Origin of the sequence: Acinetobacter sp. P1332 (assembly GCF_044057475.1) — a bacterium.
Lineage (GTDB): Bacteria > Pseudomonadota > Gammaproteobacteria > Pseudomonadales > Moraxellaceae > Acinetobacter > Acinetobacter johnsonii.
Map to the genome: position 1 here is coordinate 864,507 of NZ_CP171157.1, position 115,343 is coordinate 979,849.

104 protein-coding genes and 7 tRNA genes (1 of these 111 only partly in view) are annotated in these 115,343 nt (G+C 41.6%); 64 read left to right on the plus strand and 47 right to left on the minus strand.

Going from position 1 to position 115,343, the window contains the following annotated elements:
* Window positions 1-152: 152 nt before the first annotated feature.
* Genes ACFN7Z_RS04190 through ACFN7Z_RS04200 form a run of 3 tightly spaced genes read left to right on the plus strand, consistent with a single transcriptional unit; the run spans window position 153 to window position 3,581 of the window.
* Window positions 153-1,109 (plus strand): metal-dependent hydrolase, encoded by a 957-nt coding sequence (locus ACFN7Z_RS04190; protein ID WP_058952503.1) that lies wholly within the window; start codon window positions 153-155, stop codon window positions 1,107-1,109.
* A gap of 15 nt (window positions 1,110-1,124) precedes the next feature.
* Entirely contained in the window at window positions 1,125-1,970 is an 846-nt protein-coding gene (locus ACFN7Z_RS04195; protein ID WP_010327294.1) for an SDR family oxidoreductase, read from the plus strand.
* Between the two features lie 18 nt (window positions 1,971-1,988).
* A complete protein-coding gene (locus ACFN7Z_RS04200) occupies window positions 1,989-3,581 on the plus strand; it encodes an NAD(P)/FAD-dependent oxidoreductase (protein WP_010327293.1) in 1,593 nt (530 codons plus the stop codon).
* Window positions 3,582-3,729: 148 nt separating this feature from the next.
* Here the strand turns inward: ACFN7Z_RS04200 and gltA are convergent, their stop codons facing one another.
* A complete protein-coding gene (gene gltA / locus ACFN7Z_RS04205) occupies window positions 3,730-5,004 on the minus strand; it encodes a citrate synthase (protein WP_004695551.1) in 1,275 nt (424 codons plus the stop codon).
* A 1,027-nt stretch (window positions 5,005-6,031) separates the two neighbouring features.
* On the opposite strand from gltA, the gene sdhC reads away from it, so the two are divergent.
* From sdhC to ACFN7Z_RS04255, 10 genes are all read left to right on the plus strand, one after another.
* Window positions 6,032-6,430, plus strand: coding sequence for a succinate dehydrogenase, cytochrome b556 subunit (sdhC, locus tag ACFN7Z_RS04210; protein WP_005400408.1), 399 nt, complete (start codon window positions 6,032-6,034; stop codon window positions 6,428-6,430).
* The gene (sdhD, locus tag ACFN7Z_RS04215) at window positions 6,430-6,795 is read left to right on the plus strand and encodes a succinate dehydrogenase, hydrophobic membrane anchor protein (protein ID WP_004695554.1); all 366 of its coding nucleotides are present in this window, start codon (window positions 6,430-6,432) and stop codon (window positions 6,793-6,795) included. The genes sdhC and sdhD overlap by 1 nt, the downstream gene beginning before the upstream one ends.
* Before the next feature lie 12 nt (window positions 6,796-6,807).
* Window positions 6,808-8,706, plus strand: a complete 1,899-nt coding sequence (locus ACFN7Z_RS04220; protein ID WP_010327291.1) for an FAD-binding protein — start codon at window positions 6,808-6,810, stop codon at window positions 8,704-8,706.
* Window positions 8,707-8,720: 14 nt separating this feature from the next.
* Window positions 8,721-9,431, plus strand: coding sequence for a succinate dehydrogenase iron-sulfur subunit (locus ACFN7Z_RS04225; RefSeq protein ID WP_004982744.1), 711 nt, complete (start codon window positions 8,721-8,723; stop codon window positions 9,429-9,431).
* An 802-nt stretch (window positions 9,432-10,233) separates the two neighbouring features.
* Window positions 10,234-13,056 (plus strand): 2-oxoglutarate dehydrogenase E1 component, encoded by a 2,823-nt coding sequence (locus tag ACFN7Z_RS04230; RefSeq protein ID WP_010327290.1) that lies wholly within the window; start codon window positions 10,234-10,236, stop codon window positions 13,054-13,056.
* Window positions 13,057-13,072: 16 nt separating this feature from the next.
* Window positions 13,073-14,287 carry a 2-oxoglutarate dehydrogenase complex dihydrolipoyllysine-residue succinyltransferase gene (gene odhB, locus ACFN7Z_RS04235; RefSeq protein WP_004695562.1) on the plus strand — a complete coding sequence of 405 codons (1,215 nt, stop codon included), beginning with the start codon at window positions 13,073-13,075 and terminating at the stop codon, window positions 14,285-14,287.
* Window positions 14,288-14,346: 59 nt separating this feature from the next.
* Window positions 14,347-15,780 (plus strand): dihydrolipoyl dehydrogenase, encoded by a 1,434-nt coding sequence (gene lpdA / locus ACFN7Z_RS04240; RefSeq protein WP_010327289.1) that lies wholly within the window; start codon window positions 14,347-14,349, stop codon window positions 15,778-15,780.
* A 172-nt stretch (window positions 15,781-15,952) separates the two neighbouring features.
* Window positions 15,953-17,119, plus strand: a complete 1,167-nt coding sequence (sucC, locus tag ACFN7Z_RS04245; RefSeq protein ID WP_010327288.1) for an ADP-forming succinate--CoA ligase subunit beta — start codon at window positions 15,953-15,955, stop codon at window positions 17,117-17,119.
* 11 nt (window positions 17,120-17,130) lie between these two features.
* A complete protein-coding gene (gene sucD, locus ACFN7Z_RS04250; RefSeq protein WP_010327286.1) occupies window positions 17,131-18,021 on the plus strand; it encodes a succinate--CoA ligase subunit alpha in 891 nt (296 codons plus the stop codon).
* Window positions 18,022-18,384: 363 nt separating this feature from the next.
* The gene (locus ACFN7Z_RS04255; RefSeq protein WP_010327283.1) at window positions 18,385-18,759 is read left to right on the plus strand and encodes a hypothetical protein; all 375 of its coding nucleotides are present in this window, start codon (window positions 18,385-18,387) and stop codon (window positions 18,757-18,759) included.
* Between the two features lie 297 nt (window positions 18,760-19,056).
* Here the strand turns inward: ACFN7Z_RS04255 and ACFN7Z_RS04260 are convergent, their stop codons facing one another.
* The 3 genes from ACFN7Z_RS04260 to trpS form a co-directional block, all read right to left on the minus strand.
* Window positions 19,057-20,769 (minus strand): flotillin family protein, encoded by a 1,713-nt coding sequence (locus tag ACFN7Z_RS04260; RefSeq protein WP_005400417.1) that lies wholly within the window; start codon window positions 20,767-20,769, stop codon window positions 19,057-19,059.
* A gap of 45 nt (window positions 20,770-20,814) precedes the next feature.
* Window positions 20,815-21,459, minus strand: a complete 645-nt coding sequence (locus ACFN7Z_RS04265; RefSeq protein ID WP_010327282.1) for a YqiJ family protein — start codon at window positions 21,457-21,459, stop codon at window positions 20,815-20,817.
* A gap of 460 nt (window positions 21,460-21,919) precedes the next feature.
* A complete protein-coding gene (trpS, locus tag ACFN7Z_RS04270; protein ID WP_004695576.1) occupies window positions 21,920-22,933 on the minus strand; it encodes a tryptophan--tRNA ligase in 1,014 nt (337 codons plus the stop codon).
* A gap of 197 nt (window positions 22,934-23,130) precedes the next feature.
* Between trpS and ACFN7Z_RS04275 the strand changes: the two genes are divergently transcribed.
* Window positions 23,131-24,057, plus strand: coding sequence for a DUF808 domain-containing protein (locus ACFN7Z_RS04275; protein ID WP_010327281.1), 927 nt, complete (start codon window positions 23,131-23,133; stop codon window positions 24,055-24,057).
* Between the two features lie 41 nt (window positions 24,058-24,098).
* A complete protein-coding gene (locus ACFN7Z_RS04280) occupies window positions 24,099-25,004 on the plus strand; it encodes a neutral zinc metallopeptidase (RefSeq protein WP_004695581.1) in 906 nt (301 codons plus the stop codon).
* A gap of 52 nt (window positions 25,005-25,056) precedes the next feature.
* Here ACFN7Z_RS04280 and ACFN7Z_RS04285 read toward each other — a convergent pair whose 3' ends face one another.
* Complete coding sequence (locus ACFN7Z_RS04285) at window positions 25,057-25,614, minus strand: hypothetical protein (protein WP_010327279.1); 558 nt, start codon at window positions 25,612-25,614, stop codon at window positions 25,057-25,059.
* Between the two features lie 223 nt (window positions 25,615-25,837).
* Between ACFN7Z_RS04285 and ACFN7Z_RS04290 the strand changes: the two genes are divergently transcribed.
* Window positions 25,838-27,337, plus strand: coding sequence for a sodium:proton antiporter (locus ACFN7Z_RS04290; RefSeq protein WP_010327278.1), 1,500 nt, complete (start codon window positions 25,838-25,840; stop codon window positions 27,335-27,337).
* A gap of 114 nt (window positions 27,338-27,451) precedes the next feature.
* Entirely contained in the window at window positions 27,452-27,775 is a 324-nt protein-coding gene (locus ACFN7Z_RS04295) for an MGMT family protein (RefSeq protein ID WP_010327277.1), read from the plus strand.
* 43 nt (window positions 27,776-27,818) lie between these two features.
* Here the strand turns inward: ACFN7Z_RS04295 and ACFN7Z_RS04300 are convergent, their stop codons facing one another.
* On the minus strand, window positions 27,819-28,259 hold the full coding sequence (locus ACFN7Z_RS04300; RefSeq protein ID WP_004695589.1) for a universal stress protein: 441 nt from the start codon (window positions 28,257-28,259) through the stop codon (window positions 27,819-27,821).
* A gap of 297 nt (window positions 28,260-28,556) precedes the next feature.
* Here ACFN7Z_RS04300 and ACFN7Z_RS04305 point away from each other — a divergent pair, with 297 nt between their 5' ends.
* Window positions 28,557-29,984, plus strand: a complete 1,428-nt coding sequence (locus ACFN7Z_RS04305; protein ID WP_029575085.1) for a P-loop NTPase fold protein — start codon at window positions 28,557-28,559, stop codon at window positions 29,982-29,984.
* Here ACFN7Z_RS04305 and ACFN7Z_RS04310 read toward each other — a convergent pair.
* From ACFN7Z_RS04310 to carA, 4 genes are all read right to left on the minus strand, one after another.
* Window positions 29,956-30,573, minus strand: coding sequence for a CatB-related O-acetyltransferase (locus tag ACFN7Z_RS04310; protein ID WP_010327275.1), 618 nt, complete (start codon window positions 30,571-30,573; stop codon window positions 29,956-29,958). The genes ACFN7Z_RS04305 and ACFN7Z_RS04310 overlap by 29 nt on opposite strands.
* 211 nt (window positions 30,574-30,784) lie before the next feature.
* Window positions 30,785-31,261, minus strand: coding sequence for a transcription elongation factor GreA (greA, locus tag ACFN7Z_RS04315; protein WP_005400425.1), 477 nt, complete (start codon window positions 31,259-31,261; stop codon window positions 30,785-30,787).
* Window positions 31,262-31,354: 93 nt separating this feature from the next.
* On the minus strand, window positions 31,355-34,588 hold the full coding sequence (gene carB, locus ACFN7Z_RS04320) for a carbamoyl-phosphate synthase large subunit (protein ID WP_010327274.1): 3,234 nt from the start codon (window positions 34,586-34,588) through the stop codon (window positions 31,355-31,357).
* A gap of 14 nt (window positions 34,589-34,602) precedes the next feature.
* Window positions 34,603-35,745 (minus strand): glutamine-hydrolyzing carbamoyl-phosphate synthase small subunit, encoded by a 1,143-nt coding sequence (gene carA, locus ACFN7Z_RS04325; RefSeq protein WP_004695603.1) that lies wholly within the window; start codon window positions 35,743-35,745, stop codon window positions 34,603-34,605.
* A gap of 308 nt (window positions 35,746-36,053) precedes the next feature.
* Between carA and ACFN7Z_RS04330 the strand changes: the two genes are divergently transcribed.
* Window positions 36,054-36,500, plus strand: a complete 447-nt coding sequence (locus ACFN7Z_RS04330) for a hypothetical protein (protein ID WP_010327273.1) — start codon at window positions 36,054-36,056, stop codon at window positions 36,498-36,500.
* A gap of 86 nt (window positions 36,501-36,586) precedes the next feature.
* Here the strand turns inward: ACFN7Z_RS04330 and ACFN7Z_RS04335 are convergent, their stop codons facing one another.
* Window positions 36,587-37,126: a DOMON-like domain-containing protein gene (locus ACFN7Z_RS04335; RefSeq protein ID WP_395442588.1), complete on the minus strand. Its 540-nt coding sequence runs from the start codon at window positions 37,124-37,126 to the stop codon at window positions 36,587-36,589.
* 12 nt (window positions 37,127-37,138) lie between these two features.
* Window positions 37,139-37,462 carry a ribosome assembly RNA-binding protein YhbY gene (yhbY, locus tag ACFN7Z_RS04340; protein WP_004982701.1) on the minus strand — a complete coding sequence of 108 codons (324 nt, stop codon included), beginning with the start codon at window positions 37,460-37,462 and terminating at the stop codon, window positions 37,139-37,141.
* A gap of 194 nt (window positions 37,463-37,656) precedes the next feature.
* Here yhbY and rlmE point away from each other — a divergent pair, with 194 nt between their 5' ends.
* The 4 genes from rlmE to ACFN7Z_RS04360 all read left to right on the plus strand — a co-directional run bounded on the left by rlmE (window position 37,657) and on the right by ACFN7Z_RS04360 (window position 41,790).
* The gene (gene rlmE / locus ACFN7Z_RS04345) at window positions 37,657-38,307 is read left to right on the plus strand and encodes a 23S rRNA (uridine(2552)-2'-O)-methyltransferase RlmE (RefSeq protein ID WP_004695608.1); all 651 of its coding nucleotides are present in this window, start codon (window positions 37,657-37,659) and stop codon (window positions 38,305-38,307) included.
* Between the two features lie 132 nt (window positions 38,308-38,439).
* Window positions 38,440-40,332 carry an ATP-dependent zinc metalloprotease FtsH gene (gene ftsH / locus ACFN7Z_RS04350; RefSeq protein WP_004695609.1) on the plus strand — a complete coding sequence of 631 codons (1,893 nt, stop codon included), beginning with the start codon at window positions 38,440-38,442 and terminating at the stop codon, window positions 40,330-40,332.
* Window positions 40,333-40,466: 134 nt separating this feature from the next.
* On the plus strand, window positions 40,467-41,318 hold the full coding sequence (folP, locus tag ACFN7Z_RS04355; protein WP_010327272.1) for a dihydropteroate synthase: 852 nt from the start codon (window positions 40,467-40,469) through the stop codon (window positions 41,316-41,318).
* A gap of 160 nt (window positions 41,319-41,478) precedes the next feature.
* Window positions 41,479-41,790 (plus strand): DUF5713 family protein, encoded by a 312-nt coding sequence (locus tag ACFN7Z_RS04360; RefSeq protein ID WP_010327271.1) that lies wholly within the window; start codon window positions 41,479-41,481, stop codon window positions 41,788-41,790.
* A 54-nt stretch (window positions 41,791-41,844) separates the two neighbouring features.
* Here the strand turns inward: ACFN7Z_RS04360 and ACFN7Z_RS04365 are convergent, their stop codons facing one another.
* Together ACFN7Z_RS04365 and ACFN7Z_RS04370 are read right to left on the minus strand one after the other, a co-directional pair.
* Window positions 41,845-42,213 (minus strand): hypothetical protein, encoded by a 369-nt coding sequence (locus ACFN7Z_RS04365; RefSeq protein WP_010327270.1) that lies wholly within the window; start codon window positions 42,211-42,213, stop codon window positions 41,845-41,847.
* A 97-nt stretch (window positions 42,214-42,310) separates the two neighbouring features.
* Window positions 42,311-42,396: transfer RNA gene (locus ACFN7Z_RS04370), tRNA-Leu, on the minus strand.
* A gap of 212 nt (window positions 42,397-42,608) precedes the next feature.
* On the opposite strand from ACFN7Z_RS04370, the gene ACFN7Z_RS04375 reads away from it, so the two are divergent.
* Window positions 42,609-44,378 (plus strand): alkaline phosphatase, encoded by a 1,770-nt coding sequence (locus ACFN7Z_RS04375; RefSeq protein ID WP_010327269.1) that lies wholly within the window; start codon window positions 42,609-42,611, stop codon window positions 44,376-44,378.
* A 38-nt stretch (window positions 44,379-44,416) separates the two neighbouring features.
* Here ACFN7Z_RS04375 and ACFN7Z_RS04380 read toward each other — a convergent pair whose 3' ends face one another.
* On the minus strand, window positions 44,417-45,145 hold the full coding sequence (locus tag ACFN7Z_RS04380) for a hypothetical protein (RefSeq protein WP_010327268.1): 729 nt from the start codon (window positions 45,143-45,145) through the stop codon (window positions 44,417-44,419).
* Between the two features lie 173 nt (window positions 45,146-45,318).
* On the opposite strand from ACFN7Z_RS04380, the gene ACFN7Z_RS04385 reads away from it, so the two are divergent.
* Window positions 45,319-45,831, plus strand: a complete 513-nt coding sequence (locus ACFN7Z_RS04385; RefSeq protein ID WP_010327267.1) for a hypothetical protein — start codon at window positions 45,319-45,321, stop codon at window positions 45,829-45,831.
* 47 nt (window positions 45,832-45,878) lie between these two features.
* On the opposite strand, the gene ACFN7Z_RS04390 is transcribed toward ACFN7Z_RS04385, so the two are convergent.
* The 4 genes from ACFN7Z_RS04390 to ACFN7Z_RS04405 form a co-directional block, all read right to left on the minus strand.
* Window positions 45,879-46,163: a hypothetical protein gene (locus tag ACFN7Z_RS04390; RefSeq protein WP_010327266.1), complete on the minus strand. Its 285-nt coding sequence runs from the start codon at window positions 46,161-46,163 to the stop codon at window positions 45,879-45,881.
* A gap of 121 nt (window positions 46,164-46,284) precedes the next feature.
* Window positions 46,285-47,625, minus strand: a complete 1,341-nt coding sequence (locus ACFN7Z_RS04395; protein ID WP_005400436.1) for a CitMHS family transporter — start codon at window positions 47,623-47,625, stop codon at window positions 46,285-46,287.
* A 236-nt stretch (window positions 47,626-47,861) separates the two neighbouring features.
* Window positions 47,862-49,190, minus strand: coding sequence for a hemolysin family protein (locus ACFN7Z_RS04400; protein ID WP_010327265.1), 1,329 nt, complete (start codon window positions 49,188-49,190; stop codon window positions 47,862-47,864).
* 129 nt (window positions 49,191-49,319) lie between these two features.
* Window positions 49,320-50,309, minus strand: a complete 990-nt coding sequence (locus tag ACFN7Z_RS04405) for a LysR family transcriptional regulator (protein ID WP_004982677.1) — start codon at window positions 50,307-50,309, stop codon at window positions 49,320-49,322.
* A 647-nt stretch (window positions 50,310-50,956) separates the two neighbouring features.
* Between ACFN7Z_RS04405 and ACFN7Z_RS04410 the strand changes: the two genes are divergently transcribed.
* A complete protein-coding gene (locus tag ACFN7Z_RS04410) occupies window positions 50,957-52,561 on the plus strand; it encodes an isocitrate lyase (protein ID WP_010327264.1) in 1,605 nt (534 codons plus the stop codon).
* Between the two features lie 104 nt (window positions 52,562-52,665).
* Here ACFN7Z_RS04410 and ACFN7Z_RS04415 read toward each other — a convergent pair whose 3' ends face one another.
* Both ACFN7Z_RS04415 and ACFN7Z_RS04420 read right to left on the minus strand, forming a co-directional pair.
* Window positions 52,666-53,040, minus strand: coding sequence for a diacylglycerol kinase (locus ACFN7Z_RS04415; RefSeq protein WP_005400440.1), 375 nt, complete (start codon window positions 53,038-53,040; stop codon window positions 52,666-52,668).
* 212 nt (window positions 53,041-53,252) lie between these two features.
* Window positions 53,253-54,392, minus strand: coding sequence for a glycerophosphodiester phosphodiesterase (locus tag ACFN7Z_RS04420; protein WP_010327263.1), 1,140 nt, complete (start codon window positions 54,390-54,392; stop codon window positions 53,253-53,255).
* A gap of 257 nt (window positions 54,393-54,649) precedes the next feature.
* Here ACFN7Z_RS04420 and ACFN7Z_RS04425 point away from each other — a divergent pair, with 257 nt between their 5' ends.
* The 4 genes from ACFN7Z_RS04425 to ACFN7Z_RS04440 all read left to right on the plus strand — a co-directional run bounded on the left by ACFN7Z_RS04425 (window position 54,650) and on the right by ACFN7Z_RS04440 (window position 60,317).
* Window positions 54,650-57,754: a multidrug efflux RND transporter permease subunit gene (locus ACFN7Z_RS04425; protein WP_010327262.1), complete on the plus strand. Its 3,105-nt coding sequence runs from the start codon at window positions 54,650-54,652 to the stop codon at window positions 57,752-57,754.
* A gap of 135 nt (window positions 57,755-57,889) precedes the next feature.
* The gene (gene mgtE, locus ACFN7Z_RS04430; protein ID WP_010327261.1) at window positions 57,890-59,236 is read left to right on the plus strand and encodes a magnesium transporter; all 1,347 of its coding nucleotides are present in this window, start codon (window positions 57,890-57,892) and stop codon (window positions 59,234-59,236) included.
* 115 nt (window positions 59,237-59,351) lie between these two features.
* Window positions 59,352-59,945, plus strand: a complete 594-nt coding sequence (locus tag ACFN7Z_RS04435) for a DUF4112 domain-containing protein (RefSeq protein ID WP_005400444.1) — start codon at window positions 59,352-59,354, stop codon at window positions 59,943-59,945.
* A 6-nt stretch (window positions 59,946-59,951) separates the two neighbouring features.
* Window positions 59,952-60,317 (plus strand): glyoxalase/bleomycin resistance/extradiol dioxygenase family protein, encoded by a 366-nt coding sequence (locus ACFN7Z_RS04440; RefSeq protein WP_010327259.1) that lies wholly within the window; start codon window positions 59,952-59,954, stop codon window positions 60,315-60,317.
* A gap of 72 nt (window positions 60,318-60,389) precedes the next feature.
* Here ACFN7Z_RS04440 and htpX read toward each other — a convergent pair whose 3' ends face one another.
* Window positions 60,390-61,295 carry a protease HtpX gene (gene htpX, locus ACFN7Z_RS04445; protein ID WP_004695643.1) on the minus strand — a complete coding sequence of 302 codons (906 nt, stop codon included), beginning with the start codon at window positions 61,293-61,295 and terminating at the stop codon, window positions 60,390-60,392.
* 117 nt (window positions 61,296-61,412) lie between these two features.
* Complete coding sequence (locus tag ACFN7Z_RS04450) at window positions 61,413-62,285, minus strand: lytic transglycosylase domain-containing protein (RefSeq protein WP_029575084.1); 873 nt, start codon at window positions 62,283-62,285, stop codon at window positions 61,413-61,415.
* 501 nt (window positions 62,286-62,786) lie between these two features.
* Here ACFN7Z_RS04450 and ttcA point away from each other — a divergent pair.
* Window positions 62,787-63,710 carry a tRNA 2-thiocytidine(32) synthetase TtcA gene (gene ttcA, locus ACFN7Z_RS04455; RefSeq protein ID WP_004695645.1) on the plus strand — a complete coding sequence of 308 codons (924 nt, stop codon included), beginning with the start codon at window positions 62,787-62,789 and terminating at the stop codon, window positions 63,708-63,710.
* Window positions 63,711-63,937: 227 nt separating this feature from the next.
* Entirely contained in the window at window positions 63,938-64,321 is a 384-nt protein-coding gene (locus ACFN7Z_RS04460) for an SCP2 sterol-binding domain-containing protein (RefSeq protein WP_004695646.1), read from the plus strand.
* Between the two features lie 68 nt (window positions 64,322-64,389).
* Here the strand turns inward: ACFN7Z_RS04460 and ACFN7Z_RS04465 are convergent, their stop codons facing one another.
* Window positions 64,390-65,502: a transglycosylase SLT domain-containing protein gene (locus ACFN7Z_RS04465; RefSeq protein WP_029575083.1), complete on the minus strand. Its 1,113-nt coding sequence runs from the start codon at window positions 65,500-65,502 to the stop codon at window positions 64,390-64,392.
* Window positions 65,503-65,867: 365 nt separating this feature from the next.
* Here ACFN7Z_RS04465 and greB point away from each other — a divergent pair, with 365 nt between their 5' ends.
* From greB to ACFN7Z_RS04490, 5 genes are all read left to right on the plus strand, one after another.
* A complete protein-coding gene (greB, locus tag ACFN7Z_RS04470) occupies window positions 65,868-66,362 on the plus strand; it encodes a transcription elongation factor GreB (protein ID WP_004695648.1) in 495 nt (164 codons plus the stop codon).
* A gap of 89 nt (window positions 66,363-66,451) precedes the next feature.
* A tRNA-Ser gene (locus ACFN7Z_RS04475) sits at window positions 66,452-66,541 on the plus strand.
* A gap of 219 nt (window positions 66,542-66,760) precedes the next feature.
* Window positions 66,761-66,850, plus strand: a tRNA-Ser gene (locus tag ACFN7Z_RS04480).
* Window positions 66,851-67,421: 571 nt separating this feature from the next.
* Entirely contained in the window at window positions 67,422-68,000 is a 579-nt protein-coding gene (locus ACFN7Z_RS04485; RefSeq protein WP_010327255.1) for a TetR/AcrR family transcriptional regulator, read from the plus strand.
* Window positions 67,997-68,902, plus strand: a complete 906-nt coding sequence (locus ACFN7Z_RS04490; RefSeq protein WP_010327254.1) for a DMT family transporter — start codon at window positions 67,997-67,999, stop codon at window positions 68,900-68,902. Before ACFN7Z_RS04485 ends, ACFN7Z_RS04490 begins: the two co-directional genes overlap by 4 nt.
* Window positions 68,903-69,024: 122 nt before the next feature.
* Here ACFN7Z_RS04490 and ACFN7Z_RS04495 read toward each other — a convergent pair whose 3' ends face one another.
* Window positions 69,025-70,173 carry a DUF1624 domain-containing protein gene (locus tag ACFN7Z_RS04495; protein ID WP_058951683.1) on the minus strand — a complete coding sequence of 383 codons (1,149 nt, stop codon included), beginning with the start codon at window positions 70,171-70,173 and terminating at the stop codon, window positions 69,025-69,027.
* A gap of 169 nt (window positions 70,174-70,342) precedes the next feature.
* Between ACFN7Z_RS04495 and ACFN7Z_RS04500 the strand changes: the two genes are divergently transcribed.
* The 3 genes from ACFN7Z_RS04500 to ACFN7Z_RS04510 all read left to right on the plus strand — a co-directional run bounded on the left by ACFN7Z_RS04500 (window position 70,343) and on the right by ACFN7Z_RS04510 (window position 72,377).
* Window positions 70,343-70,975, plus strand: a complete 633-nt coding sequence (locus ACFN7Z_RS04500; protein ID WP_010327252.1) for a TetR/AcrR family transcriptional regulator — start codon at window positions 70,343-70,345, stop codon at window positions 70,973-70,975.
* A gap of 3 nt (window positions 70,976-70,978) precedes the next feature.
* The gene (locus ACFN7Z_RS04505) at window positions 70,979-71,956 is read left to right on the plus strand and encodes a zinc-binding dehydrogenase (protein ID WP_010327251.1); all 978 of its coding nucleotides are present in this window, start codon (window positions 70,979-70,981) and stop codon (window positions 71,954-71,956) included.
* A 67-nt stretch (window positions 71,957-72,023) separates the two neighbouring features.
* A complete protein-coding gene (locus tag ACFN7Z_RS04510; protein ID WP_010327250.1) occupies window positions 72,024-72,377 on the plus strand; it encodes a DUF1304 domain-containing protein in 354 nt (117 codons plus the stop codon).
* A 78-nt stretch (window positions 72,378-72,455) separates the two neighbouring features.
* On the opposite strand, the gene ACFN7Z_RS04515 is transcribed toward ACFN7Z_RS04510, so the two are convergent.
* The 3 genes from ACFN7Z_RS04515 to ACFN7Z_RS04525 form a co-directional block, all read right to left on the minus strand.
* Window positions 72,456-73,151: a pirin-like bicupin family protein gene (locus ACFN7Z_RS04515; protein ID WP_010327249.1), complete on the minus strand. Its 696-nt coding sequence runs from the start codon at window positions 73,149-73,151 to the stop codon at window positions 72,456-72,458.
* Window positions 73,152-73,273: 122 nt separating this feature from the next.
* Window positions 73,274-74,335 carry a hypothetical protein gene (locus tag ACFN7Z_RS04520; RefSeq protein ID WP_224216365.1) on the minus strand — a complete coding sequence of 354 codons (1,062 nt, stop codon included), beginning with the start codon at window positions 74,333-74,335 and terminating at the stop codon, window positions 73,274-73,276.
* 80 nt (window positions 74,336-74,415) lie between these two features.
* The gene (locus ACFN7Z_RS04525) at window positions 74,416-75,657 is read right to left on the minus strand and encodes a L,D-transpeptidase (RefSeq protein ID WP_010327247.1); all 1,242 of its coding nucleotides are present in this window, start codon (window positions 75,655-75,657) and stop codon (window positions 74,416-74,418) included.
* Window positions 75,658-75,859: 202 nt separating this feature from the next.
* Between ACFN7Z_RS04525 and hemE the strand changes: the two genes are divergently transcribed.
* From hemE to ACFN7Z_RS04550, 5 genes are all read left to right on the plus strand, one after another.
* Window positions 75,860-76,930: a uroporphyrinogen decarboxylase gene (gene hemE / locus ACFN7Z_RS04530; RefSeq protein WP_159151463.1), complete on the plus strand. Its 1,071-nt coding sequence runs from the start codon at window positions 75,860-75,862 to the stop codon at window positions 76,928-76,930.
* Between the two features lie 36 nt (window positions 76,931-76,966).
* Window positions 76,967-77,764: a DUF817 family protein gene (locus tag ACFN7Z_RS04535; RefSeq protein WP_171054236.1), complete on the plus strand. Its 798-nt coding sequence runs from the start codon at window positions 76,967-76,969 to the stop codon at window positions 77,762-77,764.
* A gap of 146 nt (window positions 77,765-77,910) precedes the next feature.
* Window positions 77,911-78,381, plus strand: a complete 471-nt coding sequence (locus ACFN7Z_RS04540; protein WP_005400471.1) for a DUF3015 family protein — start codon at window positions 77,911-77,913, stop codon at window positions 78,379-78,381.
* Between the two features lie 69 nt (window positions 78,382-78,450).
* Complete coding sequence (locus ACFN7Z_RS04545) at window positions 78,451-80,337, plus strand: DUF4105 domain-containing protein (RefSeq protein ID WP_010327246.1); 1,887 nt, start codon at window positions 78,451-78,453, stop codon at window positions 80,335-80,337.
* Between the two features lie 196 nt (window positions 80,338-80,533).
* Window positions 80,534-81,910: a diguanylate cyclase gene (locus ACFN7Z_RS04550; protein WP_010327245.1), complete on the plus strand. Its 1,377-nt coding sequence runs from the start codon at window positions 80,534-80,536 to the stop codon at window positions 81,908-81,910.
* Between the two features lie 56 nt (window positions 81,911-81,966).
* Here the strand turns inward: ACFN7Z_RS04550 and ACFN7Z_RS04555 are convergent, their stop codons facing one another.
* From ACFN7Z_RS04555 to ACFN7Z_RS04565, 3 genes are all read right to left on the minus strand, one after another.
* Entirely contained in the window at window positions 81,967-82,326 is a 360-nt protein-coding gene (locus ACFN7Z_RS04555; protein WP_010327244.1) for a cupin domain-containing protein, read from the minus strand.
* A gap of 86 nt (window positions 82,327-82,412) precedes the next feature.
* Window positions 82,413-82,961, minus strand: a complete 549-nt coding sequence (gene folE, locus ACFN7Z_RS04560) for a GTP cyclohydrolase I FolE (RefSeq protein ID WP_171054237.1) — start codon at window positions 82,959-82,961, stop codon at window positions 82,413-82,415.
* 93 nt (window positions 82,962-83,054) lie between these two features.
* Entirely contained in the window at window positions 83,055-83,741 is a 687-nt protein-coding gene (locus ACFN7Z_RS04565; RefSeq protein WP_010327243.1) for a Smr/MutS family protein, read from the minus strand.
* A 303-nt stretch (window positions 83,742-84,044) separates the two neighbouring features.
* On the opposite strand from ACFN7Z_RS04565, the gene ACFN7Z_RS04570 reads away from it, so the two are divergent.
* The gene (locus tag ACFN7Z_RS04570) at window positions 84,045-84,173 is read left to right on the plus strand and encodes a helix-turn-helix transcriptional regulator (RefSeq protein ID WP_234956315.1); all 129 of its coding nucleotides are present in this window, start codon (window positions 84,045-84,047) and stop codon (window positions 84,171-84,173) included.
* Window positions 84,174-84,288: 115 nt separating this feature from the next.
* Here ACFN7Z_RS04570 and trpC read toward each other — a convergent pair whose 3' ends face one another.
* From trpC to ACFN7Z_RS04585, 3 genes are read right to left on the minus strand one after another with little or no spacing between them, the layout of a single operon-like run.
* On the minus strand, window positions 84,289-85,095 hold the full coding sequence (gene trpC, locus ACFN7Z_RS04575; RefSeq protein ID WP_010327242.1) for an indole-3-glycerol phosphate synthase TrpC: 807 nt from the start codon (window positions 85,093-85,095) through the stop codon (window positions 84,289-84,291).
* 16 nt (window positions 85,096-85,111) lie between these two features.
* Window positions 85,112-86,158, minus strand: coding sequence for an anthranilate phosphoribosyltransferase (gene trpD / locus ACFN7Z_RS04580; protein WP_004695696.1), 1,047 nt, complete (start codon window positions 86,156-86,158; stop codon window positions 85,112-85,114).
* A gap of 16 nt (window positions 86,159-86,174) precedes the next feature.
* Window positions 86,175-86,759 carry an aminodeoxychorismate/anthranilate synthase component II gene (locus ACFN7Z_RS04585; RefSeq protein ID WP_010327241.1) on the minus strand — a complete coding sequence of 195 codons (585 nt, stop codon included), beginning with the start codon at window positions 86,757-86,759 and terminating at the stop codon, window positions 86,175-86,177.
* Window positions 86,760-87,601: 842 nt separating this feature from the next.
* On the opposite strand from ACFN7Z_RS04585, the gene glnA reads away from it, so the two are divergent.
* From glnA to ACFN7Z_RS04615, 6 genes are all read left to right on the plus strand, one after another.
* Entirely contained in the window at window positions 87,602-89,017 is a 1,416-nt protein-coding gene (glnA, locus tag ACFN7Z_RS04590; protein ID WP_005400480.1) for a type I glutamate--ammonia ligase, read from the plus strand.
* A gap of 89 nt (window positions 89,018-89,106) precedes the next feature.
* Window positions 89,107-89,382, plus strand: a complete 276-nt coding sequence (locus ACFN7Z_RS04595; protein ID WP_004982609.1) for a hypothetical protein — start codon at window positions 89,107-89,109, stop codon at window positions 89,380-89,382.
* An 87-nt stretch (window positions 89,383-89,469) separates the two neighbouring features.
* The gene (locus tag ACFN7Z_RS04600) at window positions 89,470-89,955 is read left to right on the plus strand and encodes a chorismate lyase (RefSeq protein WP_010327240.1); all 486 of its coding nucleotides are present in this window, start codon (window positions 89,470-89,472) and stop codon (window positions 89,953-89,955) included.
* On the plus strand, window positions 89,952-90,833 hold the full coding sequence (gene ubiA, locus ACFN7Z_RS04605) for a 4-hydroxybenzoate octaprenyltransferase (RefSeq protein ID WP_010327239.1): 882 nt from the start codon (window positions 89,952-89,954) through the stop codon (window positions 90,831-90,833). Before ACFN7Z_RS04600 ends, ubiA begins: the two co-directional genes overlap by 4 nt.
* 107 nt (window positions 90,834-90,940) lie before the next feature.
* A complete protein-coding gene (locus tag ACFN7Z_RS04610; protein WP_010327238.1) occupies window positions 90,941-92,281 on the plus strand; it encodes a S9 family peptidase in 1,341 nt (446 codons plus the stop codon).
* 99 nt (window positions 92,282-92,380) lie between these two features.
* Window positions 92,381-92,611 carry a hypothetical protein gene (locus ACFN7Z_RS04615; RefSeq protein WP_004695712.1) on the plus strand — a complete coding sequence of 77 codons (231 nt, stop codon included), beginning with the start codon at window positions 92,381-92,383 and terminating at the stop codon, window positions 92,609-92,611.
* A gap of 1 nt (window position 92,612) precedes the next feature.
* On the opposite strand, the gene ACFN7Z_RS04620 is transcribed toward ACFN7Z_RS04615, so the two are convergent.
* From ACFN7Z_RS04620 to ACFN7Z_RS04655, 8 genes are all read right to left on the minus strand, one after another.
* A complete protein-coding gene (locus ACFN7Z_RS04620) occupies window positions 92,613-93,092 on the minus strand; it encodes a DUF2726 domain-containing protein (RefSeq protein WP_159151465.1) in 480 nt (159 codons plus the stop codon).
* A gap of 41 nt (window positions 93,093-93,133) precedes the next feature.
* Window positions 93,134-93,209 (minus strand) — tRNA-Asn (locus ACFN7Z_RS04625).
* Window positions 93,210-93,497: 288 nt separating this feature from the next.
* Window positions 93,498-93,573 (minus strand) — tRNA-Asn (locus tag ACFN7Z_RS04630).
* A gap of 194 nt (window positions 93,574-93,767) precedes the next feature.
* Window positions 93,768-93,843 (minus strand) — tRNA-Asn (locus ACFN7Z_RS04635).
* Between the two features lie 4 nt (window positions 93,844-93,847).
* Window positions 93,848-93,923 (minus strand) — tRNA-Asn (locus ACFN7Z_RS04640).
* Window positions 93,924-94,067: 144 nt separating this feature from the next.
* Entirely contained in the window at window positions 94,068-94,694 is a 627-nt protein-coding gene (locus ACFN7Z_RS04645) for a superoxide dismutase (protein WP_010327236.1), read from the minus strand.
* Between the two features lie 208 nt (window positions 94,695-94,902).
* Window positions 94,903-95,523: a superoxide dismutase gene (locus tag ACFN7Z_RS04650; protein WP_010327235.1), complete on the minus strand. Its 621-nt coding sequence runs from the start codon at window positions 95,521-95,523 to the stop codon at window positions 94,903-94,905.
* A gap of 348 nt (window positions 95,524-95,871) precedes the next feature.
* Complete coding sequence (locus ACFN7Z_RS04655; protein ID WP_010327234.1) at window positions 95,872-96,630, minus strand: Nif3-like dinuclear metal center hexameric protein; 759 nt, start codon at window positions 96,628-96,630, stop codon at window positions 95,872-95,874.
* A 168-nt stretch (window positions 96,631-96,798) separates the two neighbouring features.
* Between ACFN7Z_RS04655 and ACFN7Z_RS04660 the strand changes: the two genes are divergently transcribed.
* The gene (locus ACFN7Z_RS04660; protein WP_010327233.1) at window positions 96,799-97,977 is read left to right on the plus strand and encodes a S1C family serine protease; all 1,179 of its coding nucleotides are present in this window, start codon (window positions 96,799-96,801) and stop codon (window positions 97,975-97,977) included.
* Between the two features lie 492 nt (window positions 97,978-98,469).
* Here ACFN7Z_RS04660 and ACFN7Z_RS04665 read toward each other — a convergent pair whose 3' ends face one another.
* From ACFN7Z_RS04665 to ACFN7Z_RS04675, 3 genes are all read right to left on the minus strand, one after another.
* The gene (locus tag ACFN7Z_RS04665) at window positions 98,470-99,432 is read right to left on the minus strand and encodes a Tim44 domain-containing protein (protein WP_010327232.1); all 963 of its coding nucleotides are present in this window, start codon (window positions 99,430-99,432) and stop codon (window positions 98,470-98,472) included.
* Window positions 99,433-99,550: 118 nt separating this feature from the next.
* Window positions 99,551-100,942, minus strand: a complete 1,392-nt coding sequence (gene radA, locus ACFN7Z_RS04670) for a DNA repair protein RadA (RefSeq protein ID WP_004982587.1) — start codon at window positions 100,940-100,942, stop codon at window positions 99,551-99,553.
* Window positions 100,943-101,085: 143 nt separating this feature from the next.
* Window positions 101,086-102,447 carry a sodium:alanine symporter family protein gene (locus ACFN7Z_RS04675; protein ID WP_005400491.1) on the minus strand — a complete coding sequence of 454 codons (1,362 nt, stop codon included), beginning with the start codon at window positions 102,445-102,447 and terminating at the stop codon, window positions 101,086-101,088.
* Between the two features lie 331 nt (window positions 102,448-102,778).
* Between ACFN7Z_RS04675 and ACFN7Z_RS04680 the strand changes: the two genes are divergently transcribed.
* The 6 genes from ACFN7Z_RS04680 to ACFN7Z_RS04705 all read left to right on the plus strand — a co-directional run bounded on the left by ACFN7Z_RS04680 (window position 102,779) and on the right by ACFN7Z_RS04705 (window position 108,464).
* Window positions 102,779-104,182 carry an amino acid permease gene (locus ACFN7Z_RS04680; protein ID WP_010327231.1) on the plus strand — a complete coding sequence of 468 codons (1,404 nt, stop codon included), beginning with the start codon at window positions 102,779-102,781 and terminating at the stop codon, window positions 104,180-104,182.
* A gap of 133 nt (window positions 104,183-104,315) precedes the next feature.
* Window positions 104,316-104,540, plus strand: a complete 225-nt coding sequence (locus ACFN7Z_RS04685) for a hypothetical protein (RefSeq protein ID WP_010327230.1) — start codon at window positions 104,316-104,318, stop codon at window positions 104,538-104,540.
* Window positions 104,541-104,572: 32 nt separating this feature from the next.
* The gene (lysA, locus tag ACFN7Z_RS04690; protein ID WP_010327229.1) at window positions 104,573-105,823 is read left to right on the plus strand and encodes a diaminopimelate decarboxylase; all 1,251 of its coding nucleotides are present in this window, start codon (window positions 104,573-104,575) and stop codon (window positions 105,821-105,823) included.
* A gap of 6 nt (window positions 105,824-105,829) precedes the next feature.
* Entirely contained in the window at window positions 105,830-106,675 is an 846-nt protein-coding gene (dapF, locus tag ACFN7Z_RS04695) for a diaminopimelate epimerase (RefSeq protein ID WP_010327228.1), read from the plus strand.
* A gap of 154 nt (window positions 106,676-106,829) precedes the next feature.
* Window positions 106,830-107,741, plus strand: coding sequence for a tyrosine recombinase XerC (locus tag ACFN7Z_RS04700; protein ID WP_035330499.1), 912 nt, complete (start codon window positions 106,830-106,832; stop codon window positions 107,739-107,741).
* Window positions 107,742-108,065: 324 nt separating this feature from the next.
* Window positions 108,066-108,464 carry a hypothetical protein gene (locus ACFN7Z_RS04705; protein ID WP_010327226.1) on the plus strand — a complete coding sequence of 133 codons (399 nt, stop codon included), beginning with the start codon at window positions 108,066-108,068 and terminating at the stop codon, window positions 108,462-108,464.
* Here ACFN7Z_RS04705 and ACFN7Z_RS04710 read toward each other — a convergent pair.
* Both ACFN7Z_RS04710 and ACFN7Z_RS04715 read right to left on the minus strand, forming a co-directional pair.
* A complete protein-coding gene (locus ACFN7Z_RS04710) occupies window positions 108,391-108,996 on the minus strand; it encodes a GNAT family N-acetyltransferase (protein ID WP_010327225.1) in 606 nt (201 codons plus the stop codon). The two genes, ACFN7Z_RS04705 and ACFN7Z_RS04710, sit on opposite strands and share 74 nt — an antisense overlap.
* A complete protein-coding gene (locus ACFN7Z_RS04715; protein WP_004695793.1) occupies window positions 108,996-109,490 on the minus strand; it encodes an Lrp/AsnC family transcriptional regulator in 495 nt (164 codons plus the stop codon). The genes ACFN7Z_RS04710 and ACFN7Z_RS04715 overlap by 1 nt, the downstream gene beginning before the upstream one ends.
* A gap of 114 nt (window positions 109,491-109,604) precedes the next feature.
* Between ACFN7Z_RS04715 and ACFN7Z_RS04720 the strand changes: the two genes are divergently transcribed.
* The 5 genes from ACFN7Z_RS04720 to gyrA all read left to right on the plus strand — a co-directional run.
* Window positions 109,605-110,210, plus strand: a complete 606-nt coding sequence (locus tag ACFN7Z_RS04720; protein ID WP_010327224.1) for a LysE family translocator — start codon at window positions 109,605-109,607, stop codon at window positions 110,208-110,210.
* A gap of 482 nt (window positions 110,211-110,692) precedes the next feature.
* Window positions 110,693-111,445 carry an electron transfer flavoprotein subunit beta/FixA family protein gene (locus ACFN7Z_RS04725; RefSeq protein WP_395442589.1) on the plus strand — a complete coding sequence of 251 codons (753 nt, stop codon included), beginning with the start codon at window positions 110,693-110,695 and terminating at the stop codon, window positions 111,443-111,445.
* Between the two features lie 17 nt (window positions 111,446-111,462).
* Window positions 111,463-112,398: an FAD-binding protein gene (locus tag ACFN7Z_RS04730; protein WP_010327223.1), complete on the plus strand. Its 936-nt coding sequence runs from the start codon at window positions 111,463-111,465 to the stop codon at window positions 112,396-112,398.
* A gap of 295 nt (window positions 112,399-112,693) precedes the next feature.
* Window positions 112,694-113,302, plus strand: coding sequence for a hypothetical protein (locus ACFN7Z_RS04735; RefSeq protein ID WP_010327222.1), 609 nt, complete (start codon window positions 112,694-112,696; stop codon window positions 113,300-113,302).
* A 305-nt stretch (window positions 113,303-113,607) separates the two neighbouring features.
* A protein-coding gene (gyrA, locus tag ACFN7Z_RS04740) for a DNA gyrase subunit A (RefSeq protein WP_094148339.1) crosses the window boundary here: on the plus strand, window positions 113,608-115,343 show its 5' portion. Its footprint extends 1,246 nt past the window's final position; 1,736 of the gene's 2,982 nt are visible here — the first part of the coding sequence; the start codon lies at window positions 113,608-113,610; the stop codon falls past the right edge of the window.

The window sequence follows — 115,343 nt, forward strand, 5'->3', positions numbered from 1 at the left end:
AGACAACAGATTTTAAAGTCATAAATTGCAAATCATTTGAAGAAAAATGCCAGTGGCATAGGGGAAACGGCCTCTTATTTTGAATGCAAAGAGATGGTGAAAATCGTGAGATTGAGCCTGAAAAACGAGCTAAAAATAAGAAGGAATGTCCTATGCGTATCGCTCTTCCATTGAAAGGCAAAGCCAGCCAAATTTTTAAGGGACCCGTATTCGATGCTGAAAAACAGTCTGCGATTATTCCGATTCGGCATATGAAATTTGACTTTGAAGCTGAGAAAATTGATCCCAAATTCTACCTAAATGCGGAGTTGGCCAGTGCTTACTTTGCATCACTCTCGATCTTTCTGACCTATGGTGAAGACTTGGTGATTGATACCGCCCGTTATCACCGCGATTTCCTTAGAGACCCTGTATTAAAACAACGCGTGACGTCTTTGATTGGACAGGAGGCACTGCATTCAAAGCTACATGAAGAATTGAACGATACTTTTAAACAGGTTGATTTACCCGTTGGTATTTTTCGTTATTTAGCTGAAATCGTTTTTGACTACGGTTTTAACCGCTTACCGCAGCCGATGAAATTGTCTTTGATGGCAGGCATTGAACATTTTACCGCAGTGCTGTCTGAATACATGATGAACCATGAAGAGATTTTTTTCGATTCTCAAGACGAAAAGCAACGGGCGATTTGGATGTGGCACATGCTAGAGGAATCTGAGCACAAAGACATTGCATATGATGTGTTTCAATCACTTTCCAATAACTATGCCTTACGTATTACAGGCTTTTTTCCAGCCCTTATCACCATTTTGCTATTGATTTCAGTGGCGTCAGTTTTTGTCCCGTTTTATCGCAAACCGTCTAATTTGGTGAGTCTCAGTTATTGGAAGGATGTACCGCGCAGTTTCAGCCTCTTGTTTGGGCTGAAACGAGGTGTTTATGGCAGTAGTTGGAAGCATATTTTTGATTATTTACGCCCGAGTTTTCACCCGAATGATTATGACACTTCTGCATTTTTAGATTATTACAAAGAGCGTTTACTACATCCTGAAACAGGAGTGTTAACCCCCTATTTCACCAAAGAATTTACTCCAATACTTAAATCATAAGAAGGAGGTTATGACATGGGACTGTTGAGTAAAAAAAATAAACCAAGTCAAAAGGCCTACGCAGTTGTAACGGGCGCAGGTAGCGGAATTGGTCGTAGCTTTGCACTGGAACTGGCAAAGCGCGGTGGTGATGTCATCTGTGCAGATATTGATTTAAGCTCGGCACAGGAGACTGTAGATTTGATTCAGTCGATGACATCTACGTCAGCCTACGCCGTGCATTGTGATGTTGGATTAAAAGAATCTGTACACGCTTTGGCCGAGCAAGCGGAACAGCTTTTGGGACATCCTGTTACTTTGCTCATCAATAATGCGGGAGTGGGGCTAGGTAGTAAGTTTGATGAGGTGTCGCTGGAGGATTGGCGGTGGTGTATGCATGTCAACCTGTGGGGGGTGATTCATGGTTGCCACTACTTTGTACCCAAATTTAAACAGCAAGGCTTTGGTGCCATTATCAATGTGGCATCGGCTGCGGGCTATACCGCAGCCCCTGAGATGACAGCGTACAACGTGACCAAGTCTAGTGTTTTGGCTCTATCAGAAACCTTGGCTTCAGAGCTTCATGCTTATAACATTGCAGTCAATGTGCTGTGTCCGACCTTGGTGCCCACTAATATTATGAAGAATGGTCGCTTGCCAAGTCGCTATTCTGGACTGGCTGACAAACTGCTAATGAACCATGCGTTTACCACCAGTGATGCTGTTGTAAAAAAAACATTAAATCGCTTAGATGCAGGCAAGCTTTATACCATTCCGCAACCCGATGCCAAATTGTTTTGGTGGATGAAGCGGGCATCACCAAGCTTATACGTCAAGCTTTTAGGTTTGGGTTATCCACTGTTTAATCAAATCACAAAATAAGAATAGAGAAAAATGAATATGGAAACGCAATTAGAGACAGAGCAAGCAGATGTGCAAGCACCGTCTGATCAAATGCGAGATCAAACTACGACGCCAAAAAGTACGGAAGCTCAACCTAAGCAAACCCGTAAAAAGGCTGTGCTTCGTCCTAAAGCCGCACATACTTACGATACCATTGTTGTAGGTGCTGGGATTTCGGGCATTGCTGCGGCTTATAAAATGAAACAAGTCGGCTATCAGGACTATCTGGTTTTAGAAAAGGCAGAGAGAGTTGGTGGTACGTGGCGTGATAATAATTACCCCGGCTGTGGCTGTGATGTACCTTCGGCATTGTATTCATTTTCCTTTGCACCTAGTCATCAATGGAGCCATTTATTTGCGAAACAACCTGAAATTTTAAGTTACTTGGAACAGGTGGTTGAGCAGTTTGAATTACAAGACAAAATCCGCTTTCAGCATGAGTTGCTCAGTGCAAAGTGGAATGAAGAGGCGAATATTTGGCAACTTGAAACTTCTCAAGGGGCATATCAAGCACGAACCGTGATCTTTGGCACAGGGCCGATTACAGAACCATCTGTACCTAAGATTAAAGGGATAGAAGGATTTAAAGGAGAAATGTTCCATTCAGCCCGTTGGAAACATGATTATGACTTAACGGGAAAGCGGGTTGCAGTGATTGGAACAGGTGCGTCTGCCATTCAGTTTATTCCACAAATTCAGCCATTGGCGAAAGAGTTGATCGTATTTCAGCGGACTGCGCCGTGGGTTTTGCCCAAAGCGGATATGCAGCTCAATGCTACAGTAAAGTCGCTGGTGGCCAAATTTCCGATGATTCAGCAAGGCTGGAGGAACAGTGTTTCCAGTATTTTAAATGGGATCAACTTTGGGCTGCGTCACCCGTCACTGCTTGAACCAGTCAATATTTTAAGCCGTCAATTATTAAAATTACAAATACAGGATGACTCCTTACGTAAAGCCGTAACGCCTAACTTTTCGATCGGCTGTAAGCGACTTTTATTTGCCAACAATTATTATCCAGCACTGCAACAAGACAATGTCACGCTGTTACCCCAAGGTTTGGTCGAGATTGATGGGCAGAGTGTCATTGCGGCAAATGGGGAACGATTTGAGGTTGATGTCATTATCTGGGGAACTGGTTTTGAAGTGGCACATCCTCCAATTGGCCAACGCGTATGGAATGCCCAAGGTGAGCGACTGGCCGACCTTTGGAAGAGCGGTTCTCCAGAAGCGTACTTGGGTACAAGTTTGGAAAATGTGCCGAATGCATTTTTGGTACTGGGGCCAAATATCTTGGTCTATGACTCGTTTATTGGCATTGCTGAAGCGCAGATTCAGTACATTGTAGATGGTCTACTAAAAATGAAGCAGCAAGGCTTTAAACGTATGATGGTGAAACGAGATGTTCTACGTTATCACAATGCCAAGGTACAAACTCATTTAAAAACCACCGTATTTAACCGAGGCGGCTGCTCAAGCTATTATTTAGATCAAAATGGGCGTAACTTCGCGGCTTGGCCGTGGTCCTTGGCCGAGTTAAAGCAACGTTTATCTACGCTTGAGCTAAAACACTACGATGTTGTTGAAGCTTAAAGTAGTCACATTAAGTATTAAAAAAGCCTGAGTCTGTTCAGGCCTTTTAATACTTTAAGTGTGTCATTCATAAATGGTAGATTTAAAGTTCAACATATAAAAAACCACCCATGCGGGTGGTTTTTTTTGTCTATCAACGCAGACCGAATTAACGGTTGATGTCGCGTTGAACTTCGCCAGTGTAAAGCTGACGAGGACGACCGATCTTGTACGGACCGCTGTGCATTTCTAACCAGTGGCTGATCCAACCAACAGTACGTGCAAGCGCGAAGATCACTGTAAACATTTCTGTCGGGATACCAATCGCTTTAAGGATGATACCTGAGTAGAAGTCTACGTTCGGGTATAAGTTACGTTTGATGAAGTATTCATCAGAAAGCGCGATACGTTCAAGTTCCATAGCAAGAGCAAGCTGTGGATCGTTGATGCCAAGCGCACCAAGAACTTCGTCGCAAGTTTCTTTCATTACTTTCGCACGTGGATCGAAGTTTTTGTACACACGGTGACCGAAGCCCATGAGTTTAACTTCTTTAGTTTTCACTTTTTCCATGAAGTCAGCAACGTTCTCTACAGTGCCGATTTCATCAAGCATCTTAAGAACAGCTTCATTCGCGCCGCCGTGAGCAGGGCCCCAAAGTGCAGAGATACCCGCAGCGATACATGCATATGGGTTCGCGCCAGTAGAACCAGCTAAACGTACTGTAGACGTAGAAGCATTTTGTTCGTGGTCTGCGTGAAGCGTGAAGATACGGTCCATTGCTTTAGCAAGGATAGGATCTACTTTGTAATCACGGTCTGCTGGAGTAGCAAACATCATGTATAAGAAGTTTTCAGCGTAGCTTAAGTCATTACGTGGGTAAACGAATGGTTGACCTACAGTGTACTTGTAGCTCCACGCAGCCAAAGTAGGTACTTTAGCAATTAAGCGGATAGCTGTAATTTCACGGTGATCAACATTTTCGATGTCTAAGTTGTTGTGATAGAACGCAGAAAGCGCACCAACTACACCAACCATGATCGCCATAGGGTGAGCATCGCGACGGAAACCATTGAAGAAGCGGCTAACTTGATCGTGAACCATAGTGTGGTTACGAACTTTAGCATCAAATACTTCTTTTTGTTCAGCTGTTGGAAGCTCGCCATTGAGAAGTAAGTAGCAAGTTTCTAAGTAGTCAGCTTTAGTTGCTAACTGGTCGATTGGGTAGCCACGGTGTAAAAGCACACCTTTGTTACCGTCGATGAAAGTGATTTTAGACTCGCATGCAGCAGTAGCCATAAAACCAGGATCAAAAGTGAAGTGACCTGCGGCCAATACATCCTTAACGTCGATTACATCTGGGCCCAATGTGCCGCTGTAAATTGGTAATTCAATTTCTTTGCCATCAAGCTGTAAAACGGCTTTTTTGCCAGTTGCTTCAGACATTCAATAGATCTCCTGTCCTGGTGAATGATTTATCTGACTCGAAATACTCATCTTTTAATGCACGAATCAGACGGATTAAAAATTTGCTCTAAGAGTAGAGAGTGCTGAAATTTTGTCAATTATACTTATGGATAAAATGATGACTTCCGAAGTTATAGTTAAGATTTAATCCATTAAAATTTGCATAAAATCACAGCACTGACACACTATAATAAGTTAATTCAAGGAGCAAGTGCATAAATAAAAAATGTTGCTGGCGCAATTGTAAGCAGTTTTATATTGAAAAAAGCGCTTGAAAAGAAACAGAATTCAAGTCGTCATATATTTACATTTATTATGATTCTCGTAACTTACGCATCATTTTAAAAAGAAAATGCTGCTTTCGTAGTCATTGTTAAAAACAATAAGTGACTCAAATAAAATGATTTAATTGTATAAAAAATAGCTTATTTGGTATTTCGAAAACGATATATAAGTCACTTTTTTTATTTATACGGATGTGAAAAAATTGTTTTAATTAAAATTTATTACGAGATATTTCAATCTTGTAGGGGATTAATCTGTTGCACCAACATCATGCATATTTATGTCACTATATTAAAATAAAATAATGAACATTTTATATATAAATAAAAAATGATTAAAATAAAGCAGTGAAATTAGCTAGTTTTAAAAACAAGACTTTTTTGTGCATCTTTAGTCTAAAGTCGAATTTTACCGTTTTTGTATAAATTTTAGCGCTTGAATTTGGTGTTTATTTTATAAAAACCAACCATATAGCTGAGATTTGAAGCTAAAGTATTGTAGCGCAAGGCATTTATCTATGTGTTAATGATTCTTATTTAAAGAATTTTTATGCAAAAAGGCCAAGGGCATTGTTTGTATTTTGATAGTTCACGTCTTATAATTCAGTGTCGTTTTAAGTTCAAACGCTATTTAATTTAGAGTTTTAAAGTAGCTGCTGAACAATGCCAGCTTTCCTTCGAATTAATTCCAACAAACTCCGGATGGAGTTTTTACTTACAGGATGCCCGCTGTGAAAAGCAACAGACCTGTCAATTTGTCCATGGGTCAAGTTTTAGAAGTAAACTTAAAATCCCCTGTGGCTATTGCATCAATCTTACACCGTCTATCAGGTGTCATCGTATTTTTACTCGTACCGGTACTTCTATGGATTTTAGACAAGTCATTGTCTTCGCCTGAAGGATTTGCTCAAGTTCAGGCTATTTTTAATAGCTTCATTGTGCGTTTTGTCGTATGGGTATTTGTAGCCGGCTTAATTTTCCACTTTATTGCGGGCGTTAAGCACTTACTTGCAGATATCGGTATTGCTGAAGAACTGCAAAGTGGTCGTATCGCAGCTACTATTTCATTGATCTTGTCTGCAATCGGTATCGTTGCGGCATTTGTATGGATTGTTATCTAATGAAAAGTGCTACTGGTTTAACGGGTTCAGGTTCTCGCGATTGGTTTATCCAACGTGTAAGTGCTGTCGTATTAGCGGTTTATACAGTTGTTGTTTTAGGTTGGATCCTATGCAATGGCGGTTTTAGCTATGAACAGTGGTACGGCTTTATGATGACAGCTCCAATGAAGATTTTATCTTTATTGGCCGTCTTATCTCTTGTTGCACATGCTTGGATTGGTATGTGGCAGGTATTCACGGATTATGTGACTACTCGTCAAATGGGTCCTTCAGCTTCAGGTTTACGCCTTGTACTGACTTCAGCAGTAATTATTGCTGTATTTGCATATGCGATCTGGGCAATCCAGATTTTTTGGGCGAATTGATAGGAATAGATCATGGGCGCTATAACCCCTAAAGAAGATTACACAAATATTCCACACGAAACTTTCGATGCTGTCATCGTTGGTGGTGGTGGTTCTGGTATGCGCGCGTCTTACCAACTTGCTCAAGCTGGTTTGAAAGTTGCTGTTTTAACTAAAGTATTCCCAACTCGTTCGCACACAGTTGCAGCGCAGGGTGGTATTGGTGCATCTCTTGGTAACATGCAAGAAGATAACTGGCACTACCACTTCTATGACACTGTTAAAGGTTCTGACTGGTTAGGCGACCAAGACGCGATCGAGTTTATGACGCGTGAAGCGCCACAAGTGGTTTATGAGTTAGAACACTTGGGTATGCCATTTGACCGTAACGCAGACGGTACGATTTACCAACGTCCATTCGGTGGTCACTCTGCAAACTACGGTGAAAAAGCAGTTCCACGTGCATGTGCTGCTGCTGACCGTACAGGTCACGCACTTCTTCACACGCTTTATCAAAGCAACGTGAAAATGGGTACGCAATTTTTTGTTGAATGGATCGCACTTGACCTGATTCGTAACGAAGCAGGTGATGTACTAGGTGTAACAGCAATTGACCAAGAAACGGGTAAAATTGCAGTATTCCAAGCCAAAGCGACATTGTTTGCTACAGGTGGTGCGGGTCGTGTTTACCGTGCATCAACCAATGCTTATATCAACACTGGTGACGGCCTTGGTATGGCGGCTCGTGCAGGTATTCCATTGCAAGATATGGAATTCTGGCAGTTCCACCCAACGGGTGTTGCTGGTGCAGGCGTATTGTTAACTGAAGGTTGTCGTGGTGAAGGTGCAATCCTTCGTAATGATGCTGGTGAGCCATTCATGGAGCGCTATGCACCAACTTTAAAAGACTTGGCGCCACGTGACTTCGTATCACGTTCTATGGACCAAGAAATTAAAGAAGGTCGTGGTTGTGGTCCGAAGAAAGACTACATCTTGCTTGATATGACGCACTTGGGTGCTGAAACGATCATGAAACGTCTTCCATCTGTTTTTGAGATTGGTAAGAAATTCGCGAACGTTGACATCACCAAAGAACCAATTCCAGTTGTACCAACAATTCACTACCAAATGGGTGGTATTCCAACGAATATCCACGGTCAAGTGGTTGTGCCTGAAGGTTCTGAAACTGAAGCATTTGCAGCACATTATGACAAAGATAGCGATATCTATTCGACTAATGCGGGCGATCGTAACTTTACGAAACCTGTTAAAGGCTTCTATGCAATTGGTGAATGTTCTTGCGTGTCTGTACATGGTGCAAACCGTTTAGGTACGAACTCATTACTTGACTTGGTTGTATTTGGTAAAGCTGCGGGTGAGCACATCATTGACTACGTGACTAAACATCACGGTGATGAATACCAACCGCTTCCTACGACTGTACTTGAGCAAACTGTTGCACGTATCCGTAAATTGGATGACTCAACAACTGGTGAAAATGCTCAAGAGGTTGCAGATGCAATTCGTGACATCGTTCAAGACCATGCTGGTGTATTCCGTACAACTGCACTTCTTGAAGAAGGTGTGAAGCAGATTCTTGCGATTGAACCACGTGTACGTAACATTCACTTGAAAGACAAATCTAAAGTATTTAACACTGCGCGTGTAGAAGCTTTAGAAGTTGAAAACTTGTATGAAGTGGCTAAAGCGACATTGATCTCAGCAGCAGCTCGTAAAGAGTGCCGTGGTGCGCATACGGTTGTAGATTTTGAAGAGTCGCCTGATCACCCAGCTTACCCATATGGCCGTCGTGATGATGAGTGGATGAAGCACACATTATGGTTCTCTAGCGATAACCGTCTTGAGTACAAGCCAGTACGTTACAAGCCATTGTCTGTTGCTGCAATTCCACCTAAACCACGTACATTCTAATTGGGAGAAGTAAGATGAGTAGAGGTACTCGTACATTTAATATCTACCGCTACGATCCTGATAAGGATGCAGCGCCGTACATGCAAACTTTCAAGTTAGAATTGACTGATAAGCACCGTATGTTGCTTGATGCACTTCTTGCATTGAAAGTACAGGATGAATCATTAACATTCCGTCGTTCATGCCGTGAAGGTATTTGTGGTTCGGATGGTGTGAACATCAATGGTAAAAATGGTTTAGCATGTCTTTGGAACCTAAACGACTTACCAGAAGTGATTACAGTTCGTCCTTTACCTGGTTTGCCTGTGGTTAAAGATTTAGTTGTGGATATGAACCAGTTCTACGATCAGTACAACAAAATTCATCCATTCTTGATCAACAACCAACCTGCGCCACCAAAAGAGCGTTTACAGTCTCCTGAAGAGCGTGAACACTTAGATGGTTTATATGAATGTATTCTTTGTGCATGTTGTTCAACTTCATGCCCATCATTCTGGTGGAACCCAGACAAGTTCTTGGGTCCTTCAGCGTTGTTAAATGCATACCGTTTTATCATCGACTCTCGTGATACAGCAACTCAAGAGCGTTTGGCTCGTCTAGACGACCCATTCTCGCTATTCCGTTGTAAAGGTATTATGAACTGTGTATCAGTGTGTCCTAAAGGTTTGAATCCAACTAAAGCAATCGGTCACATCCGTAACATGCTTTTAGATGCTGCGGGTTAATCTGTAGGCTGATCTTCAGTTAGAAAAAGCACACCTTTAGGGTGTGCTTTTTTATTTTATAGCTAGATTTTTGCTGTAGAAATAAAGTTGAGTGAGAGTGTGAGGTTGGCACTATTTTTGTTTGTGATAGGTGGCTTTTTTGGAAATTGCACCAGATTGGTGAAAAGCGCGGCGATTTAAAACAAATGTCATAAATAAGTGCAAGTATGAGTCTGCAAAAAAAGTTATGAAGATGTTAATATGGATGTTGTTGATGGGGAGGGCATATTGAAAGATGATGCTCTCTTTTCGTATGTGTTTTTTGGAGTAGACTTTGGTCTACGTTGAAACTCGGTTTTATTTAAAGCACCATATATTAGATGAAATTTTGATATGTGTATTTCGCCAATTTATGAAAGGTATGTGTCAAAAAAATCAATTGAAATATGGGGAGTATGTTAAAATTTTTGCACGTTTATATTTAAAAAATGCGCGCTAAATATGTACATTAATTCAACATTTAAGCAGCATTAGAGCGAGTATAAATGAAGGGTTAGTCGCTTTAGAAAAAATAATGCATCGCCTTATTTTTTCTAAGTCGATTTGCAAAAAATTGCTCGGTTTTGGCCGGGTATGAATGAGTGATGATGCCGCTGAGGGCGTTATGATTCATTGTCACATTGGGTAATTCTAATGTAGTGATAACGCCTCATGGCATCCGCCTTATGGGGACTAATGTCATGTTACCAATTTGACATTACTAATCATGGGTTCGCTTAAAAAGCATCCTGAAATGTTTTTGCAATAGGAAATGGGTCCACAAATGCAAGAAGTTGCTGACGCATTGCGTCTTGACACTGAACTTTCCGCTGATAGTGCAGCGTATATTGAAGAACTTTATGAGCAGTACTTGGCTGCACCAGACTCAGTAGAAGCTGACTGGCGTGCATACTTCGATAAATACCCGAAAGGTGATCAACCACACAGCAATGTACGTGAGCAATTCTTATTACTAGGTCGTAATTCAAGTCGTGTTCAAGCAGTGGTACAGAGTTCTGTTAGTACAGAACATGAGCGTCGTCAAATTGGCGTACTACAACTGATCGCAGCGTACCGTAACCGCGGTCACCAAAAAGCGAAGCTTGATCCTTTAGGTTTGGCAAAACGTGAAATCGTGCCAGATCTTGACCTTGCTGCACATGGCTTAACCCAATCTGATTTAGACACTGTATTCAATACAGGTAATCTTTTGATTGGTAAAGACGAAGCAACTCTAGGTGAAATGGTTCAAGCCATGGAAGCAACGTACTGTGCTTCAATTGGTGCAGAATACATGCACATTGTTGATACCAAAGAAAAACGTTGGATTCAACAACGCCTTGAAGGTGCACGTGGTCAATTCAACTTCACTGCAGAACAGAAAAAACACGTATTAGAGCGTTTAACTGCGGCTGAAGGCCTAGAAAAATTCCTAGGTAATAAATACGTTGGTGCAAAACGTTTCGGCGTGGAAGGTGGTGAATCTTTCATTCCAATGGTTGATGCTTTAATTCAGCGTGCAGGTTCTGTAGGTTGTAAAGAAGTGGTCATTGGTATGCCACACCGTGGTCGTTTGAACCTTCTTGTAAACATCATGGGTAAAAACCCAGCAGACCTATTTGGTGAGTTCGAAGGTAAGAGCTTACATAAAAAAGGTTCTGGTGACGTTAAGTACCACCAAGGTTTCTCTTCAAACGTAATGACTCCAGGTGGCGAAGTTCACTTGGCATTGGCGTTTAACCCGTCTCACTTAGAAATCGTCGGCCCTGTGGTTGAAGGTTCAGTGCGTGCACGTCAAGTTCGTCGTAAAGACATTGGTGGCGATGACGTATTGCCAGTAATTGTTCACGGTGATGCTGCATTTGCAGGTCAAGGTGTTAACCAAGAAACCTTCCAAATGTCACAAACACGTGGCTATACAGTGGGTGGTACGGTTCATATTGTGGTGAATAACCAAGTCGGTTTCACAACGTCTGATCCACGTGATGCGCGTTCTACAGAATACTGTACGGACATCGCGAAAATGATCCAAGCACCGATCTTCCATGTGAACGGTGATGATCCTGAATCAGTATTGTTTGTTGCGCAATTGGCACATGACTTCCGTCATACTTTCCGTAAAGACGTTGTCATTGATATGTTCTGTTACCGCCGTCGTGGTCACAACGAAGCGGACGAGCCAGCTGCAACTCAGCCAATGATGTATCAAGTCATCAACAAGAAAACGACAACGCGTGCGCTGTATGCAGACCAATTGGTTCAAGAAAGCGTATTAGACCGTGCTAAAGCAGATCAAATGGTTGAAGACTACCGTGCTGATTTAGAAGCAGGTAAGCACGTTGCAAATGCATTGGTACTTGAACCAAATACAAAAATGTTTGTAGATTGGGCACCGTACTTAGGACATGACTATACAGACGTATGGGATACAACATGTTCTGAGGATCGCTTAAAAGAGCTTGGTCGCAAAATGCGCGAGCTTCCTGAAGGCTTCGTGATGCAGCGTCAAGTTGCAAAAGTGATTGATGATCGCTTAAAAATGCAAACTGGCGAAATGCCATTGAACTGGGGTGCTGCAGAAACTTTGGCTTATGCATCTATTTTAGATGATGGCTATTTGGTTCGTTTGACTGGTGAAGACGTTGGTCGTGGTACCTTCTCACACCGTCATGCAAAACTGCATAACCAAGTGGATGGTTCAACGTACATTCCACTTTGCCATATCAAAGAAAATCAACCACGTACTGCTATTTATGACTCATTGTTGTCTGAAATGGCGGTGTTAGGTTTTGAGTATGGTTATGCAACGACTCTGCCTAAGAGTTTGATCATTTGGGAAGCACAATTTGGTGACTTCGCAAACTGTGCACAGGTGGTAATCGATCAGTTCATCGCATCAGGTGAAACCAAGTGGGAGCGTGTGTGTGGTTTAACCTTACTTCTTCCTCACGGTTTTGAAGGTCAAGGTCCAGAGCACTCATCTGCACGTTTAGAGCGTTTCTTGCAGCTATGTGCTGAAGACAACATGCAAGTGATGACACCGACTACGCCTGCACAGATTTTCCATGCTTTACGTCGTCAAGCGATTCGCCCAATTCGTAAGCCAATGATCATCATGTCACCGAAGTCTTTACTTCGTCACAAGCTTGCAACGTCTACTTTAAGTGAACTTGCAAATGGTACATTCCAAACTGTGATTGATGAAATCGACAACATCAACAAAGCAGACGTAACACGTTTAGTGCTTTGTGGTGGTAAGGTTTACTATGACTTGCTTGAGAAACGTCGTGAGCAAGAGTTGAATAACACTGCAATCGTTCGTATTGAACAATTGTATCCATACCCTGAACAACGTATTGCTGAAGTTCTTGCTCAATATCCAAATGTGAAAGACATTGTTTGGACGCAAGAAGAGCCGAAGAACCAAGGTGCTTGGTTATTTATTGCCCCTCGTTTATATGATGATGTAATGAAGTCGGCTAAACCAGTACGTATCAGTTATGCAGGTCGTGAAGCTTCTGCTGCACCGGCTTGTGGTTCACCATATTTGCATGCAAAACAACAAGCTCAGCTCGTAAATGACGCTTTAGCGATCGTAGCTGAATAACAGGAGATTCTTAGTAATGGCAACCGAAATTAAAGCACCGGTATTCCCTGAGTCAGTTGCGGACGGAACAATCGCAACTTGGCACAAACAACCAGGTGAAGCAGTATCACGTGATGAAGTGATCTGTGATATTGAAACAGATAAAGTTGTTTTAGAAGTTGTTGCTCCTGCTGACGGTACAATTGCATCGATCATTAAAGGTGAAGGTGACACTGTTCTTTCAAATGAAGTGATTGCACAGTTTGAAGAAGGTGCTGTATCTGGCGCTGCGCAAACTGAAGCAGTTCAGTCTGAAGCGAAAGTAGAACAAGCGGTTGTTCAAACTGAAGCGGGTGCTGCACCAGTCGTTGAACGTGCTCAAGTTGCTGATCAAGCGCCTGCTGTGCGTAAAGCATTGACTGAGTCTGGTATTCCAGCTGCTGATGTTGCAGGTACAGGCCGTGGTGGTCGTATCACAAAAGAAGATGTGGCAAATCACCAAACTAAACCAGCAGCTCCAGCTGCAGCACCATTAAGTGTTGCTGTGGGTGAGCGTGTTGAGAAGCGTGTTCCTATGACACGTCTTCGTAAGCGTGTTGCTGAGCGTCTGCTTGCTGCAACGCAAGAAACTGCAATGTTGACGACGTTTAACGAAGTGAACATGAAGCCAATCATGGAAATGCGTGCTCAATACAAAGACGCATTTGAGAAGCGTCACGGTGCGCGTCTTGGCTTTATGTCTTTCTTTGTTAAAGCTGCAACTGAAGCGCTTAAACGCTACCCAGCAGTTAACGCTTCAATTGATGGTGATGACATTGTTTACCACGGTTATTATGACATCGGTGTAGCGGTATCTTCTGAGCGTGGTCTAGTTGTACCTGTGCTTCGTGATACAGACCGAATGAACTATGCTGAAGTTGAAAATGGTATCCGTGACTTTGCTTACAAAGCACGTGATGGCAAATTGGGCATCGAAGACATGACTGGCGGTACGTTCACAATCACCAACGGTGGTACTTTCGGTTCATTATTGTCGACTCCGATCTTGAATACACCACAAACTGCGATTTTGGGTATGCATAAAATCCAAGAGCGTCCAATGGCTGTAAACGGTCAAGTAGAAATCTTACCGATGATGTATTTAGCGCTTTCTTATGACCACCGTCTAATCGATGGTAAAGAAGCAGTTGGTTTCCTTGTAACAATCAAAGAATTGTTAGAAGAACCAGCTAAATTGATCCTTGACCTTTAATTCTAAAGAATAAAACATGGGCTTAGAGCGATCCTCTAAGCCCATTTTTGGAGATAAAAATGTCTCAACAATTTGATCTTGTTGTAATTGGCGGTGGCCCAGGTGGCTATGAAGCAGCGATTCGTGCAGCGCAGCTTGGTTTTAAAGTTGCGTGTATTGAAAAACGTATTCACAAAGGCAAACCATCATTAGGTGGGACGTGCTTAAACGTGGGTTGTATTCCGTCTAAAGCATTGCTTGATTCTTCTCACCGCTACGAAGATACAGTGCATCACTTAGCTGATCACGGTATTACAACAGGTGAAGTGAACTTTGATTTGCCTAAACTCCTTGCGCGTAAAGACAAAATCGTTGACCAATTAACTGGCGGTATCGACCAATTACTTAAAGGTAATGGTATCGAGTGGTTAAAAGGTACAGGTAAATTACTTGCAGGCAAAAAAGTCGAGTTTGTATCTCACGAAGGTGAAACTCAAATTTTAGAGCCTAAATATGTGATTCTTGCGACGGGTTCTGTGCCTGTGAACATTCCTGTAGCTCCAGTAGATCAAGACATTATTGTTGACTCTACAGGCGCACTAGAATTCCAAGAAGTACCTAAGCGTTTAGGTGTCATTGGTGCGGGCGTAATCGGTCTAGAGCTTGGTTCAGTATGGCGTCGTCTAGGTGCTGAAGTTGTTGTATTTGAAGCGATGGACGCATTCTTACCAATGGCTGATAAAGCCTTGGCGAAAGACTACCAAAAACTTTTGACGAAACAAGGTCTTGATATCCGTGTTGGTGCTAAAGTTGCTGGCACAGAAGTTAATGGTTCTGAAGTCACTGTTAAATATACTCAAGGCGGCGAAGAAAAAACTCAAGCGTTTGATAAGTTGATCGTTTGTGTAGGCCGTCGTGCATATGCTGAAGGTCTATTGGCTGATGATTGCGGCATCAAACTCACTGAACGCGGTTTAGTTGATGTGAACGATTGGTGTGCGACGTCTGTTGACGGTGTATATGCAATTGGTGACTTGGTCCGTGGCCCAATGCTTGCGCATAAAGCGATGGAAGAAGGTGTAATGGCTGTTGAGCGTATTCACGGTCATGCAGCTCAAGTGAACTATGACACGATCATTTCTGTGATCTACACACATCCAGAAGCAGCATGGGTCGGTTTAACTGAAGAGCAAGCCAAAGAAAAAGGCCATGAAGTTAAAACAGGTCAATTCGGTTTTGCTGTCAATGGTCGTGCTTTAGCAGCTGGTGAAGGTGCTGGTTTCGTGAAGTTTGTTGCTGATGCAAAAACTGATCGTTTACTGGGTATGCACGTGATTGGACCTGCTGCATCTGACATCGTACACCAAGGTATGATTGCACTTGAGTTTGTATCTTCGGTTGAAGATCTACAGTTGATGACTTTCGGTCACCCAACATTCTCAGAAGTGGTTCATGAAGCTGCACTTGCAGTGGATGGTCGAGCGATTCACGCAATCCAGCGTAAACGCAAATAAGACAACGAAAAGAGCGACTACGGTCGCTCTTTTTTGTTTCAGGTGTTGTCTTCTCATGAAGAATCATCTAAAAATAAAGACAAGAAGTTTTAAAAATCCAAAATGGTTACTGTGATAGTAAACAGTTTCGGTGCAACAAAAAGTAAATAAGCAGTAATAAAAAGGTTAGTCGATGAATTTACATGAATATCAAGCTAAAGCGCTATTAAAAAAATATGGTATGCCTGTCCAAGAGGGCGTACTTGCCACCACTCCAGAAGAAGCAGTAAAAGCCTTTGATCAAATAGGCGGAAAATTTGCTGTAATGAAAGCCCAGGTGCATGCGGGTGGTCGTGGTAAGGCGGGTGGCGTAAAAGTTGTAAAGTCAGCAATGGAAGCTGCTGAATATGCAAAAAGCATCATCGGGACCAACCTCGTTACCTATCAAACCGATAGTCATGGCCAACCTGTCAACAGCGTACTTGTCGCGGAAGATGTTTATCCTGTGGAGCGTGAGCTGTATTTAGGTGCAGTGGTTGACCGCTCAAGCCGTCGTGTGACCTTTATGGCTTCGACCGAAGGTGGCGTTGAAATTGAAAAGGTTGCTGAAGAAACCCCTGAAAAAATTATCAAAGTTGAAGTCGATCCTTTGGTTGGCTTATTGCCATTTCAAGCACGCGAAGTTGCATTTAAGTTGAACCTTAAAGATGGTCAAGTGAATCAATTTGTGAAAGTGATGTCTGCTGCGTATCAAGCATTCATCGAGAATGACTTTGCTTTATTTGAGATTAACCCACTATCTGTGCGTGAAAATGGTGACATCCTATGTGTCGATGCCAAAGTGGGGATTGACTCAAACGCGCTGTACCGTTTACCAGAAATTGCTGCGCTGCGCGATAAGTCACAGGAAAATGAACGTGAGTTAAAAGCGTCTGAATTTGACCTCAACTACGTCGCGCTTGAAGGCAACATTGGGTGTATGGTTAATGGTGCAGGCCTTGCGATGGCAACCATGGATATTATTAAACTTTATGGCGGCCAACCTGCGAACTTCCTTGATGTCGGTGGTGGTGCAACTAAAGACCGTGTAATTGAAGCGTTTAAAATTATTCTGGCAGATACCTCTGTACAAGGGGTATTGATTAATATCTTCGGTGGAATTGTACGTTGTGACATGATTGCTGAAGCAATTATTGCAGCGGTTCAAGAAGTAAATGTGACCGTACCTGTAGTTGTTCGTTTAGAAGGGAACAATGCTGAATTGGGTGCCAAATTACTTGACGAATCAGGTTTAAAACTTATTTCTGCAAATGGCTTGTCGGATGCCGCAGAAAAAATTGTTGCTGCAGTAAAAGCGTAAGGAGTATCAATATGAGCGTATTAATTAATAAAGACACCAAAGTATTGGTACAAGGTTTTACAGGTAAAAACGGTACATTCCACTCAGCACAAGCACTAGATTATGGAACTAAAGTCGTTGGCGGGGTAACTCCTGGTAAAGGTGGCACAACCCACCTAGATTTACCTGTATTTAACACCATGAAAGATGCAGTTGCAGGCACAGGCGCAGATGCGACTGTGATTTATGTGCCAGCACCGTTTGTATTAGATTCAATTATTGAAGCAGTGGACTCAGGTGTTGGACTGATTGTGGTCATCACAGAAGGCGTGCCAACTTTAGACATGCTCAAAGCCAAGCGCTATCTTGAAACCAATGGCAATGGTACACGTCTGATTGGTCCAAACTGTCCGGGTATTATTACTCCAGATGAATGTAAGATCGGGATTATGCCGGGTCATATTCACCAACCGGGTAAAATTGGTATTATCTCGCGTTCAGGCACGTTGACTTATGAGGCAGTTGCTCAAACGACGAAACTAGGCTTAGGGCAATCGACCTGTATTGGTATTGGTGGTGATCCAATTCCGGGCATGAACCAAATTGATTGTTTGAAACTGTTCCAAGACGATCCACAAACTGAAGCGATTATCATGATTGGTGAGATTGGTGGTACGGCTGAAGAAGAAGCCGCGGAATATATTCAATCGCATGTGACTAAACCTGTGGTGGGTTATATTGCCGGTGTAACAGCACCGAAAGGCAAGCGTATGGGGCATGCGGGAGCGATTATTTCTGGTGGTAAAGGTACTGCGGAAGAAAAGTTTGCAGCATTTGAAAAGGCTGGGATGGCCTATACGCGTAGCCCAGCAGAACTCGGTTCAACGATGTTCCAACTTTTAAAGGACAAAGGTTTAGTTTAAGCCTTTTATATTTTAAAGGAAAAAGCCGTATGTCTTAATTGCACATACGGCTTTTTTGTGGAGAGCATATTGGTTTGCCCTAATACATTTCTCTGTATAAAAATAATATGGGGGTTAGAGTGTTTAATCTTAGCTGAAAACTATATTTAGCCATATTGGACAAAAAACAAAATGGGTAAATTAGTGCAAGATTTGCTATGTACTTAACAATCTGAGAGTTGATAAATATTTGGTGTACACTGTTTATATAGGAGACTATGCTATATTCATAATTAAAATAATTCTTTTGAAGACATAGTATTGCAGATGTTAAAGCCTATTCATTTATTGTTTTGTCGTTGCTTATTCTTGTTCGGGCTAGCGATGAATAGCGCTTATGCTGAAAATGAAGACGTCTACTTGGCTGAGTCTTTGAGTGATGATATTTTCCACTATTATCAGCAGTTAGCGGCACAACATGATGAAGAAGAAAACGATTATACATTGATCAATAACGATTTTTATGAGAATGAATATATTCGTATATTTAACTACTCGGCCTACAACTCGGATGGTTTGAGCCATAAATTAGGGACAGGGGAATTTCACAGTTCAGACTTGGATGTACTCAGTATTTCATTCGGGTATGGTATTGAAATTAAAGTCAACAAAAGAAATAAAGTGGGATATGAGTACCTTTCAAATTTTCCTTATGATCGTGGGCAATTGATTCGTTTCTTTTGGGTGCGTTTGCACTAAATAGCTTAATTCTATTTATTCATTAAAAAGTTTTTTCCGTTACTGTTTAGAATATTTTCACTCAATTGTAGCGTCTAGGATGTTCATATTACTTTTTGGACTTTTCTGATGGTCGGCGAATCTATTATCAAGCTAAAATAACTTAAATTTTTATAATAGATGATGGGCTTACTGCGCTGGGCAAATTCTTAGGTTTATCGTTTTAACAGCTTAAATGTGTATTTTATTGAAAGTTAAATATTAAAGTAGATAAAAAACGCGACAGATCGTCGCGTTTTTTGCTTGTAAGTATAAGTGCTATTGAGTTTTGCTTTGCGGTTTTAAGCTTTGGGTTAAACCATTGATGTCGCCGCCTTGAATCCCTAGTTCATTCATCAAGCTATCAATTAGTGGTGCTTGAGTACGATAGCGTAGCGCACTATTTACCACTTGATCAGACAAAGCAACTTGTGAAGATTCCGCACCATCAACCCCAGATGCTACTGAACCGACATTGCCTAAACCATTGACCTGTAAAATTTTGATGTCATCAATATTTTCCATCGGTTTAACACTTTCACGAATGATTTCAGGTAAGTATTTTAACAAAGCTAGCCGAATTTGCATTTCGACTTGCTCAGGAGATAAGACGTTGTTGGCCTCATTCACCGCACGTGTACCATCCGCGTCGACTTGGTATTGTTTTTCCATTGCTTGAGCCAATAGTATTTTGGCATCTGCTTCACCTTTGGCTTTTAAGCGAGCTTGTTCGGCTTGAGCTTCCGCTGCAATACGAACGGCTTCGGCATCATCGGCAGCGGCTTGTTTGCCTGCTTCAGCTGCAACCGTAATCGCAATCGCATCTTTTTCTGCAGCTTGCTTCGCAGCAACCAACTCAACTGCTTTTTGACGCTCAGCACGCTGGGTTTCACGTACGGTAATCACTTCTTCTTCGGCTTTAACGGCTTCAGCACGGGCACGGTCAGCAGAAGCTTTGGCTTCAGACTCTTCACGCGACTTTTCAGCAATTGCAATGGCACGTGACTGTTCAGCCAGCTCGATGGTTTTCTTTTGTTCAACCTGCGCTTGTTCAATAATTTGTGATTTTTGAATATTTTGGCTTTCCACATCACGTGCTGCACCAATACGCTTTAACTCTACTTCACGCTCAGCTGCAATACGTGCTTCTTCTGCTTCACGTTTTTTCTCTGCTTCTTGAGAGGCAATTTCAGCCAATTGTTCTGCACGGCGAATTGCAATTTCACGCTCTTGCTGTAGTTTGGCGTATTCTTCTTCACGAATGATTTGTAGGCGCGCTTGTTCTGCTTCTAAGTTTTTGGTCTTAATGGCAAGGTCAGCGTCTTGCTCAATGTGATTACGTTTACGACGACGGTCTTCAATTGTTTCGGTCAGCTTGGTTAAACCTTCGGCATCGAATGCATTTTGAGGGTTAAAGTATTTGAAACCTGTTTGGTCTAAACCTGTTAATGACACAGTTTCTAGCTCTAGACCATTTTTATGTAAGTCTTCGGACACGACTTGTTGTACTTTTTGCACGAAATCCACGCGTTTTTCATGCAACTCTTCCATCGCCATTTCAGCTGCTACAGCACGCAAGGAATCGACAAATTTACCTTCTACAAGGTTCTTCAACTCATTTGGAGACATGGTTTTCTGTCCCAAAGTCTGCGCGGCCACTGCAATTGATTCTGCTAGTGGCTTCACACGGACATAGAACTCAGCCATGACATCGACGCGCATACGGTCCCGGGTAATGAGCGCTTGATCATCAGCACGGCGAACCTCTAAACGTAGCGTGTTCATGTTGACAGGGATAATTTCATGTAATACAGGCAGTACAATTGCACCGCCACCTAAAATGACTTTTTCGCCGCCAAAACCGGTACGTACGAAAGAGATTTCTTTGCTGGAACGACGGTACAGACGGGCAATAATAATGCCGATAATAACCAGAGCTGCAAAGATAATCCCTGCAAGAATAAGAATGTTATAGAAATTGTTGCTGAGCATAAGGGTCCCGATTTTATTTAAAGTTATAAGTACAAAATGAAAGAATTAAAGTGAAATGGCTTTAAAGCCAATCTTGGTTTTTTGAGTCAAAATGACTTCTTGACCTTGAGAAAAATGAAGGTCTGTTTCAGGTTCAACCAGCACATAATGCGTTTGCCCAAACTGATCTTGGACTCGTGCTTGAGCAGGTGAGTTGACTTTAGCTTCACCTAAAATAATCAGTGCTGTTCGTCCAATCAGCTCTTCACTGTAAATTGCTGTGGTTTCATCTTGTGGCAAAATTTTAGCAATCAGCATGGCGCTGTAACGAATCATAGGCATCGAAAGTATGAGGCAAAGTGGTGCCATGATCCATGCACTCCAATAGCTTCCCGTCCAAGTTTGAAGAATGGACTGTAGAATAAAGCCACTTAAGCTATATAGAGTGAGGAAGATAATCAGCCAAACCAAGAGAGGAACACGGCCAATAAACAACCAATCCAGCAGGGCGTTGAGCCAACCTTGATCGGCATCTAGTGCAATGTCGACGTCTTTAGTACTGCCTAAGTCATCAGGTAGGAATTGGTCAAGTAGGCCTTGTGAGCCGCCCCCTAACACCAATAGAATCAATTCGAGCAGTCCCAATAAAAACATCAGACTGAGGCAAATACTAAAAATTAAATTGGATGGGTGAGTAAATAATTCCCACATTCTAAAGGTTCTCTATTTTTATGCTGTTATCAGTTAAGTGTAAATTTTTAAAAAGAATTGTATTGAAATTGGGCTTTAGCATAGCATTCAAAAAACAGAATGTCTAAGTTTGTTGGCACGTAATGAGAAAGCGGATTTAATTGTGATTTGACAAATTTTAGGCAAAAAAATACGCAATGATTGGGGTATTCATTGCGTAGAACTACGAATCTGTTGTTACACAGTTTCGGTAAAAAGGAGAAACGTTATATCTCAGGGTTAATCTAAGCTATGGACTTATCATAAGGGCTGTGCATTCTTATTTCATGAGTATTCACGTTAATTACTGTAAATTTAGGTTAACAAACGACACTAAATGTCAGTTTTTGAGATGCATGTGGCTTATTTTTGTTTGTTTAGTGATCAAAAAAGCCTTTCTCAGTGAGAAAGGCTTAAATATGCGCTTTAGTTTAAGAACGGATTAGAAATGAAACACCCCTAAACCCGATTTAACTTCATCTAGAGTCTGTTGAGTAATATCACGACATTTGTCTGTACCAGTCTTCAAAATATCCATGATGTAATCAGGATCTTTCGCAAGTTCCATACGACGTTCACGAATTGGCGTGATCAGCTCTTTCAATACGCCTTCAAGACGTTTTTTCACCGTACCATCGCCTAAACCGCCACGGCGGTAATGTGCTTTCAGTTCTTCAACTTCTTCTTTGTTTGGATCAAACGCATCTAAATACGTAAATACGATATTACCTTCAACCTGACCTGGGTCTTCAACACGCAGGTGGTTCGGGTCGGTGTACATCGCATTAACAGCTTTTTTAATGTCTTTATCGGTTGCATCCAACACAATGGTATTGCCCAAAGATTTCGACATTTTGGCTTTACCATCAAAGCCAGGTAAACGACTCATATTAGAAAGCAGGGCCTTACATTCAGGCAGTAATTCCTGACCAATCTGACGGTTTAAGCGGCGTACGATTTCATTGGTCTGTTCGATCATTGGAATCTGGTCTTCACCCACAGGTACAACCGTTGCTTTAAATGCGGTGATATCTGCTGCTTGTGCAACTGGGTAGCATAAGAAACCCGCTGGAATATCACGTTCGAAACCACGCATCTGAATTTCAGACTTGATGGTTGGGTTACGTTCTAAACGAGACACGGTCACAAAGTTGAGATACAACATGGTGAGTTCATTTAGCGCGGGTAAGCTCGACTGCACGCAAATGGTGGTTTTGGTTGGGTCGATCCCGACTGCTAAGTAATCTGTGGCAACTTCAAGAATATTGCGGCGAACTTTTTCAAAGTTATCGGCATTGTCAGTAAAGGCTTGCGCATCGGCCAATAATAAATGCTGATGGTGTGAATCCTGCAACCCCACACGTGAACGTAAAGATCCGACAAAGTGCCCTAAATGAAGTTGTCCCGTTGGACGGTCGCCTGTCAAAATAACAGGACGGTTGTCTTGATTACTCATTATCTATTTCCAAAGTCGTCGTAGCGACATGCTATTTTCAAAGAATGCAGACATTGTACGGCATAATCTTTTTCAATGTCAGTCTTAAAAAAACTGCAGTGAAAAAATTATAAAATCAGTTAAATTTCAAAAAACAAATATTCAAAAGCTTAGATCACAGATTAAAATGTCAGAATTCTCAAGATGGATAAAAATAAATGGCGAGTAGCTTATTAATATTACTAGATGATATTGCCACGATATTAGATGACGTTGCGGTCATGAGTAAAATGGCGGCAAAAAAAACGGCGGGTGTTTTGGGCGATGATTTAGCACTCAATGCTCAACAGGTCAGCGGGGTTCGTACTGACCGTGAGCTGCCTGTGGTTTGGGCTGTGGCAAAAGGCTCTTTTGTTAATAAATTAATTTTAGTCCCTGCGGCGCTGTTGATTAGTGTGGTTGCACCGTGGCTGATCACGCCACTGTTAATGATTGGTGGTTTATTTCTATGCTATGAAGGGGTAGAAAAAGTCCTACATAGTTTGCATCACAAAAAAGCCAAAACCGAAGAAGAAGCCAGCCAAGAATTAACTGCGATTGAAACCGATATGGCGACTTTTGAAAAAGATAAAGTTAAAGGGGCGATTCGTACCGACTTTATTTTGTCGGCAGAAATTGTGGTGATTTCACTGGGGACTGTGGCTGCTGCAACTTTTTCAACCAAAGTCATGGTGTTGTCTGTAATTGCCATTTTAATGACCGTCGGTGTGTATGGTTTTGTGGCGATGATTGTTAAAATTGATGATTTAGGGCTGTATCTAGCTCAGCAAGCCTCTTCATTTAAGCAAACTATTGGCCGTGGTTTATTGGCTTTTGCACCAAAACTAATGAAGACCTTAACCATCGTGGGCACTATCGCGATGTTTTTAGTGGGTGGTGGCATTATTTCCCACGGCGTGCCTTTATTGCATCATTTCACTGAAGGTTCAGTGGATTATGCTGAACATATTCCAACTGTGGGAAGCATTGTGGGGGCATTAACCCCAACACTGATTAACTTAGTGATTGGTTTTGTGGCTGGTTTGATTGTATTGGCTATTGTGAGCTTGATTAAAAAAGTTTGGCCGAGCTCAAAAAAGGCATAAACTGGATCGGGTCAGCATGTATTAGAAGAAGGAAGAGTGCTATGCGTTGGAAGGGACGTCGTGTCAGTAGCAATGTCGAGGATCGCCGCGGTGGTGGCGGTGTCAAGGCGGGTGGCATCAGTATTTTAGGGCTGATCGTAGCCTTTGTGGCATGGAAATTTCTAGGAGTCGATCCGCAGCAAGCCTACCAAGCCACTAAACAAGTGACCGCACAAACTGGAGCGGCAGAAACTCAAGGTTTGGATAACCCAACGCCTGATCAGCAGGAAGCGATGGACTTTGTCGGTACTGTACTGGCCGATACTGAAGACACATGGAGTCAAATTTTCCAACAGCAATTGGGACAACAATATGTTCCGCCCAAGTTGGTGATGTTTTCAGGAGTGATCAATTCGGGTTGTGGTACTGCTCAGTCTGCAATGGGGCCGTTTTACTGTCCAGCAGATCAGAAGGTGTATATCGACACCGCTTTCTTTAAAGACATGCGGACTCAAATGGGTATTGGCGGTGAGCAAAACCAAACGGAGTTGGCGCGCCAAGATCAAGCGGGTGACTTTGCTCAGGCTTATGTTGTGGCACATGAGGTTGGACATCATATTCAGACCATTTTAGGGATTTCTGAACAAGTGCAAAAAGCTCGTGCACAGGGCTCAAAAGCGCAAGGCAATGCTTTATCGGTACGCCAAGAGTTACAGGCTGACTGTTTAGCAGGAGTATGGGCGCATCATAACAATCAACGAACTCAGTTCTTAGAGCAAGGCGATGTTGAAGAAGCGATGGATGCTGCACATAAGATTGGTGATGATTACCTACAAAAGCGGGCAACAGGGCAAGTGGTGCCTGATAGCTTTACCCATGGAACCAGTCAGCAGCGTATGACTTGGTTTGGCACGGGCTTTAAGTCGGGGCAAGTTGAAAGTTGTGATACTTTTAATCAAGCCATTTAAGTCATAAAAAAGAGGTGATTAATCACCTCTTTTTATTTTAACCAATTCATTTCTATCGGTTTAAGAACTGCTTAAAGTTTCGAGCAATACGGACGCTCACATATAACGCAATACAGGCAAATAACAACACCCCAAACACCACATACTTTAAGTTGCTCATATCCGCACGGTAAAACTGCTGAATTTGCTCAGGCGTATAACGCAATGTTTTAACATCTTGTGTACGTGTATCGAGATAACTGACTTGCTGAATGTAATTAAATTGCCCTGCTTTGAGTAGTTCAATTGACTGAATTTGGCGGGTATGTTGTTCGTTGTAGTCATCTACACAAATGTCGGTTAAATAATGATTACAGCTGAGTTTGGCGATATAACCATGATTGGCCACATGCAAATAAATATGATCATCGGGTGCTTTATTGTTTGAAAGTAGAACCAGAGTTTGATCGGGACGAGAGTTCATTTTAAAACTTTGTGCTGAGGCAAAAGTTTGCTCGGCTTGTAAAATTTCTTTGGTTTTTGCAAAGCAGGTCAGAAACAACGCAAAGGTGGTTAGGAAAATAATCAGTGCGAAGAACATCCGAAAGATGGTTTTAAAAGTGAATTGCATAGGAGATCAAACTTGGCCAAAGGGAACGTTCACGCATAAAAAACATGCATATGCGCTATGTTAATTCATCATCAGGAGAAATGTTAAAAAAATTATTTTTTTCGGGCGTTGATGTGAAAAATGATTAAAATATTTCGAGCATCAATGTGTATGAAATGAACTTTTATTCCATAGATAAGCACTGAAAGCCACCGTCTCCCCAACCGCCCAATTTGGAAGTTCAATGGGAAATTATTTTTTTCTACAAGTTTTTACCGTTATTTTTGCATTATCTATTGCAACGACTATTTTTAATAAACGTATTTTAGGTTTTCCTCAAGCCATTGGCGTACCCATCGTTTCTGCCATTTTTGTCTTTATTTTACAGTGGGGCGCGAGCCTGCTGAGTGGTAATCAGTTTATTACCATCAATATTCATAACATTGAAGAAGCGGTTCGTCACATTGATTTTTATGACTTTTTAATCAATGGCGTGATTTGCTTCATTTTGACCTCGTCGGCACTGAAGTTCAAAGTCTCAGATTTACGTAGTTATTGGAAGCCGATCAGCATTTTAGCCAGTATTGCGTTGGTACTGTGCGCCGTGTTCTTTGGGGTGGTGCTCTACGGTTATCAGTTCATTATTGGACAACATGTCGATTTATTGGTGCTTTTGCTGTTGGGGGCTGCATTGGGTGCAACGGACCCGATTGGGATCAAAGGCGTACTTAGTTCGGTACGTGCGCCCCATCATTTAATGGTCAAGCTTGAGGGTGAATCACTGTTTAATGATGCTATGTGTATTGCCTTGTTCATGACGCTCTTAAACGTATTACAAGGTGAAAACTTTACCGTCATGGGCGTGTTGCAAACCTTACTCTATGAAATTTTTGTCGCCGTCATTATTGGTTGGGCCTTTGGTTTAGGGATCTTGCGACTGCTGCGTGGTAAGCACGAAATGGAGTCTCTCATTTTGACCACAGCACTCTTGGCCTGCGGTTCGTACTTGGTTGCACTGTTTGCACATGCTTCAGCACCGATTGCTTGTGTCATCGGTGGTTTGATTGTGGGGAATAAATGGAAAGAAATTTTACAAGAACGCGAAATACGGGAAGTGAACCATTTTTGGCATACGGTTGAAGGAATTATTAACTCGTTCTTATTCACCTTAATTGGTTTGGAACTGTTTATTTTAGATCTCAGCTTTAGTCTAATTTTTGGCGGCATCGTCGCTTTTATTATTCTGCATGCTTCACGTTTTGCAGCGAACTATTTATCTTTTGCCTTTTTTCCCTCTTTCCGTAAGAAAAGTTATAACGGAAGTTTGGCGATTTTGTCATGGGGCGGAGTGCGTGGAGGGATCTCCTTAGCACTGATCTTAGCCGTAGCTAACGTACCTGAGCTAAGTGAATACAGCAGTATCTTGATTGGTTATACTTTTATCACCGTGTTGCTTTCAGGTATGGTCTGCGGTCTAGGATTGCCTGCTGTAATGAATGCGTTCTACTACAACCCGAATGAAGAAAAGACAGGTTTTAAAGGTTGGTATCAACGTCTGTGTAATAAAATGAACCGTAAAGGCTTCAAGTATATTATTGGTGAAGATGCACAGGGCTATGAAACCATTATCGTCTATCAACCTGAAGCATTGATTGATGTTAAAGCAGATGATGGCATTGCTGCGGTGCATAACCCTGAGCGAGTTCAGGAAGTGAAACGTCTGGAAAGTCCTGATAACTTTTAGTGATTTACTCAACTAAAAAGCCCCTGTATTGGGGCTTTTTAGAATGAATGAGCTGGTTTATTTGAATCATATAACGATGTCATTATGGAATAATTAGAACAGGATACCTTTGAAATGGCGGAATCGATAGTCAAAGAACTGGCACCGATGATTTTTCAGGTGATCGCCCAGATTCCTTATGGGCGGGTAGCTAGTTATGGACAAATTGCACGCTTAGCAGGTATTCCCAAACATGCACGTTTAGTAGGCTATGTGCTAAAACATATGGATGCAGACAGTAGTTTACCTTGGTATCGTGTAATCAACTCCCAAGGAAAAATTAGCCTAAGTAAACTGAATGATCAGGGACAAAACATTCAAGCACAGTTACTTCTGGCGGAAGGTATTTTAGTGATTGGGGACAAAGTGAAAATGAAAGAGTTTCAGTGGAATATTTAAAATAGCAAGGCTCTACCTCCGTGGAAGTAGAGCACTCGATGTATTACTGACGAACAACTAAAACAGGAATGTGCGCTTCACCTAAAACACTTTGTGCAACACTGCCTAGGAATAAACGTTTTAAACCTGTACGACCATGAGAGCCGATCACAATCAGGTCTGCTTTAGATGTTTCAGCTTCTTTGATAATTTCACGGTGCACCACCTGACCTTCAAGTAGTTTTGCTTCAACTGGAATGCCCAGATCGCTAAATTTAGCCGCTGCTTCCTCAAGTGTTTTCAAAACTGAAGTACGCGCACGTTCAATTAAGTCATTGGTTTGAGTTGCAGAAATGTATTCGGCAGCAATGTAAGGGTCAAGTGCAAGTACTTGAACGACTGTAATTTTTCCGCCAAATGCTTTAGCAAGTTCAGCCGCTTGCGCAACTGCTGCATATGATGTTTCTGAACCGTCTACAGGGACTAAAATGTTTTGGTATGCCATGGTTGTTTCTCCTTATTATCAACTGATTATACGTGCAGATTTCTGTTTTAATGTATCACGGGTTAAATACAGCTTATGCCTTGATATTAGCTGTATTTTTTAAAGAATAAAACCTAGTAAATTCATATGGATATTTGCATATGAAATGCTAATTTCTCACTTCTAAATTAGCACAAAAGCGTGTGAATAATAATCAATTTAACACTAAAGTTGAATGTATATGTAGCGTTTAAGAAACATAGGCTTTGTCTAAAAAATAGCTTATATTTATGAATGGCTTACTACTTTATAAATACGATGACAGATACGAATCAACTGAATTGGCAACGAACAAATTTAGAGAATATAGAAACAGCTTGGGAAGGTGACCTTTGGGATCGTAAGCGTTTGGGTATTCAACTAACGAATTATGTTGATCGTTTGCAGTGTGGAGCTGTACTCGCTTTAGATGCTCGTTGGGGGGAGGGTAAAACTTGGTTTGTTCGACACTGGCAAAAACATTTAGAAGATGAAAATCATAATGTGATTTATTTAGATGCATTTGCAAATGACTATTTAGATGATCCATTTTTAGTTGTGACTTCAGAAATTACAAATACTTTAAGTAAAGACAAAAAGACCAAAAGTAAGGTTAAAAAACTAATAGATCTATCAGCATCTGTAGGAACAGCATTGTTGCCATCTTTACCGAAAATTGCATTAACGCTTGGACTTCATCTTGTTGGAGCTGGATTTTTAGGTGGAATCTTGCAGCAAGGTTATGAAAATGCGCAGGATGAAATAGATAAATTATCAGATGAGACGAGTGATCGAATTAAAGAAAGTATTCAAGAGAAAATTGCAGGTCATGAAGCTGAAAAGAAAACTTTAGAAGAATTCAAAAAACATCTAGCTCAAACAGTTGAAAAGTTAGACAAACCACTAGTTTTTATTATTGATGAACTTGATCGTTGTCGTCCTGATTTTGCAATTCGTTTGATTGAGCGTATTAAACACTTTTTTGATATTCCTAAAATTGTTTTTGTTTTGGTGATGAATAAGACTCAGCTTATACAGTCTGTACACACTTTATATGGCTATACTATTGAAACGAATGGTGATTACTTCGAAAAGTTTATTGATTTCACGATTAAATTTCCTCAGTTGGATGCTATAAATAATTATGAAATGCTCTTAAAAGAGCAGCTTTTTAGAATAGGTGAAATTGAAAATAAAGAGCATTTTAGTACTTTTTATTTTTGGGTATTGGCATTGCAATTATATAAAAATTACAATTCGCGAGAGCTTATTAGAAAAGTCAATCAATATGCCCTATTAAGAACAAATAATTTAAATAAGGATATGATTGTAATAGCAATAATATTTGATAGGGATTTCCAAGTTACAGTGCAGTATTTTAGAAGAGTTCTAAAGAGATTATTAGAATATATAACTAATCATACTCATCAACGGGATAATGAAAGTTATATAGCAAGAAACTTAATAAATAATTTAAATCAAAAATATAAGTTAACTAGCTTGGGAATTCTGGAATTAGCTGATCAGTTGGAAAATTTTATGAAACACTACACAACTTCTGGACAGATGGATGAGAAGGAAAGAGCTCTTTTAGATTTATATTCAGATTATTCCGTGACGAAATTGCGTAAATCTGATGATCTTGTCACGAGTTGGAAAAATTATATTGAATCTGGTTTTATTTCAGAAACTCAAGCAGAGAGTTAATATCATCTGTCTGTAACTGCTCACGCATTTTTAAAAACTGCTTTTCATCTAAGTCATAGAGCTTCAGTGCAAGCAGTTTTTCTATATCTGCTTCGGGAAAGCGATACTTAATAATCTTGGCAGGTACTCCACCCACAACGGTATAGGGTGGAACATCCTTGGTCACGACAGCGCCCGTTGCCACCACTGCACCTTCACCGAGTGTTACACCCTGCATAATCATGGCACGTGAACCAATCCAGCATCCATCTCCAATGATGGTATCACCCGCGAGCACAAAACTACGTGTATCAAAAGGAAAGGCCGAAATCCAGTCAGTACGATGCAGTTGGTTACCACCCATCATAATGACGCATTCTGCGCCAAAACAGACGAAGTTGCCGATATAGAGTTGATCAATTGGTTTGTCTATGGTCGAGGGCTTATCATGCAAATAACGCACGACACAACGTTCAAAACCTTGATCCCAATACGCTGAATAGTAAGAGTAATTCCCTTTAATGTGAATATTCGGATTCTTCACCGTTTTAGAGATGAACTCAAACTCACACCAGTGTTTGACAGGAGAATTAATCAGTGGCTCAGACATAAAAAGACAGCGTTGAAGAGTGTGAGAAATTATAACAAATAAAAGTCTTGCTTTGATAAAGAGGGGAAATGAATACCCTAAATCTATCTCATTCTTGGGGTGAAATTTCCCACGTGCATAAGAAGAGGGCTAGGAAGAGCTATTTGGTAAAATACAAAAACAAAAAACCCCTCAATCGAGGGGTTTCTACAGCCGTAAATATCAAAGAAACTTAGATATATGCAACTTTTACAATTTCGTATTCAACTTCACCCTGAGGGGTTTGAATTTTTGCTTCGTCCCCTTCACTTTTGCCCAAAAGGCCGCGCGCGATAGGAGAGTTCACTGAAATTTTATTGATTTTAAAATCAGCTTCGTCGTCACCAACGATCATATAGGTCTTTTGTTCTTCGGTGTCTAAGTTTTCGATAGTGACTGTCACCCCAAAAACCACGCGACCGTTCTGTTCAAGTTCTTTTACATCAATCACTTGAGCCGCACCCAATTTACCTTCGATGTCTTGAACACGACCTTCACAGAAACCTTGTTGCTCACGCGCAGCATGGTATTCCGCATTTTCTTTTAAATCCCCGTGCTCACGTGCTTCAGCAATTGCCGCAATAATACGTGGACGTTCAATACTTTTTAATTGATGTAATTCTTTCTCTAAGGCTAATTTGCCTTGGGGAGTCATAGGATAACGTTGCATTGTTGTCCCTCAAGTCTGTGAGTGTAAAAAATATAGGTTTATAAATGAAAAAAGCCCGCCACCGAGAGGTGACGGGACTTCTCGGTAAACGAATTAACCTACAGTTTGTAAATCTTGCAAACGGTATACATCCATTGGCAATTGAATCGCAAAAGCTTGGCATACAGCATCAGCACCGTTCAAGGTCGTAGTGTTATACACTTTCGCTTGAAGCGCTGAACGACGAATCGAGAACGAATCTTGTTGAGCTTGTTTGCCTTCAGTTGTATTGATAATGAGGTGAACTTCGCCATTTTTCAAGCGGTCCACGATATTAGGACGGCCTTCAGTGACTTTATTTACACGTTCACACTCAATACCTGCAGCTTTAATGAACTCATAAGTACCGCCAGTCGCAAGTACTTTGAAGCCAAAGCCTACCAGTTGCTTCGCAATACCAACAGCACGAGGTTTGTCTGAATCACGCACAGAGATAAATGCATGCTTCACTTCGCCTTCTGTAGGAAGACCTGGTACGCGTTCATTCGAGCCTAACACAGCTTTGTAGAATGCTTCACCAAATGTTTTACCTACACCCATTACTTCGCCTGTAGATTTCATCTCAGGGCCAAGAATAGGGTCAACACCCGGGAACTTGTTGAACGGGAACACCGCTTCTTTTACAGAGAAGTGAGTCGGGATGATTTCTTTAGTGAATCCTTGAGATTCTAAAGACTGACCCGCCATACAACGCGCAGCCACTTTCGCTAAAGACTCACCGATACATTTAGAAACGAATGGCACAGTACGAGACGCACGTGGGTTCACTTCTAGGATGTAAACGTCTTCGCCTTTCACAGCAAACTGTACGTTCATCAAACCAACAACGCCAAGCTCTTTCGCCATAGCAACAGTTTGACGACGCATTTCGTCTTGGATTTCAACTGAGAGTGAGTATGGAGGAATCGAACATGCTGAGTCACCTGAGTGAATCCCTGCTTGTTCAATGTGCTGCATAATACCGCCAATCACAACGTCTTTACCGTCAGATACACAGTCTACGTCAACTTCGATCGCATCATCTAAGAAACGGTCAAGAAGAACTGGCGCTTCATTTGATGCTTGTACCGCATCACGTAAGTAGCGTTTAAGCTCTTCGTCGTTGTATACGATTTCCATCGCACGACCACCGAGTACATAAGAAGGACGCACCACCAGTGGGTAGCCTACTTTCGATGCTTCAGCCATACCTTCTTCAGCAGATTTTACAATGCTGTTGTTTGGCTGGCGAAGTTGAAGACGTTGAATCATTTGTTGGAAACGTTCACGGTCTTCTGCTCGGTCAATCGCATCTGGTGATGTACCGATAATTGGCGCACCTGCTTCTTCTAAAGCACGAGCCAATTTAAGCGGAGTCTGACCACCATACTGAACGATAATGCCTTTTGGCTTTTCAGTACGAACGATTTCAAGTACATCTTCCAATGTGATTGGTTCGAAGTACAAACGATCAGAAGTGTCGTAATCCGTTGAAACTGTTTCAGGGTTACAGTTCACCATGATGGTCTCGTAACCATCTTCACGCATTGCAAGCGCAGCGTGTACACAGCAGTAATCGAATTCGATCCCTTGACCAATACGGTTAGGACCACCACCGATCACCATAATCTTATCTTTATCAGATGGGTTTGATTCACACTCATCATCGTAAGTTGAATACATGTATGCAGTGTCAGATTCGAACTCTGCTGCACAGGTATCCACACGTTTGTAAACTGGCGTTACGCCCAAGTTCCAACGGTGCTTACGGAATTGTTTTTGTGAAATACCCATCAAGTTCGCGATGCGAAGGTCAGATAAACCTTTACGTTTGAACGAACGGATGTTGTCTGCGTTTAGATCACCAAAACCTAAAGTTTTGATTTCATTTTCAGTTTTGATGATGTCTTCGATTTGGATCAAGAACCATTTATCGATTTTCGTCGCTTGGAACACGTCTTCTAAGGTGAAACCATGACGGAATGCGTCAGCCACATACCAAATACGCTCTGGACCCGGAACTTTAAGTTCAACCAAGATCTTTTCTTTCGCGCCTTCAGTTCCTACTGCGATTTTTTCATCAAAACCACACGCACCCACTTCAAGACCACGAAGTGCTTTGTTTACAGACTCTTGGAAGTTACGACCAATGGCCATTACTTCACCCACAGATTTCATCTGTGTGGTCAGTGTTGCATCTGCTTGTGGGAATTTTTCGAAGTTGAAACGTGGAATTTTTGTTACCACGTAGTCAATTGCAGGTTCGAACGAAGCAGGAGTCGTTCCGCCCGTGATGTCATTTTTTAATTCATCAAGGGTATAACCGACAGCCAATTTCGCGGCGATTTTTGCAATCGGGAAACCTGTTGCTTTTGATGCAAGGGCAGATGAGCGCGATACACGCGGGTTCATCTCGATGATCACCATACGGCCAGTATCTGGGCAAATACCGAACTGAACGTTAGAACCACCTGTTTCTACACCAATTTCACGAAGAACTGCTAAAGATGCATTACGCATCAATTGATATTCTTTGTCTGTTAATGTTTGCGCAGGCGCAACAGTGATTGAGTCACCTGTGTGCACGCCCATTGGGTCAAAGTTTTCGATCGCACAAACGATAATACAGTTGTCGTTTTTGTCACGAACAACTTCCATCTCGTATTCTTTCCAGCCAATTAAAGATTCATCAATCAATAATTGTTTGGTTGGAGAAAGATCGAAACCGCGTTCACAGATTTCAAGGAATTCTTCTTTGTTATAAGCGATACCGCCACCTGAACCACCCATCGTGAATGACGGACGGATAATCACAGGGAAGCCGAAGCGCGCTTGAATCTCTAAAGCTTCTTCCATGTTTTCAGCAATCGCAGCTTTTGGACATTCAAGACCAATTTTACGCATTGCTTCATCAAACAGTTTACGGTCTTCAGCTTTTTCAATCGCTTCTTTGGTTGCACCAATCAATTCAACATTGTATTTTTCTAAAATACCGTTGGCATCCAGTGCAAGCGCACAGTTCAATGCTGTTTGACCACCCATTGTTGGAAGGACAGCATCTGGACGCTCTTTTTCAATGATTTGAGCAACAGTCTGCCAAGTGATTGGCTCGATATATGTTGCGTCTGCCATCGCAGGGTCGGTCATAATGGTAGCTGGGTTAGAGTTCACCAAAATAACACGGTAGCCTTCTTCACGAAGAGCTTTACACGCTTGCGCACCTGAGTAGTCAAACTCACATGCCTGTCCGATGACAATCGGACCTGCACCAATAATTAAGATACTTTTAATGTCTGTACGTTTAGCCATGATCGCTTCCTTAATTACTTCTTAGATGCTTCGATAAGTTCGATGAAATGATCGAACAATGGTGCGCAGTCATGCGGACCAGGGCTTGCTTCAGGGTGACCTTGGAAGCTGAACGCTGGTTTGTCTGTACGATGAATCCCTTGAAGAGTTTGATCGAACAAAGACTTGTGCGTAGCTTTCAAGTTTGCAGGAAGTGTTTCTGCATCCACTGCGAAGCCGTGGTTTTGAGAAGTAATCATCACTGTGCCTGTTTCCATGTTTTGAACAGGGTGGTTAGCACCGTGGTGACCATGCGGCATTTTCACTGTTTTTGCACCTGAGGCAAGTGCAAGAATTTGGTGACCCAAGCAAATACCAAAGACGGGTAGGTTGCGAGCGTCTTCTACAATTGTTTTTACAGCTTCAATTGCGTAGTCACATGCAGCTGGATCGCCAGGGCCGTTCGATAAGAACACGCCATCCGGATTCAATGCAAGCACGTCAGCAGCAGGAGTTTGTGCAGGCACGACAGTGAGTTTACAACCGCGGTCTGCAAGCATACGTAAGATGTTGGTTTTGACACCGTAGTCGTATGCAACAACATGGAATTTAAGTTCAGGTTGTGTGAAGCCTTTGCCTAATACCCAAGAACCTTCTGTCCATTCGAAACCAGTTGGGTCACAGCATTCTTTAGCTAGGTCTAAACCATTTAAACCACCAAATGCGCGTGCTTTTTCTAAAGCCTGCTCTTCAGTAATATTTTCACCAGCAAGGATGCAACCATTTTGCGCACCTTTGTCACGCAAAATACGGGTTAATTTACGCGTATCAATATCTGCAATTGCGACAACATTATGTTCTTTTAAGTATTCGCCTAAAGATTGCGTTGATCGGAAGTTGCTATGCAATAAAGGTAGGTCACGAATAATTAATCCGTTGGCCCATACTTTGTGAATTCGACCTGACTCAGCGTCTTCATCATTACAACCTGTGTTACCGATATGAGGGTAAGTTAAAGTCACAAGTTGCTGTGCATAACTCGGGTCAGTCAAAATTTCTTGATAGCCAGTCATGGCAGTGTTGAAAACGACTTCACCAGTCGTACTACCCGATGCACCAATAGACGTTCCTTTAAAGATCGTACCATCGGCAAGGGCTAAAATTGCTGGGGTGCTCAAACCAAAGCTCCTGAAATTTAGGCTGTAAAAAAGCGAGTAGACGAAAAAAAAGGAAGGCTATCTAAAAACCTACCCTCCCTATGTCTGCTCGCTTGAACTTAACATGGCACTATACGCAACTTCACTAACAAAGTCCATGCCAATAAGATGGAATTAGCAAGATAAAGTGCTTTTATTTTGTAGCGGAAGCTGTTTCTAAGTTTTGTAAAGAAAAATGTAACAACAAATAATTGTCTAACAAATCAAAATCTAAATTTTATCGAATCACGCTAAGCTGTCGCTGTGTATATAACAACAGGAATAACATCATGACTGAACAAGACAAAGTGACCAAACCAAAGCCAGCGTTGAAAGAAGTCGTTGCAGAAAGCACTGAAAAGCTTGAGCAAGTGGCGAAAGAAGCAACAGAGCAGGTCACGGAAGCGGTAGTTGAAAGCAAAGAAAAGCTTGAAGCTGAAGCGAAGCAGTTGAATGCCAGTGTGCAAGAGCAACTCCGACAATTTAAACAAGATCTTTTACTGCGCTTAGAAACCATTAAAGGGCAGCTATCGAACTCTCAAAAAGACTTAACTGAACTAAAAGAGTTTGTTAAAACTGAGTTTACGGCCGTTTTAGATGACTTGACCAAACTAGGTAAAGAGTTAAAAGGTGATGTCAGCGAAATTTCAGTAAAACATAAAGATCAGTTGACTGAAACGTTTAAACGTTCAAAAGAACACACCTTAGATGCGTGGAATAAGGTTTCAAGCAAGTAATCTCGCTGTACGAGACTCAAGATTAAGTGCATAAAAAAGTGAGGTCATGGCCTCACTTTTTTATTGCTCGGGTTTATTTGTCTGGATTAAAACTGATGCAACCAATCACGTTTATTGTGAAAGTCAGCTTGTTGACCACTATGCTGCATGGCATAGAACTGTTGACCTTGTGAAGTATTCAACACCGCGGATAAACCCAGATATAGGTCAGCCCATTTCAGTTTGTGTTGTAGCATAAACTCAGTCAGATCAATGCTGACATTTAAACCATAGTGGGTACGCTTCAATTGATTGAGTTCAATATCGTAAGCGACCTGTGGCGGCATATCTTCAGGATACCGATATTCCTCAAACTGATAGGCCTGCCAAGCTTGCGAAGGGGAGAGATTGATTTCGCGATAATAATCTTCGCCTTTTACCCCGATAAAGACTTCAATACAGGTGTTTTCCCATAAAAAGTCTTGACGAGGATTTGCATTCACGACTTCGGGCCAGTGCATGTACAAATTGGGATCGCGTAACCAAAAGCCGATATTGAGAGCATATGGGCTTTGTTGTTCAATCGCACCAACAAGCGAAATAGCTTGAAAGCGACGATCAAATGCACTGAGTTCGTAACTTGCCATAAAAAACTACAATTATTTTGCTGCGTGAGCGAAACGGACTAAATTAGACAATTTGGCATTTTGTTTCGCCGCTTTTTTGTAAAGCAATGCAATTTTACCAATGGTCTGTACAATTTCTGCACCTGTAGTTGAGGCAATTTCTGCAATGATTGCAGCGCGCTCTTCACGGTCTTCACCCGCGATTTTGACTTTAATCAATTCGTGGTCGTTTAAAGCACGTAAAATTTCTTCAACGACATTTTCAGTCAGACCTGAACCGCCAAGCATTACCACAGGGTTTAAAGCATGACCGATTTGACGCAAACGCTTGCGTTCCTGAATGGATAAAGTCGCCATAAAGATAACCTAATTTTAAAAACGGCTTAGTATAACAAACTGCGAAATTAAACGCTGTATATTCTGTGGAAATAATCGATTTAGATAATAGAAAAAAACAACTAAAACCCAAGATTTGGATACAGATGTATACTGCAAGCCTAGAGAATTTAACGTACAATTAAGTTTAAGAAATTTTAATGTTTTAGAGAGATATGGCAACACGCATTACCAACCAAAAGTTATCCAAAAGTAGCCGTGCGTGGATGAGAGAGCACCTTGATGACCATTTTGTGAAAAAAGCGCAAAAAGAAGGTTATCGAGCACGTGCAGCTTATAAGTTACTTGAAATTCAAGAAAAATATAACATCATTCGTCCTGGCATGACCGTGGTTGACTTGGGTGCTGCACCTGGAAGTTGGTCACAAATTGCAGGAAAGCTGGTCGGTGATCGAGGATTGGTGGTTGCATCTGACATTTTGGAAATGGATGCACTTCCAGATGTGACCTTCTTGCAAGGTGACTTCCGTGAGCAAGAAGTATTCGATAAATTGTTAAATATTTTAGATGGACGTAAAGTAGACGTTGTAATTTCAGATATGGCCCCCAATACTTCAGGTAACAAGGCTGTAGATCAACCTCGCCAGATTTACCTCTGTGAATTGGCCATCGATTTTGCTACGAAAGTGCTCGGTCCAAATGGTCAGTTTGTTGTAAAGGTATTCCAAGGTACAGGCTTTGACGAGTTCCGTAAGCAAGTAGTCGACAACTTTGATGTGTTAAAGACAGTAAAACCTGCTGCATCACGTGCCCGATCTAAGGAAGTATTCTTAGTTGGGCAAGGCCGTAAGAAGGCTTTCAAATAAAGTTTACTTGCCAAGTCGTTAAAAATTGTGCATTTTGTACCTTTTTATTATTTTGCGAAGCTGATCTTCAGCAGAAACTTTAAGGTCACCCGATAGGGCATGATCAAATTAGATTGATATGGGAATAAAGCTTTGAGCGATCTCTTCAAGAATGCCATATTGTGGCTAGTGATACTGGGCGTACTGATCCTTATTTTCAGTAATGTCAGTAGCAATGAAAAGCCGACAGCGATGAATTATTCAGAGTTTGTTGCTGCGGTGAATGCTGGTCAAATTAAGCAAGTGACAATTGATGGCGAACGAATTCATGGCCAAAAATCAAACGGTTCAGAGTTTGAAAGTATTCGTCCTGCGGTTCAAGACCCAGAGCTTATGCCTAATCTGATTAAAAATAACGTTGTCGTTGAAGGTACTGCACCTGCACGTCAAGGTTTATTGATGCAACTTTTGATCGCAAGCTTCCCTGTACTTTTAATCATTTTGTTATTCATGTTCTTTATGCGCAACATGGGTGGCGGAGCAGGTGGTAAGAACGGTCCAATGAGTTTTGGTAAGTCAAAAGCAAAAATGTTGGCAGAAGACCAAATTAAAGTGACTTTTACCGATGTCGCTGGCTGTGATGAAGCAAAGCAAGAAGTTGTAGAAATTGTTGATTTCTTAAAAGACCCTTCAAAATTTAAACGCTTAGGTGCAACAATTCCTAAAGGCGTGCTAATGGTGGGTCCACCGGGTACAGGTAAAACTTTACTTGCAAAAGCAATTGCAGGCGAAGCGAAAGTACCATTTTTTAGTATTTCTGGTTCTGACTTTGTTGAAATGTTCGTGGGTGTGGGTGCGTCTCGTGTCCGTGACATGTTTGAACAAGCGAAACGTCATGCACCATGTATTATCTTTATTGATGAGATTGATGCTGTGGGGCGTCATCGTGGTTCAGGTACAGGTGGTGGTCACGATGAGCGTGAGCAAACCTTGAACCAAATGTTGGTGGAAATGGATGGCTTTGAAGGCAATGAAGGTATTATCGTCATTGCTGCGACAAACCGTGCCGATGTACTGGATAAAGCTTTACTCCGTCCAGGTCGTTTTGACCGCCAAGTAATGGTTGGCTTACCAGACATTAAAGGTCGTGAGCAAATCTTAAATGTTCACATGAAGAAATTGCCTTCAGTGACTGGTGTCGATGTACAAGTGCTTGCACGTGGTACGCCGGGCTTCTCGGGTGCACAATTGGCGAACCTTGTGAACGAAGCTGCATTATTTGCTGCACGTCGTAACAAGAACACTGTCGATATGCATGATTTTGAAGATGCAAAAGACAAGTTGTACATGGGCCCTGAACGTAAGTCGATGGTGATTCGTGAAGAAGAACGTCGTGCAACCGCGTACCATGAAGCTGGTCATGCGATTGTGGCTGAAATTCTACCGGGTACAGACCCTGTACATAAAGTGACCATTATGCCGCGTGGTTGGGCGCTGGGTGTAACTTGGCAGTTACCTGAACATGACCAAACCAGCCACTATAAAGACAAAATGTTGAATGAACTTTCAATTTTGTTTGGTGGTCGTATTGCTGAAGAAATCTTTATCAACCAAATGTCGACAGGTGCTTCAAACGACTTTGAACGTGCAACTAAAATGGCACGTGCGATGGTGACCAAGTACGGTATGTCTGACAAACTGGGTGTAATGGTGTATGAAGATGATTCTCAGCAATCATTCATGGGTAGCATTGGTAGTCGTACGATTTCTGAAGCAACACAGCAACAAGTAGATGCTGAAGTTCGTCGTATCATCGATGAGCAATACCATGTAGCACGCAATATCTTAGAAAACAATAAAGATATTGCTCATGCGATGGTGAAAGCTTTGATGGAATGGGAAACGATTGATCGCGAGCAAATTCGTGACATTATGGAAGGTCGTGAGCCACAACCACCAAAAGTATATGTTGCAGAAAATCCTGTGATGGATGTAACTCCAACGGATGGTCCAAGCACACCACCACCATTACCATCTGCAACTTAATTTTAAAAAGTTAAATAAAAAGCCACCTTCGGGTGGTTTTTTATTGCGCGATTTTACACTTCCGATGAAGAAAAATAAGCGCGTAAAAGTGGGGAACGCGTTAAGATAACGCGAGTTGGACTGGAGAATATCACATGCAATTGATGGCTTTGCCAAAGAAAATCCTACGTTGTGGAGAGCTATCACTGGATCTGTCTGTACCGCATGTGATGGGTATTTTAAATGTGACGCCAGACTCGTTCAGTGATGGCGGCAAACATAATGGCAAAGCACAAGCGCTTGCGCATGCTCAGCAAATGATTGCGGATGGGGCGACAGTCATCGATGTTGGGGGTGAATCTACACGTCCAGGTGCATCTGTAGTTGAGGTTGAAGAAGAGATTCGTCGTGTCGTCCCAGTGGTGGAAGCTTTGGCTGAACTTGATGTAGTCATTTCGATTGATACCTCTCAACCTGAAGTGATTCAAGCTGCAGTCGCAGCAGGCGCACATATCTGGAATGATGTGAGAGCATTAACACGCCCGAATGCTTTAGAGACGGCAGCTAAACTGAATATTCCAGTGATTATCATGCATATGCGTGGTGAACCGACTACCATGAATGGTTTAGATCAATATGATAATGTCACTCTAGATGTCATGACTGAGCTTTCCCAGCGCGTGTCGGATGCACTCAAGGCTGGTGTCAAAGCTGAAAATATCATGATTGATCCGGGTTTTGGCTTTGCTAAAAATGCAAAGCAGAACCTTAAGCTTTTAAAAGAATTCCATCAGCTAAATCAGCTCGGGTATCCTATCTTGTCCGCATTGTCACGAAAGCGCTTTATCGGAGAAGCTTTAGGCGGGGCAGAGGCAGGGCAGCGGGCCGTGGGTTCTGTAGCGGGACATTTGCTGAGTATTCAACAAGGCGCGTGTATGGTGCGCGCCCATGATGTTAAAGCCATGAGTGATGCGATCAAGGTTTGGCAAGCGATGAATATGGCTTAATGGGGCGGCGGAATGCCGAGGTAATGATTTAATTTGAAAATTTGATCTATATCAGATTGTTAGACTGGCAGCATCTTCAGATGCTGCTTTTTTATTTGGTGATTTGTTTGGTTTATGTTATACAGACTCGTTTTTTAAGTTTCTCATTTTGAGTGCCTGTATGTTTGCAGATTTACTTCTCCCTATGTTTGATGATGAATATTATCCCGATATTCTTGTTGCTGAAGTGAAGCAGCATGTCGAGACTTTTGCTAAAAAAATTGTAAAAGCAAAATCTGAGGGTGATATTTATCAATATGCCAATGCCGCAGTGGCTGAAATTAATGAAATGAAGCCGCATTTTGAAGATCTAGATTCATCATTAGATGACTCTGCTGCTGATTTTATTGCTGAAGCGATGATGATGGTGGTACAAGATGCTGGGTTTATGGATATTGAAATGGAAGAATTGGTGGTGAACAGAGAGTGGTGAGCCACTCTCTCATTTCAAGTTCTGTTGGTTTTGCTTTAGAAGCTGAGATTGCTGTTATAACTCATCTAAAAGATCGGTGAGATGACAATTTTGGTTCAAATGTTCATCTTGAATCGTATCGACTGTCATCACATATTCACCTTCGACCATTTCAGCATTTGCACTGAGATTCAGCCAAAATTTTGGATGCTTTTTCATGACCTCACGAATATGTTGCTCATCTTTAGTGTGATTAAAGCTTAATTTAAAATGAGCATCTACTGATTTACACGCATGTAAATAGAGTTGACGGTCTTTTTCAATAATTGTGCCTGCAAACAAGTCATAAAAAGTATCGCTATCTGTTTGCTGTGAGGTGGGGTTTGCATGGCTGATGTTTGAAAAAATTAGGCATAAGATGATAATGAGAGTGTTCTTTTTCATATTGTGATTGTTATGTGCTTCGATGCATAAATTATAGACATAAAAAAACCAGCATATTGCTGGATTTTTTATTGCACCATCTTAATTAGCTTAATAATGGTGCCCGAGGCCAGACTCGAACTGGCACGCTTTGTGGGCGGGGGATTTTAAATCCCCTGTGTCTACCGATTTCACCACTCGGGCATGAGCGCAATAATAGAGGACGAAATAAAAGTTGGCAAGTCTATTTGTGATTATTTGCTTTCTTTTCAAACAATTCAGCGGTTTATGTTTAAAAAATAGCAAAATTATCTGTCTGCACTTGTTCAGGCGTCATAAAAATGTCATCGACTTGAGATATGCATGTCATATTTTTCGCATAAATTTCAAGTCCATATCGTCTTTAGGCAATCCACATGACAAAAAAAATGAACCGCCGAGAACTTATTCAAAAAACTTTGGCAGGATTTGGTGCTTTATCTTTACCTATTTCACTGACCGCTTGTGGTGATGACGCCGATTCAAACACACAGCCCACTACGCAAGTGCAGTTTTTGCATGGGGTTGCCAGTGGTGATCCTTTACAAACTCAAGTTATCATTTGGACACGCGTAACACCATCGGATAGCAGTGCGCGTTTAGAGGTGCTCTGGGAAGTGGCAAAAGATGCAGACTTTAAACACATTACAGCAACAGGAAAGGTGCTGACTACAGCTGCACAAGATTTTACTGTGAAAGTGGATGTGACGGGACTTGCTGCGGGGCAAGTTTATTTCTACCGTTTTAAATCGGCGTCGACATATTCAACCACAGGGCAAACCAAAACTTTGGCAACGCAAGTACAGTCGGTACAGTTTGCCGTATGCTCATGTTCAAATTATCCAGCGGGTTATTTCCATGTTTATAAAGAAATTGCAAAACAGGATGTGGATGTTGTGATTCATTTGGGGGATTACATTTACGAATATGGTATGGGCGGATATGCAACGGAAGAGGCTGTAGAGATGGGGCGTGCACTGGCGGATGATAATAGCTTAGAAATTATTCGCTTAGATGACTATCGCAAACGTTATGCTTTATACCGACTAGATGCAGATTTGCAGGCCGCGCATCAACGTCATCCTTTTATTGTGATTTGGGATGACCATGAACTCGCAAATGATACATGGGAAAAGGGTGCTGAAAATCATCAGTCAGATACTGAAGGCGATTTCCTTGAACGTAAACTTGCGGCACTGGCGGCCTATTTTGAGTGGATGCCAATCCGTCCGCTTTCTGAAAAAGATCATTTGAATATTTATCGCCAGTTTAACTTTGGTAATTTAGTGCAGTTAAATATGTTGGATACGCGTATTCTAGCGCGGAGCAAACAGTTAGATTATGCAGATTATTTAACCGCATCGGGTTTGGATGCTGTGCGCTTTACTACAGATATGCAAGACCCAAATCGAACGTTACTGGGGTTGAATCAACGCGCATGGTTAACACAGCAACTTGCGAGCTCTAAAGCCACATGGCAAGTTTTGGGTCAGCAGGTGTTGATGAGCAAAATGCTTGTTCCAGCCGAGATGTTACAAGTGCTCAGTGCAATCAGTAGCGGCGCGGTGACTCCAGATGTTTTGGCGCAGGTGAATCAACTCATTAAAGAATTGGTGGAAATAAAACTTCGTTACTTAAATCATGATCCATCTTTAACAGTAGAGCAGTTGTCTCGTATTAAAACTGTGGTTCCTTACAATTTAGATGCATGGGATGGTTATGCGGTTGAAAGGGAGACGCTGTACGGCACACTGCAGTATTTAAATAAAAAAGTCGTGGTCTTGGCTGGTGATACACATAATGCATGGGCATCGGACTTACACGATTTAACAGGGCAATTTGTGGGTGTGGAGTTAGCGACAAGTTCAGTTTCCTCGCCAGGTATGGAAAAGTATTTGTCTATTCCAATGCAACAACTCCAAGAGTTTGAGTTTGCTTTTACAACCTTGATTGATGAGCTGAGTTATTGCAATTTAAATCAGCGCGGTTATTTGAAAGTCCGTTTTACCGCAGAGCAGGTGCAAGCGGATTGGATTTTCGTAGATAGTATTAAGCACAAAGAATACATCGTTGACGAAACTCGCTCGCATCAAGTGATATTAGACTCGACATTATTGCCAGTCAGTGCATTAAAACAAACGGCATAAAATGACCTTAGAAAAACCGAGCATCATTGCTCGGTTTTTTATAATTTTTCATCGATATAACTGTCGAGATCGATGTGCTTAATCTGCTTACAGTAAGCATGCTCATACTTCAGCAGTTGCACGTATAAATCTGCTTCACGCCCCAGCTGAAGTTTTCGTGCCTGATAATCTTCAGATTGATGGGAGCTAAAGCGTAATTGGAGTCGTGATTTGAGCGTTTGTTTATAGGCCCAAAAGCAGACACGTCTGAGTTGTTGTAACTGGTGATGTTCAACCGACTGGCTGTGGTCTCGAAATAAATTTTCTTTATAGAAGCGCACAAAACCAAAGTTCACACCAAAATAAAACAAGATCCACATCAGCAAACTGCTTTCAAGGAACATTAGATTTAGTCCACTTAAAAGAATCACCGCCGCGAGTTTGATGGGTGTATGGCGTTGCAGTTGATACAAGGAGTTTGATGAATGTTTAATTTGCTTAATGACAAAAGGTAAGACCCACATCAGCACCAATAAAATAGTGATAATGGCGTAACTATGACTTTGGAGAGGATCGATATTCTCCAAGTGAGTTAAGTAAAAATTTTTTAGAATTAAGCTGATTGGAATAAAAATCATCACCGCCAAAACCCACGGAATAACTTCACGCTGGTCATCTAAAATACCGCGTGTTTTGATTTGACTATAAAGCAAGTAATTACGTTTAAATGCGGCAGGGTAGCGGGTCTCTAATTGTTGCAGTAACAGTTGAACTTGTTTGGATTGCATCGTCAAAAAAGAGCGTATGAGAAAAATAGCCTTTACTATAGTAGATTTGGAAGGGGATGGCTCAAAAAAATACGTGAAACAGAATATTCACAGAGAAAAGCACAACAATTTCGCTTTTTCACTCTGAATTATGCGAAAATGTCGGATTCAATTTTTTTGTCTAAGGGCAGTTCATGACTGATCATTCTCCTGAATCTTTAAGTGATATCGAAATTTTAGACATTTTGCAGTCTATGAAAGACGATGAGCTTGATACAGAGGCAAAAGAAGAGATTCTTAAGGGTGGTAAAGCGGGTCGTCAAGAAGCACATAAACTTGCGATTGTGGCTTTGAACCAATCTTTTGAAAGTAAGTTTGTTGAAGCTGTAGCTTTGGCGTTGGGCCTGAATGAAGGTCAAGCCAAAAAAATTCGCTATAAGAAAGACCGCATCCGTATTTTAAAAGTACGTGGGATTGATTACATGGCGATTGATGGTGCGGAAACAGCACAAGTCTTGTCACAAGTTGCGCAAGCAATTGTACGTGAAGATGCGACCGTGACCCATGATTTGCACAACATCTTCCCATTTTGGAAAGAAGGCTGGCCAATGGTTCAGTTTGACAGCGCATATAAAATTTTATCTGAAGATATTACCATTCACTATCAAGCGACTTTAGATACATTACTTGAATTGTATGGTCGTTAAGATCGCAGTATCAAAGGCACCTTCGGGTGCTTTTTTATGGCTTCTATTTAACTATGAAAAATCCAAGCCAGTAATAAGCTGATGGGCCAAATGAACAGTCGCCACCATGTAATCAGTGGATCCCAAGAATACTGTCCAAAAGACAGAGTATCATTAAAGCTTCGTTGCCCACGTTCATAAGCATAAGGTGTAATCCGCCATGCTAAAATCAGCAAAACAATCGCACTTACGATCAGAAGTGTGTGGTTGTATTGGGCAAAATAATAGTAAATCAGATACAGCGCAGAATAAAAGAAAGTACATGCCAACACAGCGGGCAATGAAAAAGACATAATCTTGACTCTATTGTATTGTTATATCAAGGCATTATAAATGAAAATACCCGATGTATCACATCGGGTATTTATCGGTTGTTGAGCTTAAGGTTCGTTATAACTCAGTGTAGGTATTTAATTAGCCCAGCGTTGAGTAAAGTGGGAAAATACCAAAGACCATTGCTGTAACCAGCATCACTAAACAGGTAATCACTGCCCATTTGATGGTAAATTCTTGGTGTTCACCGAAGTTAATTCCTGCCAATCCACAGAGTAAGTAAGTCGATGGAACCAATGGAGACAGCAAGTGTACAGGTTGACCGACAATCGATGCACGAGCCATTTCCACAGGAGTGATACCATAGTGTCCAGCAGCTTCAGAGAGTACAGGCAGTACACCAAAGTAGAAGGCATCATTCGACATAAAGAAGGTCAGTGGCATACTAATTACAGCCGTGATAGGTGCTAAATATGGCCCCATACTTTCTGGAATAATGGCAACCAATTCTTGAGACATAGCTTCAACCATACCTGTGCCCGACAAAATACCAGTAAAAATACCTGCCGCGAAAATAATCCCGACTACAGCTAAGGCACTAGCAGAGTGGTTACCAACCAAACGCTTTTGCATGTCTAAATCAGGATAGTTCACCACCAATGCAATGCACAGCGCCACCATGAACAGAATGGCCGCAGGTAAAACACCCATCACTAAGCAGACCATCAAGACCAAAGTCAGTAGTGCGTTAAACCATCTTAAGTGGGCACGGTTAGCTTCTGGTTCTTGCGAAATTTGAATACTGTCACCATGACTAATATCTAATTCCACAATACCAATGCGCTTACGCTCCATACGGCCATACATAAAGCCGAGGAAGTATAACCAACCAATTGCAACCAGCATTGGTAAAATCATCGGAACAAAGACATCGTTTGGATCGACATGCAATGCCGTTGCAGCACGTGCTGTTGGTCCACCCCATGGGGTTAAGTTCATGATTCCGCTCGCAAGCATCATCAGACAAGCCATAATTAAAGGACTCATACCAATACGTTTATACAACGGTAGCATTGCGGCAACACAGATCATATAAGTGGTTGAACCGTCACCATCCAAGGAAACAATTAAAGTCAGCGTAATGGTGCCGAGGGTCACTTTTAAAGGATCGCCTTTAACCTGCTTTAAAATCCACTTCACTGAAGGGTCGAATAAACCCGTGTCGATCATAATTGCAAAATAAAGGATTGCGAAAAGAAGCATTACGCCCGTAGGAGCGAGCTTTTTAATGCCTTCCATCATCATATTGCCAAGTTCAGCAATATCAAATCCAGCAAGGTTGTCAACAAAGAGACTTAAAACATAAGTAAGTAATGCAAAAATGATAGGGATTAAAGTTAAAGCAACGAGAGCGCTCAGTCGTTTGGACATGATTAAGTACATGAAGCACATAATCATGCCTAAACCTAAAATGGTCAGCATGGATCAATCCTTTGAACGTGTTAAGTCTGTTTATTCATCAAGTGACAGCGATAGTATGCAATTCAGCATGATTTTTAAATGCTCTTAAACATATGTGATTTTTCATTCTATTTTTCTAATAAATAATATATATCTGTAAAGTATGGTTAAGATACTTATTTTGTATAACTTCATATGGTTAAATCTGAAGCAAAAAAAACCTTGCAGTTGCAAGGTTTTAATTTAAGGAGATGTTTCTATTCCTCGACTGTTTGGGTTGCAGGCTGTAGTGTTTCTTCAAGTAAGCGCGTCACTAAAAGTTGGTCAATCTTAAAATGATCGACATCGACCACTTCAAATTTAAAGCCTGCGTATTCTACGGTATCGGCAGGGCGTGGAATTTTGCGCAGACGGTACATCATAAAACCAGCCAAAGTTTCATAATTTTCTTCATCTGGCATTTCATCAATGGCCAGTGCATGCTTCATGTCTTCAATCGGTGTGCTGCCATCAATTAGCCATGAATTATTATCACGTTTAATAATCTGTTGTTCGGCTTCAATCGGAGTCACCCAATCGCCCATCACCGTAATCATAATGTCCGACAGGGTGATGACACCCACGACCAAAGCATATTCGTTAATCACAACGGCAAATTTTTCTTTGGTGGAGCGGAAACGGTCTAATAACTCAGACAAGGTTAATGTGTCTGGAATGGTGAGAACATTACGAATAGTGCTTTCATTGAGTTGTAGTAAAGATTGATTATTCAGAATACGGACCAGAATGTCTTTGGCATCGACATAGCCAATTACATCGTCAATATTTTCACTACACACCAAGAACTTAGAATAAGGATATTCAGCCAATTTTTGACGAATACTGGCTTCGGATTCATTTAAAGTAAAATACACCACATTTTCACGCGTAGTCATACTTGAAGGAACGTTCCGCTCTTCAAGCTCAAATACGTTTTCAATGAAATGATGTTCTTGCTTTTGTAGCACCCCAGCTTGCGCACCCGCATCCATCACTGCAGAAATGTCATCAAAGGTAATGTTGTCATCACGTGTGGTATTCACTTTAAACAGGCGGAATAACAAGTTGGCAAGGGCATTAATAATCCAAGCCAAAGGTTTGCAGACCTTAATAAACACCTGAATGGGGTTAATCACCGCAATAGAGATTTTCTCTGGGGCAATCATGGCCAAACGTTTTGGCATGAGGTCGGCAAACAAAATAAATAGCGAGGTGACTAAAGTGAAAGATAGCGCAAAGCTAATAGTTTCAGACCAGGGGCCAGTATAAAAACGAGAAACAAAGCTCATGAAGTAAGGACGAAAAGCCCCTTCACCTAAAATACCGCCCAAGATCGCCACTGCGTTTAAGCCAATTTGTGAAGCGGCAAAGAAGTCAGCAGAATTTTCTTGTAAATTCAAAACTTTCTGTGCGCGATCATCGCCCGACTCAGCCAAGATTTTCAGCTTGACCTTACGTGCTCCTGCCAGTGCAATTTCTGTCAGAGACAAGAAACCCGCCCCAGCAATCAGGACTAGAATGATAACTATGTTTTGAAAAAGGCTCACGGAATCCACCTGTGATTCATCGTTATTATGAATATTTTTAACACAAAAAAATAAAGACAGTAATCACTTACTGTCTTCTATCATACCTGAGTTATTGGTATGAAAATGAATTATTTAGAGCTTGAGTGCTTAATAATGTGAGAATTGCGAGTTATTGCCTAAAAACTCACGATTTTCTTCCTCAATCATTTGACGTGCCACATACAAAATCAGCTGTCTGAGCCAGCGATGTGCAGGATGGTGATGCAACAGTGGACACCATGCCATTTTCAACTCAAATTCTGGAATATAAAAAGGTGGGTCTTTAATCAAGAGATTTTGACTTTTGGCTTGTAAGCGTGCAATACGGGTCGGTAAAGTCGCGATCAAATCTACATTTGAAGCCAATAGTGCAGGCATTTGATAATGTCGAGTGAAGACCGAAATTTTACGTTTTTGGCCAATACGCTCTAAAGCTTGATCAATCCAACCTAGACCTGCTTGTTTTTCAGGGTTAACGCCGAAACCAACGCCCATACCTGTTTTAGAGACCCAAATATGCTGTGCATCGAGGTAACTTTTTAGGTTTAAGTTGCTGGCAGCAGGGTGTTTACCATTGAGCAAACATGAAAAACTGTCACGCCAGACCAAAACTTGGTGGAAGCTTTGTGGAATTTCATTGAATCGGTTAATGGCTAGATCAACTTTACCTTGTTCCATATCACGATATGACACATCACTTGGGGTTAAGAAGTCTAAAACCACATTGGGTGCTTCTGAACGCAGTGCTTTAACGAGGCGGGGAACTAAGGTGGCTTCGGCATAGTCCGAAGTCATAATACGAAAAACACGATTTGAGGTATAAGGACGGAACTCGGTACGAGGTTCCAAAATCATGGAGAGATCAGAAAGAGCGTCACGTATGCGGGGTTGTAATTCTAAAGCCCGTTCGGTTGGTGTCATACCTTCAGAAGAGCGAATTAGCAGGGGATCATTAAATAAGTTACGAAGACGACGTAGAATATTACTCATTGCTGGTTGGGTGACACCCAATTGTTCAGCTGCTCGGGTTACATTTTTTTCGCGTAAAAGTACGTCCAAGTAAATTAAGAGGTTTAGATCAACCCGCTCCAGATTCATAAAATAAATACCGAGAATAAAATCATGAAATTATTTGCATTATGCCATAAGCCATCGGGCTTGTGTAATAAACTGACGAAAAAAAAAGCATCGGGTTGTATAAAGAATACCCCCTTCATTTTCACAGAAAATGGGTTTTTATGCTTAAAAACGGAGGGCATATTAGTCCTAAGCAATGTTTTAATATGTGTGAATTGAGGCTTAGAGTATCGCCTAGAAAATGGCTTGAGCTGGCCTGTTGTTGGTGGAATAAAAGCGTGATAAATACTCTTTTTGCTGAATATTGAACTTTTGTCATTTGGGTCAAATTAAGTATTGATTTTCGGTTTGAACTCTTTTTTCCAACGGCCGAGACTTAAGTCTAATGAAGAAATATTCGACAAAGGATGTATTTTTCACGGTTTTCTTATTTTATTTAAGTTTAAAAATAACAATTACTTAATTATGTTTTATCGAAATATAATTAGACTTTTATCTATATATTTTTTAAATAAATACTGAAAATTAATGCAGAATATTGGATTAATTTATTCTGTCAATCTAATCTGTATTCATCGCAACGAAGCGCTCTAAATCTAAGCAAAAGCTTGAGGGTCTGATTTTAGCTTTTCGTTGAAGAAAATCCTAATATTATTACAGGAAATATCATGACTACATATCAAACAGCGATTGATGCAATCCGCGAATTAAAAGCAAAATTCGGTAGCACTTGGGCAGACATCAGTCCTGAAGATGCTGCGCGTATGCAAATCCAAAACCGTTTCAAAACTGGTTTAGATATCGCTAAATACACAGCTGCAATTATGCGTCGTGATATGGCTGCTTATGATGCTGACTCTAGCAAATACACTCAGTCTTTGGGTTGCTGGCACGGTTTCATCGCACAACAAAAAATGATTGCGAACAAAAAATACTTCGGTACGACTGAACGTCGTTACATCTACCTTTCTGGTTGGATGGTTGCTGCACTTCGTTCAGAATTCGGTCCACTTCCTGACCAATCTATGCATGAAAAAACTTCAGTACCTGCATTGATCGAAGAAATCTACACTTTCTTACGCCAAGCTGATGCTAAAGAATTAAACGACCTATTCCGTGCGCTTAAAAAAGCTCAAGAAGCTGGTGATACTGCAAAAGCTGCTGAAATCACTGCGCAAATCGACGGTTTCCAAACTCACGTTGTGCCAATTATTGCGGATATCGATGCTGGTTTCGGTAACGAAGAAGCGACTTACTTACTTGCTAAGAAAATGATCGAAGCTGGTGCTTGTGCACTACAAATCGAAAACCAAGTATCTGACGCGAAACAATGTGGTCACCAAGCTGGTAAAGTAACTGTTCCACACGAAGATTTCATCTCTAAAATCCATGCATTACGTTATGCATTCTTAGAAATGGGTCTTGATGACGGTATCATCGTTGCGCGTACTGACTCTGAAGGCGCTGACTTGACTCAAAAAATCCCAGTGGTTAAAGAGCCAGGCGACATCGCTTCTCAATACATCGGTTTCCTAGACACTGTTGAAATTGACATCGCTGATGCTCAAGAAGACGAAATCCTAATCAAGCGTGATGGTAAATTACACCGTCCTAAGCGTTTGGCTTCTGGTTTATACCAATTCCGTCCAGACACTCAAATTGACCGTGTTGTTCTTGACTGTGTATCTAGCCTTCAAAATGGTGCTGACCTTCTTTGGATCGAAACTGCGACTCCAAACGTTGACGAAATCGCGCACATGGTTAACCGTGTTAAAGAAACAGTTCCAAATGCGAAACTTGTTTACAACAACTCTCCATCATTTAACTGGACGTTGAACTTCCGTCAACAAGCTTACGACCGTTGGGTTGCTGAAGGTAAAGACGTTTCTGCTTACGACCGTGCTAAATTAATGAGCGCTGAGTACGATGCAACTGAATTAGCTGCTGATGCTGATGAGAAAGTACGTACGTTCCAAGCAGATGCTTCTCGTGAAGCGGGTGTGTTCCATCACTTGATCACACTTCCGACTTACCACACTGCTGCGCTTTCTACTCATGAGCTTGCACAAGGTTACTTCGGTTCTGAAGGTATGTTGGCTTATGTTGCTGGCGTACAACGTAAAGAAATCCGTGGTGGTATCGCTTGTGTTAAACACCAAGCAATGGCGGGTTCTGACATCGGTGATGATCACAAAGAAATCTTCTCTGGTGACAACGCTCTTAAAGCGCACGATGATGCTAAAAACACAATGAACCAATTCGCTGCTCACTAAGCACTGAACTGATTCAAAAAAAACCCTGCGAAAGCAGGGTTTTTTTTTATGACTTAATTTTGAGCTTGTTGAACAACTTGCGCGTGAAATATTGAACAAAAACATTAAGGCATCAGAATCAGTAGCCAAACAATAAAGATAATACTTAAAGAAACAAACTGTGCAGCACTGCCCATGTCTTTGGCATTTTTTGAAAGCTCATGCCGCTCCAGAGAAATACGGTCTACAATCGCCTCAATCGCTGAATTGAACAATTCAACGATAATTGCAAGTAAACAAACGGCTACCATGAGGGCTTGTTCTGAGCGACTGACATCACAGAAAAAGCTTGTTGGAATCAGAATCAGGTTAATCAACAGGACTTGTCGAAAAGCTGCTTCGTGCGCAAATGCGGCCTTAAAACCTGAAATAGAATAATGAGTTGCATTAAAAATACGTTTAAAACCTGACTTGCCTTTGAGTGGGGAATATTGGTTCATACCATCAACCATTTTAAAATTTCAGCCACAATACATGATCTATATTAAAAGTTACTTAATTATAGTATTCAAAAGGTGCTTAATCTATGTACACCTAAAATAAGAGAAAAGAGATTAAAAAGCCTGCTTTTTAATCTCTATGGTTAAAGGATGGATATGGGTTTGACGTCAACAAGATGCTTTAATGTCTTGTTTACTTTGTGTGACTTATTCTATTTTTTCAAAAAAGCATCGGCGGCTTGACGTCCCAAAGCAGGATCATCGGTAAAAACACCATCCACTCCCGCTTTAAAGAAAATTTCAAACTCTGCCAGCGTGCCTTTTTCGCACTTTTCAGAGGCAATCGCGCTACAGTCTAAATAGTCTGGTAAGAAATTGTTTTCAGGGCGTAGGGTATAAGGATGTACTTTTAAGCCCACTGCGTGTGCATCGTTCACAAAACTGGTCGGGGTCGCTGGCTGAGTATTCGGCACGATATAGGTTTTACTTGGTCCGACACCATGCGCATAGCTTGCGACGTCTTTCAGTCCTTGAGGTGTTGCCATATCACTATAGCGGAGTGTTGATTTGGCAAGCACAGCATCGGCAGGTTGTTCGGACTTGCCACCATAGAGTTGAATAATTTTGGCATGTCGAATCGATTTTAATTGATCTAACTGCTGACGCATTTGTTTTAAGTTGCTGACTTCAAACGACTGAATATAGACCGGTGCAATGTCACGACTATAGGTGTGTTTGGCCAGCGTGGATAATAGGCGTTGCTCCATGGCCAAATTGAGACCTTGGAAATAGCTGGGATGTTTGGTTTCGATATACAGGCCCACAATTTTTCCTGTCTTTTTATAGTGCGCATCTACGAGTTCAATAATTTCATCTAAAGTTGGAAGATCAAATTGATCATTATATTGGGCATTTGCTGGACGAATCTCTGGAATACGTTCTCGTGCCTTCAGTTGCTTCAGCTCGTTTAAAGTAAAGTCTTCAGTAAACCAACCTGTGTAAGTCACACCATCAACGACTTTACTGGTCTTCCGTTCTGCAAACTGCGGTAAGCTGCTGACATTGGTGGTTCCTCCGATTTCATTTTCATGGCGAGCGACTAAATAACCGTCTAGAGTTGGCACCAAATCAGGCTCAATAAAATCCGCACCATCATCAATCGCTTTTTGATAAGCGGCTAAGGTGTGTTCAGGGCGTAGTGCGCTGGCGCCGCGATGTCCAATAATAAGCAATTTAGGCTCAATGTATTCGGCGTTGTTTGATGGTGGCTGGGATGTTGCATTGTCTTTCTCATCATGATGACAGCCCAATAAGCCTAAAAAAATAAAACTCAATAATGTTCTTTTTAACATGTGTTCCTCAACATTTTATTGTGGTGTTGCGGACTCAGTGTTCAATTTTAATATCTCAGATCAATGACAAATTGCGAAAAATTACAGGATGTCATCAATTGGTCAAAAAGCTTTCTTCATAGTTTCTTCATATTTAGCTCTAATGTTCTATTTCATGTTGTTAAGTCTTGTTTTTTAATGATTCGTCATAGAAGATCAAGCATAAAGTGATGCCCAGTTTCTAGATCTAGCCTCAGACCCAAGAGTACCGCAGACCCATGCTGTCTAAATTTTTTATTCATCGTCCAATTTTTGCTGGTGTGCTGGCGATTATCGTGATGGCATTTGGTTTATTTGCCACCTTTCAGTTGCCTGTAGAGCGCTACCCAGATATTGCACCTCCGCGAATTACGGTGAGTGCAACATATACAGGCGCGTCGGCAGAGACGGCGGAGGAGAGCGTTACTCAGGTTTTGGAACAGCAAATTAAAGGGATTGATCATTTACTGTATTTTAGTTCGAGCAGTGACTCGAATGGCCGTAGTCGAATCAGCATTAGTTTTGAGAATGGAACTGACCCAGATACCGCTCAGGTGCAAGTTCAAAATGCCATCAATGGGGTGATTAACCGTTTACCAGAAGATGTACAGCGTCAAGGGGTCAATGTCTATAAATCGCTTGGTGATACGCATATGGTGATAGGCCTATATGACCAAACAGGCAAAAGCAGCAATATTGCACTCTCTGATTATATGATGACGCATTTGGAGCAAGATTTAGCCCGTATTGATGGAGTTGGTGAGGTTGATGTCTTTGGCGCGCAGTATGCCATGCGCTTATGGCTGAATCCGCACAAATTGCGTCAATATGGACTGATGCCAAGCGATATACGTGCATCGGTTGAAGCGCAAAATACGCAAGTGGCCGCAGGGGCAATTGGCGAGTTACCCAGCCTGTCAGACCAATATTTAAATGCCAAAGTCACCTCCGGTACACGTCTAAAAACCGTTGAAGAATTCGAAAACATCATTGTTAAATCGACCCGCGATGGCAGTTTTATTTATTTAAAAGACGTCGCACGGGTGGAACTAGGCGCGGAAAATTATCAGTCATTTAATACCATCAATGGCTTTCCTTCAGCGGGGATGGGTATTTCATTGTCTTCAGGAGCTAATGCATTAGCAACTTCGGCATTGATCAAACAAGAAGTCAGCCGTTTGTCCTCTAAACTTCCTGAAGGCTATCAAATTGTTTATCCACGTGATAACACGCCTTTTGTGCAAGAGTCGATTAAGGAAGTGGTCAAAACACTGTTTGAAGCAGTGCTTTTGGTGATTGTGGTCATGTTTGTCTTTTTGCAAAATTGGCGTGCAACGCTGATTCCGACCATCACAGTACCTGTTGTAATTTTAGGCACGCTGGCCATTCTGTATGTGCTCGGGATGAGTATCAACACCTTAACCTTATTTGCATTGGTCTTAGCCATTGGGCTTTTGGTGGATGATGCGATTGTGGTGGTGGAAAACGTTGAACGGCTGATGCATGAACAGCAGATGAGTGCTCAACAAGCTTCGATTGCATCAATGCAGGAAATCAGTGGGGCATTGATTGGGATTACGTTGGTGTTAACCGCAGTGTTTATTCCCATGGCATTTTTCGGTGGTTCGACAGGAGTGATCTACCGTCAGTTTTCAATGACCTTAGTTGCTGCCATGGCGCTATCGCTGCTGGTTGCACTGATTCTGACACCTGCACTATGTGCCTTAATTTTAAAACCCAATGATAAATCGGCACGATGGGCAACTTGGTTTAATCTGAAGTTAGATCAGCTAAAGCAGCGTTATTTAAAACTGAGTACGCAGACCATTCAGCACAGTAAAATCATGCTGGTGGTTTTTGTAGCGTTAATTGCCGTCTTTGCATTGTTTTATCGGGCATTACCGACCAGTTTTATTCCCAGTGAAGATCAGGGTATTTTAAGTGTTCAGTTTAAACTGGCCGATGGTGCACCAATGAGTCAAAGCCGTGTGGTGGGAGAAGAAATTCGCCAATACTTTTTAGATAAAGAGCAGGCCAATATCGATTTAGTGATGATCCGCTATGGGCGTAATTTTTCAGGAACAGGACAAAATTTAGGTCAAGGTTTTATTGCGCTGAAACATTGGGATGAACGTAAGGGGAAAGAGAACTCTGCACAGGTGATTCGAGAACGGGCAATTGCTCATTTTAGGTCACATCGAAATGCGCAAATTAATGTAAATATGCCGTCCTCAGTCAGTGGCTTAGGACAAACCGACGGCATGGAGTTTTGGATACGTGATATCAATGGCGAAGGTCGTGCCTATTTAGAAGCACAGTTTAAAACTTTGCAGGAAGCATCCAAGCAGTACTCTAGTTTTAGCAATTTAGATAAACGTTCTAACCCAGATAAAGCCGAGCTCAAAGTGGATGTAAACCAAAAACAAGCTTTGGCCAATGGACTGAGTCAGACCGCCATTAATAGCACCTTATCCAGTGCTTGGGGAGGAAGTTATATCAATGACTTTATTGACCGTGGTCGGATTAAACGGGTAATCATGCAAGGGGATGCCGAGTTTCGTTCAAAACCTGATGATCTTCAAGCATGGACCGTACGTAATGATCTGAACCAAATGATTCCTTTTACAAATTTTGCTCAAGTATCTTGGAGTGGAGGCCCTGAGGTAGTGAATCGCTTTATGGGCTATACCGCACTAGAAATGGAGGCGGATACAGTACAAAATGTTAGTTCTGGACAAGCCATGCAAGACGTACAAAACATGGTACGAGGGCATGATGGTATTGATCTAGCATGGAGCGGGTTATCGTTCGAGGAAAACAAGTCCAATAACCAAGCATTGCTGCTGTATTTGGTCTCCATAGGCTTTATCTTTTTATGCCTTGCTGCACTTTATGAAAGTTGGAGTATTCCAACAGCCGTCATGAGTGCGATTCCACTCGGTATCGGTGGCAATATTCTGTTCAGTTATTTGACGGGTTTTCCGAATGATATTTACTTTCAAATTGCCTTGCTGACCACGATTGGTTTGTCCTGTAAAAATGCGATTTTAATTGTGGAATTTGCTTCATTGGCGCAGCAAAAAGGCCAGACCGCAATTGAAGCAGCGTTGGAAGGAGCAAGCTTACGGTTACGCCCGATTTTAATGACGTCTTTGGCTTTTGGCGCGGGTGTCACACCTCTGGTCTTTGCCTTTGGGGCAGGGGCAGCAAGTCGTCAGGAAATTGGGGTGAGTGTACTCGGTGGCGTGATTTTTGGCACAGTATTGGTGTTGCTGTTTATTCCTTTAATGTATGTCTTGGTTCGCCGTGTGTTTCATGGACGAACACCTCAGGACAAAGTCTAAGATCGAATCTGAATCATTCGTGTGCAGTATGAATAAGCAAAGCGAATCTTTAAGCCATGTAGGCCGAAAGGCCTGACATTTAAAGATCCTTTGCTATACTCGGACAGATAAAGAAAAACAATATTTGAGTGGTGTATGCCAAATCCGTCATTTTCACAGCAAGATTTCCAAGAGCAATTAAATCAGCCCGATAACCATGCTTTTATCCAAAGTTTGAAACAGTACAGCACTGCGGATTTGGCTGATATTTTAATGGGCCTGCCTATAAATGATCAAATTCGGCTATTGGAACAATTACCCCAAGCCAGTTATGTCTTTGAGTTTTTAGCATTAACCGAGCAGCAGCAGCTAGCAGCGCAATTGCCTCAGGCTTTGCTGGTGAAGCTACTGGCTCATATGCATTCGGATGACCGTACTGATTTATTTCAAAGCTTGGCACAAGAGGTTCAAGGTCAGATTTTTCCGCAGCTAGATGCGCATGTTCAAGCCCAGCTGAATGATTTAATGCACTATCCAGCTGAGTCTGCGGGTGCAATTATGAGCACTGAAGTCATTACGGTACATGCCGAAATGACCATGCAACAGTCGATTCAACATATACGACAGCATGCAGCGGAAAGTGAAACTTTATATCTCATCTATGTGACCGATGCCTCGCGTTATTTACACGGGGTGATTTCGCTGCGGCAAATTATTCAGTCTCCGCCTGAGCAATTGATTGGACAGGTTATGACCAGTCATGTCATTACGGGTTTAGTCAGTGAGGATCAGGAAAGTATTGCACAGAAACTGGCTCATTATGATTTTATGGCTTTGCCCATTGTCGATGAGCAGCAGCGTCTATTGGGGATTGTGACTTATGACGATGCAATGGATGTGGTGCAACAAGAAACCACAGAAGATATTCTAAAAAGTAGTGCGGTTGCGGCCAGTCCGCAGATGAGTATTAAAACGGCTCCAATCCTATTACTGTATCAGAAGCGGGTGTTTTGGTTGGTGTTTCTGGTTTTTGGTAGTTTACTCTCGGGACTAGGAATTGCACACTTTGAAGACTTGATTGCGGCACATATCGTTTTGGTATTTTTCCTTCCTTTACTGGTGGGAAGTGGGGGAAATGCGGGGTCACAGTCCGCCACTTTAATGGTACGTGCACTGGCAACTGGCGACGTACATTTTAAAGACTGGTTTTATTTGCTAGGGCGTGAAAGTCTGGTTGCGCTGTGTCTAGGCGGAACTATGGCAACAGCTGTTTCCATTTTGGGCTATTTCCGTGGGGATATTCTGGTCGCTGTAGTATTGGCACTGAGTATGATGGGCATTGTGTTGATGGGTTGTTTGATTGGTATGAGTCTGCCGTTTATCTTAAACCGCATGAAACTCGACCCCGCCAGTGCATCCGCACCTTTGGTCACCTCAATTTGTGATGCGTCAGGCGTGGTGGTATATCTGCTGATTGCATCGCAAATTCTGACCTTGTCTTAAGCTTATAAGCTATTGTTTCAGCACAAAGTTAGCACAGAAAAAAGTCATGAAAAGCAGCATAATTCAGTGGTTTTATGATGTTAATGTGGTTGAAATGATGGAGGTCAGTAACAACATGCCTGAACCCTTAGAACAAAAAAAAATGAGCCAGCAAGATGTCATTCGTTTAGAGCGTGATTTGGCCAAATATGCCAATATGATGGATTCTGTGGTGCGTATCCCGTTCACCAAGCAGGGGGTCGGTGCAGATGCTGCGTTGAGTACTGTTCCGATTGCTGGGGATATCGCAGGTTTTGCCCTAACGTGTTATGCCATTTATAAAGCCAAGCAAATTGGTGTACCGCAAGAGAAATTGAGTCCAGTATTGAAGCTGGCTATGATTGATGCCGTCGTCGGTTTTATCCCTGTTCTAGGGACACTGTTTGATATTTTTATACGTCCGAGTCGTAAAGCACTGGATGTGGTTCATGACCATATTCGGGAAGAATACCAAATCCATTCAGAGCATCATGTGACTCATCCTTTTCTCCATGAAAAATTGGAAAAGAAACAGCAACAGTCCGCATTTTGGCGAAACCCAGTAGTGGCATGGCTTTGGCTACACATCCCCGATTTGTTTGGCCTGATCTTTTTGGTGTGTTTTATGGGCTTATTGTGGTGGGGTGGTAGTGTGATGTGGCATTGGTTACAGGGACTAAACTTAGGATAGCCACTCATGAAATTTGAAGGTCAGATTACGGCAAATTTGCCATCGATTGATTTAGCGCGCACCGCTTCATTTTACCAAGGCTTGGGCTTTAATCTGGTTTATCAGTCCGCAGAGTGGATGATTCTGCGTTTGGGCGAAATGACACTGGAATTTTTCCATCATCCGCATTTAGACCCAAATAGTTCATGGCATAGTGCCTGTATTCGCGTAGCGGAGATTCAACCCTATTATGAATACTGGTCTAAAGTGAATTGGTCGTTGTGGGAAAGAGCTCGTATGACCGATATTCAGGATTTTGACGAGATCCGCCAGTTTTGCATCATTGACCCAAATGGCAGTTTATTACGCTGTATCCAAGTGACGATTGAATAAAAATGTTCTGTTATGCCGAGTCACAAAAAAGCCTCCAAGTGGAGGCTTTTTAAAATCTTGTGAACGAATTATTTATGGACAATCGAGCTGTTGTAAAGCAGCAACACGTTGTTCAATCGTCGGGTGGGTTTGGAACAATGCGGCTAAACTAAAGCCTTGTTCTTGACCTGCCGCGATTGCAAATGCTTTCATTTCTTTAGGCATCGCATCTGGAAGTTGTGACTCCGCTTGTAAGCGTAACAAGGCTGAAATCATTGCTTGTTTGCCTGCAAGACGCGCGCCTGCTTCATCTGCACGATATTCGCGGTAGCGGGAGAACCACATCACGATTGCAGAAGCTAAAATACCAAAGACAATATCAAGTACGATGGTAATGGCAAAATAAGCTAAACCTGGTGCTTCACCGTCTTCACGACCAAAAACATTACGGTCAATAAAATCACCTGCGACACGTGCAAAGAACATCACAAAGGCGTTCACTACACCTTGAACGAGCGCCAAAGTCACCATGTCACCATTGGCGACGTGACCAATTTCGTGAGCCAAAACTGCACGAAGCTCGTCTTTATTCATACGCTCAAGTAAGCCGGTAGAAACTGCAACTAATGCATCGTTCTTGTTCCAACCTGTAGCAAAAGCATTAGATTGGTAAGACGGGAAAATACCGACTTCTGGCATTTTAATACCAGAACGTTGCGCCAATTGAGCGACTTCTTGTAACAACCATGCTTCAGCTTGGTTGCGCGGGGCATTTGGGTCAATTAACTCTGTACCAGTTGTTTTTTTCGCCATCCATTTTGACATGAATAGAGAAATCATTGAGCCAACCATACCAAAGACAAAACAGATAACCAGTAGGTTACCTAGATTTAAGCCACCCGCGCCATGGTAACTACCGACACCGAAGAGTGACAAGATAATGCCAGCTACAACCAGTACCGCGAGGTTGGTTAGCAAGAACAAACCAATCCGCATCATTGAGAAAATCCTCTTATAATAAAAAAATAATCTGATTTATAAATCGAAAATCATTGATCTCAATATGAGGTGAAACTCTTCAAAATTCAAGAAAAAATAATAAAACTGCTATAAAAATTATTCTGAAATTTGAATGCGGGCAGAGGCGGTTGCATTGGCTGTGGCATAGGAACCCGGCGCATCAGTAAAACTGCCATCGGCTGCGAGGATAATTTGACGTGAAGGTGCGCTACGACTCACACTGAGTTGCGTGCTTGGAGAAGAGTCTGCATCGTAATGTGCAGATTGTGCAATGACTTGAGCATTGGCCGGTGTGCTATTTGAGCCTGGAGAAATGTTGATCCCCCCTGCATATAAATTGCTATAACGGCTACTCACCCGGCGAACATAGTCTTGAGTTTCACGGAAGGGTGGAATACCGCCGTACTTTTGTACATTGCCTTCGCCAGCATTGTAGCCTGCAAGCGCAAGACTGGTGTTGCCGTTAAAGCGTTTCATCAGCCAAGCCAAATACTTGGCACCTGCATTTATGTTCTGCTGTGGATCATATGCATTAGAGACATTAAAGCGCCGTGCTGTCGCAGGCATGAGTTGCATAAGCCCCTGAGCCCCAACAGGTGAGCGTGCGTTGACATTAAAGCCTGATTCGGTATGCATAACCGCTTTAATTAAGCCTTCAGAAACGCCATGGGTTTGAGCCGCTTGGCGAATAATGTGGTCAAAAGCATTTTTGTTACGACTATAACTGGGCAACACGGAAGATTCAGAAGCCCCCCAGTTACTATAACTATGGATATTACTGTCTGGATAATAAGTTTTCTTTTCGACTTTTAAGTTGCTATAACGACTTTGTTTATTGGTTAACAAGGTCGTTCCGTTGGAATCTCTCAATTGGTAGATGGTTTGACCCGCGTGACAATCTAGTGCCATGAACGAAATCGTCATACACCCCAAAACGTAAAAACGACTCAAAAGCAGCTTATTTTTCATTATCTATTATTAATCGTAAAAAAATCGATTTCAGTGACTAGAAATGAGTTTAGCAAAAAAAGAACCGTCTGAAACTATTTTAAGTTCAAAAATCCATGTCTTTGTAAAAATCAAGTCAAATTGTTGAGCAAGTAATCAAAAAAAATAATTAATTTATTTTTAATGAGGATTGCTTGACTGGGTTAAGTTATTGAAATTTAATAGTAAATAAATTGATCAAAAAATGATCAATTTAAATAGAAGCCTTAAAGAGTGGGGGGAACACCCTGTCAAGTCGATTAGAATCCACAAAGTTATCCCCAGCTTTTGTGGAAAAATGTGGAAAAGTCCAAAACATAAGCAGTTCAGCTAAAATATGAACGCAATCGTTCAAAGTTAAACCGATTTCAATACATGAATATGACAGCAATGACAATTCATGAGAATTTACATTCTTTAGGTGCGAGATGGCTGTGAATCGGATAAAATTGCGCGGTATTTTTTTTTAGGTTTAACTCGTCTATGTTCTCGCCAGTTGAGTCCAATCAGGGATTTAATTTTAAACCAGAACTACCCACTAGCTCTGCGTATTATCGTTTGTTGAAAAAGTTACGCCGTCAGGTGGGTCATGCTATTCGCGATTTTAAAATGATTGAAGAAGGCGATAAAGTGATGGTCTGCATTTCCGGTGGTAAGGACAGTTATACCTTGCTCGATATTATGTTGCAGTTTAAACGCATTGCACCGATCAATTTTGATGTGGTGGCTGTGAATTTGGACCAGAAGCAACCCGGCTTCCCTGAGGACGTATTACCACGTTATTTAGAAGAGAATAATATTCCCTACTATATCTTAGAAAAAGACACCTACAGCATCACCAAACGTTTAACGCCTGAAGGCAAAACTTACTGTGCAGTTTGTTCACGCTTACGCCGTGGCTCTTTATACGGCTTTGCGCAAGAAATTGGCGCGACCAAAGTGGCGTTGGGCCATCACCGTGATGATATCTTGGCGACTTTCTTCTTGAACTTATTTCATGGCGGCAGCTTAAAGGCGATGCCTCCTAAATTGTTATCGTCAGATAAAAAGAACATCTTGATTCGCCCACTGGCTTATGTGGAAGAAAAAGACATCATTAAATATGCGGAAATGCGTCAGTTCCCGATTATTCCGTGTAACTTGTGTGGTTCTCAGGAAAATCTGCAACGTGCCATGTTAAATGACATGTTGCGTGAGTGGGATAAAGCACATCCAAAGCGTCTACACAGTATTTTTGGTGCCTTGCAAAATGTGTCACCATCGCAGCTGGCGGATCGTGAGCTATTCGACTTTGAAGCGTTAGATAGCGAACGTGAATTCGACTTTAAAGGTGAAAGTTGTTCAACAGAAGATGAACCGGAGAACAAACGTATTAACATGGTTAATCTTGGCTTTGCAGCAGACTAATTTTGTCAGTTAGGCCAATGCAAAACACCAATCAATGATTGGTGTTTTTTTTATGTGGATGATTTTGATAAACTTTGTATAAGAAATATAAAATATGAACGGTACGTACAAAAAACTTTAGGCACATGTAGGATATACATGCTATAACAATCTGCGAGCGTATTTAGCTTCACAATGATGCCGTCTGGATAGGCAGCACACAACGAACAAAGAATTGAGGAAACATCATGCCTGCTTTTTTAACTGATGATTGGTTTTCAACTGTAGAAACATTAACTGCTCAAGCGGGGAATTTGAACCTGCCGCCAGCACTTGCGAATCTTGCAATTAACTTAGTTGTTGCTGACAATGCGGGTAATACCGAATTATCTTTAGATGGTGGCGCAATTAAAAAAGGCTTGTCTTCAAACGCGAAAACAACCTTGAACATGGATGCTGAAACACTACGTAAAGTGTTCCTTGAGTTTGATATGGCTGCAGCAATGCAAGCGTTCATGACGGGTAAAATAAAAGTTCAAGGCGATATGTCACAGTTGATGGCATTGCAAACAGCGAAACCAAGCCAAGAGCAAAAAGATTTATTTAAGAAAGTGCTTGAGCAAACAGCTTAAGTGTTCTGAAATAAAAAAAAGCTTACCTTTATAGGTAAGCTTTTTTTTATGCCGATAGAGATGATCTTTTAGATATTGACCAGCTGCGGCGTGGTTTTAATGTGCTCAAGATAAGCACGGATACGTGTCACATACTGTAGTGCTTGACGGTAACGGCCATTCTTCGCTTGGTTCTGTTGTAAGTAAGCATACAAATTGAGCCAGTTATTTGGGTCTTGACCTTGTGCCTGAATGCGTTTTTGAATCTGATTCACCGCACCCGGTCCCATATTGTACGCAACCAGTGCATACCAGTTCCGGTCAGGAAAGGGGATATCATCATAGCGACTCAGCATTTGGTCGTAGTACTTGGCACCACCTTGAATGCTTTGCGCTGGATCGGTACGGTTACTCACACCCATGGCTTTGGCTGTGCTATTGGTCAACATCATCAAACCACGAACACCCGTGGGAGAAACAGAGTTCGGTTTAAGATAAGACTCTTGATAACCAATCGCTGCCAATAAGTGCCAATCTAAATCGTACTTTTGCGCTGTGCTTTTAAAACTGGCCTTATAGATTGGCATACGCTGACGCAAATCGCGTTGAATCGTATTCCAGTTTTCAGGCTTCACGACATTACGGTTGTAAAAAGAGGCCAATTGACCAATTGAACCAGATTGTTTACCACGGCAGACAAATCCGCTCGCCGTTTGCGTTAATGGATCATTCGCATGTTTAAACACCCAGTTCAGTTCAGTATTGAGGCCATTTTTACGTAAAACGTTTAAATCACCACAAGTTGCAGAAAAGGTTGCGAGACTTTTTTGTTCAATCGTTTGAACACTTGCCGTCGTCATTGCAAAATTTGCTTTGCCCTGTGCTACCCATTTCAGTGCTGTAGCGTTATCGGGGACGGTTTTGAAGTCTAGCTTTACATTTAAGCTGTCTGCATAGTTACGTGCAAGGTCATAACCAAAACCATGCAAATGCTGACCATCTTTAAAAACGGTCGTTGGGTTTTCCACTGAAACGACAGTCAATTTATTATGATTGACGACGTTATCATACTGGTAGGTCTTACTTGCATTAATACTATGAAATGGAATTAACAAAGTACTTAAAGCAAGGGCTTTCAACGGGAGAGAGAAAGTTAATGAATTAAGGCAAAGCCTCGATCCAGAAGTTGAACTACTGTGCATGTTGTCTCCGCTACAAGTAATTTATGCCCTAGAACGCAAAGGCAAAAACATGCCTTAAAACGAGTTCAAGTTGTCTAAATTCAATAAGAGGTTGGGCATTCATGACGTCATTCAAAATGACATGGGATTAAGAAGATTATGTAGAAAAACTACATAGATTAAAAAATAGGCAACTAATTTAAGATGTGCGCATAATATATAGCAATTTTAAAAGTGTCAAATTTTGTGCAGTATTTTTTAGAAAAATGTAACATAACGATTTAATTTAATTCAGGAATTTATTTTATAAACTTCTGTTGTGGAGAAATAAGGGATAAAATAATCCTTTGTTGTAAATCAATAAGCAGATTTAGACGGCATTCATCATGAAATCAAACTTAATTACACGTGCAGGTCACGACAAATTGGTGGCGGAATTAAAGCAGCTTTGGCATGAAGAACGCCCTGAAATTACCAAGAAAGTAAACTGGGCGGCGAGCCTTGGTGATCGTAGTGAAAACGCGGATTATCAGTACAACAAACAGATCTTACGTAAGATTGATCGACGGGTTCGCTACTTGGGAAAACGCCTCGAAGAACTTCGTATTATCGACTTTTCTGAAGAGCAGGCTGGCAAGATTTATTTTGGCGCTTGGGTCGAAATTGAAAATGACGCAGGGGAACAAAAAACCTTACGCATCGTCGGAGTAGATGAAATTTATGATCATCACCCGCAGCACATCTCTATCGACTCGCCGATGGCACGTGCTTTACTGTCCAAACAAGTCGATGATGAAATTGAAGTGTTGACGCCAACTGGAAAAAAACACTGGTATGTCAATTCAATTCGTTATGACAGACCTGAAAGTTCAGAGAACTAAAAGATTTTGTTTTAATTTTAGCCACTTGGTGTGATTTTTGAAGAAAAGTATTTGCCAAGTAGATTGAATGTTTATATGATGTCGCCCATGGAAGCGTGGCAGAGCGGTTTAATGCACCGGTCTTGAAAACCGACGAGGGTGTGAGTCCTCCGTGAGTTCGAATCTCACCGCTTCCGCCAAATTCAAAAAACCCTGACTAAGTCGGGGTTTTTTTATGCCTTTTTTAAATTAATTTCTAAAAGATGCCAGAGTTATCGCTCATTTTTCCGGGATATGCAGGCTGTAAAGTTAATATCTTATTGAGATTGAACATTTTTTAGCTGAATAGTGGCTTTTTGAAGGCCGTGAGATGAAAAATATTTGCCAAAAAATATTTTTATTTATATGATAGCGCCCATGGAAGCGTGGCAGAGCGGTTTAATGCACCGGTCTTGAAAACCGACGAGGGTGTGAGTCCTCCGTGAGTTCGAATCTCACCGCTTCCGCCAAATTATTTTTAAATACAAATTAAAACGAATCATTAATCGATAACCCAAGTTTAAGTTGGGCCATTACGTCAAGTAGTGTGGGGAACACCACATAAATCGGCAGTGATCAAATTCTAAAAAAAGCAGTCAGACCTTTTCTTGCTGCTTTTTTTATTTAAGGTATTGAAGTCTTCTTTTATAGTATTCAGCTATAGCTTGAGTTGTCCAACTCGATCCTTTTTTAGATTCACTATTCGTTTCAGACAAGCAATTATAGAGACTATGCAGTTGTACTGTGTAGCAGTCATTTTTGTAGATCAGTTTTTTAATTTCATCTGAGCGGTTTTGAGCACGCGTTGTTCAGCCTATATAGCAACTCATTGTATATAAGTTGGAACTACATATGCTGTGTAAAAGTATAGAGCGATTGTTCTGTTTCGCTTTTTATCCACCGCCATTGTAATGGGGTGATTGAAGGGTATTCTCCCGTATTTGATTCATCTGATATTTCCTCCATTAAATAAGCAAAGGTGACTTGTATATTTTTACAGATTCTATAGATTAGGTAGATCGGTCTACTTAGTTGAGTGTGATGAATACCAAAACTGCGAAACAGAAAATTTTAGATGCAGCCGCGATTTTGTTTTATAACGATGGCATCACCAGTACAGGGATTAATAGCATTACCGATAAGGCCAAAGTTGCTAAAATGTCCTTATATAATAATTTCGCGACTAAGGCTGACTTGATCACTTCTTATATAGAAGCACGGCATCAAGAGTGGTTAGATTTGTATGCGCTTCGAAACCAACAAGCCCATACCCCTATTGATAAAATTGTCGCGGTTTTTGAAGCCTATCAAGACCATGCCGAGTTTGCCTATGAAAAAGGCTTTCGGGGCTGTGGTTTGTTGAATGCTGCTGCTGAGTTCCCAGCGCACAGCGCCGAGCGCTTGGCTGTGAAAGCGCACAAGGATGAAATTGAAAACATTATCTCTACACAGCTTGCCCTTATCATTTCGGACGCAGACAAGGTCAAACAAATGGCTTTGTTGTTGTCTTTTATTCTAGAGGGATCGATTGCGCGAGCAGGCTTGGAAAGCTCGAGTGAAAAAGTACAAGCTGCAACAGCGATGGTGAAAATACTTTTAACACAGGAAATCAGTACGTGAATCAGTCTGTTTCTGCGGTACCGAATTATGGTTTTATCACGGTGCTGTTCGCTGCTTTTCTATGGGGAACGACGGGCACAGTGGCATCTTTTGCACCTAATTTGAGTCCTTTGGCTATTGGCGCTGCTGCGATGGGTGGTGGTGGACTGTTACAGGCACTTTTGGCGCGAAAAAGTATTATCTACCATCTGGTACATGTCAAAGCCAATGTTGTGATGCTCGGTGTAGGCGTAATTGCGGTTTTTATTTATCCTTTGGCCTTTTATTCATCGATGCACTATGCAGGCATCACCATTGGTACGGTCGTGTCGATTGGTACGGCGCCTTTATTTACCGCACTTTTAGAAAGGGTATTTGATCGAAAAGAACTTTCGATGACATGGCTGATGAGTTTTGTATTGGGGGTGACGGGCGTTGCGCTACTTTCTCTCGGGGAATCACATGCTGTAGCAACCATGGAGCATTTGTCCCAAAATCGACCAATGTTGGGTATTGCTTTAGGGGCGGTTGCGGGATTGACCTATGCTTTATATTCTTGGGCGGCAAAACGAATGATTGACCAAGGAATGGATGCAAAAGCGTCTATGGGGCTCATCTTCGGACTTGGTTCTTTATTATTACTTCCGACTTTATGGATAACGGGTTCAAACTTGTTTGAAGAAAACATCAACCTTTATGTCGTAGGTTATATGATGTTGATCCCCATGTTTTTAGGCTATGTTTTATTTGGATATGGCTTAAAAACCGTGCCTGCCAGTAAAGCTATTACTTTGACCTTGTTTGAGCCTTTGATTGCCGCTGTATTTGCAATCCTGTTGGTGGGAGAACAACTTGCACCAATCGGCTGGATTGGGATGGTTTTAATTTCAATCTGCTTAGCATTGCAGACTAAAGCAAAGTAAATTTTTTGCTTCAGACATTCGTTGGCGCATAAAGCATAATTGCTGGGTGTCGGGAAATCTGATGCCTAGTTGGACTAAGCATCAATCTTGTTTCAGTGAAATTGGCTATACACCTTAAATCCTTAGAGGTATTTAAGAATGCGAATGTGTTTGTTTTTATGTTTAAAGGCTGAGAATTTCAACATCAACGGATAGAAAGCCACAGTTAAAATAATCGAAATGAGCCAGAGGGTGGAGACATGATCGACGCCGAAGTATTCGCCATGGGTCGTGCCAAACAGTGCGACTGCAATGAGATAGAGGGCTTTCAGCACATATAAGTGTACGATATAGAAAAACATCGGCACGGAACCAAAGACAATCAAGGGCTTGATCCAAGGTTTACTTTCAACCTTTTGAAGTAACACTAACAGGATTAAACCTAGTCCGACATTCCACAAAATAAACAGCAGCGATGGCGGATACTTGGTCAGATTTAAAAAACTCATAACGGTTTCAGTGCTGGTCGGCATGACTGACCATGCTTGGTCGCCATAGAGATTGATCATTCTTAAAACGATAAATAAACTGATACTGGCAAGCCCGAAGCCTAACAAGATTTGATTTCTTTTCGCGACATCATGTGTACTGTTAAATACAGTATGACCGATGCAATAGCCGAGGGTAATCACCCCAATCCAAGGCAGTACTGGGTAGGAGGTTCTAAAGCGAATCAGATCTCCAAATTCGATCCAACCACGTTCATGCAAAATAAACCACAGATTTTGCAGGATAGGTATTTGTGAAAATGACACTTGATCCAGTGCATTATGTCCAAAAATAATGCTGAGACTGATCACCCAGAGCCATTTTTGCGATAGCCCAATCAAGCCTGCTAAAACCACCATACTGAGACCAATGGCCCAAATCACTTGTAAATAGATGACATCGGGCGGGAACTGTCCAGTCCAAGCGAAATTGATAATGATCAGTTCGAGAAAAATTAGAAATAGACCGCGCTTGAGTAAAAATTCACGGGTCATTTGAACACTGTTGTTTTTTGCTTGGTAAAGATAAGCCGATAAGCCTGTTAAAACCACAAAAACAGGGGCACATAAGTGAGCCAAGATCCGGCTAAAGAAAAGGGATTCTTCGGTTCCTGGAATCAGCATCGGGTCGGGGACTTGCTGGTGCAGATAAAAAGTTTCTCTGACATGGTCGACCATCATAATCAGAATAACCAATCCTCTGAGGGCGTCAATCGCTTGTAAACGTTGTGAAGGTGTAGACATAAGATGAATTAAAAACTAATGTTATGGTATAATGTAACATCTATTTCAATCATTTATATCTAAAATTTAATCAGTAAAATTTATATGCAATCCAATGGTTCGAGATGAAGTATCGAAAAGATGCATTATTTTATAGACGACTGGTCTATTATTAATTTATAGTGTGGATATGAAACGATCAGATAAAAGTGAAGCAACACGACTACACATTTTAAATAGCAGTTTTCAACTGGTGTTACATAAAGGTTTTGTCGGAGTGGGCTTACAGGAAATTCTAAAGAATTGTGATGTACCAAAAGGTTCATTCTATTATTACTTTGCTTCGAAAGAGGCTTTCGGCTGTGCGCTACTTCAGCAGTATCTAGCCGACTATAAGGTCAAAATCGATCAGCTGATACAGCAAGAACAGCGAAGCGCCTATGCAAGCCTCGTGGCACTTTGGCAAGCATGGATTGATAACCCATCACATATTGAAAGTGATGTTGAACATCATAGCGATGGGGGATGGGCGGAGAATTGTTTGATCGTCAAATTGGCAGCAGAAGTCTCAGATTTGTCTGAAGATATGCGTCAGATTTTGAACTTCGGGGTGCGTAAGTTAACAGAACGTATTTCGGGTCTAATCCAAGCAGGGCAGCAAGACGGTTCAATTCCAGCGCATATTGACGCTGAAAAAATGGCACAGACGATGTATCAACTGTGGTTGGGGGCAGCTTTATTGGCAAGACTGGCCCGAAATAAGCAGCCCCTTTACCTTGCTTTGGAAACCACCCAACAACTATTACAACCGATAAAGGAATAGCAAATGCAAAGTATTATTCATCACCATTTTGGTGAACCTGTTGAAGTCTTGGAAGCTGCGGATATGCCGCAACCTGAACCGAAAGCGGGTGAAGTGCGTATTAAAATGATTCTATCGCCAATGCATAACCATGATGTGTGGACAGTGCGTGGCAGTTATGGTTATAAACCGACACTGCCTGCAATTGGTGGCAGTGAAGCTGTGGGTGTAATTGATGCGCTTGGTGAGGGTGTACAAGGCATATCGGTAGGGCAGCGTGTAGCGGTTGCAGGAATTCATGGCAGTTGGGCTGAGTATTTTATTGCACCAGCGCATGGTGTCGTGCCTTTAACTGATGCGATTGATGATGAAACGGCAGCTCAGTTGATTGGGATGCCGATCAGTGCACTGATGCTTTTAGATTTTATCGACTTGCCAGCAGATTCTTGGTTGATTCAGAACACTGCCAATGGTGCAGTGGGTAAAACCGTGGCAATGATTGCAAAAGCGCGTGGTCAAAAGGTCATTCATTTGGTTCGCCGTACTGAGGCTGTAGCTGAAATGCAGGCTTTAGGCATTCAAAATGTGGTGGCAACAGACCAAGCCGATTGGAAAGAACAAGTCAAAGCGATTCATGCAGATCAGCCATTGATTGCGGGTGTAGACTCCATTGGTGGTCAGGCCAGTGGTGAAATGTTGGCTTTACTGAGTGAAAATAGTCTATTGGTTTCATTTGGTAGCATGACGGGTGAGACCATGCAGATTTCTTCGGGAGATCTGATTTTTAAACAAGCTACAGTTAAAGGTTTTTGGGCGAGTGTGGTGAATAAGCAATTATCTGCTGAACGCAAAAAGGCGTTAATTGTGGAGTTATTGACGCTTGCTGCACAGAAAAAATTACTGCTGCCTGTTGAAGGTATCTTCAGCTTTGCACAAATTAAAGATGCTGCACTGAAAGCGACGCAAGGCGCACGTCAGGGTAAAGTACTTTTGAAACCTTAACTGTTTTCGACCTAGATCAGCTGTGAAGCTGATCTAGCATCATTCATCAAAAATAAGGATAAAGCGTATGATGGGACAAATTTTGATTGCTTTAATTGCACTGTTGCATGTGTATATTTTAGTTTTAGAGATGTTTTTATGGGATAAGCCCTATGGTTTAAAAGCCTTTGGCAATACGCCTGAAAAAGCACAGCTGACCAAAGTCATGGCGAAAAATCAAGGCTTATATAATGGTTTCTTGGCTGCAGGTCTATTTTGGGCGCTATGTGCACCTGAAACTTACGCACTACCACTGGCCAATTTCTTTTTAGGCTGCGTTTTGGTTGCTGGTATTTATGGTGGCCTGACCGCCAGTAAGAAAATTATCTACATTCAAGCCTTACCTGCTGCTGTAGCATTACTTGCGGTGAATTTTCTCTAAGCCAAGGGAAAAAAGCTGCTTGAGTTTTGTATTAAAAAGCCAACGTCTAGACGCTGGCTTTTTAATATGAGTGATGACTTATTTGCCTTCAGGCAAATCAAACCAAATCACTTGTGCATCTTCCACAGCTTTAACATTGCTTGCTTCTAAGAAAGCAATTGCGTCACCTGCATGAAGAGTATGTTCTGCAATTTGGATTGAGCCTGAAATTACATGCACATAGTTAATATGCTGTGTAGCTTTAACTTCTAGCATTTGATCTTTTTCAATCACAGCTGTTTTGACTTCGGCATTTTGACGAATATGCATTGCAGCATTGTCATTTGGGCCACAAATCGCATGCCATTGATTTGGCTGCTCATGCGGATCAAGACGAATCTGTTGATAGTTTGGCGCTGCATCTCTTTGATTTGGGGTAATCCAAATTTGTAGCAAATGTACTGGCTCATCACCCTGATTCATTTCGCTGTGCTGCACACCCGTACCTGCACTCATCAGTTGCCATTCACCTGCTGAAATACCACCATGGTTGCCCATGCTGTCTTTATGGGTGATGGTGCCTTTGAGTACACAGGTTAAGATTTCCATATTGTCATGGGGGTGTTGCCCAAAACCTTGATGACCCGCGATCACGTCGTCATTGATGACACGTAAAGCACTTACGCCCATATATTTAGGGTTATACCAACTACCAAAAGAAAAGCTATGTTTCGACTCTAGCCAGCCGATATTGACATGACCACGGTCTTGACTGCGATGAATGAAAGCATCCATTTTGAACTCCAATCTTATTTTTAATCTATGGAGTAATTTTAGCGTTTTATATTTATCGCTAAAATAGTGAATTTGCAATGTTGCGTTTCAATATTGGAATGATTAAACACAACATTGCAGCCTTAGTTTAAATCACAATACCGTACGCGGAAATCTTTCCAGACGTAGTTTTTGCCTTGCGCATATTCAGCTAAAAATTGTTGATGTAGATTCGGCTGCTGTTGCATCCAGTCATTGCCCCATTTCACACCGAGTGGAGCCGCTTTGTCCTTAAAAACAAAATAGTCATCAAGGCAAGTACTGCTTTCAACGGAGAGTGGTACATCTTGATCATCGAGATAATTTTCATAATTAATCGAGTTCGGTGAATTCTTTAAGAACACTTTGTCACTGGCGGTGAGCAGAATTTTTTGTTCAAAGTGCTTCAATTGACCTTGTTTGTATTCATAACGGGTTTCAATGTTATAAGGATGCACGGTTTGGTAGTCGCCCGGGGACTTGGTGCTGTATTCAAGTATTGCATGATTATAATCTGATAAGTCTTCATCCCATTTGGGGCCAAAACTCATTCCATCTTCAATGATTGGAGCCACAAATTGCACGCGGTGGAGCTGTTTGCCCTTCGTGTCGATTTCAATAATTTCATAGCTGTATCGGTAGCGATTGTTGGCATAGGTGGCGTTCATGGCCGCATTGGCTTTTAACTCTGTAGGAGTATAGGCATAGCGAGTACGAAAAATCAGTGCGAGATGCTTCGCGACGGGCATAATCGAAAACAACTCATGATTTTTGACTGTATTGTCGAGTTGAGGCTGTAGGGTGATTTTTTCTCGATTTTCAGCATAAGCCTCGCCTATTGAAAAAACTGCCGAGTGGGGCTGGTTTAAATAAAGTAGTTTAGGCTTTGCTCCTGTTCGAATCGCGTAATAGTGAATCGGAGATTTACCTGCGATGACGTAATAGCGTGCATTCAAAAGAGGCTCTCTGAGACTGTCTTCCTCTGGAATGTATTGGGGATGGCGGATTTTTTCATGATCATTCAGACTGTCAAATGGATAGTCAGATTCCACCGCATAAGCAGAAGCATCCACGCTGGTCACGATTTCTTGATCTAATTCGGCAAAGCTATAAGGTGAGAAAAACAGTAAGCAGGCCACGGGCAGTATTATTTTTAAAGCGTTCATCGTCATTCTATGTTGTTATAATTTAAAAAAGGTGCTCTCAAGAGAGCACCTTTTATAGCGTAAATACCTTAGAAAGCCAATTATTCTAAGAATTTAACCGTAACACCTGACTTCACTTTTTTGCCAAGATCATTGGCATCCCAGTTGGTCAAACGGATACAACCGTGTGATGCTGTTTTAGAAATAGCAGAAGGGTTTGGTGTGCCATGAATACCAAATGATTTTTTGCTTAAACCAATCCAGATATTCCCTACAGGACCATTCGGACCCGGTGGTAGAGAAAGTGGTTTTAAGTTTTTGCCCTGTACAAAGTTACTTGGTGAGTAGCTATACCAAGGATTTGGCGCAACACCAGTGACTTTATAAGTACCCGTTGGAGACGGAGTATCTGAGCTACCAATAGTTGCAGGGAAAGAACCGATCATTTGGTTGCGGCTGTTAAATAAATACAGCTGTTTTGCACCTTTGTGCGCAACGATCAAATGAATGTCTTCTGGCACTTCATTGCGGATATTGGCCACAATAATTTTTTCGCCCGCTTTTTTGAAGGTTGCTTTTGGATTTAACTTCTGCAAGAAGTCTTCATCCATATGGAACTTTTCACCCAACATTTCAGTCACACGGGTGTAATACAAACCTTTCATTTTGGCTTGTAGTGCATAATCGCGTGGAATAGATGCAGCATAAGGACCTTTTAGGTCTGCTTCGGTAATGGTGTATTCAATAAATGCAGGCTTAGAACCTTGGCTTGCAAGTAGAGCATCCCAAGTTTCTTTGGTTAAGGTACCTGTTGCTTTTAAACCGCTCATTTGCTGGAACGAAGCAATGGCTTTGAGGGTATTTTTACCGCTCATGCCATCAATTGCACCTGGAGACGCATGCGCATTATTGAGCATCACGTGAGCACGTGCATAGACAGGAAATTGGCCTTTACCAATATTGTCGAACCATTCTGCACTGTTTAGACCATTTAATGTCCACGATGCTTTAGCCGCAGCAGGATTGGTCGTCGTGGTGGTCGGTGCAGTGGTGGTTTTGCTTGGTGCAGCACCAACGTCAGCGGTTTTATCTTCAGATTGTTCAAGTTGATCTAAAGTTTGCGAAGCTTGGTTTAAGTCTGCTTGTTCTTTTGCTGTAATTTGGCTGTTTGCAACCGCAGTAGAAGCTGAAGCGACATCTGTTGCTAAAGGATCAATAGGGTCTTGAACTGAAGTATCAATGATCTTTTTTGGCGTCAAGGGTTGTTCAGTAGTAGATGCAGCAAACGCTGTACCAGCAAGAATGCAACTTAAACTCATCGCGAGTATTGTGCGAACGAACATGTAATTCAACCTTAAGAATTATTCATTTACAAAGTAAAAACTAGTGAAGTATTACAGAAAAAAGATGGAGATGCAGTATTTGTTTTGTGTAAATATTCGTTTGCATCTTTGTCCTGATCGAATTTTAGTGTTATGAGAAGTTATTAAAAATTCGACCTTTTTGTTATGATGGTGAGCAAATTTAATTGAGATGGGAAAGTAAATGACGACGCTTAAAAATGATCGTTTTCTACGTGCTTTATTACGTGAACCTGTAGATACCACACCCGTCTGGATGATGCGTCAAGCAGGGCGTTATTTACCTGAATATCGTGCAACCCGTTCTCAAGCGGGTGATTTCCTTTCGCTGTGTAAAAATAACGATTTTGCTTGTGAAGTGACTTTACAGCCTTTACGTCGTTATGAACTAGACGCTGCCATTTTATTTTCAGATATTTTAACTGTGCCCGATGCTTTGGGTTTAGGGCTTTATTTTGAAGCTGGGGAAGGGCCTAAATTTCACAAAGCGGTTCGTACTGAACAAGATGTGGCGAATTTACCTCAGTTTAATGCCGCGTCTGATCTTGATTATGTGATGAATGCGGTCAAGACGATTCGTTCAGCACTTGGTGGACAAGTGCCATTAATTGGCTTTTCAGGTAGTCCTTGGACGCTGGCAACTTATATGGTTGAAGGTGGTTCGAGCAAAGATTTCCGTTTCACCAAGCAAATGATGTATGCGCAACCTGAAGTTTTACATGCACTGCTCGATCGTTTGGCTGATGCGGTGATTGACTATCTAAATGCGCAAATTGATGCAGGTGCTCAAGCCATACAGATTTTTGACAGCTGGGGCGGGGCGCTAGCACACCGTGAATATTTAGAATTTTCTTTAAAATACATGCAAAAAATTGTTGCAGGTTTACAACGTGAAAATGAAGGACGTAAAGTGCCTGTGATTTTATTCACCAAAGGTGGCGGTCAATGGTTAGAGCCAATGGTGGCAACAGGGGCGGATGCTTTTGGTCTAGATTGGACGACGCCATTAAATGTGGCTCGCCAAACGGTGGCTGGCCGTGCGGCACTGCAAGGCAACTTAGACCCTGCAACATTATATGGTTCGCATGAGACCATTGTGAAAGCCACCAAGGCCATGCTAGATGACGCTTATGCAGGCGGTGAGAAAACGGGTTATGTTGCAAACTTAGGTCATGGCATTACTCAGTGGGTTGACCCTGAAAACCCGAAAGCCTTTATTGATACTGTGCATGAATACAGTGCCAAATATCTCTAAGTTTCACAGCTTCAATTCAATTAGGGTTCATGCGTGATCACGATTTTAAAATCATGTTTTGAGTTCTCATCCAAGGCAGCTTCGGCTGCCTTATTTGGGATATTACTGTTATTGGCTTTTGCCTTCACAGCCAGTATGGGAAGTCAGGAATATTTCGGCTTTTTCCGTTATGACTATCTATTGTTTTATGCCGTGCTGATTCAAGTTTGTCTGTTGTACTTAAAACTTGAGTCTTGGGCCGAGGCCAAAGTGATTGCATTATTTCATGTGATGGCAATGGTGATGGAAATCTTTTTGACCCATCCGCAAATTGCATCTTGGCAGTATCCGCATCCCGCCGTGTTTAAAATTTTAACAGTGCCTTTGTTTGCAGGTTTTATGTATTCGGCTGTGGGCAGTTTTTTTGCGCGTTCATTACGTCTTTATCATGTTTCTTTTGAACACTTGCCCCGTTTCTCCGCCATGCTGACATTGGCGGTGTTGTCTTATATCAACTTTATGTCCAAATTTTTTGTTCCAGATATTCGTTATCTTTTGTTTGCGTGGAGCATAGTGCTGTTTTGGAAAACCAAGATTGGCTTTGAATTACAGCAACACCGTTTTCAACTGCCGATGTTACCCGTACTTTTACTGTTGGCTTTTATTATTTGGATTGCGGAAAATATCAGTACGTTTTACCAAATCTGGTTGTACCCAAGTCAAGTCGATGCATGGCATATGGTCGGTTGGGGCAAGTTGGGTTCTTGGTATTTATTGCTACTGCTCAGTCTGGTGTTGGTGCTAAAGATTTTAGGGAAACGAGATCTACGTGGCAGTTGGTCCTTATACCGCTAAAGCACATTTTTAAATATTCACTTCACTTTAGTATAAATTGTTTTGCGTTATGCGCTTGTTACCGCTATCTTACAAGGGTGTAGCTCAAAATACACACAATAGGAACAATAAAAATACTCGGAGATAATCGAGTCTGGAGAACCCTTATGTTGAAAAAAATAGCATTGGCTGCGGTTTTGGCTGTTGGTTCTACCGCTACATTTGCAGATAATGACGTCGGTTGTGGTATTGGTTCACAAATTTGGGCTGGCCAGTCTGGTAAAGTCGCTAAAATTTTAGCGGGTACAACCAATGGTCTTTTTGCTAACCAACTTTTCGGTATTACCTTTGGTACTTTAGGTTGTAGCGGTACAGGTACAGTGACTGCTCAGGCAGTAACATTTACCAACGAAAATGCGGAAGCATTGGCGCGTGATATGGCAGTTGGTGACGGCGAAAGTCTAAATGTACTGGCTGAATTACTGAACATCCAGTCTGAAGATAAAGCACGTTTCTTTGAAGTGTCTAAACAAAACTTCGCAAAAATCTATTCAGCTGAAAACCAAGATGCGCTTCAAGTATTAGCATCTTTACAAGCAGTCATGGCAACGGATAGCGTATTAAAAGCATACGTTTAATTGCACCATAAAACCCTGCCATTCAGGCAGGGTTTTTCATATCTAAAAAAGAAGAATAGCTAACACTGCATGAAATCTGTTGTCCTCCTCTTTAGTGTGCTATTCAGCACCAGCATCTTTGCTCAAGCACCTAGCTCAGCAGAGTTTTATATTGAAAAAGCACAGCAGCTTAAGCTTGCCTCAAATGTAACTTGGCAACGTTTGATGTATGCCAATACTTCATCAGGACAAAGTGAAGTCAGTTACCGTCCGTTCTTTTATAGTGCGCACGGACAAACTCAGCTCAAACAAGAGCTTGATGCCAATATTGCAGCACTCTTTATTCCAACCGAAGCTAATCAATCGATTCAATGTCGCTTTCCAGCCCGGTCAAAATGGCTCATAGGACAACTGAATATTGCATCAAACCAACTGCCTAAAGCCTCATGTCCTGAGCTGGATGAGTGGCTTGGGCAAATTAAGCCGTATAAGGCGACTTTAATTTACGCCACGGACTTTATGGGCAATCCCAGTTCGATGTTTGGGCATACCCTGTTAAGGCTCGATCCTAAAGACCAAAAACAGCTGAACTTAGTCTCTTATGCCGTGAATTACGCAGCGACAGTGGCCAATAGCGACAGCTTTTCTTTTGCATGGAAGGGCTTAACCGGGCAGTACCCAGGTGAGTACTCACTCATGCCGTACTATCGAAAAGTGAAAGAATATGGTGATTTGGAAAGCCGCGATTTGTGGGAGTACGAGTTAGCCCTGACGCCAGAAGAAACCAAAACCATGGTTGAGCATATTTGGGAACTCAAGCATGTGCAATTTCCTTACTATTTTATCAGTGATAACTGTGCCTATCGTTTACTGGGTTTAATTGATTTGGTACGGCCAGAGGTCAACCTACAAAAACAATTTAAAACCGCTGCGATTCCTGTTGAGACAATTAAGGCGGTCGATGAAAACCATCTAATTGCGGAAAGTGTTTACCGTCCAGCTTTAGAAACTCAGTTGTTGGCACAAGCCAAACAACACGGACAAGCCTTGGCAGCGGCTGCGCATCAGGTTGCGCAACTTGAACCTGCTCAAATGCAAGACTATTTGAGTCGCTATGCCTTGGTGGATCAGGCACGTATTTTAGAAATGGCCTATGACCATGTGTATTTACAGTTAATTGCACAAAAGATTGCGGCAGAAGACGCCCAACCGCGTATTCGACAACTGCTGGGTTTGCGGAGTCAGATTGACTTGGAAAAGCAACGTCAAGTGGTCGAAGCGCCAAAAGTAGATCCAGTAAAAGGCCACCATGCGCGAACCGTTCAGCTTGAAGCAGGTGAGATACAAGGTGACACTTATTTCCGACTGAGCCATCGTCAGGCCTATCATGACTTGATAGACCCGCAAGGCGGTTTCCGTTTGGGTACACAGCTTAAGTTTCTAGACGGCAGTCTCGAATACCGTGATGATCGACTAAAACTGCAAGAACTAAATGTGCTGGAGGTCAATGCCTACAGTCCATTGACTGCCTTTAAAACACCATTAAGCTGGGGTTTTAACATGGGTTGGCAACAAGAGGCACTAAATCGAGATGGTGCATTTAGTGAACAGGATCAACACGGTGTATTCAATCTATCCAGTCAGTTTGGCTATAGTGTGGCAGATCAAGAGCGTCAACATTTATGCTATGCACAATTGCAAAATCATGTTCAAGCAGGCAAAGCTTTAGACCGAGGTTGGCGCGTGGGACTTGGGCCAACGGTAGGCTGCCAGAACATCTGGAGCGAACATATCAATAGTTTGGTACAGGTCGAGCTGCCATATTGGGAAGATAGCCATCAATGGCAAGTCAGACTGAATACTCAGTTGCAATATTTATTCAATCAGCAAAATGCGTTGAGGCTTCATTGGCAGTATCAACAGCAAAAAGGCAAGGATTGGGATCAGACGGGTTTGAGTTATATCCATTTCTTTTAGTTCGGTCCTCTTTTCAAAGCTCCAATAAAGGGGCTTTTTTTATGAAAGTCATTGCTGTTAAAACAACCAAACGTGAGCCTTACTTTTTATAAAGTGCTGAAAATGAAAGCTGATGGTGAAAATAAGTATTGAAATTTGTTATATTAATCACATAAATGTCTAGTAAGTCTCAAAAATATATAAATAGGTAAGTTTTATGAATGATGAATGCATGGCTAAATTGGCCGAGCAATGGGGGAAAATTTGCCAACATTATTCAGTGAATGATCACGTTAAAGCGCAAAATTTTATTCAGCAGCATTCGTCTGTATTGGTTAATGAATTTTATAGCAATATTGTCTTGGAGCCTGAGGCTGCAGATTTTTTTAAAGATGACATCATTCAACAACGTTTAAAAAACAGTTTAAACCAATGGCTCATTGAAAGTTTCGACGTGGCTGTGAATGAAGCTTATTATGCAGCAGTTGAAAAACAACAAAAAGTTGGGCAGGTACATGCGCGGGTGGGCATTCCTTCTTGGTTGATCATGCGCGGTATTCGCGAGATTGAAAACAAGATCTTGGAACTCTTGGCTGAACTTCCGCTGGAAAATAACCACCACATGCTGAGTTATATGCTGCAAATTATGGGCTTTGCGACAGAAATCATGTGTAGATCCTATGAAGCCAATACAGAGCGAAGCCATGAAGTTAAGCATAGCTATCGTTTATTTTCTGCAATGCAAGATGTCGCAGTACAAAAAGATAAGCAGCGCAGTATTTTGCTTGACTGGGAAAATGAGTTGATGTTCAAAGTCTTCTCCGAGCATCCGCAGTTACAACACATTGCTTTGTCTAAGTCGGAATTTGGTCTATGGTTTGTGCATAAAGCAGCGTATGCCTTTACGGGTGCAGAGCAGGTTGAGACCATTATCAGGCTGATTCAACAGGTCGATACCCTCAATTTTGACGTGCTCGACTGTCAGGATCAGACTCAGAAGGTAGAACGCATTCAAGAAATTCGTGATGTGAATCGACAGATTCAGCATTTGGTCGATCAACTGTTTCAAGTGACCGAATATATAGATTCAGGCAATGACTCGCTGACTCAGCTGTTAAACCGTCGATATTTAAGTACGATTGTGTCGCGTGAAATTAATTTTTCCCGTAAAAATGATGCTGCGTTGAGCTTACTAGCAATTGATGCGGATTATTTCAAACGTATCAACGATAAATATGGGCATACCGCAGGGGACTTGGCACTGCGTTTTATTGCTGAAGTCTTGTTAGATGTTGCGAAGGGTAGTGACTATGCCTTCCGTGTCGGTGGCGAAGAGTTCTTATTGCTGTTGGTCGACAGTGATCTCACACGTGCTTTACAAATTGCTGAAACGATTCGCATGCGGATACAGGAAACCCCAATTCGTACCGCTCATGGGCAAAGTTTTAGTTTTACCGTCAGTATTGGTTGTACGGTTTATAATGGTCATCCTGACTATCAACGCTTTTTAGACACTGCCGATTCGGCACTCTATGCCGCCAAAAATAAAGGGCGTAACTGTATTCATGTGACTGAAAAAGTGCTAAGTGTTTAAATCTCAGACTTAAACACGAGCTGTTCTAAGACGTTTCCAATCGGTTGTTGAGGTACTTATACCTCAACAATCACATAGTATTTTTTAACAGCTTCAACCACTTCAAATGTGCCGATAAAACTCGGTGGAATAATTCCTGCCTGACCGGCCTTGACTTCAATGAAGTCTTGAGTGTGGGCATCATGAATACGGATGCTGCCTTCCATCACTTGAAAGAATTCTTGTTTATTGTCGGCAAATTGAATATTCCATGAACCAACCTCACAGTGCCAAATCCCGCAGCCCATGTGTGGGTGTTCATATAGACTATAGGTCTGGCGCTGTGGATTGCCTTGAACCAAACGGTCTGGACGTGGAAAATCAATACTCTGTTCGCCTTGGGTCAAACCATGACCTGCTAACCAAATTGCTGACATTGCGTATTCCTCTAAACAAAAAATGAATCGTTCAATGATATATGCATAAAAAAAGCCCCAACAGAGGTTGAGGCTTTATGTTTCAATTAATAGCTTTCAGGGACTGCACTTAAAAACTCACGACGCTCTTCTTTATTGGTTTTAAAGTCACCAATAAAGGAAACGGTACGTGTAGTCGATTCTTGCTTGCCGACGCCGCGCATCATCATACACATATGTGCTGAATCAATCATAACAGCCACGCCACGTGCACCTGTCACTTCTGCAACCGCTTCTGCAATCTGCTGCGTCAGGTTTTCTTGAATCTGTAGACGACGTGCAAACATTTCGGTGATGCGTGCAAATTTAGAGAGTCCAAGGACATTGCCTTCAGGTAAATACGCAATATGTACGCGACCATAAAAAGGCAATAAATGGTGTTCACAGAGTGAATAAAACTCGATATTTTTAACCAGTACCATTTCACGGTTGTCCGATGGGAACACCGCATTATTGGTCACTTCTTCTAAGCTTTTGCTATAACCAGACGTTAAATACGAAAAAGCTTTAGCAGCACGCATAGGCGTATCGAGGAGACCTGGACGGGTTAGGTCTTCACCAACGGCAGTTAAGATGTTAGCGTAGGATTGCTGCATAGACATAAGACGTGTTCACTTACACTGATATTGAACAAGGACGGCATTGTAGCAGAAAACTATTCCAATGCCTTATTTTGGACAAAAATCCGATTACTGTTTAAACTTTGGGTTCTTTTCAGCACGTTTTAGCAACACTAAAACTGCACCTGTGCCACCTTGCTTCTCCGGCGCACTGACAAAAGCCAGCACATCGCGGTGTTGACGCAGCCAACCATTCACATAGGTTTTTAAAATGGCTTCCGGACCTTTGCCATGTACAATTTTAATGACATTTTGATTTTCATCTTTGGCCATTTGAATGACTTGTAAAACTGCGACACGGGCTTCTTCAACGGTGCAACCATGCAAGTCGACTGCTTCAAACCAACGAATGTTACCCGCTTTTAAATCTTCAAATACTTTGTGTTGTAGTGTAGCAATGCGATAACTGAGTGCGGCTTGGCTCGCTACAGGGTTGAGCATTGCTTGAGTATCGGACAGCTCAGTTGCATCGGTATGCATTGGGCCTTCAGCCGCTGCACGTTTTGCTAAAGTTTGCGCATCGATTTTTTTCTTTGGATTTTTTTTTATTTTGGCAATGTTCGCGGTCTCCATCTTTTGGACACCTTGCATTTGTTTTTGAAACAACGCGAAATCATCTTCTGGCTCGGGCGGAGCAACTTGAGCTTGGGCCTCAGACTGTTTGATGGCAGTCGAATGCGGATTGGTGATTTGCTTTTTAAAGTCTTTCAGTAAATTAAACTGTTCTTTAGAAAGCGATGAATCATGTTTGCTCATAGTGTCAGAAAAATACGCAAAATAAGGAATTAGGCGATAATTATAGTCTGATTTTCCCTATATTTGAACTGAATTGCATCATGCATAGAGGGTTGTATAAACTGAAAGCAGTGTTGAAGCTTTGATCGGCAGTTCTGGGCTTGAGGCCTTATATAGCTGAATACTTAATTTATTATCACACCTAAAAACATAGAAAATGAGGTTTTACAGATGTTTCCATGTGCTAGTGTTTTTAGAATTTAGCTATAGAAACGTGAAATCCAAATTTTAGAAAAATTAAGCCGTGGCTGTACCGATGCTGAAATATCTGAGTCGATTTTTTTGTCCATCAATACGGTGAAATGGCATCTGCGTAAAATCTATAACAAGTTGCAGGTCCGCTCTCGAATGGAAGCGGTGAATGAAGTCAAGAAGCAGGGTTTCATTGAGTAATTTAAAATTGAACAATTTTTTATATGTTACTGTTTAAGCAGATCTTCAACAGCTTTTTGAAAGTGCAAATCATAAAGTATTCAGGGCAAGAGCATGCCTTACCCTGAATATGCGATTAAAGTGATTTAGGTGTTCCAAATAGCTCAGTAAAGGCGTGATCTGGACGGGGCTGCTTCATAAAGCTTTCACCGACCAAGAAAGCATGAATGTCATGCTCTTGCATCATCGCAACATCCGCTGGGGTCGCAATGCCGCTTTCCGTCACCAGTAGACGAGATGGTTCAAGTAGTTTTTTCAGACGAATCGAAGTGTTTAAGTCCACATCAAAGGTTTTTAAGTTGCGGTTATTGACACCCAATACGCAACGCTCGGGTAGACGCAAAGCACGTTCAAGTTCTGCTTCATCGTGTACTTCAACCAAGACATCTAAATTCTGCTCAAAAGCCGTTTTAGACATTTCTTCGAGTTGTTGATCTGACAAGCATGCCGCAATCAGAAGAATACAGTCGGCATGTAAAGCACGTGCTTCAATCACCCCATAAGGGTCAATCAAAAAGTCTTTGCGTAATGCAGGCAGGGCACAGTGAGAACGTGCAATTTGAATATTCTCATCGGCACCTTGGAAAAAATCGACATCGGTTAAAACCGATAAACATGCTGCACCTGCAGCTTCGTATTGCTGCGCGATTTCAGCAGGATCAAAGTTTTCACGAATGATGCCTTTAGATGGTGATGCTTTCTTAATTTCAGCGATCACACCCGGTTGTTTGCTCAGTAAAGACTTTGCAAAACCACGTACAGGAGTTGCCTCAAGTGCCCATTCTTCAACATCTTTATAGCTACGTTGTTTGAGGCGTGCAGCAAACTCTTCCTGCTTACGATCCACAATTTTGCCTAAAATCGTATTTGCGATATCTACCATGACAAAATCCTGTCTATCAAGCGTCGTATTGTTTAAGGGTTTTGCTGAATTCAGCAAGGATGCTCATCTTTTCTAAGGCTTGTCCGCCGTAGATGATGTCATGTGCTAAAGCCACGCCTTGCTTATAACTGGTACAAAGTCCAGAGACATATAAACCGGCACCTGCATTTAAAGCAATCATATTGGCTGCTTTTTCACCTTTATCGGATTTGTTTTTACCTAAGGCATCTTTAATTAGGCTTAAACTTTCAGCAGAATCTTGAATGATTAAACCTGTTAAAGTTTGCGATTCGATTCCGACATCTTCAGGTTGAATTTCCCACTCGGTGACGTCGCCATTTTTGAGTTCAGCCACATAGGTGCTTGATGCAAGGCTAATTTCATCTAAACCATCTTTCGAATGAACCACCATGACATGTTCTGCGCCCAGTTGTTTCATCACTTCTGCAATAGGACGGCATAATTCAGTCGAAAACACCCCAATCACTAGACGTTTTACTCCAGCCGGATTCGTAAGCGGGCCAAGTAAATTGAAAATACTGCGAATGCCTAATTCACGACGCGGGCCTACCGCATACTTCATCGCTTTATGATGATTTGGAGCAAACAAGAAACCGACACCCATTTCACGAATACAACGTTCAGTTTGTTGCATGTTTAAGTCAAGTTGGATGCCCGCTTGTTCTAACAAGTCCGAGGAACCCGATTTGGTTGAAACACCACGGTTACCATGTTTAGCAATGGTTGCACCTGCCGCTGCAATCACAAAAGCAGATGCAGTCGAGACGTTAAATAAGTTCTGACCATCACCACCTGTACCGACGATGTCGACTAAATAAGGCACATCACTGACATCAATTTTGATGGCAAACTCGCGCATGACACGAGCCGCTGCGGTAATTTCATCAATACTTTCACCTTTTAAGCGAAGACCCATCATCAGCGCACCAATTTGGGCATCTGTTGCTTCACCATTCATGATGGTGCGCATGACGTCTTCCATTTGCGGCTGCGTCAACTCAATATTTTTAGTGATGTTATTTAAAGCTTGTTGCATATTCATTTTTCACTGCACTCATTTATGCGTAAATTTCTAAAAAGTTCTTAAAGATTTGATGGCCATGCTGACTCAAGATTGATTCTGGGTGAAATTGCACGCCTTCAACGGCAAGCGTCTTATGCTTTACACCCATGATTTCTTCAATTGAGCCATCTGCTTCATTGGTCCAGCAGGTCACTTCTAAGCATTCAGGCAAGCTTTCTTGATCAATCACCAGTGAGTGATAACGCGTTGCTGAAAACGGGGAAGGGAGGTTGCTAAAAATGCCTTGATTTGAGTGATGCATGTCAGACAAACGCCCATGCATCACTTTTTTGGCACGAATGATTTCGCCACCAAATGCTTGACCAATGGCCTGATGTCCTAAGCACACCCCTAATAATGGAATTTTTCCAGCAAAATGCTGAATAGCTGGAATAGAAATTCCTGCTTCCGAAGGTGAGCATGGACCGGGGCCAATCACAAGATACTTAGGTTGCCATCGCTCAATATCCTCCAATGTCACGGCATCATTACGTACTACTTTTACTTCTTGATTTAACTCGCCAAAATACTGGACGATGTTGTAGGTAAAAGAGTCATAGTTGTCGATCATTAAAAGCATGAGCTTAACCTATTGAAATTTATGCATATAAATGTGCTTGAAGAGTCCTATGGTATTCGTGCGTTTACATTATAATGCTATAAGTAAATTATTTTTCTCATTCAATGACTTGAATGGAGGCACAAAACCGAAATTATCATAGCAAAAAATACACAGCTAGGGCGCGACATTTTTTTCCGGACCTAAAAATTACAATGGGTTTTGTTACTAACTGATATAGAGTTTATGAATATCTCAGATTCAAATCCTAACGAGAAACCTCGTGGACTATGTGTAAATATCATGAAGTATGTACATTCAAGGAATATAAAAGAATATCTTTTAATGCAGTGAGCCAAAAACTCCCCTAATGTCACCAAAACAGAGCATATTTTTTTGCTTGCTCACATCTGAAATGTCGGCTTTATATTTAGTTTGAAAGGAGAGGTTTTTTGTTTTTTGAAAATCAAATAAAAACAGTTAATTACACCGCTTATATTTGATTTCAGGTATATCGCTCGCCGTGATATGAGGTGTTGAAGTCAAATCAAGGCGAAAATAACAGCTTAAAAAGCACTCTAATTTATAAAAAACGGGTGTAAATCGACCCGTGATATTTAAAAATGCACCATTATGATCCACACTCAAAATCTTTTAGATTAAATGTGAAGAAGCGTGCTTGAATATGGTGCATTTACTTTTTAGCTCAGTATAATAGAGTCAAAGCAAACAGCTTAAAACTGTTATTCTGATAATGAATTCAATATTTTAGCTAAGCTTTTTAAAGTTGGTACGGTAATTGCTTTAGAACAACCAACTACTAACACGCACTAAAGAGTGCAACAAAAATTCATCGGAGCAAAATGAGCATGGCGAACAAGGTCCTACAACTCATCCAAGAAAGTGGCGCAAAATGGGTCGATTTCCGTTTTACGGATACTAAGGGTAAAGAACAACACGTAACTTACCCAGCAGATACTATCGACGAAGATACTTTTGAAGACGGTAAAATGTTTGATGGTTCTTCAATTGCTGGTTGGAAAGGCATTGAAGCATCTGACATGATCTTACGCCCAGATGCTGCAACTGGTTTTATCGACCCGTTCTTCGCTGAGCCTACAGTAGTTGTTACTTGTGACGTTATTGAGCCATCAACAGGTCAAGGTTATGACCGTGACCCGCGTTCGATTGCTCGCCGTGCTGAAGAATACCTAAAATCGACAGGTATTGGTGATACTGCATTCTTTGGTCCAGAACCAGAATTCTTCGTATTTGACGAAGTAAAATGGGAAATTGATATGTCTGGCGCGCGCCATACATTGATTGCTGAAGAAGCTGCTTGGTCAACAAACAAAGATTACGAAGGCGGAAACTCTGGTCACCGTCCACGTGTTAAAGGTGGTTACTTCCCAGTTCCTCCAGTTGATTCTTCACATGACATGCGTGCTGATATGTGTGCGCGTATTGAAGACATCATGGGCCCAGGTCGTGTAGAAGTACACCACCACGAAGTTGCATCTTGCCAATTAGAAATTGGTGTAAGCTTCAACACAATGGTTCGTAAAGCTGACGAAGTACAACAGTTCAAATATGCGGTTTGGAACGTTGCACACCAATATGCTAAAACTGCGACTTTCATGCCTAAGCCAATGGTTGGTGATAATGGTTCTGGTATGCACGTTCACATGTCTATCTCTAAAGATGGCAAGAACTTGTTTGCTGGTGATGAATACGCTGGTCTTTCAGAAATGGCGCTTTACTTCATCGGTGGTGTAATCAAACACGCTCGTGCATTGAACGCAATTACGAACCCTTCTACAAACTCGTACAAGCGTTTAGTTCCACACTTCGAAGCGCCGATTATGTTGGCATACTCAGCACGTAACCGTTCTGCTTCTATCCGTATTCCTTACGTTTCTAGCCCTAAAGGCAAACGTATCGAAGCTCGCTTCCCAGATCCAATGATGAACCCGTACTTAGGTTTCGCAGCATTGTTAATGGCGGGTCTTGATGGTATCCAAAACAAGATTCACCCAGGTGAAGCAGCTGACAAAAACTTATACGACCTTCCTCCTGAAGAAGAAGCGAAAATCCCTACAGTTGCGCACAGCCTAGATATGGCTCTTGAAGCGCTTCAAGCGGATCATGAGTTTCTTCTTAAAGGTGGTGTATTCACTAAAGAAATGCTTGATGCATATATTGAACTTAAAACTGAAGAAGTGCGTCGCTTGAACACGACAACTCACCCAGTTGAATTTGATATGTACTACAGCTTGTAATTCTGAACTGAATTTCACTGTAAAAAACCCGCGCTAGTCGCGGGTTTTTTTGTATCATCTGTTTAACTTGAAAAAAATTGATGAGAGCAATGGCACAGCGTAAGAAGCACACCAGTTTTTATCCTTGGATTGACCCTAAAGATCACGACAAAGGTTTTAAGCTAAATTTTTCGATGGTGACTTATATCGAAGTTGGTCGCACCCCTGAAGGCTACAAGCAGGCAGAATTTGTTGCATTGAAAAGCCCAGAGTTAGCACTGGATTATGATTATCCTCAAAGTTTTTATTTGAGTGCTGAAGGTTTTATTTTGGTGAAAACTCCGCAAGGTAAATTTGAAACCATTGCAAAAACAGATAATTGCTAAAGATTGATCTTAGAATTGAATCAATGACATTCTTCATAACTCAAAAAGCGTTTAAGCGCACAGTAAATCAATGGTACAGGTAGGCTTATGCAGCAGATTCCAGCTGAACTGAAAACATGGTTATATGCTTCAGGTTCACTTACTCAGCAACTGACGGATTTGGCTGATGGAGCGTTTAGGGTTCAACCAACCAAAGAGCATTTTCAGCGTCTTCAGTTTATCGATGCAAAATGGATGGGCATGCCGTTTCAGCATACGTCATGGGTACGAGAAAGTTTTTTATATGGCAGTGATGCAGAGCCTTGGGTTAAAGCTAAAAGCATTTTCCCGATCTTGAGTTTGCAAGGTCGCGCACGGCTTTTTAAACATATTGGTAAAAAACCGATTGGCTGGTTCTTGTTTCAGCGCACCAATCCAGCATGTGAACGTCGTGTGATTTGGCTAGAAGATGGCTGGACTAGACAGAGCTGTTATACTTGGCACGGCTGCAAGTTTATTGTTCAAGAAACTTTTTTAGCGAGTTTTGAGCAATTTTTGCAAAAGCAGAATTCAGCATCTGAAGGACAGTCATGACAACTGCGCATCAAATTACTTGGCGTGAACGTTTAGAAGCCTATTATTATTTATGTCGTTTTGATAAGCCTGTTGGCACAGAATTGGTGTTCTGGCCTACCATGTGGGCACTATGGATTGCAGCAGAGGGCATACCGCCAATTGGTATTCTGATTCCGATGGTACTTGGCACGATATTTATGCGTGCGGCTGGGTGTGCAATTAATGATTTTGCTGATCGTAAGGTCGATGCGCATGTAGAGCGCACTAAAATGCGGCCTTTAGCAACAGGGATTATTACGGCTAAAGAAGCCATTTATGTGTTTTTAGCTTTAGTCTTTGCCAGTGCTTGTATGTTGTTGTTTCTACCGATTGAAACGTTTTATTGTGCTTTAGGTGGGCTTTTTCTCGCATTTATATATCCTTTCATGAAGCGCTATACCCATTTGCCTCAGGTTGTTTTAGGCATGGCTTTTTCGTGGGGAATTCCGATGTCATTTACGGCCATGGGTAAACCATTAGATTTAACCTGTTGGTTGCTGTATTTTGGCAATCTGGCTTGGACTGTGGCGTACGATACTCAATATGCGATTACCGACCGTGAATATGATTTAAAAATTGGGGTGAAGTCTACAGCCATTTTGTTTGGTCGTTTTGATATTCAAATCATTGCACTTTTACAGGCGATGAGTGTGGTTTTGATTGGTATGGCGCTTTACCTTGAAAATTTATTGATGCCATTGGGTTTAATCGCATTGCTGGTAGTCGTGGCTGACTTTATTTATCAATGGTCAAAAACTAAAGACAGAGATCCACAGTATTGTTTTTGGGCATTCCGTCACAATCGTTGGGTGGGATTCATTATTTTTACTGGAATCTTTTTAGAATTAATTATTTAAAGTGATTGTTTGGTTGAAAAGCGTCCTATACAGGGCGCTTTTTTTATGTCTTAATAAAACGGCATGTAGTTTCATGCTTAAAAAAACAACGAATAAAAGGATATTTTATGAAACGCTCGAAAATAGCATTAGCCCTTACAGTTGCCGTTTCAATGCTGTCTTTAACTGCTTGTAATGACGATGATGATTCGCCCGCTTCAAATCAAAAACAGACCTATGTTTCTGAAAGTACCTATTCAGAAGACACATTAACCACTGCAGCTTCTATTAAGGTAATGACGTATAACATGGAAAATGTTCAAGGTCAGACCGCTAAAGCAACGGCGCTGGTGATGTTCCCTAAAGTAGCACCACCTACAGATGGTTATCGCGTAGTGGTTTGGGAGCATGGCACGGTTGGGGTTGGTGATAGTTGTGCGCCAAGTAATAATATGATTCACCCACGTTTTAAAATTTTAGCAGACAGTCTACTGGCTGCTGGTTATGTGGTTGTTGCGCCAGATTATGAAGGTTTGGGCACGCCAGGGATTCATCCATATTTAAACTTATCTAGTGCTGCGAAGTCAGCGCTTTCTGCTGTACAAGCGGCAAAAGATCATTATGGTAAGCAGTTGAATGGTGCGTGGATGTCTGTGGGCCAATCTCAAGGGGGTCATGCCTCATTAGCGACCGCAGAATATGCAAATACAGATGCAACCTATAAAGGTGCTGTGGCGGGTGCACCAGCTTCGAGTTTGGGTAAAATTATTTTAGAGGTTGCACCAGCAGCTTTAGCTGGCATTGAAGAGCAAGAAATTAAACTTGGTGTACCTTTGGCTGCACGTACTTCGGTCGATTCTTATGCAACCTTATTGGCTTATGCAGCATTAACGGGCGTTGGTATTAAAGCTTATGAGCCGCGATTTAATTATCAGGACATTTTCCAATCACGTGCCAAATCTTTGGCTGAGTTTGCAGAAGGTTCAACAGGGGATAATGGTCTGTGTTTAGATAATGATAATGACCCAAGTCTAAGTCTAATTAATAAGTTTAAAGATGATATTATTCAGTTTATGACTGCAAATCCTGATAAAAAAGTCATGGATTATCCTGGTTTAGATACTAGTGTGTTTGCGACCAATGAAACCGTAAAAAACTTCTTAATTAGTAGTCAGCCAGGTACTAAACGAATTGATAAACCAGTTTATGTAATACAAGGCACAGCAGATACAAATGTACCCTATCCAATTACCCAAGCTTTGGTTGCAAACTTGAAAACATTGGGTTCACCAGATGTGACACTTGATCCAGTTATCGGTGCATCTCATACCCAAGCCATAATTTGTCGGAATGCGGAGGCTGTAGACTTTATTCAGACCCATATGTCTGCGGGTACGGGTATTGTACTAACTGATGCACAAAAAGATGCTAGCATCAATGAAAATTGTACAGGTATAGCACCGACATAAAATTAACCATTTAAACTGAAGATAGAGCCTCATGATTGAGGCTCTTTTTTTGTTATAGTATTGGCCCATCAAAATCTAGATATTGGAAATAGGCTGGCTATGACGAAATCAACTCAAAAACTAACGCCAAAAGTGATGTTTTTGGCGAGTCTTGGTATTGTGATTCCATTGCTTATTTTAGGGATTGCTTTTTTAGCGGTAAAAAGCGATGCAAAAAACCAAGCGGAGTATCAGCGTATTAAGGAAGAGCAACAACAGCGTATTCAAGAAAAGTTGGCTACCGAAAAGCAATTCACACAGCAGGAAGCGAGCAGCGCGGTCTCAAAGTAATTTAAGCACGCATTGCAGGCGTGATACCAATGTGTTTGTGCAGTTGGCGAATACTTGGAATTTCTGTAAAACGCAGAACAATGTAACCTGCTTCATTGAGCATGGCATCACGTTCTGCATCTTCTTGTTTTTTGCCGATGTGGGAATGATCATCGAGTTCAATAATCACCACAACCGCTAATTGTTCATCTAATAAAACGAAATCGGTGACTTTGCGGTTAAATTTGGCCCGTATTTTATAGTGGTCACTGGTAATCAGTGAGCTAAATGAAACTTGAGCTAGAACATGATGGCGTGGGAAGGCTTCTTTTAAGCGAATAAACATTTTACGTTCAAACGGCGTAATGACGTGTTTGGCATAAAACTTTTGCTTACGGCGAAACAGGTCAGGGTAGACCGTCATCACTAGTGTAATAGTGGCAAAGCAGCCGATGATAAAAAAGATGATTTGACTCAGATCGAACACAATATTTTCTAGCACAAAGAAAAAACCCACTCGCATGGAGTGGGTTTTTAGAATTTTGGCTCTCCAACCTGGGCTCGAACCAGGGACCTGCGGATTAACAGTCCGTCGCTCTACCGACTGAGCTATTGGAGAATCTGCACGCATTCTATGTGGCAAAGCTCAAAGGGTCAAGTCCTTGGCCTGATATTTTTATATAATCTGCTTTAAATGATTTAAAAATAAACGGTTTAGCTTTTATTGATACGATTTGATTCAATCTTTTTGGTTTTCCATGGAGATATTTGGGAGATTCAAGCTGAGAAGAGCCTGTATGGAAAGCTGCTTTGGAGTGATTTTGAGAGATTGGTTTTACGTATGGGTGAATGTCATTTTTATAGACAGAAAAAAGCCCAAGTCATAATGCTTGGGCTTTTTAAAATTTGGCTCTCCAACCTGGGCTCGAACCAGGGACCTGCGGATTAACAGTCCGTCGCTCTACCGACTGAGCTATTGGAGAATCTGAAATGCAGTATAGAGAAAATTACACATCGGTCAAGTTACAATTCTAAAAAAAGTCGAATTTTAGATTAAATGTTTTTTTTATAAACAATTTGATATGTCATAGCTGTATACCAGAAGGGTATAGGGTGTGGATCAAAACAATGAGTGATAAAAAAGCCCAAGTCACGATGCTTGGGCTTTTTAGAATCTTGGCTCTTCCACCTGGGCTCGAACCAGGGACCTGCGGATTAACAGTCCGTCGCTCTACCGACTGAGCTATGGAAGAATAGTGGCTCTCCAACCTGGGCTCGAACCAGGGACCTGCGGATTAACAGTCCGTCGCTCTACCGACTGAGCTATTGGAGAATCTGATGCGCATTTTAGGGAGGAAAGGAAAATGGGTCAAGCAAAAAATATTGAGAAATGAATTGTTTGCTTTATAAATATGCGTTTAGGCAGCAAAAACAAAAAAACCGCTCAAAAAGAGCGGTTTTTTAAACAAGACGAATCTTATTTTTCAACGCCAGCAGCTTGGCCTGCATATTTCGCGTTTGCATAATCCCAGTTTACAAGACTTTCAAGGAAAGTTTTGATGTAAACAGGACGCGCATTACGGAAGTCGATGTAGTAAGCATGTTCCCAAACGTCTATGGTTAACACTGCAACTTTACCGTGTGCAAGTGGAGTGTCTGCATTTGAAGTTTTAAGGATAGAAAGGTTGCCATTTACTTCGTCAGCAACTAACCAAGCCCAACCTGAACCGAATTGAGTTGTTGCCGCAGCAGCAAATTCTTCAGCGAATTTTTCGTAAGAACCGAACGCTTCATCAATTTTAGCAGCTAAAGCACCTGTTGCTTTACCACCACCGTTTTTAGCCATACAGTTCCAGTAGAATGTGTGGTTCCAAACTTGTGCTGCGTTATTGAAGATACCTGCTTTAGATGCATCACCAGCAGAAGCTGTGATGATTTCTTCTAAAGTTTTACCTTCAAGGTCAGTACCCTTGATTAGGTTGTTTAGGTTAACAACATAAGTATTGTGGTGTTTGTCGTGGTGGAATTCTAAAGTTTCTTTGCTGATGTGCGGAGCAAGATCTTCGTAGCCATATGGAAGTGCAGGTAAAGTAATGGTTGTCATGTTTCATTCCTTGCAGATTTGCTGGGTTTTACTTTAAGTGCATTTATTGTAAATGATTCTATGGACAATAGGGCAGTCTTTTAATACACAAAATATGCAAAAAACTTCGCATGGAGACATATACGATACACAAGATATCGTTAGAGTCTTTCGTGCAGAATATATTCATTTTAAAAGACTCTAAGCTCTAGATGGATTGAGGTGGTGATTAATTTTTAGTCTGCAACGCAGCATGGTAACGGCGATTTACTTCATCCCAATCGACCACATTATAAAAGGCATTGATATATTCAGGACGGCGGTTTTGGTATTTTAGATAATACGCATGTTCCCATACATCTAAACCGAGAATAGGGGTATGACCGTGCATCAGTGGTGAATCCTGATTTGCACTGCTTTCAACAATCAGCTGGTGTTCAGGTGTTACGCTCAGCCATGCCCAACCACTGCCAAAACGGCTAATCGCTGCTTTGGTAAATGCATCTTTAAAAGCATCAAAACCACCGAGTTGCTCATCAATAGCCTTTGCCACAGCCCCAGTCGGTTGCCCACCACCTTGTGGACTCATAACTGTCCAAAACAGTGAGTGGTTGGCATGACCACCTGCATTATTGATCACCATATTTTTAAGATCAGTAGGGACTTCATTGACTTTGGCAACCAAATCTTCCACAGACAGTTTCTCCCATTCTGTGCCTGCAATCGCGCCATTAATGTTATTGATGTAGGTTTGATGGTGTTTACTGTGATGAATTTCCATCGTTTTCGCATCAATATTGGGTTCGAGTGCATCATAGGCATATGGAAGAGCGGGTAAAGAATAAGCCATGTGTTTGATTCCTTTAATCATCAAAGTTTGTTTTATTGGGAGTTTTTAAAGCAGTTTTATTATCCACCTAAAAGTTAATGAGAATCAATATGTTTATTATTTGCATTTTTAGGGTGGAAGGTAGCAAGTTTTATTGTTCATATTGGGTTGGAAGTTCAGTATGTATAACAAGAATGAGATGCAAAGCGTTTTTTTGAAATGATGCTATGTTTTGATTTAAAAAGATGAAAGGCTAGGAATAATATTTTAGAAATTAATAATTTGCTGAAATGGAAGTGATATCGGATGCCATGCGATGTAAGCGCATTGAAAGGACTGGGATGAAAGAAGTCTCATCCCAGTGATTGCTTAAATCGGGTTATTTAGCTCGAAATAAACGTATTCAATATCAAATTGTTCTGAAATGGCTTGACCTAATCGCTGCACACCATAGCGTTCAGTCGCATGATGTCCGCAAGCAAAATAATGTACGCCTAATTCTTTGGCTTCATAGAAGGTACGTTCACTGACTTCGCCTGAAATATAGGCATCACAGTCTTGTTCAGCTGCTTTTACAATAAAATCTTGTGCACCACCGGTACAAAAACCGACTTTTTCAATCATGGTCTTGTCCGCAGGAAGATGGGTGACATCAAACTTTAATTTCTCAGACACAAACTTTTTAAACTCTTCTACAGGCATAGGCTGGTTTAAATAACCAATATTGCCAATAGGATGACGCTCAGATGGGTCAAGCGCTTCAATACGTTCTAGTTCGAGCAAATCTGCAATCGCTGCATTATTTCCAAGACTCGGATGGCTGTCGAGGGGGAGGTGATATGCCAACAAAGAAATGTCATGTTGAATCAGACTCTTGATCCGTTTACCGCGCATACCTGTGATGGGAGAGGCTTCACCTTTCCAAAAATAACCATGATGCACCAGTAAAAGATCTGCATTTTCTTGGATCGCGGCATCTATGGCATCTTGCGATGCTGTCACCGCAGCTAAAATTTTACGTACTTCGGTCTTACCTTCAATTTGAAGGCCATTCGGTGCATAGTCCTTAAACTCAGGTGATTTGAGGGTTTGATCACACCACTGAATAATGTCTTGTAATTTTGCCATATCGACTTAAAAACTCTTTTAAATTGATTACATCGGAACCTATTGTTTATTGTAACTAAAGCATGACAAAACTCTTGCTTATTTTTGTGCTTCGGCTTGAATTTCGCTTTACAATAGGCATAAATTACTTAGTCATCAATGAATTAAAACATTTTAGAGGGTGAAATCGTGCGCAGGACCTTTTCCTGGTTACCTTGGGTATTACTCATTTTAGTCATTGCTGGATTTTTTGCTTGGCAGCAGTATCAAAAGCCAAAAGCGCCTGTGGCGTCCGATGGGATTAAAATGCCTGCTGAAAAGGTGGAGCCTTTAATTAACACCACGCGTACCGGTGGTGTAGTTTCTTATAGCGCTGCAGTGAAAGTGGCTGCACCAGCAGTAGTAAATATTTTTACCACGCAAAAAGTCAAACAGCTTGACCATCCGTTACTCAATGATCCTGCGTTCCGTGAATTTTTTGGCAATCAAATTCCAGATCAGTTTAGCCAAAATAAAAATGAAAACAGTTTGGGTTCAGGTGTTATTGTTCGCCCAGATGGTTATATTTTGACAAACAACCATGTAATTGCTCAAGCTGATCAAATTGTTGTGGCATTGCAAGATGGTCGTCGTGCAGTGGCAAAAGTGATTGGTACCGACCCCGATACCGATTTGGCTGTGATTAAAATTGAGCTGGCAAATCTGCCTGTTTTACCCTTTAAGCTAAGTGGCAACGAAGTGGGTGATGTGGTCTTGGCTATTGGCAACCCATTTGGCGTAGGTCAAACCGTTACGCAGGGTATTATCTCTGCTACAGGACGCTCTGACCTGGGTATTAACACTTATGAAGACTTCATTCAAACCGATGCTGCGATTAATCCCGGCAATTCTGGCGGTGCTTTGATTGATGTCGCGGGGAATTTGATTGGAGTGAATACAGCAATTTTCTCTCAGTCAGGTGGGTCTTTAGGTATTGGTTTTGCCATTCCTGCAAGAATTTGCCAGCAAGTACTGAACTCTATTCTTAAAGACGGCCGTGTGGTACGTGGTTGGCTAGGTATCAGTTTATTGCCTGTTGAACAAGTCAATATTCTAGAGCCTAAAGGGCCAGGTGTGGTTGTCGCGGACGTATTAAAAACGGGACCTGCTGCAAAAGCTGGTTTAAAGAAAGGCGACAAGATTGTGAAAGTGAATGATGAAGTGATTACTTCAACCTCACATTTGATTAATTTTGTGGCTCTACAACCGCCGAATAGCACCATTCAGATTTCACTTGAGCGCGATGGCAAACCTTTAGATGTTGCTGTGGTTGTTGGGGAAAGAAAAGAGCAAAATCAGGACTCTCAATTTATCCCATTACCTGAATAAGACTAAAAAACGTAAATAAAAATGCCTCTTTTATAGAGGCATTTTTTATGTGTAGATGATTTACAGTGTAAATATTAAATGCAGAGCATGATCAGTAGAAAACCTTGTGCATTTTAAATGCCTAAGATTGGTAAATGATGATCTTAGTTTGAGTCGAAAATCAAAGCTCACTTATTTTTACATATTGCCCAATGGCATCAAGCATTCATAACGCGATTAACTTATGTGGAGTGGAAATATAAGTCTAAGTAAAATGAAAGTGTGTGGCTGAGGGTGCATTGTACAGCCTCTCATTACGCTTCTTATTTAACATCGATGATAGTTTTACTTCTAGGAAATGTTGAGCGTAACTTTTAAAAAACCATTGCTGTTATCGTTTTGAATGGTGTTTTTGTTTAAGCGAGGCGCTGATGACTCGGTTGAATCGATCGGAGGATTTATTAAGGCACAAAAAAACAGCAACCGAAGTCGCTGTTTTTATATATCTAGAAATTATGCTTCTTGTTGGATACCCGCAACGAGCCAGTCTTGGGTAGAACCAGCTGGTTTTACAAAGTGCCAAACTTCAGCAAAAGGTTGCGGTAAGCTGTTGAGATCTTCACTTACTGTACCAGTAAAACGTACGCTAACCACGTATTGGCTATTTTCTGTCGCAGAGTCCGCAACCATCGCATTAAGGTTTGAAAACTCAGCTACATCTTGATCTTGATTCGCCATAATGTCTTGATACATAGACTGGTAAAGATCAGGTGTTAAGTAACGCTGAATTTCAGAAATGTTACTTGCAGTGTTCATCGACTGAATATGATTGAAACGTTGACGAGCAATACGTAAGAAAGCCGCAGGTTCTGTACCGTCTGGCAGCTGACTACCACTATTGGTATAGGCAGCGCCAAAAGGTGCGTTGTTTTGTGGTGTAGCAGCTGAACCACCTACAGACTGACCAAAAATATTGCTATTGTCATTTGATGTACGTGGTGCAGCTTGTTGGCCAAACGGTGCTTGAGTTGAACCATTGTTTGGCGCGTATGGATTAGCTGCTACTTTTTTTTTTGCGCCCATTTTACGGAAAATGAAGAAGGCAACAGCAGCGGCAAGAAGAATCCAAATCCAGCTCGGAATACCACCTTTTTCTTCCTGTGCTTGCGCTTGAGAAGCAGAGTTATCATCTGCCAATGCATTTGCAGCAACAGCACCAATTGCAGCACCAGCTACACCAGCCGCAACCATACCGCCGACGCCTGGACCAGATTTAGCTGGAGCCGTAGCAGGCGCGCTAGGTTGTTGAACTGGAGTTGCTTGACGAGGTTGTTGATAAGACTGAGTTGGTGCAGCTTGACGGCTCATGCCGTGGCTTTTACCACCACCTGCACGTTTAGCTTCTGCGGCTAAGGGTGCAACTAAAAGAGCCGCTGTTAAAAAACCAGCAATCAAACCACGCTGTCGAACTTCCATCAAATTTTCCTACTCTATAAAAAATAAATTTTAACTCTACCTTTATGCAGTCTTTCAGCCTAAATTTCAATAAAAAACGTGTTTATTTTATGAGAAATCCAAACGAATGGAATTTAGCTTAGTTGAGTTCGTCACTTAAGCCCATGGCTTCAGTGAGCGCCTCATGTAAGCGCGCCACAGCGATGACCTTCACCCCAGCAATGTCTTTTTGCGGTGCGTTGCCTCGCGGTAGAATAATGTACTTAAAACCATGTTTAATGGCTTCTTTTAAGCGTTCCTGTCCATTGGGGACTGGGCGAATTTCCCCGGAGAGCCCTACTTCACCAAAAACAGCCAGTTGTTGTGGCAGCGCTTTACCTCGCAGGCTAGAGGCACAGGCCAATAAGACAGCCAAGTCAGAGCCTGTTTCCGTGATTTTTAAACCACCGACAACGTTGACATAGACATCTTGTCCAGATGTTTGCACGCCACCATGGCGATGCATTACCGCCAAGAGCATATTTAAACGGTTTTGTTCTAAACCTAAGGCGACTCGGCGCGGTTGACCATGTGCATCATCAACCAAAGCTTGAACCTCAACCAACAGAGGACGTGTGCCTTCACGGCTGATCATCACGATTGAGCCTGCAATGGCTTCATCATAACGACTTAGGAAAATGGCTGAAGGATTCGCCACTTCTCTTAATCCTTTATCGGTCATGCCAAAAACCCCGAGTTCATTGACTGCACCAAAACGATTTTTAACGGCACGAATCATCCGATAACGTGAGTCGGACTGACCTTCAAAGTACAGAACACAGTCCACCATATGTTCAAGCACACGCGGGCCAGCCAGTGCACCTTCTTTGGTGACGTGTCCGACAATGAACAAGGCTGTACCACTATTTTTAGCAAAACGTGTCAGTAAAGCTGCGGACTCGCGAATTTGAGAAACGCCGCCCGGCGCTGACTGGAGTGTTTCGGTATATAGGGTTTGAATGGAATCTAAAATTGCCACGGCGGGACGCTCGTGGGCAAGCATTTCACATATCCGCTCAACACAGGTTTCAGCCATGACTTTGAGTTTATCTGTGGGTAGATCAAGACGATTTGCACGCAAAGCTACTTGAGAAAGTGATTCTTCACCTGTGACATACAATGCCGCACTGTTGGCCGCGGCCATATGCGTTGCTGTTTGCAATAAAATGGTCGATTTCCCAATGCCCGGATCACCGCCAATCAGTACCACGGAACCCGTGACGAGACCACCGCCAAGCACACGATCAAACTCACCAATTCCTGTAGCCAGTCGAGTCTCATGTGAAACTGAAATTTGATTTAAGGTGCTAATAGCAGCAGCTTGACCTGCATAGCCGCCCCCCATTTTGGGCTGCGCACGATGTGTGACTGCAGGTGCAATATTGACTTCAACTAGACTATTCCATTCTCCACATTCAGAACATTGACCCGCCCATTTTGAATGGTCAGCGCCACATTGTTCACAGCGGTAAACACTTTTTGCTTTTGCCATGCTTTATTTGATGCACTATTTGGAGTATTCGATGGTTCAACAGCATACAGAGGATTGCATTTGAAATGAATGCTCTGAATCAAAAAGCCACCCGAAGGTGGCTTAACTATTGAAGATTTTAAAAATGTGCTTTGAAAATAGCCTTAGTACAACTCACCTGATTTACGTTTTTCGACAAAATCACGTGACTCTTTCACAATCACCGTCGACAGCAATAACAAGGCAATTAAGTTTGGAACCGCCATTAAACCATTAAAGGTGTCAGCAAATAGCCAGACTAAATCAAGTGATGCTACACAACCAATAAAGACTGATGCGATGTAAATGAGACGGTACAACAGCACATACTTTTCACCGAGTAAATAAGTACAGCATTTTTCGCCGTAATAGCACCAACCTAAAATGGTGGAATAAGCGAAGAACACAATACCAAAAGTCACGATCCAGCCTCCAACACCCGGCAGTAATTGGTTAAAAGTATGGGTAGTTAATACCGCGCCTGTTTCGCCACCAAAACTATTGCCCGCCATAATAAAGCCCATAACCAAAACGATCCCTGTAATACTACAGACGATAATGGTATCGATAAACGTACCTGTCATTGAGACTAAGCCTTGACGTGCAGGGTGGTCGGTTTTTGCAGCAGCTGCGGCGATCGGCGCCGAACCCATCCCTGCTTCATTTGAGAAGACGCCACGAGCGACACCGTAACGAATGACAGCACCAATTGCGCCACCTGCTACAGCTTCACCCGTAAAGGCATCACGGAAGATCAGTTCAAGTGCAGGCATGACGAGTTCAAGATGGTTGAAGATAATAATGAGGCCACCGAGGACATAGCCAATCGCCATAATCGGAACGATGAAAGAAGCGGCTTTAGAAATAGATTTAATCCCGCCTAAAATAACCAAAGCAGAAAATACCGTAATGACGATACCTGTGATCCATGTTGCAACTCCCGTACTGTTTTCAACAGCGAGCGCAACTGTGTTGGATTGTACTGAACTACCAATCCCAAAAGACGCCAAGGTGCCAAATAGTGCAAAAATCAGTGCTAACCATTTCCATTTTAGGCCGCGTTCAATGTAGTACATTGGACCGCCAGACATTTCACCTTTTTCATTTTTGATTCGGTATTTAACTGCCAGTACGCCTTCACCATATTTGGTTGCCATACCGAACAGGGCTGTCATCCACATCCAAAACACCGCACCTGGGCCACCAAGGACACAAGCGGTTGCAACACCAGCGATATTACCCGTACCAATGGTGGCAGAGAGTGCTGTCATGAGGGATGCAAAGTGGGAAATATCTCCAGTATGAGAATGTGCTTGGTCATGTTTGCCAAATACTTGTTTAAAGGCCAGAGGCAACATGCGGATTTGCCAGAAGAACAAGCGTAATGTGAGGAATATCCCTGTTCCGACAATGAGGACCAACATATAGGGTCCCCAGACCCAACCACTGATGGTTTCCATAAAAGTTTGTAAACTTTGTGTATTCATTTTTCTTTTAGTCCTCTATGTTTTAAAACTTGAAATTTCTAGAAAAATTTTGAGTTTTATTAAGCAATTGATATGCCACAGTCATGCTTCCTGCACGATTTTTTATTGATTTTTAGTCTTGTTGTATTTGTTACACGGAAATTTATTTTTGACAAGTGTTTTGCTGATTTTTTCAACAGGAACTTTTACGTGTCCTTTGTCGTGTTAAATATAAGAAAAATTAATTAACTTTTCAAAAGATGTTGAAAATATAGATTAATACAATTTTATTTTTATTTTTTTGTTCTTTTCGGGTAATTTTGGCGACTGGAAATAAAAGACGACATCAAGAATGAGTTTAGAAAATACAGAATCGACCTCTGAACAAGGTGATTTAAAACGGAGTTTATCCAACCGCCATTTACAACTCATTGCGATTGGCGGTGCGATTGGTACAGGTTTATTTATGGGGTCGGGGAAGACGATTAGTCTCGCTGGGCCATCTATTTTAATCATTTACATGATTATTGGTTTTATGGTGTTTTTGGTCATGCGCGCGCTTGGCGAATTACTGCTGTCTAACTTGAAGTACAAATCGTTTATCGATTTCTCTACCGATTTGATTGGGCCGTGGGCAGGCTATTTCGTTGGCTGGACCTATTGGCTATGTTGGATCACGATTGGTATCGCGGACTTATCAGCCATTATTTATTACCTTCAGTTCTTTAATGGAGGGATGCCGTTCACACCTGGGGAAGGGGTGATGATCAGTGTTGCGGCCATTGTGTTCATCATGGGCTTGAACTTGGTCACGGTGAAACTGTTTGGTGAGCTGGAGTTCTGGTTTGCACTGATTAAGATTATTGCCATTGTGGTGTTGATTGCCGTTGGTCTATGGATGATCTTTACAGGGTTCACTTCAACGACGGGTGAAATTGCATCATTTAGTCATCTTTGGTCACATGGAGGAATGTTCCCAACAGGCGTGACAGGCTTCCTTGCTGGTTTCCAAATTGCGATCTTTGCCTTTGTAGGTGTAGAGCTGGTCGGTACCACGGCTGCTGAAACCAAAGACCCAGAGAAAAATTTGCCTAAAGCGGTGAACTCGATTCCAATTCGTATCATTGTTTTCTATGTACTGTCTTTAGTGATTGTGATGTCAGTGACACCATGGAACGTGATTGATCCAGCGGTTTCGCCTTTTGTGAACTTGTTTAGTCAAGCGGGTATTGCAGCAGCAGCAATCATCATGAACTTGGTGGTATTGTCTTCTGTGATGTCATCAATGAACAGTGGTGTGTTTTCAACGTCGCGTATGTTGTTTGGTTTGTCTCGTGAAGATCAAGGGCCAAAAGCATTTAGCCACTTAAACAAGCGTGCTGTTCCTGCAAATGCATTGTACTTTTCAGCCATTTGTTTACTGTTAGGTGCTGCACTACAGTACTTTGTACCAAATACTGTTGAAGCCTTTACTTTGGCAACTACACTGTCGACGATTTTGTTTATCTGCGTCTGGATTATGATTATCTGGAGCTACATTGTGTATTACAAAACACGTCCAGAGTTACATGTAAAATCGACCTTTAAGCTACCGGGTGGTCTGTTTACCTGTTGGTTTGTGATTGTTTTCTTTATTGGTGTGATCTATGTGTTATCACTAGAAGCCGATACCATGAAAGCTTTAATGGTGAGTCCGATTTGGTTCATCATTTTGATTATTGGTTATTTTGGTTTCTACAAACCGAAACATAAATAATCGATGCGATTGAGAAAAACGCCAGTCTTTAACTGGCGTTTTTTTTTAACTCACTATAATCTTTAGCGCTTAGTGGTTTGGTCATGTATGTTGATCAGGTTATACTTCTTCAAAATATCAAATAGGTGATCAGATGCGTTCTGTCATTTGCTGCATCAGTGTCTTGGTGATGAGTACTGCATTCGTCGGTTGTGGTCAGTCTGGTACATTACATATGCCAAATGATCCAAACTACGACAAGCGAGCGAAATATTTGCTTTATAAAGACGCAGCATCTAAGCCGTCTGTACAAAAGGAAGATACAGCGCCCGTTAAGCAAGAGTTTGCTGCACCTTCAGTTGAAACCAATCAGCCTTAATACCTTAAACGCTTCATAGAAAGGATACATTCATGAGTTTTACCCGCAATCATGGGGTTTTGCACGCTGAGCAATGCTCGCTGCAACAGCTTGCGCAGCAATTTGGTACACCACTGTATGTTTATTCAAAAGCGACTTTTGAAAAACACTTTACAGAGATGGATCGTGCTTTTGACTTTATCGATCATCAAATTTGTTTTGCGGTCAAGTCGAACTCAAACATTGCGGTATTGAATGTCCTTGCGAAGCTCGGTGCAGGTTTTGATATTGTGACCGGCGGAGAACTGGCTCGTGTACTAAAAGCGGGTGGCGATGCTTCTAAAATTGTCTTTTCGGGTTTAGGTAAAACTGAGATCGATGTTCAAAAAGCATTAGAAGTGGGTATTGCATGCTTCAATGTCGAGTCTCATGCCGAGCTAGATCGTATTCAAAAAGTTGCAGCGAAGCTCGGCAAAAAAGCACCCATTTCACTGCGAGTCAATCCAGATGTAGATGCGAAAACGCATCCTTATATTTCAACAGGCTTAAAAGAAAATAAATTTGGTATTCCTTCAGATACGGTGTTTGAAACCTATCAATATGCTGCAACGCTGCCGAATTTAGATATTATTGGTATTGACTGCCATATTGGTTCCCAGTTGACCGAAACACAGCCTTTTGTGGATGCGCTAGATCGTGTGATTGTGATGATCGATCAGCTGAAAACCATGGGTATTCAGTTGAAACACATCGATATTGGTGGTGGTTTAGGCGTGACCTATAAAGATGAAGTACCGCCTACCGTTTTTGAATATGCCAATGCAATGAAGCCCGCTTTAGAAAAATTGGGTTTGAAAGTGTATATGGAACCAGGACGTAGTATTTCGGCAAATGCAGGGGTCCTCCTGACCAAAGTTGATTTACTCAAACCGACTATTCACCGTAACTTTGCGATTATTGATGCAGCCATGAACGACTTGATTCGTCCTGCACTGTATGAAGCATGGATGGATATTCAGCTCGTTACCCCGCGTTCAGATGTCGAGGCAAAAGAGTGGGATGTGGTTGGTGCGATTTGTGAAACAGGTGATTTCTTGGGTAAAGAGCGTCTGCTTGCACTCAAAGAAAATGACGTACTGGCGGTATTGGGTGCTGGCGCTTATGGTTTTGTCATGAGTTCAAATTACAACAGTCGCGGTCGTGCCGCTGAAGTAATGGTGGATGGTGAAAACGCACATTTGATTCGTGAGCGTGAAACCATTGAGTCGCTTTGGGACAAAGAACGTTTATTGCCTGAAGGATAATTCAAGATGTTATTAGAATTTACCAAAATGCATGGTCTAGGCAATGACTTTATGGTGGTTGATTTAATCAGCCAAAGAGCATTCCTTGATACTGTTACGATTCAGCGCTTGGCGGATCGTCATTTCGGCATCGGTTTTGATCAGTTATTGATTGTTGAGCCACCCGATTTACCTAATGTCGATTTCAAATACCGAATTTTCAATGCCGATGGTTCTGAAGTTGAACAATGTGGTAATGGCGTGCGTTGCTTTGCACGGTTTGTACATGAGCGCCAGCTCACTACAAAGACCAAGATTAAAGTGCAAACCAAGGCTGGAATTGTAGAACCTGAACTCGGTCAAAATGGCTGGGTACGTGTGAATATGGGTTATCCAAAGTTCTTGCCACAGGAAATTCCATTTATTGCGGATGCACCAGAAGCTTTGTATGACATTGCTTTGACGAACAATGAGCAATTGACCATTGATGTGGTGAATATGGGTAACCCTCATGCAGTTACAATTGTTCCCGACGTAATCACAGCTGATGTTGCACGTCTAGGGCCTCAGGTTGAATCGCATGAGCGTTTTCCGCAGCGTGTGAATGCTGGGTTTATGCAAATCATTGATGAAAAGCATGCGCGCTTACGTGTGTTTGAACGGGGTGTAGGCGAAACCTTGGCCTGTGGAACTGGAGCTTGTGCGGCTGCGATTTCAGGTATGCGCCGTGGTTTACTCGATTCATCTGTTGAGATTGAGCTCGCAGGTGGTAAGTTGCATATTGAATGGCGTGAAGGTGATGTGGTTTGGATGACGGGACCAACCTCAAATGTCTACGAAGGACGTATCGATCTGAGTTACTATCAAAACTAAGTTTAGCGTCACACAAGAAGCACTGATTCATCAGTGCTTTTTTTATGAAAAATGTACATAGGTATAGAAAGAGCTGAGACAGTGCTACTATGCAAAAGAAAATCAATCTTCCACAGAATAGAACTATAGAGGCTGACTTGTGACTTTTGAGCCCATGCAACTGCTCGCGATGTGGTTAAAACAACGAGAAATACAAAATCAGTCTACCCATACTTTGCAGGCTTATGAACGAGATGTGTCTGAATTTCTGCTATTTTGCGAACAGAAAAAGCTTGAGTTGGGCGATGTTGAAGCTACTGATTTGCGAGAATTTATTGCACAAAAAGTTGAATATCAACAGTTGAGCTCTAGTAGTTTACAGCGGATGTTGTCCTCTATTCGTCAGTTTATGAAATGGGCTGAGCAGGGGCAACATTTGGCTTTTAATCCTGCCGATGACTTTCAACTTAAACGTAAACCTCGTCCTTTACCAGGTCTAGTGGATATTGAAACCATCAATCAAATTTTGGATCAGGCCTTGCCTGAGAAAGAAGTCGAACAGCAAATGTGGTATCGAGACAAAGCTTTGCTTGAGCTGCTTTATTCCAGTGGATTACGCTTAGCGGAAGTGCAAGGCTTAAGAATTAAAGATATCGACTTTAACCGACAGTTACTGCGTATTACAGGTAAGGGTAATAAAACTCGGGTTGTGCCTTTTGGTTCTAAAGCCAAAGATGCAGTAATGAAATGGCTGAGCATTTATCCGCTGTGGAATGGTGATTTTGTGCCCGATGCACAAGTTTTTATTACTCAAAAGGGCAATCCTTTGGGGATGCGCCAGATTGAAAATCGGGTCAAGTTTCAGGCACAGCGTGCAGGCGTAAATATCGATCTGCATCCGCATTTACTCCGTCATTGTTTTGCTAGTCACATGCTGTCAAACAGTGGTGATTTGCGCGCAGTGCAGGAAATGTTAGGCCACAGTAACTTAAGTACCACCCAAATTTATACCCATGTCGATTTTGACAGACTGGCTCAAGTGTATGATCAGACACATCCACGAGCACAGCAAAAGGTGAAAAATTAGTTCATTCATACTTTAAAAATAGTGTCACAGAATGCATGCACTATAGCACTGTGTTTTAGGTTATATGCCAAAGGTCAGAACAAACGGCGTAAACACATTAGGGGATATCTATGAAAGCGCTAGGATGGACTGTGAGATTTGGCATTATTCTTGCTTGAATCAACTAGATCAATAAGTAGCAATGATCGCTCACTTTTGTTAGAAAAAGTGTGATTATGAACTTTTGTAGAATAATAAATCGGCAAAAAATAGAGTATAAACTTAAAAGAGGATGGGCTTAATGTTCCAGTTTAATGAAACGGTAGATTTAAGCTTATATTGAAGATGACAAATGTGAAAATAGGTCAGTATATGATTTCAGATATACAAGCAAAGTATGATCAACTCAGCTCCGCGCAAAAAGATATTTTTGCGGGCTATGGTTTGCGTCAGGTCAAACACTTTGTTGAAATTAGTTTAGCCAATATTGAGCCTGTACTGCCTGAAAATGCATTTGTTCAAGGTGTCAATGCAGCAGGTAAAGTTCAGGCTTTTAATGCAGAGACTGGGCAATACTATTTATGGATTTCCGATTTACAGTGGCAAGCGACTGCACAACCCTCAAATAGCATTGATTTAAAAGACGACTTTCTTGAAGTCTGGAAAATTTTTAATCTTGGACAATATGAATTGATTGATTTAAGTCATATTCATCGTGATTTTTTAGAAAGTCAGTTGGCTTAATGGCATAGAGCGTATATCGAAGCAGTGGGCTATTTTGATCAAGTTTAGGATGATTAAAATAGCCCCGATGTTGCATGCCGAGACGTTTCATTACCGCTTCAGAAGCCCTATTTTGAACTGCGGTAAAAGCAACAACCTCATCCAAGTCTAAAACCGAAAAAGCGAAATATAGGCAAGCCCGTGCAGCTTCTGTAGCATAGCCCTGATGCCAAAACTTCGAGTCCAATCGCCAACCGATTTCGACACAGGGTGAAAAATCAAAGCGTTCAGGTTGAGCATGTAAACCTGTAAATCCAATGAATTCCTGACTATGCTTTAGTTCAACTGCCCAGAAGCCCCAACCATTTTGATTGATGAATTGCTGAAACGTTTGCGCAAGGGCATCGCTTTCTGTTTGTGTGAGTGAACTAGGAAAATAACGCATCACTTGAGCATTGGCATTTAACTGTGCAAATGCAGGAAAGTCATCTGCGCGCCAAGCCCTTAGACGTAAACGCGCCGTTTCTATCGCAAACTTTAAATGCGTTGACATTAGATTTCATCAAGTGGGAGTTGGAAACTTTGTTTAATGATTTGACTTGGCAAGTCTGTTTTGACACTGGTAATGCCATTCTTTTTGGTCAAATGTGTGGATTGGAACTCGCGATAACTTTCTAAATCAGGTACTACAACTTTCAGCATTGCATCGCATTCCCCTAAAATAATGTAGCATTCCATGACTTGAGGGAGCTCTTTCATGGCTTCAATAAAGGTGTCGATGGTTTCGGCATCTTGACCGACCAGCCAAATACGTGAGAACAGAATCAGTTGAAGGCCAATTTTTTGTGGATCGACCACTGTGGTATAATTTTGAATAACACCTGCTTCTTCTAATAGTTTGACGCGTCTTAGGCATGAAGACGGTGATAGACCGATTTCTCGTGCTAAGTCATTATTTTGAATACGACCATTGTCTTGTAAGTGGCGAATGATATTTTTATCAATACGGTCAAGTTTTATGCGCACAGACTTTGGTGATTGTTTCATATCTTAGAATATAATTTGAAAAATACGTTTTATTATAGAATAAATTGAAAGCCAATTTTGTATTATTTCGCACATACTAATTTTCACTTTCTAATGGATGAAAGGGGAAAGGAAATGTCTGTATATGTACTCTTTGCACTGACCGTGCTGCCGCTGATTTTTACACCTGGGCCAGATATGTTATTTATTCTGTCTCAAGTTATGGGCAAAGATGCAAAAGCAGGCATGATGGCGACTGTCGGCGTATGTACAGGCTATTTACTACATTCAATTTTAGTGGCTTTGGGTATTGCTGCCATTATTGTGTCTTTCCCGCTTTTATTTGAAACCATCCGCTGGTTAGGCATTGCATATTTGTTGTATTTGGCCTTTGGTTTATTAAAGTCGGTTTTTAGTACTAAAAAATTGCAACTAGACCGAAAAACGGAAAATAACTTGATCAAAAAAGGCTTTTTTACTGCACTATTAAATCCCAAAGGTATGCTTATCTATTTTGCGATCTTGCCGCAATTTATCGACAAATCTGCCAACACTGTCAGTCAAGGTTTGATTTTATCTTTACTTTTTATCGCGATGATTTTTGTGGTCTACTGTAGTTTGAGTCTGGTTTTTGCAAAACTGACACAGAAGTCCCCAATAGATGAACGTAAACAAAAATGGATTGATGGTACTTCAGGTGGTTTGCTGGCATTGGCCGCGACATGGCTGATTGCCAATTAAACTCAGAGAAGCATGTCAAAATGGCATGCTTTTTTTTTGAGGAAGTTTTTTAGAATGGTTAATAAAGCAGCAATATTGTGTCATCGTATATCTAGAATAATGAGTATTTGAATCTAAGGCTGTGTGATCTATCTTAAATGACAGATTTGTGAAGCCTGATAAAGATGTGAACAGACAGTCAATAATCTATTTGATGGTGAATATTAGAGAAAAGAAATCAAATCTTTGAATAATGTAAATCAGATAAAAATATAATAAAAATCATAACTTAATCTGAGTGCGATTTTGTGCAAATATAGTGCGTACAAAAAAGTATGAACGCGTCGTTCAGCTAAATTTACGCATTTTTACAGCTCTTTGGTGAATTGTGACTTGACCGAAATGCCGTACACATTGCAAGATAGGGCACCTAAAAAAATTTAAGTGAAGAGTTAAACTAACTTTTCTCAACATTTACATTTGCTAAAACAGCCGAGGATTACATGAAGGCTCTTGTTGCTGTAAAACGTGTGGTTGATGCCAACGTTAAAGTTCGCGTTAAGCCGGACAACAGTGGTGTTGACTTAACCAACGTTAAAATGTCAATTAACCCATTCTGTGAAATCGCAGTGGAAGAAGCGGTTCGCTTAAAAGAAAAAGGAACTGTTTCAGAAATCATCGTTGTTTCTATTGGTCCTAAAGAAGCGCAAGAGCAAATCCGTTCTGCTATGGCGCTTGGTGCTGACCGCGGTATTTTAGTTGAAGCTGATGACAGCCAACTGGGTGCTTTAGAAATTGCGAAAGTGTTGAAAGGCGTTGTTGACGCTGAACAACCTCAGTTGATTCTTCTTGGTAAGCAAGCAATTGATGATGACTCTAACCAAGTCGGCCAGATGCTTGGTGCGCTTTTAGGTGCAGGTCAAGGTACTTTTGCTTCTGAAGTTAAAGTTGATGGCGACAAAGTACAAGTAACTCGTGAAATCGACGGTGGTTTACAAACTGTTGAACTTGCACTTCCAGCGATCATCACCACTGACTTACGTTTGAACGAGCCACGTTATGCTGCTCTTCCAAACATCATGAAAGCGCGTAAAAAACCGCTGGATACGAAGTCTCCTGCTCATTTTGGTGTTTCTACAACAACTAAACTTAAAACAGTTAAAGTTGAAGCGCCTGCTGAACGTAAAGCTGGCGTACAAGTGAAGTCTGTAGACGAACTTGTAGAAAAACTAAAAAATGAAGCGAAAGTGATCTAATACAGAAGGATAAAATCATGAGTATTTTAGTTATCGCTGAGCACGACAACAAAGCACTAAATGGTGTAACTTTAAACGTTGTTGCTGCAGCTCAAAAAATCGGTGGTGATATCACTGTATTAGTTGCTGGTTCTGGCGCTCAAGCTGTTGCTGATGCTGCTGCAAAAGTTGCGGGTGTAAGCAAAGTATTACTTGCTGACAACGCAGTTTATGCAAACCAATTGGCTGAAAACGTTGCAGCTTTGGTTGCAGATATTGCTAAAGGTGGTTTCAAACACGTATTGGCTGCATCAACTACAACGGGTAAGAATATTCTTCCACGTGTTGCTGCTCTTCTTGACGTGAGCATGATTACAGACATCATTGCTGTTGAATCTGCAAATACGTTCAAGCGTCCAATCTATGCAGGTAACGCGATTGCAACAGTTCAGTCTGATGAAGCAATCATTGTTGGTACTGTACGTGGTACAGCATTTGACCCAGTTGCTGCTGAAGGTGGTTCTGCTGCGGTTGAAGCTGTAAGCGAAGCAAAAGATGCGGGTATCTCTAAGTTTGTTGCTGAAGAGATCGTGAAATCTGAACGCCCAGAATTAACTGCTGCGCGTATTGTGGTTTCAGGTGGTCGTGGTGTGGGTTCAGGTGAGAACTACCATACTGTTCTTGATCCATTGGCTGACAAATTGGGCGCTGCTCAAGGTGCATCACGTGCTGCGGTTGACGCTGGTTTCGTTCCAAACGACATGCAAGTAGGTCAAACAGGTAAAATTGTTGCGCCTGATCTGTATATCGCTGTAGGTATCTCTGGTGCAATCCAGCACTTGGCAGGTATGAAAGACTCTAAAGTGATCGTTGCGATCAACAAAGACGAAGAAGCACCTATCAATGCAGTAGCAGATTACTGGTTAGTAGGTGATTTGAATACCGTTGTTCCAGAGTTAGTATCTAAAATCTAATTCCTGACAACGTTTCAAAAAACGCTTTTGTGCAAGCAGTTTAAGCAATGCTTAGCTGTCATGTGCAGGAGCGTTTTTTTATGTGCGTAAATCAATCTCAATATTATAAAAAATCAAAATCACTCGATATTTATTTTGTTATTTTAAGTCCTTGTATTTTGCAAATAATAATGAAAATTTAAGCATTTCTTAAGATGAGTGTGCATCTGAATATTCAGATTTATGATACTATTTGCCATCCATTTTTAAGCTTAACTTACACAAAACATTTTTTGTTAAGTTGGGAGTTGTAATCTTGCTGATTGATACGCGTGTATCTTGGTCTGTTCTGATCCTTGCTGTTCTGTGTCTAATTTTTCCATTTTTAGCTGATCTGCAGTTTCCACTTTTAGGTGGTGCTGTTGTACGTGGCGTCGAAAATATTCAAGCATTACTTTTATTGATATTTGCTGTATTTAGCTATTTTTACATGCAGCCAATGCGTCTTTCTGATGGTAAAAAGTATTTTTGGATCTGGGCTGTGCTGTGGTGGTTGCTTTTGTTTGGACGTAGCACCAGTTGGGGTAGGGACTATTTCCCTGAAGTCCCAAAAGTATATTTTCGTGGCATCTCGGTGGTTTTGATTGGTTCAGTCGTATTTATGTTGTTGGTTAAACCATTGCGCCATGAGATTGCGATAAAAATGAAGAACATTACGATACCTGCTTGGGCAATGCTGCTCACGGTGTTGGGTTTGATTATTTCTGACGGCATTGAACACAGTCGCATTTATGGTGGAATTTTCTTACATCAGATTGCTTATAAAGACCTGATGGAGGAGCTATATGAGTTTCCTTTAATACTGGGCTTGTTTATGGTGGCATTTCATATTATGCAGCGCGATAAGCAAGGGATTGATCAGTAAGTTCAAAGATAGGCAAGACATGGCTTAAAGCTCTCAAAAATGAGGGCTTTTTTGCATTTTACGCAACGTTAATAGGGAATGTGATCGGCTGTAAATGTGTATCCTATACATGTGTAAAAAATAACCCCTAAATTAAAGAAAATTAACGAGATTAAGTGTTGTGACGTGACACAAAAATCAGAGTGTTTATGCTATAATTTGCGGCTATATTTCAGTTTTTAGTTCAGTATTTTGAACTAATAATTTTGCAAGTTTTACGACATATAAATGCAAGCGGTTTTACGTTTGTAGAATAAGGAGTATGCATGAGCGTATCGGAAATCAGACCGATTGCGATTGAGGATGAACTCAAGAACTCGTATCTTGACTATGCAATGAGCGTGATTGTTTCTCGTGCTTTGCCAGATGTTCGAGATGGTCTAAAACCTGTTCATCGTCGTGTGCTTTATGCAATGCACGAATTGGGTAATGACTACAACAAAGCTTATAAAAAGTCTGCCCGCGTGGTTGGTGATGTGATCGGTAAATATCACCCACACGGTGATTCTGCTGTTTATGAAACCATTGTTCGTATGGCTCAAGACTTTAGCTTGCGTTATCAATTGGTTGATGGTCAGGGGAACTTTGGTTCGGTCGATGGTGATAGCGCAGCTGCGATGCGTTATACCGAAGTTCGTATGCGTAAGTTGACTCATGAAATCCTTGCCGATCTTGAAAAAGATACGGTGGATTGGGAAGACAACTACGACGGCTCTGAACGTATTCCGCAAGTGATGCCAACGCGTATTCCGAACTTACTGATTAACGGTACTACAGGTATTGCTGTGGGTATGGCGACCAATATGGCGCCGCACAACATGACTGAAGTAGTGAACGCTTGTTTGGCCTATGCTGAAAACCCAAATATTTCAATTGAAGGATTGATGGAATATATTTCGGGTCCAGACTTTCCTACAGGTGGCATTATTTACGGTAAAGCGGGCATTGTTGATGCTTACCGTACGGGTAAAGGTCGTTTGCATATTCGTGGTAAATACCACTTTGAAGAAGACCAAAAAACAGGTCGTACCACGATCGTTTTCACAGAAATTCCATATCAAGTCAACAAAGCGAAAACCATTGAACGTATTGCTGAGTTGGTGAAAGAGAAAAAACTGGAAGGCATTTCTGAGCTACGTGATGAATCTGACAAAGACGGGATGCGTATTGCCATTGACTTAAAGCGTGGTGAAAACGCTGAAGTTGTGGTAAATAACTTATTCCAAAACACGCAGTTGGAAAACTCTTTCAGCATTAACATGGTGTGCTTAGACAACGGCCAGCCAAAGTTAATGAACTTGAAAGACATTGTTGCGGCATTTATTCGTCACCGCCAAGAAGTAGTGACGCGTCGTACTATGTTTGAGTTGCGCAAAGCACGTGAGCGCGGCCATATTTTAGAAGGTTTGACGGTAGCATTAGCAAATATTGATGCGATCATTGAAACCATTAAAACTTCTGCAAACCCAGCTGAGGCGCGTGAGCGTTTACAAGCAGGTGAGTGGGCAGCAGGGAATGTGATTGCATTGCTTGAAAAAGCAGGTTCTGTTTCTGTACGTCCCGACGAAATTGAAGGTGAAGATCCAAGTCGTCCGTTTGGTTTAGATGGTCAGATTTATCGTTTATCGCCTGCGCAAGTTGGTGCGATTCTTGAGCTTCGTTTGCACCGTTTAACGGGTCTTGAACAAGACAAGTTACAAGCTGAATATACTGAAATTTTAGGTCAAATTACTGAACTCACAGCGATTTTAAATGACTTCAATTTATTGATGGCAGTGATTAAAGAAGAATTAGCTTTAATTTTGCAACAATACGGCGATGCTCGTCGTACCGCAATTGTTGAGTCTCGTATTGACTTCTCGCGTGAAGATTTAATTCCTGAAGAGCAAGTGGTACTGACTGTTTCAAAAACAGGTTATGCGAAAACTCAACCACTTTCAGACTATGCTGCGCAGCGTCGTGGTGGACGTGGTAAATCTGCGACCTCGATGAAAGAAGATGA

Bases quoted from the DNA above. Each gene is read 5' to 3' on its own strand.
- ACFN7Z_RS04190 (WP_058952503.1), top strand. From the start codon at position 153: ATGCGTATCGCTCTTCCATTGAAAGGCAAAGCCAGCCAAATTTTTAAG.
- ACFN7Z_RS04195 (WP_010327294.1), top strand. From the start codon at position 1,125: ATGGGACTGTTGAGTAAAAAAAATAAACCAAGTCAAAAGGCCTACGCA.
- ACFN7Z_RS04200 (WP_010327293.1), top strand. From the start codon at position 1,989: ATGGAAACGCAATTAGAGACAGAGCAAGCAGATGTGCAAGCACCGTCT.
- gltA (WP_004695551.1), bottom strand. From the start codon at position 5,004: ATGTCTGAAGCAACTGGCAAAAAAGCCGTTTTACAGCTTGATGGCAAA.
- sdhC (WP_005400408.1), top strand. From the start codon at position 6,032: ATGCCCGCTGTGAAAAGCAACAGACCTGTCAATTTGTCCATGGGTCAA.
- sdhD (WP_004695554.1), top strand. From the start codon at position 6,430: ATGAAAAGTGCTACTGGTTTAACGGGTTCAGGTTCTCGCGATTGGTTT.
- ACFN7Z_RS04220 (WP_010327291.1), top strand. From the start codon at position 6,808: ATGGGCGCTATAACCCCTAAAGAAGATTACACAAATATTCCACACGAA.
- ACFN7Z_RS04225 (WP_004982744.1), top strand. From the start codon at position 8,721: ATGAGTAGAGGTACTCGTACATTTAATATCTACCGCTACGATCCTGAT.
- ACFN7Z_RS04230 (WP_010327290.1), top strand. From the start codon at position 10,234: ATGCAAGAAGTTGCTGACGCATTGCGTCTTGACACTGAACTTTCCGCT.
- odhB (WP_004695562.1), top strand. From the start codon at position 13,073: ATGGCAACCGAAATTAAAGCACCGGTATTCCCTGAGTCAGTTGCGGAC.
- lpdA (WP_010327289.1), top strand. From the start codon at position 14,347: ATGTCTCAACAATTTGATCTTGTTGTAATTGGCGGTGGCCCAGGTGGC.
- sucC (WP_010327288.1), top strand. From the start codon at position 15,953: ATGAATTTACATGAATATCAAGCTAAAGCGCTATTAAAAAAATATGGT.
- sucD (WP_010327286.1), top strand. From the start codon at position 17,131: ATGAGCGTATTAATTAATAAAGACACCAAAGTATTGGTACAAGGTTTT.
- ACFN7Z_RS04255 (WP_010327283.1), top strand. From the start codon at position 18,385: ATGAATAGCGCTTATGCTGAAAATGAAGACGTCTACTTGGCTGAGTCT.
- ACFN7Z_RS04260 (WP_005400417.1), bottom strand. From the start codon at position 20,769: ATGCTCAGCAACAATTTCTATAACATTCTTATTCTTGCAGGGATTATC.
- ACFN7Z_RS04265 (WP_010327282.1), bottom strand. From the start codon at position 21,459: ATGTGGGAATTATTTACTCACCCATCCAATTTAATTTTTAGTATTTGC.
- trpS (WP_004695576.1), bottom strand. From the start codon at position 22,933: ATGAGTAATCAAGACAACCGTCCTGTTATTTTGACAGGCGACCGTCCA.
- ACFN7Z_RS04275 (WP_010327281.1), top strand. From the start codon at position 23,131: ATGGCGAGTAGCTTATTAATATTACTAGATGATATTGCCACGATATTA.
- ACFN7Z_RS04280 (WP_004695581.1), top strand. From the start codon at position 24,099: ATGCGTTGGAAGGGACGTCGTGTCAGTAGCAATGTCGAGGATCGCCGC.
- ACFN7Z_RS04285 (WP_010327279.1), bottom strand. From the start codon at position 25,614: ATGCAATTCACTTTTAAAACCATCTTTCGGATGTTCTTCGCACTGATT.
- ACFN7Z_RS04290 (WP_010327278.1), top strand. From the start codon at position 25,838: ATGGGAAATTATTTTTTTCTACAAGTTTTTACCGTTATTTTTGCATTA.
- ACFN7Z_RS04295 (WP_010327277.1), top strand. From the start codon at position 27,452: ATGGCGGAATCGATAGTCAAAGAACTGGCACCGATGATTTTTCAGGTG.
- ACFN7Z_RS04300 (WP_004695589.1), bottom strand. From the start codon at position 28,259: ATGGCATACCAAAACATTTTAGTCCCTGTAGACGGTTCAGAAACATCA.
- ACFN7Z_RS04305 (WP_029575085.1), top strand. From the start codon at position 28,557: ATGACAGATACGAATCAACTGAATTGGCAACGAACAAATTTAGAGAAT.
- ACFN7Z_RS04310 (WP_010327275.1), bottom strand. From the start codon at position 30,573: ATGTCTGAGCCACTGATTAATTCTCCTGTCAAACACTGGTGTGAGTTT.
- greA (WP_005400425.1), bottom strand. From the start codon at position 31,261: ATGCAACGTTATCCTATGACTCCCCAAGGCAAATTAGCCTTAGAGAAA.
- carB (WP_010327274.1), bottom strand. From the start codon at position 34,588: ATGGCTAAACGTACAGACATTAAAAGTATCTTAATTATTGGTGCAGGT.
- ACFN7Z_RS04330 (WP_010327273.1), top strand. From the start codon at position 36,054: ATGACTGAACAAGACAAAGTGACCAAACCAAAGCCAGCGTTGAAAGAA.
- ACFN7Z_RS04335 (WP_395442588.1), bottom strand. From the start codon at position 37,126: ATGGCAAGTTACGAACTCAGTGCATTTGATCGTCGCTTTCAAGCTATT.
- yhbY (WP_004982701.1), bottom strand. From the start codon at position 37,462: ATGGCGACTTTATCCATTCAGGAACGCAAGCGTTTGCGTCAAATCGGT.
- rlmE (WP_004695608.1), top strand. From the start codon at position 37,657: ATGGCAACACGCATTACCAACCAAAAGTTATCCAAAAGTAGCCGTGCG.
- folP (WP_010327272.1), top strand. From the start codon at position 40,467: ATGCAATTGATGGCTTTGCCAAAGAAAATCCTACGTTGTGGAGAGCTA.
- ACFN7Z_RS04360 (WP_010327271.1), top strand. From the start codon at position 41,479: ATGTTTGCAGATTTACTTCTCCCTATGTTTGATGATGAATATTATCCC.
- ACFN7Z_RS04365 (WP_010327270.1), bottom strand. From the start codon at position 42,213: ATGAAAAAGAACACTCTCATTATCATCTTATGCCTAATTTTTTCAAAC.
- ACFN7Z_RS04375 (WP_010327269.1), top strand. From the start codon at position 42,609: ATGACAAAAAAAATGAACCGCCGAGAACTTATTCAAAAAACTTTGGCA.
- ACFN7Z_RS04380 (WP_010327268.1), bottom strand. From the start codon at position 45,145: ATGCAATCCAAACAAGTTCAACTGTTACTGCAACAATTAGAGACCCGC.
- ACFN7Z_RS04385 (WP_010327267.1), top strand. From the start codon at position 45,319: ATGACTGATCATTCTCCTGAATCTTTAAGTGATATCGAAATTTTAGAC.
- ACFN7Z_RS04390 (WP_010327266.1), bottom strand. From the start codon at position 46,163: ATGTCTTTTTCATTGCCCGCTGTGTTGGCATGTACTTTCTTTTATTCT.
- ACFN7Z_RS04395 (WP_005400436.1), bottom strand. From the start codon at position 47,625: ATGCTGACCATTTTAGGTTTAGGCATGATTATGTGCTTCATGTACTTA.
- ACFN7Z_RS04405 (WP_004982677.1), bottom strand. From the start codon at position 50,309: ATGAATCTGGAGCGGGTTGATCTAAACCTCTTAATTTACTTGGACGTA.
- ACFN7Z_RS04410 (WP_010327264.1), top strand. From the start codon at position 50,957: ATGACTACATATCAAACAGCGATTGATGCAATCCGCGAATTAAAAGCA.
- ACFN7Z_RS04415 (WP_005400440.1), bottom strand. From the start codon at position 53,040: ATGAACCAATATTCCCCACTCAAAGGCAAGTCAGGTTTTAAACGTATT.
- ACFN7Z_RS04420 (WP_010327263.1), bottom strand. From the start codon at position 54,392: ATGTTAAAAAGAACATTATTGAGTTTTATTTTTTTAGGCTTATTGGGC.
- ACFN7Z_RS04425 (WP_010327262.1), top strand. From the start codon at position 54,650: ATGCTGTCTAAATTTTTTATTCATCGTCCAATTTTTGCTGGTGTGCTG.
- mgtE (WP_010327261.1), top strand. From the start codon at position 57,890: ATGCCAAATCCGTCATTTTCACAGCAAGATTTCCAAGAGCAATTAAAT.
- ACFN7Z_RS04435 (WP_005400444.1), top strand. From the start codon at position 59,352: ATGCCTGAACCCTTAGAACAAAAAAAAATGAGCCAGCAAGATGTCATT.
- ACFN7Z_RS04440 (WP_010327259.1), top strand. From the start codon at position 59,952: ATGAAATTTGAAGGTCAGATTACGGCAAATTTGCCATCGATTGATTTA.
- htpX (WP_004695643.1), bottom strand. From the start codon at position 61,295: ATGATGCGGATTGGTTTGTTCTTGCTAACCAACCTCGCGGTACTGGTT.
- ACFN7Z_RS04450 (WP_029575084.1), bottom strand. From the start codon at position 62,285: ATGAAAAATAAGCTGCTTTTGAGTCGTTTTTACGTTTTGGGGTGTATG.
- ttcA (WP_004695645.1), top strand. From the start codon at position 62,787: ATGTTCTCGCCAGTTGAGTCCAATCAGGGATTTAATTTTAAACCAGAA.
- ACFN7Z_RS04460 (WP_004695646.1), top strand. From the start codon at position 63,938: ATGCCTGCTTTTTTAACTGATGATTGGTTTTCAACTGTAGAAACATTA.
- ACFN7Z_RS04465 (WP_029575083.1), bottom strand. From the start codon at position 65,502: ATGCACAGTAGTTCAACTTCTGGATCGAGGCTTTGCCTTAATTCATTA.
- greB (WP_004695648.1), top strand. From the start codon at position 65,868: ATGAAATCAAACTTAATTACACGTGCAGGTCACGACAAATTGGTGGCG.
- ACFN7Z_RS04485 (WP_010327255.1), top strand. From the start codon at position 67,422: ATGAATACCAAAACTGCGAAACAGAAAATTTTAGATGCAGCCGCGATT.
- ACFN7Z_RS04495 (WP_058951683.1), bottom strand. From the start codon at position 70,173: ATGTCTACACCTTCACAACGTTTACAAGCGATTGACGCCCTCAGAGGA.
- ACFN7Z_RS04500 (WP_010327252.1), top strand. From the start codon at position 70,343: ATGAAACGATCAGATAAAAGTGAAGCAACACGACTACACATTTTAAAT.
- ACFN7Z_RS04505 (WP_010327251.1), top strand. From the start codon at position 70,979: ATGCAAAGTATTATTCATCACCATTTTGGTGAACCTGTTGAAGTCTTG.
- ACFN7Z_RS04510 (WP_010327250.1), top strand. From the start codon at position 72,024: ATGATGGGACAAATTTTGATTGCTTTAATTGCACTGTTGCATGTGTAT.
- ACFN7Z_RS04515 (WP_010327249.1), bottom strand. From the start codon at position 73,151: ATGGATGCTTTCATTCATCGCAGTCAAGACCGTGGTCATGTCAATATC.
- ACFN7Z_RS04520 (WP_224216365.1), bottom strand. From the start codon at position 74,335: ATGAACGCTTTAAAAATAATACTGCCCGTGGCCTGCTTACTGTTTTTC.
- ACFN7Z_RS04525 (WP_010327247.1), bottom strand. From the start codon at position 75,657: ATGTTCGTTCGCACAATACTCGCGATGAGTTTAAGTTGCATTCTTGCT.
- hemE (WP_159151463.1), top strand. From the start codon at position 75,860: ATGACGACGCTTAAAAATGATCGTTTTCTACGTGCTTTATTACGTGAA.
- ACFN7Z_RS04540 (WP_005400471.1), top strand. From the start codon at position 77,911: ATGTTGAAAAAAATAGCATTGGCTGCGGTTTTGGCTGTTGGTTCTACC.
- ACFN7Z_RS04545 (WP_010327246.1), top strand. From the start codon at position 78,451: ATGAAATCTGTTGTCCTCCTCTTTAGTGTGCTATTCAGCACCAGCATC.
- ACFN7Z_RS04550 (WP_010327245.1), top strand. From the start codon at position 80,534: ATGAATGATGAATGCATGGCTAAATTGGCCGAGCAATGGGGGAAAATT.
- ACFN7Z_RS04555 (WP_010327244.1), bottom strand. From the start codon at position 82,326: ATGTCAGCAATTTGGTTAGCAGGTCATGGTTTGACCCAAGGCGAACAG.
- folE (WP_171054237.1), bottom strand. From the start codon at position 82,961: ATGCAGCAATCCTACGCTAACATCTTAACTGCCGTTGGTGAAGACCTA.
- ACFN7Z_RS04565 (WP_010327243.1), bottom strand. From the start codon at position 83,741: ATGAGCAAACATGATTCATCGCTTTCTAAAGAACAGTTTAATTTACTG.
- trpC (WP_010327242.1), bottom strand. From the start codon at position 85,095: ATGGTAGATATCGCAAATACGATTTTAGGCAAAATTGTGGATCGTAAG.
- trpD (WP_004695696.1), bottom strand. From the start codon at position 86,158: ATGAATATGCAACAAGCTTTAAATAACATCACTAAAAATATTGAGTTG.
- ACFN7Z_RS04585 (WP_010327241.1), bottom strand. From the start codon at position 86,759: ATGCTTTTAATGATCGACAACTATGACTCTTTTACCTACAACATCGTC.
- glnA (WP_005400480.1), top strand. From the start codon at position 87,602: ATGAGCATGGCGAACAAGGTCCTACAACTCATCCAAGAAAGTGGCGCA.
- ACFN7Z_RS04595 (WP_004982609.1), top strand. From the start codon at position 89,107: ATGGCACAGCGTAAGAAGCACACCAGTTTTTATCCTTGGATTGACCCT.
- ACFN7Z_RS04600 (WP_010327240.1), top strand. From the start codon at position 89,470: ATGCAGCAGATTCCAGCTGAACTGAAAACATGGTTATATGCTTCAGGT.
- ubiA (WP_010327239.1), top strand. From the start codon at position 89,952: ATGACAACTGCGCATCAAATTACTTGGCGTGAACGTTTAGAAGCCTAT.
- ACFN7Z_RS04610 (WP_010327238.1), top strand. From the start codon at position 90,941: ATGAAACGCTCGAAAATAGCATTAGCCCTTACAGTTGCCGTTTCAATG.
- ACFN7Z_RS04615 (WP_004695712.1), top strand. From the start codon at position 92,381: ATGACGAAATCAACTCAAAAACTAACGCCAAAAGTGATGTTTTTGGCG.
- ACFN7Z_RS04645 (WP_010327236.1), bottom strand. From the start codon at position 94,694: ATGACAACCATTACTTTACCTGCACTTCCATATGGCTACGAAGATCTT.
- ACFN7Z_RS04650 (WP_010327235.1), bottom strand. From the start codon at position 95,523: ATGGCTTATTCTTTACCCGCTCTTCCATATGCCTATGATGCACTCGAA.
- ACFN7Z_RS04655 (WP_010327234.1), bottom strand. From the start codon at position 96,630: ATGGCAAAATTACAAGACATTATTCAGTGGTGTGATCAAACCCTCAAA.
- ACFN7Z_RS04665 (WP_010327232.1), bottom strand. From the start codon at position 99,432: ATGGAAGTTCGACAGCGTGGTTTGATTGCTGGTTTTTTAACAGCGGCT.
- radA (WP_004982587.1), bottom strand. From the start codon at position 100,942: ATGGCAAAAGCAAAAAGTGTTTACCGCTGTGAACAATGTGGCGCTGAC.
- ACFN7Z_RS04675 (WP_005400491.1), bottom strand. From the start codon at position 102,447: ATGAATACACAAAGTTTACAAACTTTTATGGAAACCATCAGTGGTTGG.
- ACFN7Z_RS04680 (WP_010327231.1), top strand. From the start codon at position 102,779: ATGAGTTTAGAAAATACAGAATCGACCTCTGAACAAGGTGATTTAAAA.
- ACFN7Z_RS04685 (WP_010327230.1), top strand. From the start codon at position 104,316: ATGCGTTCTGTCATTTGCTGCATCAGTGTCTTGGTGATGAGTACTGCA.
- lysA (WP_010327229.1), top strand. From the start codon at position 104,573: ATGAGTTTTACCCGCAATCATGGGGTTTTGCACGCTGAGCAATGCTCG.
- dapF (WP_010327228.1), top strand. From the start codon at position 105,830: ATGTTATTAGAATTTACCAAAATGCATGGTCTAGGCAATGACTTTATG.
- ACFN7Z_RS04700 (WP_035330499.1), top strand. From the start codon at position 106,830: ATGCAACTGCTCGCGATGTGGTTAAAACAACGAGAAATACAAAATCAG.
- ACFN7Z_RS04705 (WP_010327226.1), top strand. From the start codon at position 108,066: ATGACAAATGTGAAAATAGGTCAGTATATGATTTCAGATATACAAGCA.
- ACFN7Z_RS04710 (WP_010327225.1), bottom strand. From the start codon at position 108,996: ATGTCAACGCATTTAAAGTTTGCGATAGAAACGGCGCGTTTACGTCTA.
- ACFN7Z_RS04715 (WP_004695793.1), bottom strand. From the start codon at position 109,490: ATGAAACAATCACCAAAGTCTGTGCGCATAAAACTTGACCGTATTGAT.
- ACFN7Z_RS04720 (WP_010327224.1), top strand. From the start codon at position 109,605: ATGTCTGTATATGTACTCTTTGCACTGACCGTGCTGCCGCTGATTTTT.
- ACFN7Z_RS04725 (WP_395442589.1), top strand. From the start codon at position 110,693: ATGAAGGCTCTTGTTGCTGTAAAACGTGTGGTTGATGCCAACGTTAAA.
- ACFN7Z_RS04730 (WP_010327223.1), top strand. From the start codon at position 111,463: ATGAGTATTTTAGTTATCGCTGAGCACGACAACAAAGCACTAAATGGT.